This is a genomic window from Streptomyces sp. NPDC029164 (assembly GCF_055563995.1).
The window spans coordinates 1-97,615 of record NZ_JBVHWW010000002.1; the positions used below are offsets into that span (position 1 = coordinate 1).

At 70.4% G+C, this 97,615-nt stretch carries 84 protein-coding genes, 1 tRNA gene and 2 pseudogenes; 49 read left to right on the forward strand and 38 right to left on the reverse strand.

Annotated features, from left to right (window positions below; genetic code table 11):
• Window positions 1-1,173: 1,173 nt before the first annotated feature.
• Window positions 1,174-1,683, reverse strand: a complete 510-nt coding sequence (locus tag ACZ4VT_RS02530) for a GntR family transcriptional regulator (RefSeq protein WP_467945934.1) — start codon at window positions 1,681-1,683, stop codon at window positions 1,174-1,176.
• A 170-nt stretch (window positions 1,684-1,853) separates the two neighbouring features.
• On the opposite strand from ACZ4VT_RS02530, the gene ACZ4VT_RS02535 reads away from it, so the two are divergent.
• The 7 genes from ACZ4VT_RS02535 (at window position 1,854) to ACZ4VT_RS02565 (ending at window position 7,904) form a co-directional block, all read left to right on the forward strand.
• Window positions 1,854-2,222 carry an SCO3933 family regulatory protein gene (locus tag ACZ4VT_RS02535; protein ID WP_467945936.1) on the forward strand — a complete coding sequence of 123 codons (369 nt, stop codon included), beginning with the start codon at window positions 1,854-1,856 and terminating at the stop codon, window positions 2,220-2,222.
• Window positions 2,223-2,343: 121 nt separating this feature from the next.
• Window positions 2,344-3,765, forward strand: coding sequence for an FtsK/SpoIIIE domain-containing protein (locus ACZ4VT_RS02540; RefSeq protein WP_467945938.1), 1,422 nt, complete (start codon window positions 2,344-2,346; stop codon window positions 3,763-3,765).
• Window positions 3,766-3,778: 13 nt separating this feature from the next.
• Entirely contained in the window at window positions 3,779-3,955 is a 177-nt protein-coding gene (locus tag ACZ4VT_RS02545; RefSeq protein WP_467945939.1) for a hypothetical protein, read from the forward strand.
• Between the two features lie 51 nt (window positions 3,956-4,006).
• On the forward strand, window positions 4,007-4,723 hold the full coding sequence (locus ACZ4VT_RS02550) for a DUF2637 domain-containing protein (protein ID WP_467945941.1): 717 nt from the start codon (window positions 4,007-4,009) through the stop codon (window positions 4,721-4,723).
• A 135-nt stretch (window positions 4,724-4,858) separates the two neighbouring features.
• Window positions 4,859-6,328 (forward strand): replication initiator, encoded by a 1,470-nt coding sequence (locus ACZ4VT_RS02555; protein ID WP_467945943.1) that lies wholly within the window; start codon window positions 4,859-4,861, stop codon window positions 6,326-6,328.
• Window positions 6,329-6,348: 20 nt separating this feature from the next.
• The gene (locus tag ACZ4VT_RS02560; protein ID WP_150261958.1) at window positions 6,349-6,522 is read left to right on the forward strand and encodes a helix-turn-helix transcriptional regulator; all 174 of its coding nucleotides are present in this window, start codon (window positions 6,349-6,351) and stop codon (window positions 6,520-6,522) included.
• Window positions 6,516-7,904 carry a tyrosine-type recombinase/integrase gene (locus ACZ4VT_RS02565; protein WP_467945944.1) on the forward strand — a complete coding sequence of 463 codons (1,389 nt, stop codon included), beginning with the start codon at window positions 6,516-6,518 and terminating at the stop codon, window positions 7,902-7,904. Before ACZ4VT_RS02560 ends, ACZ4VT_RS02565 begins: the two co-directional genes overlap by 7 nt.
• A gap of 424 nt (window positions 7,905-8,328) precedes the next feature.
• On the opposite strand, the gene ACZ4VT_RS02570 is transcribed toward ACZ4VT_RS02565, so the two are convergent.
• The 7 genes from ACZ4VT_RS02570 to ACZ4VT_RS02600 form a co-directional block, all read right to left on the reverse strand.
• Complete coding sequence (locus ACZ4VT_RS02570) at window positions 8,329-10,851, reverse strand: ATP-binding protein (protein ID WP_467945946.1); 2,523 nt, start codon at window positions 10,849-10,851, stop codon at window positions 8,329-8,331.
• A gap of 263 nt (window positions 10,852-11,114) precedes the next feature.
• Window positions 11,115-11,201: transfer RNA gene (locus ACZ4VT_RS02575), tRNA-Ser, on the reverse strand.
• 129 nt (window positions 11,202-11,330) lie between these two features.
• The gene (locus ACZ4VT_RS02580) at window positions 11,331-12,278 is read right to left on the reverse strand and encodes a trypsin-like serine peptidase (RefSeq protein ID WP_467945948.1); all 948 of its coding nucleotides are present in this window, start codon (window positions 12,276-12,278) and stop codon (window positions 11,331-11,333) included.
• Window positions 12,279-12,496: 218 nt separating this feature from the next.
• A complete protein-coding gene (locus tag ACZ4VT_RS02585) occupies window positions 12,497-13,543 on the reverse strand; it encodes a YeiH family protein (protein ID WP_467945950.1) in 1,047 nt (348 codons plus the stop codon).
• Window positions 13,543-14,091: a cysteine dioxygenase family protein gene (locus ACZ4VT_RS02590; protein ID WP_362802702.1), complete on the reverse strand. Its 549-nt coding sequence runs from the start codon at window positions 14,089-14,091 to the stop codon at window positions 13,543-13,545. Before ACZ4VT_RS02590 ends, ACZ4VT_RS02585 begins: the two co-directional genes overlap by 1 nt.
• 79 nt (window positions 14,092-14,170) lie before the next feature.
• On the reverse strand, window positions 14,171-15,076 hold the full coding sequence (locus ACZ4VT_RS02595; RefSeq protein ID WP_467945951.1) for a LysR family transcriptional regulator: 906 nt from the start codon (window positions 15,074-15,076) through the stop codon (window positions 14,171-14,173).
• Between the two features lie 90 nt (window positions 15,077-15,166).
• On the reverse strand, window positions 15,167-16,693 hold the full coding sequence (locus ACZ4VT_RS02600) for a S1C family serine protease (protein WP_467945953.1): 1,527 nt from the start codon (window positions 16,691-16,693) through the stop codon (window positions 15,167-15,169).
• A 237-nt stretch (window positions 16,694-16,930) separates the two neighbouring features.
• On the opposite strand from ACZ4VT_RS02600, the gene ACZ4VT_RS02605 reads away from it, so the two are divergent.
• The 3 genes and pseudogenes from ACZ4VT_RS02605 (at window position 16,931) to ACZ4VT_RS02615 (ending at window position 19,620) form a co-directional block, all read left to right on the forward strand.
• Window positions 16,931-17,719, forward strand: coding sequence for a glycerophosphodiester phosphodiesterase (locus ACZ4VT_RS02605; RefSeq protein WP_467946414.1), 789 nt, complete (start codon window positions 16,931-16,933; stop codon window positions 17,717-17,719).
• An 85-nt stretch (window positions 17,720-17,804) separates the two neighbouring features.
• Window positions 17,805-18,406, forward strand: a pseudogene (locus ACZ4VT_RS02610) (ATP-binding protein).
• A 239-nt stretch (window positions 18,407-18,645) separates the two neighbouring features.
• Window positions 18,646-19,620, forward strand: a complete 975-nt coding sequence (locus tag ACZ4VT_RS02615; protein WP_362802711.1) for a DUF5926 family protein — start codon at window positions 18,646-18,648, stop codon at window positions 19,618-19,620.
• A 180-nt stretch (window positions 19,621-19,800) separates the two neighbouring features.
• Here ACZ4VT_RS02615 and ACZ4VT_RS02620 read toward each other — a convergent pair whose 3' ends face one another.
• Both ACZ4VT_RS02620 and ACZ4VT_RS02625 read right to left on the reverse strand, forming a co-directional pair.
• Entirely contained in the window at window positions 19,801-20,376 is a 576-nt protein-coding gene (locus tag ACZ4VT_RS02620) for a hypothetical protein (RefSeq protein WP_467945954.1), read from the reverse strand.
• A gap of 110 nt (window positions 20,377-20,486) precedes the next feature.
• Window positions 20,487-21,278: a bifunctional DNA primase/polymerase gene (locus tag ACZ4VT_RS02625; RefSeq protein WP_467945956.1), complete on the reverse strand. Its 792-nt coding sequence runs from the start codon at window positions 21,276-21,278 to the stop codon at window positions 20,487-20,489.
• Between the two features lie 407 nt (window positions 21,279-21,685).
• Between ACZ4VT_RS02625 and ACZ4VT_RS02630 the strand changes: the two genes are divergently transcribed.
• Complete coding sequence (locus ACZ4VT_RS02630; protein WP_467945958.1) at window positions 21,686-23,239, forward strand: PP2C family protein-serine/threonine phosphatase; 1,554 nt, start codon at window positions 21,686-21,688, stop codon at window positions 23,237-23,239.
• Between the two features lie 165 nt (window positions 23,240-23,404).
• Entirely contained in the window at window positions 23,405-24,871 is a 1,467-nt protein-coding gene (locus ACZ4VT_RS02635; protein WP_467945960.1) for an aminopeptidase P family protein, read from the forward strand.
• Between the two features lie 118 nt (window positions 24,872-24,989).
• On the opposite strand, the gene ACZ4VT_RS02640 is transcribed toward ACZ4VT_RS02635, so the two are convergent.
• The gene (locus ACZ4VT_RS02640; protein WP_351287916.1) at window positions 24,990-25,433 is read right to left on the reverse strand and encodes an ATP-binding protein; all 444 of its coding nucleotides are present in this window, start codon (window positions 25,431-25,433) and stop codon (window positions 24,990-24,992) included.
• A gap of 225 nt (window positions 25,434-25,658) precedes the next feature.
• Between ACZ4VT_RS02640 and ACZ4VT_RS02645 the strand changes: the two genes are divergently transcribed.
• The 11 genes from ACZ4VT_RS02645 to ACZ4VT_RS02695 all read left to right on the forward strand — a co-directional run bounded on the left by ACZ4VT_RS02645 (window position 25,659) and on the right by ACZ4VT_RS02695 (window position 37,321).
• Window positions 25,659-26,504, forward strand: coding sequence for a hypothetical protein (locus ACZ4VT_RS02645; RefSeq protein WP_467945963.1), 846 nt, complete (start codon window positions 25,659-25,661; stop codon window positions 26,502-26,504).
• Window positions 26,505-26,614: 110 nt separating this feature from the next.
• On the forward strand, window positions 26,615-27,337 hold the full coding sequence (locus ACZ4VT_RS02650; protein WP_467945965.1) for a YcnI family copper-binding membrane protein: 723 nt from the start codon (window positions 26,615-26,617) through the stop codon (window positions 27,335-27,337).
• 66 nt (window positions 27,338-27,403) lie between these two features.
• On the forward strand, window positions 27,404-28,057 hold the full coding sequence (locus ACZ4VT_RS02655) for an SCO family protein (protein WP_467945967.1): 654 nt from the start codon (window positions 27,404-27,406) through the stop codon (window positions 28,055-28,057).
• Complete coding sequence (locus ACZ4VT_RS02660) at window positions 28,054-28,533, forward strand: copper chaperone PCu(A)C (protein ID WP_467945969.1); 480 nt, start codon at window positions 28,054-28,056, stop codon at window positions 28,531-28,533. Before ACZ4VT_RS02655 ends, ACZ4VT_RS02660 begins: the two co-directional genes overlap by 4 nt.
• A 22-nt stretch (window positions 28,534-28,555) precedes the next feature.
• Complete coding sequence (locus ACZ4VT_RS02665) at window positions 28,556-30,598, forward strand: copper resistance CopC/CopD family protein (protein ID WP_467945971.1); 2,043 nt, start codon at window positions 28,556-28,558, stop codon at window positions 30,596-30,598.
• Window positions 30,523-31,881 (forward strand): iron uptake transporter deferrochelatase/peroxidase subunit, encoded by a 1,359-nt coding sequence (gene efeB / locus ACZ4VT_RS02670; protein ID WP_467945973.1) that lies wholly within the window; start codon window positions 30,523-30,525, stop codon window positions 31,879-31,881. The genes ACZ4VT_RS02665 and efeB overlap by 76 nt, the downstream gene beginning before the upstream one ends.
• Window positions 31,882-31,923: 42 nt before the next feature.
• A complete protein-coding gene (pheA, locus tag ACZ4VT_RS02675; RefSeq protein ID WP_467945975.1) occupies window positions 31,924-32,859 on the forward strand; it encodes a prephenate dehydratase in 936 nt (311 codons plus the stop codon).
• A gap of 536 nt (window positions 32,860-33,395) precedes the next feature.
• Window positions 33,396-34,673: a serine--tRNA ligase gene (gene serS, locus ACZ4VT_RS02680; protein WP_467945977.1), complete on the forward strand. Its 1,278-nt coding sequence runs from the start codon at window positions 33,396-33,398 to the stop codon at window positions 34,671-34,673.
• Window positions 34,670-35,482, forward strand: a complete 813-nt coding sequence (locus ACZ4VT_RS02685) for an HAD family hydrolase (protein ID WP_467945979.1) — start codon at window positions 34,670-34,672, stop codon at window positions 35,480-35,482. Before serS ends, ACZ4VT_RS02685 begins: the two co-directional genes overlap by 4 nt.
• Before the next feature lie 179 nt (window positions 35,483-35,661).
• Entirely contained in the window at window positions 35,662-36,651 is a 990-nt protein-coding gene (locus ACZ4VT_RS02690) for a sensor histidine kinase (protein ID WP_467945981.1), read from the forward strand.
• A gap of 10 nt (window positions 36,652-36,661) precedes the next feature.
• The gene (locus ACZ4VT_RS02695) at window positions 36,662-37,321 is read left to right on the forward strand and encodes a response regulator (protein WP_467945983.1); all 660 of its coding nucleotides are present in this window, start codon (window positions 36,662-36,664) and stop codon (window positions 37,319-37,321) included.
• Here the strand turns inward: ACZ4VT_RS02695 and ACZ4VT_RS02700 are convergent.
• The 5 genes from ACZ4VT_RS02700 to ACZ4VT_RS02720 form a co-directional block, all read right to left on the reverse strand.
• Complete coding sequence (locus ACZ4VT_RS02700; RefSeq protein WP_467945985.1) at window positions 37,314-37,964, reverse strand: rhomboid-like protein; 651 nt, start codon at window positions 37,962-37,964, stop codon at window positions 37,314-37,316. The two genes, ACZ4VT_RS02695 and ACZ4VT_RS02700, sit on opposite strands and share 8 nt — an antisense overlap.
• 83 nt (window positions 37,965-38,047) lie before the next feature.
• Window positions 38,048-38,767 carry an ABC transporter permease gene (locus ACZ4VT_RS02705; protein ID WP_030707808.1) on the reverse strand — a complete coding sequence of 240 codons (720 nt, stop codon included), beginning with the start codon at window positions 38,765-38,767 and terminating at the stop codon, window positions 38,048-38,050.
• Window positions 38,768-38,782: 15 nt separating this feature from the next.
• Window positions 38,783-39,694: an ABC transporter ATP-binding protein gene (locus tag ACZ4VT_RS02710; RefSeq protein WP_351287955.1), complete on the reverse strand. Its 912-nt coding sequence runs from the start codon at window positions 39,692-39,694 to the stop codon at window positions 38,783-38,785.
• Window positions 39,691-40,578 carry an ABC transporter permease gene (locus tag ACZ4VT_RS02715; RefSeq protein WP_467945986.1) on the reverse strand — a complete coding sequence of 296 codons (888 nt, stop codon included), beginning with the start codon at window positions 40,576-40,578 and terminating at the stop codon, window positions 39,691-39,693. The genes ACZ4VT_RS02710 and ACZ4VT_RS02715 overlap by 4 nt, the downstream gene beginning before the upstream one ends.
• Complete coding sequence (locus ACZ4VT_RS02720; RefSeq protein ID WP_467945988.1) at window positions 40,568-41,557, reverse strand: ABC transporter ATP-binding protein; 990 nt, start codon at window positions 41,555-41,557, stop codon at window positions 40,568-40,570. The genes ACZ4VT_RS02715 and ACZ4VT_RS02720 overlap by 11 nt, the downstream gene beginning before the upstream one ends.
• A gap of 217 nt (window positions 41,558-41,774) precedes the next feature.
• Between ACZ4VT_RS02720 and ACZ4VT_RS02725 the strand changes: the two genes are divergently transcribed.
• From ACZ4VT_RS02725 to ACZ4VT_RS02740, 4 genes and pseudogenes are all read left to right on the forward strand, one after another.
• Complete coding sequence (locus ACZ4VT_RS02725; protein WP_319725750.1) at window positions 41,775-42,644, forward strand: M24 family metallopeptidase; 870 nt, start codon at window positions 41,775-41,777, stop codon at window positions 42,642-42,644.
• Between the two features lie 5 nt (window positions 42,645-42,649).
• Window positions 42,650-44,431, forward strand: a complete 1,782-nt coding sequence (locus ACZ4VT_RS02730) for an SDR family oxidoreductase (protein WP_467945991.1) — start codon at window positions 42,650-42,652, stop codon at window positions 44,429-44,431.
• A 17-nt stretch (window positions 44,432-44,448) separates the two neighbouring features.
• A pseudogene (locus tag ACZ4VT_RS02735) lies at window positions 44,449-44,601 on the forward strand (metal-dependent hydrolase); the annotation flags it as partial.
• A gap of 10 nt (window positions 44,602-44,611) precedes the next feature.
• Window positions 44,612-45,532: a MerR family transcriptional regulator gene (locus ACZ4VT_RS02740; protein ID WP_362802766.1), complete on the forward strand. Its 921-nt coding sequence runs from the start codon at window positions 44,612-44,614 to the stop codon at window positions 45,530-45,532.
• Window positions 45,533-45,622: 90 nt separating this feature from the next.
• Here ACZ4VT_RS02740 and ACZ4VT_RS02745 read toward each other — a convergent pair whose 3' ends face one another.
• Window positions 45,623-46,444: an aquaporin gene (locus tag ACZ4VT_RS02745; protein ID WP_467945993.1), complete on the reverse strand. Its 822-nt coding sequence runs from the start codon at window positions 46,442-46,444 to the stop codon at window positions 45,623-45,625.
• A gap of 134 nt (window positions 46,445-46,578) precedes the next feature.
• On the opposite strand from ACZ4VT_RS02745, the gene ACZ4VT_RS02750 reads away from it, so the two are divergent.
• The 3 genes from ACZ4VT_RS02750 to ACZ4VT_RS02760 all read left to right on the forward strand — a co-directional run bounded on the left by ACZ4VT_RS02750 (window position 46,579) and on the right by ACZ4VT_RS02760 (window position 52,201).
• Entirely contained in the window at window positions 46,579-47,118 is a 540-nt protein-coding gene (locus ACZ4VT_RS02750; RefSeq protein ID WP_467945994.1) for an RNA 2'-phosphotransferase, read from the forward strand.
• A 212-nt stretch (window positions 47,119-47,330) separates the two neighbouring features.
• The gene (locus ACZ4VT_RS02755) at window positions 47,331-49,187 is read left to right on the forward strand and encodes an HSP90 family protein (protein ID WP_467945996.1); all 1,857 of its coding nucleotides are present in this window, start codon (window positions 47,331-47,333) and stop codon (window positions 49,185-49,187) included.
• Window positions 49,184-52,201, forward strand: coding sequence for a tetratricopeptide repeat protein (locus tag ACZ4VT_RS02760; protein ID WP_467945997.1), 3,018 nt, complete (start codon window positions 49,184-49,186; stop codon window positions 52,199-52,201). The genes ACZ4VT_RS02755 and ACZ4VT_RS02760 overlap by 4 nt, the downstream gene beginning before the upstream one ends.
• A gap of 56 nt (window positions 52,202-52,257) precedes the next feature.
• On the opposite strand, the gene ACZ4VT_RS02765 is transcribed toward ACZ4VT_RS02760, so the two are convergent.
• Window positions 52,258-53,163: an LLM class flavin-dependent oxidoreductase gene (locus ACZ4VT_RS02765; RefSeq protein ID WP_467945999.1), complete on the reverse strand. Its 906-nt coding sequence runs from the start codon at window positions 53,161-53,163 to the stop codon at window positions 52,258-52,260.
• A 122-nt stretch (window positions 53,164-53,285) separates the two neighbouring features.
• On the opposite strand from ACZ4VT_RS02765, the gene ACZ4VT_RS02770 reads away from it, so the two are divergent.
• On the forward strand, window positions 53,286-54,155 hold the full coding sequence (locus ACZ4VT_RS02770) for a Cof-type HAD-IIB family hydrolase (RefSeq protein WP_467946001.1): 870 nt from the start codon (window positions 53,286-53,288) through the stop codon (window positions 54,153-54,155).
• 106 nt (window positions 54,156-54,261) lie between these two features.
• Here the strand turns inward: ACZ4VT_RS02770 and ACZ4VT_RS02775 are convergent, their stop codons facing one another.
• From ACZ4VT_RS02775 to ACZ4VT_RS02790, 4 genes are read right to left on the reverse strand one after another with little or no spacing between them, the layout of a single operon-like run.
• Entirely contained in the window at window positions 54,262-56,037 is a 1,776-nt protein-coding gene (locus ACZ4VT_RS02775) for a GAF domain-containing sensor histidine kinase (RefSeq protein WP_467946003.1), read from the reverse strand.
• A 24-nt stretch (window positions 56,038-56,061) separates the two neighbouring features.
• Window positions 56,062-59,691 carry a thiol reductant ABC exporter subunit CydD gene (gene cydD / locus ACZ4VT_RS02780; protein ID WP_467946005.1) on the reverse strand — a complete coding sequence of 1,210 codons (3,630 nt, stop codon included), beginning with the start codon at window positions 59,689-59,691 and terminating at the stop codon, window positions 56,062-56,064.
• Between the two features lie 49 nt (window positions 59,692-59,740).
• Window positions 59,741-60,742: a cytochrome d ubiquinol oxidase subunit II gene (cydB, locus tag ACZ4VT_RS02785; protein ID WP_362811712.1), complete on the reverse strand. Its 1,002-nt coding sequence runs from the start codon at window positions 60,740-60,742 to the stop codon at window positions 59,741-59,743.
• Window positions 60,743-60,760: 18 nt separating this feature from the next.
• Window positions 60,761-62,266 (reverse strand): cytochrome ubiquinol oxidase subunit I, encoded by a 1,506-nt coding sequence (locus tag ACZ4VT_RS02790; protein ID WP_467946007.1) that lies wholly within the window; start codon window positions 62,264-62,266, stop codon window positions 60,761-60,763.
• Between the two features lie 190 nt (window positions 62,267-62,456).
• Here ACZ4VT_RS02790 and ACZ4VT_RS02795 point away from each other — a divergent pair, with 190 nt between their 5' ends.
• Complete coding sequence (locus ACZ4VT_RS02795; protein ID WP_362811707.1) at window positions 62,457-62,825, forward strand: cyclophilin-like fold protein; 369 nt, start codon at window positions 62,457-62,459, stop codon at window positions 62,823-62,825.
• A gap of 42 nt (window positions 62,826-62,867) precedes the next feature.
• Here ACZ4VT_RS02795 and hisC read toward each other — a convergent pair whose 3' ends face one another.
• A complete protein-coding gene (gene hisC / locus ACZ4VT_RS02800; protein ID WP_030707773.1) occupies window positions 62,868-63,947 on the reverse strand; it encodes a histidinol-phosphate transaminase in 1,080 nt (359 codons plus the stop codon).
• 361 nt (window positions 63,948-64,308) lie between these two features.
• Between hisC and ACZ4VT_RS02805 the strand changes: the two genes are divergently transcribed.
• From ACZ4VT_RS02805 to ACZ4VT_RS02820, 4 genes are all read left to right on the forward strand, one after another.
• Window positions 64,309-65,424, forward strand: a complete 1,116-nt coding sequence (locus tag ACZ4VT_RS02805; protein WP_327414982.1) for a LacI family DNA-binding transcriptional regulator — start codon at window positions 64,309-64,311, stop codon at window positions 65,422-65,424.
• Between the two features lie 230 nt (window positions 65,425-65,654).
• Window positions 65,655-66,878, forward strand: a complete 1,224-nt coding sequence (locus ACZ4VT_RS02810; RefSeq protein ID WP_467946009.1) for a metallophosphoesterase — start codon at window positions 65,655-65,657, stop codon at window positions 66,876-66,878.
• Between the two features lie 148 nt (window positions 66,879-67,026).
• Window positions 67,027-67,845, forward strand: coding sequence for a hypothetical protein (locus tag ACZ4VT_RS02815; protein ID WP_467946011.1), 819 nt, complete (start codon window positions 67,027-67,029; stop codon window positions 67,843-67,845).
• A 735-nt stretch (window positions 67,846-68,580) separates the two neighbouring features.
• Window positions 68,581-69,690 carry a glycosyltransferase gene (locus tag ACZ4VT_RS02820; RefSeq protein WP_467946012.1) on the forward strand — a complete coding sequence of 370 codons (1,110 nt, stop codon included), beginning with the start codon at window positions 68,581-68,583 and terminating at the stop codon, window positions 69,688-69,690.
• 62 nt (window positions 69,691-69,752) lie between these two features.
• Here the strand turns inward: ACZ4VT_RS02820 and thiC are convergent, their stop codons facing one another.
• On the reverse strand, window positions 69,753-71,540 hold the full coding sequence (gene thiC, locus ACZ4VT_RS02825) for a phosphomethylpyrimidine synthase ThiC (protein WP_467946014.1): 1,788 nt from the start codon (window positions 71,538-71,540) through the stop codon (window positions 69,753-69,755).
• Between the two features lie 211 nt (window positions 71,541-71,751).
• Between thiC and ACZ4VT_RS02830 the strand changes: the two genes are divergently transcribed.
• Window positions 71,752-73,167, forward strand: a complete 1,416-nt coding sequence (locus ACZ4VT_RS02830) for a YibE/F family protein (RefSeq protein WP_467946015.1) — start codon at window positions 71,752-71,754, stop codon at window positions 73,165-73,167.
• Between the two features lie 10 nt (window positions 73,168-73,177).
• Here ACZ4VT_RS02830 and ACZ4VT_RS02835 read toward each other — a convergent pair whose 3' ends face one another.
• The 4 genes from ACZ4VT_RS02835 to ACZ4VT_RS02850 form a co-directional block, all read right to left on the reverse strand.
• Window positions 73,178-73,627, reverse strand: a complete 450-nt coding sequence (locus ACZ4VT_RS02835) for an SsgA family sporulation/cell division regulator (RefSeq protein WP_467946016.1) — start codon at window positions 73,625-73,627, stop codon at window positions 73,178-73,180.
• 97 nt (window positions 73,628-73,724) lie between these two features.
• Window positions 73,725-74,462 (reverse strand): IclR family transcriptional regulator, encoded by a 738-nt coding sequence (locus ACZ4VT_RS02840; protein WP_467946416.1) that lies wholly within the window; start codon window positions 74,460-74,462, stop codon window positions 73,725-73,727.
• 383 nt (window positions 74,463-74,845) lie between these two features.
• Window positions 74,846-75,070, reverse strand: a complete 225-nt coding sequence (locus ACZ4VT_RS02845; RefSeq protein ID WP_362811683.1) for a DUF5326 family protein — start codon at window positions 75,068-75,070, stop codon at window positions 74,846-74,848.
• A gap of 143 nt (window positions 75,071-75,213) precedes the next feature.
• Window positions 75,214-75,531, reverse strand: a complete 318-nt coding sequence (locus tag ACZ4VT_RS02850; RefSeq protein ID WP_467946018.1) for a cupin domain-containing protein — start codon at window positions 75,529-75,531, stop codon at window positions 75,214-75,216.
• 89 nt (window positions 75,532-75,620) lie between these two features.
• Here ACZ4VT_RS02850 and ACZ4VT_RS02855 point away from each other — a divergent pair, with 89 nt between their 5' ends.
• From ACZ4VT_RS02855 to ACZ4VT_RS02875, 5 genes are all read left to right on the forward strand, one after another.
• Window positions 75,621-76,001: a phage holin family protein gene (locus tag ACZ4VT_RS02855; RefSeq protein WP_467946020.1), complete on the forward strand. Its 381-nt coding sequence runs from the start codon at window positions 75,621-75,623 to the stop codon at window positions 75,999-76,001.
• Between the two features lie 11 nt (window positions 76,002-76,012).
• On the forward strand, window positions 76,013-76,513 hold the full coding sequence (locus tag ACZ4VT_RS02860) for a low molecular weight protein-tyrosine-phosphatase (RefSeq protein ID WP_467946022.1): 501 nt from the start codon (window positions 76,013-76,015) through the stop codon (window positions 76,511-76,513).
• Window positions 76,510-77,667, forward strand: a complete 1,158-nt coding sequence (locus tag ACZ4VT_RS02865; protein ID WP_467946024.1) for a cystathionine gamma-lyase — start codon at window positions 76,510-76,512, stop codon at window positions 77,665-77,667. The genes ACZ4VT_RS02860 and ACZ4VT_RS02865 overlap by 4 nt, the downstream gene beginning before the upstream one ends.
• A 177-nt stretch (window positions 77,668-77,844) precedes the next feature.
• Window positions 77,845-78,750, forward strand: a complete 906-nt coding sequence (locus ACZ4VT_RS02870) for a LysR family transcriptional regulator (protein ID WP_467946025.1) — start codon at window positions 77,845-77,847, stop codon at window positions 78,748-78,750.
• A gap of 60 nt (window positions 78,751-78,810) precedes the next feature.
• The gene (locus tag ACZ4VT_RS02875) at window positions 78,811-79,290 is read left to right on the forward strand and encodes an NUDIX hydrolase (protein ID WP_362856386.1); all 480 of its coding nucleotides are present in this window, start codon (window positions 78,811-78,813) and stop codon (window positions 79,288-79,290) included.
• Between the two features lie 32 nt (window positions 79,291-79,322).
• Here the strand turns inward: ACZ4VT_RS02875 and ACZ4VT_RS02880 are convergent, their stop codons facing one another.
• Window positions 79,323-80,531 (reverse strand): globin domain-containing protein, encoded by a 1,209-nt coding sequence (locus ACZ4VT_RS02880; RefSeq protein WP_467946418.1) that lies wholly within the window; start codon window positions 80,529-80,531, stop codon window positions 79,323-79,325.
• A 121-nt stretch (window positions 80,532-80,652) separates the two neighbouring features.
• Window positions 80,653-81,303: an HAD family hydrolase gene (locus ACZ4VT_RS02885; protein ID WP_467946420.1), complete on the reverse strand. Its 651-nt coding sequence runs from the start codon at window positions 81,301-81,303 to the stop codon at window positions 80,653-80,655.
• A 103-nt stretch (window positions 81,304-81,406) separates the two neighbouring features.
• On the opposite strand from ACZ4VT_RS02885, the gene ACZ4VT_RS02890 reads away from it, so the two are divergent.
• The 3 genes from ACZ4VT_RS02890 to ACZ4VT_RS02900 are packed head-to-tail and all read left to right on the forward strand — an operon-like array spanning window position 81,407 to window position 84,032.
• The gene (locus ACZ4VT_RS02890) at window positions 81,407-82,318 is read left to right on the forward strand and encodes a GNAT family N-acetyltransferase (RefSeq protein WP_467946027.1); all 912 of its coding nucleotides are present in this window, start codon (window positions 81,407-81,409) and stop codon (window positions 82,316-82,318) included.
• A gap of 19 nt (window positions 82,319-82,337) precedes the next feature.
• Window positions 82,338-82,799 carry a GNAT family N-acetyltransferase gene (locus ACZ4VT_RS02895; protein WP_467946029.1) on the forward strand — a complete coding sequence of 154 codons (462 nt, stop codon included), beginning with the start codon at window positions 82,338-82,340 and terminating at the stop codon, window positions 82,797-82,799.
• Window positions 82,800-82,856: 57 nt separating this feature from the next.
• The gene (locus ACZ4VT_RS02900; protein ID WP_467946031.1) at window positions 82,857-84,032 is read left to right on the forward strand and encodes a winged helix DNA-binding domain-containing protein; all 1,176 of its coding nucleotides are present in this window, start codon (window positions 82,857-82,859) and stop codon (window positions 84,030-84,032) included.
• A gap of 35 nt (window positions 84,033-84,067) precedes the next feature.
• Here ACZ4VT_RS02900 and ACZ4VT_RS02905 read toward each other — a convergent pair whose 3' ends face one another.
• Both ACZ4VT_RS02905 and dnaB read right to left on the reverse strand, forming a co-directional pair.
• Entirely contained in the window at window positions 84,068-85,453 is a 1,386-nt protein-coding gene (locus ACZ4VT_RS02905) for a serine hydrolase domain-containing protein (RefSeq protein WP_467946033.1), read from the reverse strand.
• A gap of 10 nt (window positions 85,454-85,463) precedes the next feature.
• Window positions 85,464-86,930: a replicative DNA helicase gene (dnaB, locus tag ACZ4VT_RS02910; RefSeq protein ID WP_362811727.1), complete on the reverse strand. Its 1,467-nt coding sequence runs from the start codon at window positions 86,928-86,930 to the stop codon at window positions 85,464-85,466.
• A gap of 452 nt (window positions 86,931-87,382) precedes the next feature.
• On the opposite strand from dnaB, the gene ACZ4VT_RS02915 reads away from it, so the two are divergent.
• Window positions 87,383-88,720, forward strand: coding sequence for an MATE family efflux transporter (locus ACZ4VT_RS02915; RefSeq protein WP_467946035.1), 1,338 nt, complete (start codon window positions 87,383-87,385; stop codon window positions 88,718-88,720).
• Window positions 88,721-88,808: 88 nt separating this feature from the next.
• On the opposite strand, the gene rplI is transcribed toward ACZ4VT_RS02915, so the two are convergent.
• From rplI to rpsF, 4 genes are all read right to left on the reverse strand, one after another.
• Window positions 88,809-89,255 carry a 50S ribosomal protein L9 gene (rplI, locus tag ACZ4VT_RS02920; protein ID WP_467946037.1) on the reverse strand — a complete coding sequence of 149 codons (447 nt, stop codon included), beginning with the start codon at window positions 89,253-89,255 and terminating at the stop codon, window positions 88,809-88,811.
• Between the two features lie 18 nt (window positions 89,256-89,273).
• Window positions 89,274-89,510, reverse strand: coding sequence for a 30S ribosomal protein S18 (rpsR, locus tag ACZ4VT_RS02925; RefSeq protein WP_005315025.1), 237 nt, complete (start codon window positions 89,508-89,510; stop codon window positions 89,274-89,276).
• Between the two features lie 43 nt (window positions 89,511-89,553).
• Window positions 89,554-90,153, reverse strand: coding sequence for a single-stranded DNA-binding protein (locus ACZ4VT_RS02930; protein WP_362811645.1), 600 nt, complete (start codon window positions 90,151-90,153; stop codon window positions 89,554-89,556).
• A gap of 72 nt (window positions 90,154-90,225) precedes the next feature.
• On the reverse strand, window positions 90,226-90,516 hold the full coding sequence (rpsF, locus tag ACZ4VT_RS02935) for a 30S ribosomal protein S6 (protein ID WP_004950685.1): 291 nt from the start codon (window positions 90,514-90,516) through the stop codon (window positions 90,226-90,228).
• Window positions 90,517-90,766: 250 nt separating this feature from the next.
• Between rpsF and ACZ4VT_RS02940 the strand changes: the two genes are divergently transcribed.
• The 3 genes from ACZ4VT_RS02940 (at window position 90,767) to ACZ4VT_RS02950 (ending at window position 93,413) form a co-directional block, all read left to right on the forward strand.
• The gene (locus tag ACZ4VT_RS02940) at window positions 90,767-91,069 is read left to right on the forward strand and encodes a hypothetical protein (RefSeq protein ID WP_467946039.1); all 303 of its coding nucleotides are present in this window, start codon (window positions 90,767-90,769) and stop codon (window positions 91,067-91,069) included.
• A gap of 142 nt (window positions 91,070-91,211) precedes the next feature.
• A complete protein-coding gene (locus ACZ4VT_RS02945) occupies window positions 91,212-92,330 on the forward strand; it encodes a lipid II:glycine glycyltransferase FemX (RefSeq protein ID WP_351290127.1) in 1,119 nt (372 codons plus the stop codon).
• A gap of 51 nt (window positions 92,331-92,381) precedes the next feature.
• Window positions 92,382-93,413, forward strand: coding sequence for an alanine racemase (locus ACZ4VT_RS02950; RefSeq protein ID WP_467946042.1), 1,032 nt, complete (start codon window positions 92,382-92,384; stop codon window positions 93,411-93,413).
• A gap of 9 nt (window positions 93,414-93,422) precedes the next feature.
• On the opposite strand, the gene ACZ4VT_RS02955 is transcribed toward ACZ4VT_RS02950, so the two are convergent.
• Window positions 93,423-94,883 carry a glycosyltransferase family 87 protein gene (locus tag ACZ4VT_RS02955; protein WP_467946043.1) on the reverse strand — a complete coding sequence of 487 codons (1,461 nt, stop codon included), beginning with the start codon at window positions 94,881-94,883 and terminating at the stop codon, window positions 93,423-93,425.
• Between the two features lie 94 nt (window positions 94,884-94,977).
• On the reverse strand, window positions 94,978-97,284 hold the full coding sequence (locus ACZ4VT_RS02960) for a transglycosylase domain-containing protein (RefSeq protein ID WP_467946045.1): 2,307 nt from the start codon (window positions 97,282-97,284) through the stop codon (window positions 94,978-94,980).
• Window positions 97,285-97,615 lie beyond the last annotated feature (331 nt).

A 97,615-nucleotide genomic window follows, 5' to 3' on the forward strand; every position in this document is an offset into this window, starting at 1 on the left:
GGCGGTGGGGGGGGGGGGGGTGGGGGGGTGGGGGGGGGGGGGGGGCCGCGCCCCCCCCCCCCCCCCCCCCCCCCCCCCCCCCCCCCCCCCGCGGCCCGCGTCAGCGGGCCGCCTTGATCCAGTAAAGAAACTTTGGACAGCTCACCCCGTCGGCCGCTTCGGCCGGTAGGAAGTGGGCTGTTTTGCCATGCAGTGCCGGATCCATCAGCGTAAACGTTCTTTCATCCGATCTGGCATGGTCTGTTCGCGAGATCGCTCTCCCTTGTCCACAGGGTCCGCGTGTTTGGCTCTCCTCACGCGAAGTTGTCCACAGGTTGCGCCTGGCCGGGCTTCCTCGTGCTGCGCCCGGGGCGGTCCTGACTCCGGGAATGCGGGGACGGCAGGAAAGGGGTGGCGATGTGCGTTTCGAGGGGGTGTCCGCTTTCGCTGATTGCGTGCGGCTCGCGCCGGAGGCTCCGGGGCCATGCACACGAAAAGCGAGAATGTGACCCACGCCACACCTTTGCGATGCCACGAGCGGCGGATGCGGCTGCCGATCACCGGTTGCCCAAACCGGAATTCTCCGGACCCCTGCCACCAGCCGAAGGGACTACGAGCCGAGTGGAGGGGATATGTGATGGGCGTCATACCAACAAATTTGGGGGCGAGCGTCACACATTCCGCGACGCCGACACCTGTAGCAGATGACCGACCCGGTGCGTCTCGGGCGGCTCATATCAGGCGGGGGCGGGAGTTCGGAATTCCCGTGTTCTCCGGAGGATTGCCGGAGGGCTATGGCCTGGGAAGCGGAGGTGGTGGGAGTTGAGAGCGTCGGCGCTCGATGCCGGTCACAGCAGCAGGCGGCTTCCCGTGGAGCGAAACGGTCCTGCGGTACTGCGGCCCGCACGGCGGGAAGTGGCGAGGGATTTTGGCGGCCTGTCCCGCCCGGCGGGTTGCGGGGTTGCGGTCAGACGTCCGGCCTCAGCAGGCTTCCAGGGCAAAGGGCCGAGTGGCGTGCGGGTACGTCGCCAGGGCCAGCCACTGGGGAATGCGGCGGGGCGACACGAAAGAACGGTACGGCGATGGGCGGGGAAACGATGAGCGAGTCCGAGATAGCTGCGCTGGATGCGGGCCTGACGCGGCTGGCCGCGCAGATAGCCGAACTGGATGCAGCGATGCGCCGTGCGGCCGCAGCTATTCGGAGTCTTTCCGCGGCTCAAGCTCCGCGATCCGCTGCTGAATCCGAAGCATGACATCGGTCATGGCGGTGACGGTTCCGCTCAGCTCCTGGATGGCTTGAGCGAGGACATTGAACTCGTCGCTGTGAAGCGGGCCGGGAGTGAGGTCGATTCGGTCGGCCTCCCCCGCTTGCCGCCCTGACGGGGCCTCACCGCCGGCGGCCTCCGTAGAACCGGGCTCGACAAACTCGCGGACGAACTCTGAGTCCGAAGCCTCCGGGGCGGCCATGGGGGCGTTGCGCACGAAGCTGCCCCTGCCCTGCACCGAGTAGACGAGCCCCTCGTTCTTGAGCAGTCGCAGCGCGTTCTGCACGGTCGAGCTGGCGACGCCGTATCGCTCCTGGAGTGCACGGGCGGAGGGGAGCTTGTCTCCGGGCTTCAGCCGGCCGCTGCGGATGTCCTGGCGCAGTAGCTCTGCGGCCTGGATGTAAGGCGGCCGGTCGTCCTTCTCGAAGTCCAGTGTCATGCCCGCAGAATACGGCGCCTCCCTTTCTGTGCGATACAGCGGCGCACCCTCGCTCCACGTGTGTGCGACTCTCTCGACCGTGCGAGTGTTGCGGGCGTGCGAGTGTGCGGCTATGGTTTTGGTGTGGCCGGATCACCGGTCGCAGCCCCTACCGAAAGGGCCTATTTCCCATGGCCAGGACCACTCTCCGCGTGCACGTGCTCGACACCACGAACGTCATGACCGGCACGCCGCCGGTGCCGAAGTGGAAGAACCAGGAGACCGGTGAGCGTGCGGTGGACCGGGAGACCGGTGAGCCGCTGTTCACGGTGACGCTCTTCCTGATGGAGGACGACCGTGCCGAGACGATGAAGGTGACCGTCCCGCAGTCGGGCCTGCCGAACGGCCTGCACCCGGGCCGGTTCGTCCGTCCGGTCAACCTCTTCGCGACCCCGTGGGCGCGGATCTTCAACGACCAGCTTCAGGACGGCGTCGCCTACCGCTGCGAGTCCCTGACGCTCGCCGACGCCCCGACGATGCCGGACGACATCGCCGCGTGATCCGGCCAGACCGCAACGGCGGCTGCTGCTTCCCCCGCTTCCCAAGGCGTTGGTGGCCGCCGTTGTGGTCCAGGCGGGAGGCCCCCGCCCCATTCGAACTCTCTGTTGAAGGAAGCTGCTGATGGAAGAACTGAACGAAGCCTCACGCTGGCTCAACGTCGTGGTGTGGCTCGGCCTCGGTCTGATCGCCCTGTGGGCCGTCGTGTGGGTGGTCCGCTACCTCAAGGCTTCGCCGATGGAGCGGGTCAGCATCCGGCAGGCGGTGAGGATCCGGCGGGGCTGGAAGCGGCTGGCGCAGATGTGCGGGCTGTCGGTCACGGACAAGATGCCCACCGCGCTCGCCTCCCTCGCCAACACCGACGGCAAGAGCCAGCCCAAGCCGCGGATCCTGGTCCCGGCCCTCAAGGTCATTCCGGACGCCTTCGGAGTGATGGCGTGGGCGAACTGCCTGCCGAAGGTGGGCCTGGCAGAGTTCCAGAAGGCCGCGCCCTACCTCGCGGATGCCTGGCACATGACGCGCGTGTCCGTGCTGCCGGGGGACAAGCCCGGACAGGTCATGCTGCGCGGGGTGCGCGTGGACCCTCTCGTCACCCTCACCACCCACGTTCCTACCGGCTGCCCTCCGGAGGAGTACGCGAAGTGGGAACTGGGAGTGGACGAGTTCGGCATGCCCGTCTTCGTGCCCCTGAAGGAAGTGCCCGGGGTCACGATCGGCGGACTGCCCGGGTTCGGCAAGACCTCATGCGTGAACCGGCTGGTGTGCGACTGGGCACCCTCGCCGGCCATCCAGTTCGTCTTCTTCGACGGGAAGGTCTCCCACGCCTACGAGGGTGACTACGCCGACCTCGTGCAGCGGGCGTTCGAGTTCTGCGGGGACGACCTCGAGGAGGCGAACAAGAAGCTGAAGGACCTGGTACAGCTGCGCCGCGTCCGCTCCGCATCCATCCGCCGCGTGCTGGGCGTGAAGAACATGTGGCACGTCGGGCCCTCGATTGATTGGCCGCTGGTCGTCATCGTCATCGACGAGGCCCACACCTACTTCCGCGACCACAAGGGCTCCGACCCCGCCACCAAGCGGCTCGCCGCACTCGCGGCGGAGAACGCCCGCTTGGTGGAAGACCTGGTGAAGAAGGGCCGCTCTGTCGGCCTGCTGACCCTGCTGACCACGCAGAAAACCACCGGAGATGCCATCCCCACCTTCATCCGCGACGTGTGCCCGGTCGGCCTGTCCTTCGCGCAGAAGACCGCTGACGCCGCCGTGGCAGCCCTCGGCGACGACATCCGCGAGTGGCCCGACGCAAGCCCCGTCACCCTCCAGGACCCCGCATACGTCGGTGTGGCGGTCATGTCCCAGCACGGGCGCCCCGGCTTCATCCGCATCCGTACCCCTTACGTCTCCGACGAGGCCGCCGCCCGCGTCGCCGAAGCCACCTCCCACCTGGTGCGCCACCCCGCCCGACTCCTGGAAGACCTCACCAGCCGCACAGTCGTGGACCTGTCCAAGGAGAACGAGGACCCTGAGCCCCCGGCAATGGCGGCCTGATATGCGCCCCCACATGAGAAGGATCTACATCCGGGCCATGCGCCGGGCGATCACCGCCGGGAACCTCGACCTGGCCTGTCGGATTGGAATCGGCGCGTACCGGATCGCCAACGCCCACGAACGCCGAGTCCTTGAGACCTACCTCGGCCCGAATGCCGCCCGTCTGGCCGGCCTCGCACCCGACAGCTGACCGGCCGCTCCTCTGCCCCGACTCGACCTGTGAAAGGAGGTGAAACCTCTCATGTCAGAAGACCGGATTACTCAGCGCACAGTCACCGTGGTCATGGCGGTCATCGCCCTGCTGGCCTTCGTGTTCTCCTTCGGCAACGTCTGGTCCCTGGCCCTGCGCCTGGGCATCCCCGACCCGATCGCCCCCTTGATCGCGCCCATGGTGGACCTGTCCGTCCTCGGCCTCCTGGTCGCCCTGCGCTATCTCTCCCTGCGCGGGGTCCCGGCCGAAGACCTCACCGCGGCGACGCGCTTGATGCACACCTCCGGCTTCTTCACTCTCGCTCTCAACATTGCCGAGCCCGTCATCGCCGGGCACTACGGCCGCGCCTGCGTAGACGCCGTGGCCCCTCTGCTCCTGCTCGGCTGGGGCGCCGTCGGCCCCGCGCTCCTGCGCCACTTCCACGCCGTCGCCACCCCGGCCCCGGCCTCCGTACCCGCCGTGCCCATGGCCCCGGCTCCCGGGCCAACCCCGGAAGCTGCACCCGAGCCCGCCCCGGAACCTGAACCCACCCCGGAGCCCGCTCCTGAATTGACGGCACCCCGGCCTTCCACCTTGGCTCCGGCTCCGGCGGTAAAGGTGGCCCCGGCGCTGCTGGACGCCGCCCGCGAAATCGCCGATGCCTACCACTCGGTAAACGGTCAGGCGATCACCGTGCCCCAGCTCAAGGCCCGCCTCGGCGTCAGCCTCCCGCTGGCCACCGCCGCACACGCTGCCCTGTCGGCCTGACCCACCTTCCGCCGGCCTTCCGGCTCTTCCCCTCCTGGCCCCTTGGGCCTGGTCCGTCATGCCCCCGGGCAGCACCACACCCGCCTTCTGGGTGCTGCCCGGGCCTCTCCACCAGCGGAAAGGATCCTCCTGCCGATGCCCCGCAACCTCGACCTGCGGCACGTGATCAGCCCCGCTGTCCGGGACTTGATCGAACTGGCCAACCTCGACAACTTCGACCGCACCCGCGACCAGATCACCCGCCTGCGCGGCTGCACCCACCCCGTCAACCTCGTCGGCCACACCCACACCCACAACGCCGCCACCGGCGAAACGATCCGCTCGTACTCCACCAGTGACGAGCCCACCGGACGGCTCCTGACCACCTGCGGCAACCGCCGCGCCTCCCGCTGCCCCGCCTGCTCCCGCACCTACGCCGCCGACACGTTCCACCTCGTCCGCGCCGGACTCTGCGGCGGCAAGGACGTCCCCGAGACCGTCCGCACCCACCCCCGCGTCTTCCTCACCCTCACCGCCCCCTCCTTCGGCCCCGTCCACAACCGTCCCACCACCACGGACGGCAAGCCCCGCGCCTGCCGCTGCGGCGACCACCACCCCGACGACGCTCCCGAACTCGGCACACCCCTGGCCCCCAAGACGTACGACTACACCGGCGCCGTGCTCTGGAACGCCCACGCCGGAGCCCTGTGGGCACGCTTCACCGTCAACCTCCGCCGCGCCTTGGCCGCACACTTCGGCATCACGCAGAAGGACATGAAACAGGCCCTGCGCGTCTCCTTCGCCAAGGTCGCCGAGTACCAAAAGCGGGGCCTGGTCCACTTCCACGCCATCGTCCGCATCGACGGGATGGACGGCCACACCAGCGCCCCGCCGGCCTGGGCAGGCGTAGACGACCTCACGCACGCCATCCGCACCGCCGTCCCCCGCACCGCCCTCACTGTCTCCTCCGACACCGTGGGAGACCAGGAGGTCCGTTGGGGCGCCATGCTCGACGTGCGGGAGATCACCGCGCTGGGGGACGGTGAACTCACCGACGCGGCCGTGGCCGGGTACGTCGCCAAGTACGCCACCAAGAGCGCCGAGGACTCCGGCACCGTGGACCGCTCCTTGGTCTGCCGGACGTGTTCCGGCCGGGGGACTGTCGGGGGCCGGTTGAAGGATCTCTGCCCCGACTGCGAAGGCACCCGCCAGGCCGAGCCCCTCCGGGAACTGCCCGTGCACCGGCACGTTCGGCAGATGATCCGCACCGCCTGGGACCTGGGCGGCCTGCCCGAATTCGCGGACCTCAAGCTCTGCAAGTGGGCCCACATGCTCGGCTTCCGCGGCCACTTCTCCACCAAGTCCCGCGCCTACTCCACCACCCTCGGCGCTCTCCGCGACGTTCGCCGTGCCTGGCGCCTCGCCCAGGCCGACGCCACCCGCGCCCGCGCCGGCCACCCCTCACCCAGCCCGGACACCGTGCTCGTCACGGAGTCCTCGTGGACATACCTCGCCTCCGGCTACCGCCCTGGCGAAGAACTCCTCGCCGCTCAGACCCGCCACGACATCAACCAGAACCGCGCCGACAAGGAACGGGCCAAGACCGAAGGGGAGGTTTGGCAGTGACCGCCGCACCGACCACCCGCATGCTGACCATGGTGGAAGCGTTGGCAGAGCTGCGCATGTCGCGGGCCGCCTTCTACCGGCTACGCGCTCGCGGGAACGCGCCCCGCTGCCTCAAGCTTCCCAACGGGCAGATCCGCATTCGCCGTGCCGATCTCGACGCGTGGTTCGAGGGCTGCGAGGTGCCCGCGTGCTGACGTACGACGTGCAGATCTGGGGCATCCGCAAGCGCCCCGACCGCGCCGCTGCCTATCAGTTGCGCTGGCGGGTCGGCGTGCAGCCGTTCTCGAAGAGCTACAAGATCAAGGCTCAGGCGGACGGCCGACGCTCCGAGCTGCTGGCCGCGCTGCGCAAGCGCGAGCAGTTCGACACCGAGACCGGTTTGCCGGCCTCCGAGGTACAGGCGGCCCGGTCCCCCACCTGGTTCGCACACGCCCGGGAGTACGTGGCGATGAAGTGGCCGAACGCTTCGGCCAAGCACCGCGCGAGCATCGCGGACGCGCTCGCCACAGTCACCCCGCGCCTGGTGAAGGACAACCGCGGTGCCCCCGCTCCCCAGGTCCTGCGGACCGCCCTCTACTCCTGGGCCTTCCGCCTCGTCCTCGACCAGGACGGCGAACTCGTGGCCCGGATGGACGCCGAGAAAGCACCCGAAGCCATCGTGGCAGCCCTCGACTGGATCGGTCGCAAGTCCGTGGACATCTCATCCCTGAACACGCCGACGGTCGTGCGGTCGGCCCTGGACGCGCTCGCCCGCAAGATGGACGGGACCGCTGCGGCGGACAACACGGTGAACCGGAAGGTGCCCGTGTTCAGCAACTGCCTGCGCTACGCCGTCGAGGTGGACCGCCTGCCTTCTCTGCCCCTGACCAAGGTGGACTGGACGCCGCCCGAGACGGATGACGAGATCGACTTCCGCTACGTCCCCGGCCCGGCACTGGCTCGAAAACTGATCGACGCCGTGGGCGAGCAGAATGACCGTGGTCGGCACCTCAAGGCGTTCTTCGGGTGTCTCTACTACGCGGCCACCCGCCCCGGCGAAGCCGTGGGCCTCCGCGCATCGGACTTCACCCTGCCCGAGGAAGGCTGGGGCGAAGTCGTCCTGTCGTCCAGCTCCCCGCGCGTGGGCTCCGGCTGGACCGACTCGGGGGAGTCCTACGACTCCCGGGGCCTCAAGAAGCGTGCCCGGAAGGCCACCCGCGAGGTACCGATCCCGCCGGTCCTGGTCCGTCTGATCCGCGACCACATCAGGGAGTTCGGCACGGCCGAGGACGGCCGACTCTTCCGTGCAGCCCGCGGCGGCGGCCTCTTGAGCAAGGAGTACGGCGAGATCTGGAAAGCTGCTCGCCGGGCCGTCCTCACCCAGCAGGAAGTCAAGACGCCACTGGCCGAGGTCCCCTACGGCCTGCGCGCCGCGTGCGTCTCACTCTGGCTGGAGTCCGGCGTCTCCCCGGCCGAGGTCGCCCGCCGCGCCGGCCACAGCATCGCCGTGCTGTTCCGCTTTTACGCGAAGGCTCTTCACGGCGGCCAGGACGCGACGAACGAAAAGATTGAATCAGCACTGCGGCGAGCTGAGTAGGTCGCTTCTGAAACAAGCCAACCGGATACCTCTATCCCGAGTAAGAGTCAGACGCAGACTCCGGCGCACCACCCTGGGCCGGCAATGTAGACGCCGCGAACAGTGATTCCAGCTTCTCAACCACAGCGGCCCATTCCTCCAAAATTACAGGCGCCGCATTGAGCAATCCAGATCGCCCATGCAAAATATCGGACGATTTCCGATAGACGTGTCTCGCCAGCCTAATAAGACCGTGGACCTCCATGTAGCGATCTGGCGAGACCAGGCCAAGCACGTACGACAAGTGGGTATCTGCCTGATGCGGCCGCGTCGCAATTTTTTCTGGCTGGCAGACTGCGGCGTGGGCGTCATAAGCAATGCGTTCGATGCGGAGCCTGAGCTCTAGAACCCTGATTCTCCGCTGGGTGAGATCCGATACCTCCATCTAGAAATCCCACTCCCCGAGTACCGAGCAGGCTTCCAAGCCTGCCTGGATCTCGCGACCGAGGTCGGCTTTCTTGATTTCACCATTCCCGTGGGCCGCATTGTTCCAGTTGTTCAGGTGGTGACTACATGCTTGTTTAGCCCGAACAACGGGATGATCCACTCCCGCATCGAGTGCGATAATACCGGCGGCCGCCTCCATCCTGCTTTGCGTTGTCATACTCGCATCAAGAGTTGAGATAGAGCGGGAAACACTCACGCCAACTTTCAACGAGTATTTGACGACGCACTGATGCAGTGCATTATCCAACGCTTGCCGCAAAAGCCCTCGAATGATCTGGACTTCGGTGAGATATCCGGTAGGCGACGCCTTGGGCGAGTACTGCCAGACAGCCTTGGCGTCCTCAATAAGTACGCGCCAGAGTTCATCTGTTGCTTCCAACCCCAATGCACCCTTTACGGCGTCACGGGTTATCGCCCAAGCCTCACACAGAGGGCTCCGCGCCAAGAGGTGCTCCTTGAGCCTTTCGTCGTGAGTTAGGACAATCACTCGCCTGGTACGCCCCAGGTCGGCAATAACTGCCGCAAGCCGATCAACCCGAACTTCATCAAATGAATGGACCGGGTCATCCAACACAAGGAACCCAAATGGGCCGAACTCTGCCGTGGCAAATAGTGGGGCGAGAAGAAACGCGTTCCTCTGACCTGCACTCAACATGGCCAGGGCAATTTTCTGCCCATCCAGCCCGTGTACTTCTATCTCAGCACGTGTCCGACTGAGATTTACCGACTCCAGGACGATGCCGGCATCCTCCAGTAGCCGCGACACCTGGATTCCAGCTTTTCCTTCAAACTGGGACGTCCTCGTCTTACGCAGCCGATCGGCAAGATTCGTGATGCAGTCGCGCGTTGCCTCCCAGAGCCCGGCCGACGAGGCCATTTCGTGCTCCGTCTCCCATATAGCGACGTACGAATCAACCTCTGCACGCCTGCGCAGGCGCCACTGACGAGTCAGGTCACTGAGCTCGATCGCACTCCCTGCACACTTCTCCCACTCACTGCGGGCCGTGATTTCTCGCAGCGACAGAAAGGCCAAAATCACCTCAGGCGCCGGCTGAGTACCATGATGATCGAAGGAAATCGTGAGCGCCGAGTACTTCAGCCGCAGATCCGTCAGGAACTCGTTCCCGATATAGCTTTCATCCTGGCTCAGCACTTCAAGTACCAGCCCGATCTCCAAAGAGGAGGAGCGGAGAGACTGGAGAGCGCGGTTAACCGCGGCCCGCTTGGGTCCATACGATTCCACGCTAGAAAGATTCACGCCGAGCCTGTCAACCCAGTCTGCACTCTCGCTGTCGCACACCGGACAGAAGTATCCAGGATCGGTTACCTGCTCAACTTCAGAACGGAGGGAGGTAAGAGAGTTCGCAAGCCTGTGGTGCAAACCCACGTGGCTTCCATGAAGCAGTTCCAACGCAGCGTCAACATTGCGCATATCTTCGGCTACGGCGTTGACGCCTTCACGCGTGACCTGTGGAAGGTGCGCACCCCTGCCTGACAGACCATTTTCTGCGAGCCAGTGCTTCATATCAGTCACGGTCTCGGACCATGAGATCTCTTCAACGAACTGGGACGAGTCACGCTCACGAAACTCTCGATCTACCCGCTCAATACCCACCTTGGCGCTTTTGAGCGCTGCTGCGAGCTTCTTACGACTGTTGGACGCCGCTTCACTCAGCTCAAGAACTCGACGGTCCAGAAAATCGAAGCAACCGCCCAAGGCCAGAAGGTTTTCGATATATTTCTGGAGATCCTCATGCTTCTGCACACGACGTTCTACGTCAGCGTACGAGAATACTGGCGGATGCCCCTCCATGGCATAGCGCCATGGAGTTGAGGAAATATCGACCACCTCAATCTCCCCGACCTCATTTCGTCGAATGGATTCGACTTCATGAACCGCCCCATCTTTACCTAGATGGCTAGTGAGAGTGAGCGACTCTTCCCCTCGCATCAGCTCAATCTGCACGCGAGCTTTATCGCTGTCTCGCGCGCAGTTTACCTTCTCCCATAGTGGAGACTTGCCGCTCCGCGCATTGCCTGGTGTTACGGCAGCCCACCAGTCAGATTTCCCAGACAGCGCCGCTCGAATTCCGTCAGAAATGCTTGATTTCCCGGATCCATTGGGGCCGTGAATGATAGTGACGCCAGGAGTGGGGTCGAACTGAAACGAGAACGGCTCTGTAACTCCCTGAAAGCCATCAATTTCCAGACTCGTAAGATGCCAGGGGTCCCCGTCAGTGGGGTCCCAAGCAGCAATTGACTCTCCGGCGATGCTCTCAACCTGGAGAAGTAGGTTGCCCCACGCGGCTCGCTTCTCAGCGCTCGTCGCGCGCGTCTTAGCAGCCTTGATTTCCGCTGCAAGGTCCTCGTAGGTCAACAAGCTCAGTTCGCTGCTAGGCGGCGTGTTCGACCGCTCATCACCATCGTTAGAGGTGGGTGCAAGGTGGTGATGAGGATCCATCGGTTCTCCCTGTGCCGCATGTTTCCGCTGCGGTTAGCGATGCTACCGATGCAACTACGTTCTGTGCGCGCCGTTTTGCTCGATTTGGGCGGCTTCACTTGTAGCGCGCCTGAGTCCGCACGCCGCTGGCATGGTCCACACCTGGTCCACACACCATGATCCAAAGCGGTACACGGGCGGGTCAGGGTGAGACAGGATCACATGACGAAGGGGTGCCCCTGGTCGGGACACCCCTTCTGATCAGCGCGTTGTCTGACCTGGTGCGGTGGGTGTGGGATTTGAACCCACGGTGACATCGCTGCCACGACGGTTTTCAAGACCGTTCCCTTAGGCCGCTCGGGCAACCCACCCTTGCCCCTGCCGACCAGCGGCGGAGCGGGTACAGAGTACCGGCTGGCGGGGCTGCTCGCGGCTCGGTTGATCCACCGTTGCCACTTGCCATGTGGGGAGCCCTGCTTTGCCGGGCTCCCCACAGAGCGTCAGGACGCCTGGGCCTTGTCGTAGGCCGCCTTCGCCTCGTTGCCGAAGTAGGGGCCGTACATCCGGTTCGGCAGGAAGGTGTAGCCGAAGCTGTTCACCGAGACCTGGGTGCCCAGGCCCGTGGCCTCGTTGAAGTCCTGGAACCAGGGGCCGCCGCTGGAGCCGCCGGTCATGTTGCAGGCCAGGCTGTGGTCCCGGGTCAGCAGGAAGTCCTTGCCGCTGTTGCCGCTGCAGTAGACGAGCTTCGTGCCGTCGTACGGGGCGGCGGCGGGGAAGCCGAAGGAGTACATCTTCTTGTTGTAGCCGCCGTTGAAGAGGATGCCCTGGGCGCCGACGGCCTGGCTGAGGGTCTGCCCGTTCAGCGGGGCGACGACGGCCAGGCCGACGTCCATGTTCATGTCCTCGCTCGCCGCCCACTGGTCGGTGGCGAAGGTCTTGGTGGCCGACCACTGGCCGTACGGCGCGGAGCCGTTGTTGTAGGCGGGAACGAAGACCCAGTTCGTGTGCCAGGCGCCCTGGTACTTCACGCAGTGGCCGGCCGTGATGACCGTGCTGCCGTTGGCGCTGGTCACCGAGTCCCCGGAGCAGGAGGCGGTCCGGCCACCCATCGTGAAGAAGACCCGGCCCGAGGTCTTCACGACCGCGCCGCCGCCCGTCCACGCGCCGCCCGCCTGCGGGAAGGCCGTGGGGGACGCGGCAGCCGTCGGGGCGATCCTGGTGGGCGCCGCCGGGGCGGCGACCGGGGTGCGGGTGGTGCCCGGGGCCGCCGTCACGTCGAGCGGGGTGGCGCTGCGCATCCGCTCAGCGGTCCAGAAGCCGGAGGTGTGCTGCTGTCGGAAGGACGCGGGGGCGTCCGCCGCGACCGAGGGGGTGGCCGCCGTCAGGACGCCCGCGACCAGGGCGCTCGCGGAGAGCAGGACGGATAAGGCCGTGCGGTGACGATTCACGCATGACTCCTTCTGCCGTGCCCGGTCCGGTGGAAGCCGGGCAGGGTGGGGGTGAAGAGCGGTCGGTGCGGATCGGCTGTGCCTGGTGCGGGGTGCCTGCGGTGCATGGTGCGGCCTTGCCGGGGCAGAGTGACACGGCCGCGCGTCAATGTCAGCGGCCAGTCAGAACGTTCGGTCGGTTCCGGCCAGGAAATGGCCAACTCTCCGCCGTTGCTCCGTCATACGGTGAACACCACGCCCGCGTACGAGACGCCGGCCACCACCACCCACGCCCCGAGTCCCAGTGCCGCCGCCCGACCCCCGGTCCGGGCCAGCGTCGGCAGGTGCACCGCGCTCCCCAGGCCGAACAGGGCCGCCGCCAGCAGTGCCTCCTGCGCGGTGTGCGCCCACTCCAGTGCTACGTCGGGCAGCGCGCCGGTGGCGCGCAGCGCGGCCGCGGCCAGGAAACCGGCCACGAACAGCGGAACCGGGGCCGGGCGGCGGCCCGAGGCCGTACGAACCCCGCGCCGCCGGGCCCGTACGGAGAAGGCCACGGCCGCCACCAGCGGGGCGAGCAGCGCCACCCGCATGAGCTTGACCAGCACCGCCTCGCCCAGGGCGTCCGGGCCCGCGGTCTGCGCGGTCGCCACCACCTGGCCGACGTCATGAACACCGGCGCCGACCCACCGGCCGAAGGCCGGATCGGAGAGTCCCAACGGACCCTGGAGGAGAGGGAGTACCGCGATGGCGAGGGTCCCGCACAGGGTGACCAGTGCCACCGACGCGGCCACGTCCTCCTCGTCGCTGCCCGACACCTCGCTCACCGCCCCGATCGCCGAGGCCCCGCAGATCGAGTACCCGGTGGCGATCAACAACGGCTGGTCCCCGGGAAGTCCGAGGCGCCGTCCGAGCCACACGGTTCCGAGGAAGGTGGCCGCGACCACCCCCACCACCATCGCCACCGTGGCCCACCCCAGCCGGAGCACCTGGTCCAGCCCCAGGCCGAGGCCGAGCAGGACGATGCCGATGCGCATCAGCCGCCGGCCTGCCAGGGAGAGGCCCGGGCGCGCGGTGCCGCGTACAAAAGTGCGCAGACCGGGAAGATGCGCCACCGCGATGCCCAGCACCACCGAGGCGGTCAGCATGGGTACGGCGGGCGCGACGCCGTGGATGCACCACGCGGCCAGTGCCCCGCCCGCCGCCATCGCCAACCCAGGCCAGGGGGTGGATGTTTCACGTGAAACATGCCGGACCGCCGCGCCGTGCGGGCGGTGGAGGAGGGCCATCAGTCGACGGGGAGTGTGTAGACGCGGCGGATGCTGGTTCCCAGCCGGGACACGTCGGCGCCGTAGACGTGCACGGATATCGCCTTGGTGTCACAGGAGTTGCGCACCTTGTGGATGTCACCGGGAGGAGCGAAGCCACAGACCTCGCCCTGGGCGTTGACCACGTCCTCGGTGGCCACCAGGCGGGCCGGGCCGACGCCCGGCGCCAGGCGGAAGCGGCGTTCGCTCTCCTCGCCCTGGTGCACCCCCGCCACGCACCACGACACGTGGTCGTGGATGCAGGTCTCCTGCCCGGGCAGCCACACCAGGGCCACCACCGAGAAGCTGCCGTCCGACTCGGCGTGCAGGATGTGCTGGCGGTACCGCTCCGGGTCGCCTTCCTGCTGCGCCGGCGCCAGGAGGTCGGGCGCGCCCAGGTGCGGGGCGAGCCTTTCACCCACCAGGTAGGCGGTGAGGTCGGGAGCCAGGCCCCGTTCCACGACCGTGCGGATCTCACTGACGAGGGCGGCCATCCTCGTGGTGGTGCGGGCCGGTGTGGTGGTGGTCATATCGGCAGCGTGCTGCCGTCGTTCCATCACGTCCAACGACAGTTATGACCTGAAATCCCAAGCGCCGGTTATGGGTTGATCAGCAACCGATCCGGTTCGCCGCCACCCGCTTCAGTGCGTCGAGCACCACGGCCGTCGCCGGAATCCTCAGGTGGTCCCGGTAGACGTAGGCGGCGATATGCCGGCGGGCGGCGGGCTGGAGCGCCCGCCCGCAGACCCGGTTCAGCGAGAGGGACGGCAGTACGAGCGCGGGCATCATCGCGACCCCCAGGCCCTGTGCGACCAGGCTCTGCACCACCAGGTTGTCGTCGGTGGCGAAGCGGATGTCGGGCACGAAGCCCAGCTCCGCGCACTCGTGCAGCAGGTTCGCCCGGCAGCGCGGACAGCCGGCGATCCAGCGTTCCTCGGCGAGGTCGGCCAGGTGCACGGCGCGGCGGCGGGCCAGCGGATGCCCTGTCGGGAGCAGCACCGTGAGCTGGTCCTCCAGCAGCCTGACCTCGGCGACCTCCTCCGGGATCTCCTCGTGCAGGCCCGGATAGGTGAAGGCCAGGGTGATGTCGCACTCCCCGCGCTCCAGCCGGCGCAGGGATTCCGGCGGCTCGCCCTCCAGCAGCTCCACCTGTACGCCCGGATGGTCCTTGGCCAGGCTGCTCAGGGCCTCCGGGACGAGGGTGACGTTGGCGCTGGGGAAGCCGCACAGCCTTACCCGCCCGGTGCGCAGGCGGGCGTACGCCCTCAGCTGGGCCTCGGCGGCGGAGAGGTTGCCGAGGATGGTCTCGGCGTGCCGGGAGAGTGACTCCCCCGCCTCGGTGAGCTGCATCTTTCGGCCCACGCGGGTGAACAGCGGGGTTCCGACGGCGCGTTCGAGCGCCTTCATCTGCTGGGTGATGGCGGGCTGGGTGTACCCCAGTACGCGGGCGGCCGCCGAGTACGACCCGGAGGCGACCACCGCGTGAAAGGTCCGTATGTGCCGAGAATCGAACACCAACGAAGCATAAGCGGACGTTGGAGGGGGCCGTGGGCAGATTCCGCCTACGGCCCCCTCCTCATCGGGCCACCGCCGTGGCCTGTGGTGCTACTTGTCGCCGACCCGCGAGCCGAGCGTGATGTCGACCGTCGTCGGCTTGCCGCTGCGCAGGTAGGTCAGCTTCACGGTGTCGCCGGGCTTGTACGTCCAGATCATGCTGATCAGGCTCGGGCCGCTGTCGACCGGCTTGCCGCCGAATTCGGTGATGACGTCGCCGGGCTTCAGACCGGCCTTGCCGGCGGGGCCGTTGGGGTCGACGAGCTCGTTGGCCGCCGCGCCCTGCTCGGAGATCTTGGCGCCCTCCGCCTTGGCCTGGAGGTCCACCGAGACCGAGATCACCGGGTAGACCGGCTTGCCCGTCTTGATCAGCGATTCGGCCACGTTCTTCGCCTGGTTGATCGGGATGGCGAAGCCGAGGCCGATGGAACCGGCCTGGCCGCCGCCGAAGCCACCGTTGCCGGCCGACTGGATCGCGGAGTTGATGCCGATGACCGCGCCGCGGCCGTCGAGGAGCGGGCCGCCGGAGTTGCCCGGGTTGATCGAGGCGTCCGTCTGGAGCGCGCTCATGTACGAGTTCTTGCTGCCGCTGCCGTCTCCGGAGGCGACCGGGCGGTTCTTGGCGCTGACGATGCCGGTGGTGACCGTGTTGGACAGGCCGAAGGGGGCACCGATCGCGATGGTCGAGTCGCCGACCGCGACCTTGTCGGAGTCGCCGAGCGGCAGCGGCTTGAGGCCGGCCGGCGGGTTCTTCAGCTTGAGGACCGCGACGTCGTAGCCCTGGGCGCGGCCCACCACCTCGGCGTCGTACTTCTTGCCGTCGGAGAAGGTCGCGAAGAGCTTGCCGCCGTTCGCGGCGGAGGCCACCACGTGGTTGTTGGTGAGGATGTGGCCCTGCTGGTCGTAGACGAACCCGGTGCCGGTGCCGCCCTCGCCGTCGCCGGCCGAGGCCTCGATGGTGACCACGCTGGGCAGTGCGCCCGCGGCCAGGCCGGCGATGGAGCCGGCTTCGCGCTTGAGGTCCTTGGGGGTGTTGGTCGCGCTGATCGTGGTCGAGCCGGTGCCGTTGTTGCTGCGCTCGGCGGCCCAGTAGCCGACGCTGCCGCCGATGCCGCCCGCGAGGAGGGCCGCCACGAGCACGCCCGCGATCAGGCCGCCCTTGCCCTTCGGCTTGGGCGCGGAGGCGCCGTCGGTGGTCAGGGGAGCGCCCCAGGCGCCGCCGTGACCGCCGCCGCCGTACGCCGGCACGGTGGGCGGCGGGGGCGGCCAGCCCTCGGCTCCGTGCGCGGCCTGGCCGGGAGCCTGGCCGTAGGCCGGGGCCGCCGGGGCGGGCGGGATCTGCTGGGTGTGCTCCGTGCCCGGCGCGGGCGTCGGCGGCAGTTGCTGGGTCGCCGGCTCGGCGGCCGCGTACCCCGGTGCCGGAGCGGCCGGGGCGGGCGCCGCGGCCTGCGGTGCGGCGTCGGCCGGCTGCGGAGCGGGCGCGGGTCCGGCCGCCTGCGTCTCGGAGGCCGGAGCAGGGGGTACGGACGGGGCCGCGGGGGGTGTGGGGGCCGCGGTGCCCTCGTTCTCGGTGCTCACAGCGCTCTCTCCTCGTCACACACGGCTTCGAAAAATCTCTGGCGATCGGTCCGACTGAACGTTCGACGTGTCGCACAAGTTCCTGGGCAAAGCCTTTCCCATGACCCGTCAGAGCACTGTAAGCCGGACCTGTGCATCTCTCCCCATTCTTTATATCCGACATTTCGGACGGATCCACAGGATGGACCTCGACGTCGGGGGCCCTCGCGGTGGCACGATGACCCGGTGACCCACGCAATGCCGCGCACCATCCAGGTCGTCGCCCACCGCGGCGCCTCGGAGGATGCCCCCGAGCACACCCTGGCCGCCTACCGCAAGGCGATCGAGGACGGCGCCGACGGCCTCGAATGCGATGTCCGGCTCACCGCCGACGGACACCTGGTCCTGGTCCACGACCGCCGGGTGAACCGGACCTCGAACGGCCGCGGCGCCGTCTCGGCCCTGGAGCTGGCCGATCTCGCCGCCCTCGACTTCGGCTCCTGGAAGGACCGCGAGGAGTCCCCCGACTGGGACGCGGACCCCGAACGGACCTCCGTCCTCACCCTGGAGCGCCTGCTGGAGCTCGTCTCCGACGCCGGCCGGCCGGTGCAGCTCGCGATCGAGACGAAGCACCCGACCCGCTGGGCCGGACAGGTGGAGGAGCGCCTCCTCTTCCTCCTCAAGCGCTTCGGACTGGACACGCCACCCGCCGGGGGGCCGCACCCGGTCCGCGTCATGAGCTTCTCCGCGCGCTCCCTGCACCGGGTGCGGGCGACCGCCCCGACGATCCCGACCGTGTACCTGATGCAGTTCATCTCGCCCCGGATGCGGGACGGGCGACTGCCGGCGGGAGTATCGATCGCCGGCCCCGGGATGCGGATCGTACGCAACCACCCCACCTACATCCGCAAGCTCCAGGACGCGGGCCACTCCGTACACGTATGGACAGTGAACGAGCCGGAAGACGTTCAGCTCTGCGCTGATCTAGGTGTGGAAGCGATCATCACGAACAGACCGCGTCAAGTTCTGTCCCAACTGGGGCGCTGACGTCCCGTTTTGCACACCCGTCACCCCTGGCCCACAAGTAACAGGGTGTGCTCCGGCGCATCCGTTCCGCATTCGTTCGGCATGAATGCGTCCGAGCGGCCTGCTTCGGCGGTTTCCGGTCCAGGCCATTGGGGCATCCAGACCATGCGTGGGGCTAAGGAGGTTCCGGGGGTGGCGTTGGTGGTGGCACAAGAAGTGCCCACGTCGTCGTGCGTGGACGTACGCCATGGTCCTGCGGGCGTGGGCGAGGCGAGACACCGGATGCGCGAACAACTGCGTATCAGCGGTGTGCCCGAATCGGTCGTGGACGATGCCGTACTGATCCTTTCCGAACTGCTCAGCAACGCCTGTCGACACGGCAGGCCCTTGGGCACACGGGAAGTCGGGGACGGGGAGATACGCGCCGCGTGGCGCGTCGACAGAGCGGGGCGGCTGACGGTCGAGGTCACGGACGGGGGCGGTCCCACCCGCCCTGTTCCTGCCACGCCCTCGGTCACCGCGCGCGGCGGCCGGGGGCTGAACATCATCAGCGCCCTTGCCCAGGACTGGGGTGTCCGGGACGGAGCGGCGGGCGAGGTCACCGTGTGGGTGGTCGTTGCCTGTGGGCCCCGGCACGACGATTTCGCTACGCGCGTTGCGCCCCCGGCGATCGACTTCAGCACGGCGTTCGACGACCTGGATCCCTGACCGCGGGATCCCTGACAGCACACAGCCCCGCAGCACGCGAGAAGCACAGCGAAAGCACAGCGAAAGCACAACGAGAAGCTCAGCGAACAGAACAGCAGTACCGGTCATCCGTACAGGCGGCCGTCCGGGAGCGCACGCCGACCGTGCTCCCGGCCGCACCCCACCGGTTCCGGCGGTACGAACGGCTAGGCTCGCGCCCAGACACGACGCCGTACCGCCGCAACCGGGAGACACGCACGATGGCCAAGAAGCGCCCCGCAGCCAAGACTGCAAAGCCGCAGCTCAACAACGGTGAGATCCCCGTTGTGGGCGCGCGCGAGCCCTGCCCCTGCGGATCCGGGCGCCGCTACAAGGCCTGCCACGGCGCAGCCGCCGCGCACGCCGTCACCGAGCACGTGCGCCGCCCGTTCGAGGGCCTGCCGGGCGAGTGCGACTGGGTCGCGCTGCGCGAGCTGGTGCCCGCCGCCACCGTCCCGCTGACCCTCAAGGGCGGTCTGCCCGAGGGCGTCCCCTCCGTCACGCTGGTGACCGTACTGCCCATGGCCTGGCCGGCGCTGCGCCGCGAGGACGGGTCCGTCCTCCTCGGCCTGCAGAACGAGTCGTCCAGCGGTGACCTCGGCCGCGACATGGCCGACACCCTGGAGCGCGCGCTCGTAGCGGAGCCCGGTACTCCGGTCGCTGCCCGCCGGGTTCCCGCCGAGGGTCCCCGACTTCAGGATCTCCTGGACACGGACGGCGGTTTCGAGCCGGTTGTGCACAGCGGCTTCGAATTCTGGATTCCGGAATCCGAGAGCGCGCAGAGCGCCTCCCCGGAGATCGCCGCCTCGCTGGAGCGCGCCAACGCGGCCGCCATTCCCACCGTCAAGCTGACCGGCGTGGACGCGGCCTACTGGTGCGAGACCCCGGACAAGAACCACCTGCGCTGGGTCATGCCGCACCCCGAGGAGAAGCTGCTCGACGCCCTCGCGCGGCTGCACGCGGCCGGCACGTCCTCGCTCGGCGAGGGCACGAAGCTCGTCGGTTCCTTCCGTGCGCACGGCCTCATGGTCCCCGTCTGGGACCTGCCCGTCGGGGTCACGGCCGACGACGTCGAGAAGCCCGCGGCGGAGCTCGCGGAGCGGCTGGCCGGGGCTCTGGCCACGGACGCCCCGCTGACCACGGAGGAGCGCCGGGCGCGCGGCGGACTCACCAACCGCCAGGTGACCCTCAGCTGATCGCGCGCACGCGCGGAGTCGGTGACCGGAGTCACAACTCCCGCTAACCGTCTGCAAATCGGTGTCTGAATATCAGAGATCGAATTTGCGAACAGGCGATCTCTTGTTACCGTTCTTGTAGCCCGGTCGCTGGTGCATCCCCCGTCGCCAGCGACCGGGCCCTTCCATTTACGGCGGTACTCAACCGTCACCCGGTACGGACGAGTTGCTTCCGGATCGCAGCAGCAGCTCTCCTTCATCATCCGGAACTGCAAACTCCGCTACGGCCGAGTAACTGTCCGGATCTCCGGCCGAGTCCTCCTTGGGCGTCTCGCACAGGCCCGGCTCGTCGCCCGCGCCGACCGCGCACCGGATCTGCACCGTGCGCCCGGCCGGGCCCATCATCGTCAGCACGGCATCCAGCGCGCGACCACTCGTGTTTCTGTAGTAACTCCGGCCCCACGTACGGCCCTCGCCGATCAGCACGCAGGTCTGCGCCTCCACCCCGTGCGGCGAGGACACTTCGGGGCCGCAGCGGGAATCGGTACGGGGCTGCTCGGCCGGACCCGGCTTCCCCGGCTCCACCGCCCCTCCCGCCGGCTGTGCGGGGGCCGCGGGGGAGACGCGGGGAGAGTCCGAAAGCCCGAGCGCCGAGAACAGGCCGCCGCCCTTTCCGTCATCCTGACCGGCAAAATCCGGCCCGGCGATCGCTCCGGCGAGCGGGAGCGACAAGATGATCAGCACACCGGCGCCGATACCGATCAGGCGGAGATTCATTCGCCGAAGATAGCGACGCGGGAATGGGGCACGGAGATCCCCGCGCCCGATTCCCCGCGAAACTCGTCCCGCTGGCACCCGTACGAGTGATCCGAAGACGCCCCTGCGGGTCAGTACGCGAGCCTGCTGCCGCCGCCCGGTGCGCCGCTGCTCGCCTCGACGAGCGCGTCCACGACCGCCTCGACCTCGGGCAGCCAGAGGTCCACCGCGCCCCGCGGCTGCGCCTCCACCGGTGACTGCTGCTGTGCCCGCCGTGGTTGCTGCTTCCGCTGCCGGGGCTGGGACGGGGGCTGGTGCCGGGACCACGGCTCCCGTTCCCAGCGCACCTGGCCACCACTGGACGCGGCGGACGGCGGCAGCAACAGGTAGCCGCCCTCGCCGTGGAAGCGCAGCGAGGAGGGCACGTGGTCCTTCGCGTACAGGAGTTCGCCGAGCCGCTCCAGCGAATACGGCGCCACCAGCAGCGACCAGCGGGTGGGCGTGGCCACGACCGGACCGAGCCGCATGCCCTGCGCGTCCAGTCGTACGAGCGCCCGTGCGGCCGCACCGGCCGGCAGGCTCACCGCGCACGGGGCGGTCCCGCCGGTGGCCATCAGAACGGGGGCGGTGGGCCGGTTGGTCCACCACCAGGCCACCATCCGGGGGTCGGTGGTGGCGGCCATCAGTCCGGGGTCGAAGGGGTGGGCGCCGGGGACGACGCAGTCGGGATCGGGGCAGGCGCACCGCGAGCCGTCAGTGGCGGACCGGCCGACACCGGGCAGGACGGGCCACTGCCATGTGGTGGCGCAGACGAGCGCCGCATCGAGGAGAGCGGACGCGGTGCCGCTCTGTCCCGCGTCGGGGCGCAGGGATTGAAAGCGATCGCGGAGCCGCTGGAGACGCCTTCCGAGGATCTCGCGCATGAGCGCTCGTTCCTTTCCGTTGAACGCCGAGGGCCACATCACACCATGTAACCGGTGTCTCACCACACGTACAGGTTTCGCGTCACTGTCCGCCAGAAGCAGGTTCACACGGTTCGTGCAGTTTTCTTACGGGTCCATCAAACGTCCGGCGGGGGCGGAGCGCGACCCGCGCCGACGGCCGAGACCGGCTGCCGCCGCTAAGGACGACGGCCCGTGCCGGGTGGTTCCCATCGGTTCCCGACGGCACCAACTCACCCCGGGTGCCACCGAATACGTACCCGAGCCCCCTGCGACGCCCGCTCAGTCGACCTTAAAAACCGACCGCTTCCAGCTTTTTCCGGCCAAGTTCTAGCCTTGGCTCGACCGTGAGTTGCCGTCCCACGGACACCAGGATTCCCACCTGGGCAATGCTGGACATGCATCCACGTCTGCGTGTAGATGTGGATTCCTTGATGGCGGCGCAGCACGATCTGGGGGTTTGCGATGCTATATGGCGAATCGCACCAGGTGGAAAGGCGGACGCCATGAGCGCCCCGCATCTGCCGAAAGTGGCTGGAATCGATCCAGCAGTTACCGCGTCACCGCACACTGCGGCGCCCGTGCCCGCCCGCACCACCCCCGCACCGGCCCCGCCGCCCGGCCCGGGCAGCGTCATCCAGGACCGGCTGGCGGGCATGGTCTCGGATCTCACCACCCTGCACGAGCTCACTGAGCGGCTGGCCCGCACCTGTGACCTCGACACCTCCCTCCACGAGTTCCTGCGCGCCGGAGCCGCACTCGTCGGCGCCCGCCGCGGACTGATCGTCCTGGAGCCCTCCGACGGGCTCGGCCCCACCAGCACGATCGGCCTCGGTCTCGGCCACGCCGAACTCGGCCACATCGAGACCGTGCCGCGCAGCGCGACCTCGTACGGCCGCATCCTCGACGGACTGCCCGACGCCCACGGCGGCTCCGAGGTCCTCCCCGAACCGGGCGAGCCCCCCGGCACGGGTGGCTTCGCCGCCCCCGTCGACCCCCGGCACCGCGAGGTCGCGGCCCGTCTCGGGTACGCCGCCAGCTACGCGCTCCCACTGACCGCCGAGGCCACCGGCCGGCTCGGCGCCGCCGTCTGGCTCTACGACGAGCAGGCCGAGCCGAGCGACCGCCAGCGCGACCTCGCCGGGCTGTACGTCCGGCACGCCGCCGAGCACCTGGCCCGGATGCTGGAGGTGGAGCGCTTCCGCTCGCGCCTGGCGACCGTCGCCGAGGAACTGCTGCCCAGCCGGCTCCCCCGGATCCCCGGGGTGCAGCTCGCGGCCCGCCACCACACGGGGCCGCGCGGCGGGGGCGACTGGTACGACGCCCTGCCGCTGCCCGAGGGCGCCCTCGGGCTGGCCGTCGGCTCCGTCACCGGATCGGGGCCGAGCGCCGTCGCCGCCATGGGGAGGCTGCGCGCGTCGCTGCGCGCCTACGCCGTCATGGAGGGCGAGGACCCGGTGGCGGTGCTGTCCGACCTGGAGCTGCTGCTGCGCCTCACGGAGCCGGCGCGCTCGGCCACCGCGCTCTTCGCCTACTGCGAACCGGCCGGGGGCCCGCACTCCGACGGCCAGGGCCACAAGATCATCCTGGCCGGCGCCGGGCACACCCCGCCGCTCCTCATCGGCGAGCACCGCACCGAGTACGTGGAGACCTCGCTCTCCGCTCCGCTGGGCATGCTGTCCTGCTGGGAGGCTCCGAGCGTGGAGATCGAACCCGCACCCGGAGAAACGGTGCTGCTCTACACCGACGGGCTGCTGCACCACACCGGAGACCCGATGGACCGGGCCTACGCGCGGCTCCACGCGGCGGCCGCAGGCGCGCCCCGCGGCGCCCGGGAGGACCCGGCGGCCCTGTGCGAGCACATCCTGCGGACCGTGCTGCCCGACGGGGAGCCGGCCGACGCCCCCGAGGACATCGTGCTGCTCGCAGCCCGTTTCGAGTGAGCTGTCGCGAGTGAGCTGCTCCGGGTAGGCCGCTGTGCGTCCTCCCGGACCGGTCCACCGTCCGTATCGTGACGGACGGCACGATTCGGACCGGGTCTCTCCGCACACGCATACGATGGATGCGGTCCACACCCAGGTCCGTACCGTCGTAGCTGAGGAGAAGACGTGGCTGACGAGCTCACCCCGGAGACCCCGGAAGAAGAGCAGCCCAAGAAGACGCACAAGCAGCGCAAGAACGGTCTGTACCCGGGCGTCAGCGACGAACTCGCCGAAAGCATGCGCACCGGCTGGGCCGACACCGAGCTGCACGGGCTGGAGCCCATCGCCCAGGCCGGGCACACCGCCGACCGCCGCGCCGCGCTGTCCGCACGCTTCCCCGGTGAGCGCCTCGTCGTCCCCGCCGGCCGGCTGAAGACCCGCTCGAACGACACCGAGTACCCCTTCCGCGCCTCGACCGAGTACGCGTACCTCACCGGTGACCAGACCGAGAACGGCGTCCTGGTCCTGGAGCCCACCGGGCCCGCCGGACACACCGCCACCGTCTACCTGCTGCCGCGCTCCGACCGGGAGAACGGCGAGTTCTGGCTGTCGGGCCAGGGCGAGCTGTGGGTCGGCCGCCGCCACTCCCTCACCGAGGCCGAGCAGCTCCTGGGCATTCCCGCCAGTGACGTGCGCGAGCTCGCCGGGGCCCTCACCGAGGCCGAGGGCCCGGTCCGGTGCGTCCGCGGCCACGACTCCGTGATCGAGTCCGCTCTCACCGACAAGGTGACCAAGGAGCGCGACGACGAGCTGCGCGTCTACCTCTCCGAGGCCCGCGCCGTGAAGGACGCCTTCGAGATCGGCGAGCTGCAGAAGGCCGTCGACTCCACCGTCCGCGGCTTCGAGGACGTCGTGAAGGTCCTGGACAAGGCCGAGGCCACCTCCGAGCGCTACATCGAGGGCACCTTCTTCCTGCGTGCCCGCGTCGAGGGCAACGACGTCGGCTACGGCTCCATCTGCGCCGCCGGCCCGCACGCCTGCACCCTGCACTGGGTCCGCAACGACGGCGACGTCCGCTCCGGCGACCTGCTGCTGCTCGACGCCGGTGTGGAGACGCACTCCCTCTACACCGCCGACGTCACGCGCACGCTGCCGATCAACGGCACGTACACCGACATCCAGCGCAAGGTCTACGACGCGGTCTACGCATCCCAGGAAGCCGGCATCGCCGCGGTGAAGCCGGGCGCGAAGTTCCGCGACTTCCACGACGCCTCCCAGCACGTGCTGGCCGAGAAGCTCGTCGAGTGGGGTCTGCTGGAGGGCCCGGTCGAGCGCGTCCTGGAGCTTGGCCTGCAGCGCCGCTGGACCCTGCACGGCACCGGCCACATGCTCGGCATGGACGTCCACGACTGCGCTGCCGCGCGCACCGAGGCGTACGTCGACGGCACGCTGGAGCCGGGCATGTGCCTGACCGTCGAGCCGGGTCTCTACTTCCAGGCCGACGACCTGACCGTGCCGGAGGAGTACCGCGGCATCGGCGTCCGGATCGAGGACGACATCCTCGTCACGGAGGACGGCAACCGGAACCTGTCGGCCGGGCTGCCCCGCACCTCGACCGAGGTCGAGGCCTGGATGGCGCGCCTCAAGGGCTGACGCCTCCGCCGGGTGCTCTTCGGTGGGTGCTCTTCGGTGGGTGCTCTTCGGTGGTTGCTCTTCGGTGGTTGCTCTTCGGTGGGCGGGATCCCCTACAGGGTCCCGCCCATCACCTTCTCTAGGACACCTTCAGCAGCGCGTCGTCGCGCCACTTCAGCATCTTGTCGAAGCTCACCACCGCGCCGCGGCCGGGCCGGTTGCGGAAACGGACGTGGTCGGCGAGTTCGGCGATCAGGTCGAGGCCCCGGCCGTGTTCGGCCAGGGAGGGTCTGCGGCGGGGTTCCGTCGCGGGCGGGAACCCCGGACCGGAATCGGTCACCTCGATGCGGCAGCGGTCCCCGTCCAGGTAGGCCGTGACGTGGTACGCCGCGGTCTCTTCCGGAAGGTCACCGCCCCCGCCGTGCTCCACGGCGTTCGCACACGCCTCGCTCAGCGCCACCGAGAGGTCGAAGGAGATGTCCGGGTCCACCCCCGCGGTCTCCATGGTCCCCAGCAGCAATCGCCTGGCGAGCGGCACGCTCGCGGCTTCGCGCCTCAAGTGGAGAGACCACCAGATGCTCATACGGATACCTATTGCCGCCCGCGGGGGGCCGTAAGCGCCCTGCGGCCGTCCGAGACCGCATTGCCCTCGTTCGGCCGATGCGGCTCTCCAGGGGAGCGGTGTATGCGTTCCCCGGGCACGCACCCGCCCGGGGCCGGGGCCGGACGGTCTGCGCAGAGGGGACCATGTGGACCTTCCGGACCTGCCGTATGGACGCCCTAAGCGCAGTGCGATGATGGCCCGGCCATGTCCGACCCCCACGCGACGCACGCCGGAGCCGGCCTCCGGCTCATCCGGGCCGCGGTGTTCACCGCGGTCTGCGTCGTGCTGTCCGCGGCCGGGCACGCGCTGGCGTCCTGCGCCACCGTGCCCTGGTGGTCCTTGTGCATCGGCTTCCTCGCCGTCTTCACGGTCGCGGCCTCGCTCGCCGGCCGCCGGCGCACACTGCCCGGCATCGCCGCCGGGCTCGCGACCGGACAACTGGCCCTGCACGCCCTGTTCGGCCTCGGCCAGCACAGCACCGTGGCCGCGCAGCCACCGGCCGGCGCCTCCGACAGCTCGCTCGCGGCGCTCGCCGCCCGGCTGGTCTGCGGCGGCAACTCCGTACCGCTCAGCCAGGCCGACGCCCGGCAGATTCTGGAGGCCGCGGGCCTGGACCCGGCCGCCCTGGCCCAGCAGGCCGGGCAGGTCGCCACGGCCGGACAGGTCGCCGCGCAGGGACACAGCGCCCACGCGCACGTGGCCCAAGCCGCCGCCACGACCCCGGCGACGGGCCTGTTCAGCCCCGCCATGCTGCTCGGCCACCTGCTGGCGGCACTCGCCGCCGGTTGGCTGCTCGGCCGCGGCGACGCCGCGCTCTTCCGCCTCGTGGAGCTGTCCCGCCTCTCCGCCGAAGCCGCCGCCCCGGTACGTCCGCTGCGCGCCGCCCTCGCCTTCGTACGGGCCCTCGGCGCCGGTCTTCCGGGCGTGCCCGCCCGGCTTCCGCGGGCCCCGCGCACCGGCTCCGACCCGGCCGCCCACACCGGCCGGGAAGCACTCCAGCACACGGTGATCAGACGCGGGCCGCCCACGGCCCTCGCCCTCGCAGCCTGACGCGGCACCCTCCTCCCCGGGACACACGGTGGGAGCTTCGGTGCCGCGAACTCCGCGCGCGCCCGTGCGCGGAGCCACCGTCACCACTGCTTCCGTGGAGTGTTTCTGCCATGAAGACCTCTCGCGTCTCCTTCGCCGCCGCGCTCGCCGCCGGCTCCGTTCTCGTCCTGTCCGGTACCGCCTTCGCGCACGTCGGCGTGCAGCCCGTCGGAGAGGCCGCCAAGGGTGGCTACGCGACGCTCAACTTCAAGGTCCCCAACGAGCGCGACAACGCTTCGACCACGCAGCTCGAGGTCAACTTCCCGGTCGACCAGCCGCTCACGTCGGTCATGCCGCAGGACATCCCCGGCTGGACGTCCACCGTCGAGAAGACGAAGCTCGACAAGCCGCTGACCGTGCACGGCAAGCAGGTCAACGAGGTCGTCACCAAGGTGACCTGGTCCGGCGGCAAGATCGAGCCCGGCAAGTTCCAGCAGTTCCCGGTCTCCGTCGGCAAGCTGCCCGAGAGCGCCGACCAGATGGTCTTCAAGTCCATCCAGACCTATGACAACGGCGAGGTCGTCCGCTGGATCGAGGAGGCCAAGGAAGGTGCCGCGGAGCCTCAGACCCCGGCTCCCGTCCTGAAGCTGACCGCCGCGAAGGGCGACGACCACCACAGCGACGCCAAGGCCGACGAGGCGAAGAACGCCGAGAAGGACGCCGGGCACGGCCACGACGAGGCCGCCGCCAAGCACGGCTCCGACACCACCGCGCGCGTCCTCGGCGTCGCCGGCATCGTCATCGGACTCGGCGGGGTCGCCTTCGGCGTTGCCTCGCGCCGTCGCTCCGCCTGACCTTCGGCGCCCTTGCGCGCCACCGCTCCGCATCCGAACCATCCCCGATCCCAGGGACTCCTCTCCATGCGCACCACACGTGTGACGGCCGCCGCTCTCCTCGCAGCGGCCGCACTCACCCTCACCGCCTGCGGCGGCGAGCCCGCCAAGTCCGGCTCGGTCACCCAGATCGCCGGCGGTCAGAACAACGCCAAGGCCGCGACCGTCCTGGACCGCCCCTTCAACAAGCCGGAGCTCGTCCTCACGGACACCACCGGCAAGCCGTGGAACCTGCGTGAGCAGACCAAGGGCAAGCCCACGCTGATCTACTTCGGCTACACCCACTGCCCCGACGTGTGCCCCCTGACGATGAGCAACATCGCCGTCGCGAAGAAGGCACTCCCCAAGACCGACCAGGACAACCTCCGGGTCGTCTTCGTCACCACCGACCCCGAACGGGACACTCCCGAGTCCCTCGACTCGTGGCTCAAGGCGCAGGACCCGTCCTTCGTCGGGCTCACCGGGGACTTCGCCACCATCCAGGCCGCGGCGCGCACGCTCGGCATCGGCATAGAGGCAGCCACGAAGGATCCCAACGGCGACGTCGTCTCCATGCACGGAGCCCAGGTCATCGCGTTCTCTCCCAAGACCGACGAGGGCTACGTCCTCTACGGCGAGGGCACCACCGTCGACGACTACACCAAGGACCTGCCGAAGCTCGTCAAGGGAGAGACCCCGTGAACGCCCGCACCAACCGCACCCTCGCCGCCGCCCTCTCCCTGACGGCGGCCCTCGCCCTCTCCGGCTGCTCGGGCGACAGCGAGCCGAAGATGGCGGTCAGCGGCGCGTTCATGCCCCAGCCCGTGAACGACAAGATGGCCGGCGCCTTCATGGTCATCAAGAACAACACCGAGACCGCCGACAAGCTCACCGGCGCCACCTCCCCGCTCTCGGGCGATCTACAGATCCACGAGACCAAGGACCAGAAGATGCAGCAGGTCCAGGCGATGGACGTGCCGGCGAACGGCGAGCTCCGGCTGGAGCGCGGCGGCAGCCACATCATGTTCATGGGACTCAAGAACGCGCCGAACGTCGGGGACAAGGTCACCGTCGAGCTCCGCTTCGAGAAGGCCGGCCCCGTCAAGGTCGAGCTGGACGTGAAGGAGCGGACGTACGACGCGCAGACTCCGAAATCCACGGCTGGCAAAGCCCACTGACGGACCGAGGAACTGACACGCCATGACGGCCACCGCCCCCGCCCCCTCCACGGCCCGCGCCCGTGCCACGGCATTCCTGCCACGGCTCGCGCTGGTCCTCGCAGCCCTGCTGGCAACCCTGTTCACCGCGGCCGCACCGGCCACGGCGCACGCCGCACTCACCGCGAGCGACCCCAAGGACGGGGCGGTGGTCGCCACGGCGCCCGCCCAGGTCACGCTCTCCTTCTCGGAGCAGGTCGCACTGGGCGACGACTCCATCCGCGTCCTCGACCCCCAGGGCCGGCGGGTGGACACCGGTGAGCTGCGCGACATGTGCAGCGGGAACACCGTCCGCTACGGCACCGCCCTGCACACCGGCCTGCCCGACGGCACCTACACCGTCGCCTGGCAGGCCGTCTCGGCCGACAGCCACCCGATCTCCGGTGCCTTCACCTTCTCCATCGGCGCGCCCTCGGCCACCGATGTCACCCTGCCCACCGCACAGGCGGGCGGTCGACCCGTCGGCATCGCGTACGGGATCGCCCGGTACGCCGCCTACGCCGGCTTCACCGTCCTCGTGGGCGGCGCCGCCTTCATCCTGCTGTGCTGGCGCCGGGGCGCCGCCGAACGGCCGCTCCAGAAGCTCGTCGTGCGCGCCTGGGTCACCCTGACCACTGCCACGCTCGTGATGCTGATGCTCCGCACTCCGTACACGGGCTCCGGTAAGTTCGCCGACGCCTTCGACCTGGACGGGCTCCGGACCGTCCTGGAAACCAAGACCGGCGCCTCGCTCGTCTCCCGGCTGCTCTTGTTGGGCGCCGCCGCCCTGTTCGTCGCGGTCCTCTTCGGCGTCTACGCGCGCCGGGTGCGGGGTGCCGGGCCCGAGGAAGAGGCGCACGCGTCCGAGGCGCACGAAGAGGAGGCGCTCAAGGAGGCGCACGAGCAGGCCAGAGCCACCAACGACCTCACCTTCGGCCTGGCCATCGGTGGCGCCGTCGTCGCCGGCGGCATCGCCGCCACCTGGGCCCTCTCGGAGCACGCCTCCACCGGGATCCAGCCCGGAATCGCCATGCCGGCCGACATCCTGCACCTGCTGGCCGTCGCCACCTGGCTCGGCGGTCTCGCCGCGCTGCTCGTCGCGCTCCACAAGGTCCCGGGAATGGAGCGCGCGGCCGTCCGGCGCTTCTCCACGGTCGCCTTCGTCAGCGTCCTGGTGCTCGCCGTCACCGGCGTCTACCAATCCTGGCGCCAGCTCGGCAGCTGGTCCGCCCTCACCGGCACCGACTACGGACAGCTGTTGCTTGTGAAGGTCGGCCTCGTCGCCGTCCTCCTCACCGTCGCCTACCTGTCCCGGAAGTGGACCGCACGGCTCGCCGATTCCCCCGAGGCAACCGAGGCCGCCCCCGCTGAAGTGGCCGGGCCGGCCGATGTTTCACGTGAAACAGGCTCCGACGACCTGGACGGCTCCGATGTTTCACGTGAAACAGAGCCCGTCACCGTCCCGGCGGACCCGGAGCGCGCCGCCCAGCTCGCCCGGCAGCGCGCCGCCCGTGAGAGCGCGCGCGAGAAGCAGGTCCGTGACGCCGACCCCAACCGCGCCGGCCTGCGCCGCTCCGTCCTCGCCGAAGCGGGCATCGCCGTGATCCTGCTCGCCGTCACCACGGTGCTCACCAGCACCGAGCCCGGGCGCACCGTGGAGCAGGAGGCCGGCCGCGGCAGTGCCGGCGCCCCCGCCGTCCCCGACCGCGCCGTCAAGATCACCCTGCCGTTCGACACCGGCGGTCAGAACGGCAAGGGGTCCGTCCGGCTCGAGCTCGACCCGGGCCGGGTCGGCGCCAACACCCTGCATCTCTGGGCCGACTCCGGCGACGGCACGCCCTTCGGCCTCCCCGAGATCAAGGTCGCCTTCACCCTCCCGGCCAAGGACATCGGTCCCCTGCCGCTCGTCCCCGAACAGGCCGCCCCCGGGCACTGGACCGCGTCCGGTGTCCAGCTGCCGCTCGCCGGAGAATGGCGCATCGACGTGACCGTCCGTACCTCCGACATCGACCAGACCACCGTGCAGAAGACAGTGAAGATCGGCTGAGCAGCGTGACCGAGAGCAACCCCGACATCGAGATCTCCCGGCGCCGGCTGCTGGGCACCGTCGGCGCCGCGGGCGCCGCCGGACTCGCGCTCGGCGCCGCCGGCGGCGCGCTCGCGCACTCCGCGCTCGCCGACTCCGGGAGCGGCTCCGCCCCGAGCAGCGCCGGAAGCCTGTCCTCCCTCGGCGCCACCAAGGTGGCCTTCCAGGGAGACCACCAGGCCGGCATCATCACGCCCCTGCAGGCCAAGGGGCACCTCATCGCCTTCGACCTCACCGCCGGGGCAGGCCGGACCGAGGCCTCCGCGCTGCTGCGACGCTGGTCGGACACCGCACGGCGGCTCATGGCCGGTGAGACTGCCGCGACCTCCGACAGTGGTATCGCCCTGGATGCCGGTCCGTCCTCGCTCACCGTCACCTTCGGCTTCGGCCACTCCTTCTTCGAGCGCACCGGCCTCGCCGCCCGCCGCCCCGCCGCCCTCGACCCCCTGCCGGACTTCTCCTCCGACCGGCTCGACGCCCAGCGCAGCAACGGCGACCTGTGGGTCCAGATCGGCGCGAACGACGGACTCGTCGCCTTCCACGCGCTGCGCGCACTGCAGAAGGATGCCGGGGACGCCGCACGCGTCCGCTGGCAGATGAACGGCTTCAACCGGTCCCCCGGAGCCACCGGTACTCCGATGACCGCCCGCAACCTCATGGGTCAGATCGACGGCACCGGCAATCCGAAGCCCTCACAGCCCGACTTCGACAAGCGGATCTTCGTCCCCGCGGCGGGCCCGGGACCGGCCGAGCACGCCTGGATGGCCGGGGGCTCGTACGCCGTCGTACGGCGCATCCGCATGCTGCTCGACGACTGGGACAAGCAGTCGCTCGCCCAGCAGGAGCAGGTCATAGGCCGTACCAAGGCCACCGGCGCGCCGCTGACCGGTGGCACGGAGACCACCGAGATGGCCCTCGACAAACTCGGCGCCGACGGCAAGCCGGTGATCCCGTCCAACGCGCACGCCCGGATCTCCGCCCCCGCACAGAACGGCGGGGCGGCCATGCTGCGCCGTCCCTTTTCCTTCCACGACGGGATCGGCTCCGACGGCACGCCGGACGCCGGGCTCCTCTTCGTCTGCTGGCAGGCCGACCCGCTGCGCGGGTTCGTGCCCGTCCAGCGCAAGCTGGACCGCGGGGACGCCTTGTCTGCGTTCATCCGGCACGAGTCCAGCGGCCTCTACGCGGTTCCGCCCGGCCCCCGCAACGGCGAATACGTGGGGCAGCGGCTGCTCGAAGGATGAACAGGACCGCGCTGTGCGTGGCCCCGGCATTACGCTGATCGCATGTCAGCCACCCGCTTCACGTATCTCGGTCCCGAGGGCACTTTCACCGAGGCCGCCCTGCGCACCCTGCCGGAAGCCGCGACCCGGGAGCTCATCCCGATGGTGTCGGTTCCGGCCGCCCTGGACGCCGTGCGCAACGGCGAGGCGGCCGCCGCCCTCGTCCCGATCGAGAACTCGGTTGAGGGCGGGGTCACCGCCACGCTCGACGAGCTGGCCTCGGGCGAACCGCTGATGATCTACCGCGAGGTGCTGCTGCCCATCGCTTTCGCGCTGCTCGTGCGGCCCGGGACCGCCCTGTCGGACGTCAAGACCGTCACGGGGCACCCGGTCGCCCAGCCTCAGGTGCGCAACTGGCTGCGGGCTAACCTGCCCGACGCGGTGTGGGAGTCGGCCGCCTCGAACGCCGACGGCGCCCGACTGGTCCAGGAGGGCCGCTTCGACGCCGCTTTCGCGGGCGAGTTCGCCGCTGCCACCTACGGGCTCGTCCCGCTGGTCACCGAGATCCACGACGCGGAGAACGCCGAGACCCGGTTCGTACTCGTGGGACGCCCCGCGCGGCCCGCCGCGCCGACCGGCGCCGACAAGACCTCCGTCGTGCTGTGGCTGGGCGACGACCACCCCGGTGCGCTGCTGGAGCTCCTCCAGGAGTTCGCGGTCCGCGGCGTCAACCTGATGCTGATCCAGTCCCGTCCAACGGGACAGGGCATCGGCAACTACTGCTTCGCCGTCGACGCCGAGGGCCACATCTCGGACCGACGGGTCAGCGAGGCGCTGATGGGCCTCAAGCGGACCTGCCCCCAGGTCCGCTTCCTCGGGTCCTATCCGCGTGCCGGCGTTGCTCACAGTGATGTGAGGGCACCTCGCGCCGGAACCTCCGACGGTGACTTCACGGACGCCTCCGACTGGCTGACGCGCTGCCTCGACGGCCGCGCGTAGGGGTTCGTCACCGCCCCCGTCCACTGTCCACAGAGTTATCCACAGGGCGAGATGGGGACCTGGGGACAAGTCGACAGAACGGCACGACAAGGTCGACAAATCGGCCGGGGGGCTCAGGTTTCGCGCTGGGGAGCGGGAGGTGAACGGTGTCACCCTCGTATCACCGATCAACTCTTTGGGGCGAGTCATTCCCACCCGAATGAGTGTGTGAGGGTGGTTTGAACCCTGATTCCCCTCGACCATCCGCCGATCAGGAATGATCTATTCCTGTGTCCACAGATGCAGCCCACAGCCTGTGGATAAGATGCCGGCCGCGCCAATTCCTGTGGACAAGAACGGCCTCCCCCTGCTCAGGGACGGCTCGACCGCCGACATGGTGCCCCTTTTCGGGGAATGGGGCCGCTTTTATTGACGGTCCGAGAGGGTTCACTTTCGGTCAGCGATCAAGACTTATCCATTCGTTGCAATTAGGACATAGCGACACGCAGCGTGATATCGATGTGATCCCGGGAAGCCCCGCCCGGTAGCCTGGAGGGGTGATTGACCTCCGGCTGCTCCGTGAAGACCCTGACCGTGTCCGTGCCTCGCAGCGCGCCCGTGGAGAGGACGTCGACCTCGTCGACGCGCTGCTCTCCGCCGACGAGCGCCGCAGGTCCTCCGGCATGCGCTTCGACGAACTGCGCAATGAGCAGAGGTCCCTCGGGAAGCTCATCCCGAAGGCCTCCCCCGAGGAGCGGGCCGAGCTGCTGAAGAAGGCCGAGCAGCTCAAGCAGGACGTCAAGGCCGCGGAGGCCGAGCAGAACGAGGCCGCCGAGGCCGCCAAGCAGTTGCTCCTGCAGCTCGGCAACATCGTCCACGAGGACGTCCCGGTCGGCGGCGAGGAGGACTTCACCGTCCTGGAGACGCACGGCACCATCCGCGACTTCGCCGCCGAGGGATTCGAGCCCAAGGACCACCTGGAGCTCGGCGAATCGCTCGGCGCGATCGACGTCGAGCGCGGTGCCAAGGTCTCGGGCTCGCGCTTCTACTACCTGACCGGCGTGGGCGCCCTGCTGGAGCTGGCGCTGGTCAACGCGGCCATCGCCCAGGCCACCGAGGCCGGCTTCATCCCGATGCTGACCCCGGCGCTGGTCCGTCCGCGCGCCATGGAGGGCACCGGCTTCCTCGGCCAGGCAGCGGAGAACGTCTACCACCTGGAGAAGGACGACTACTACCTGGTCGGCACCTCCGAGGTCCCGCTCGCCGCGTACCACATGGACGAGATCATCGACGCCGACAAGCTGCCGCTGCGGTACGCCGGCTTCTCGCCGTGCTTCCGCCGCGAGGCCGGTACGTACGGCAAGGACACCCGCGGCATCTTCCGCGTCCACCAGTTCGACAAGGTCGAGATGTTCTCGTACGTCGCGCCGGAGGAGGCCGAGGCCGAGCACCAGCGGCTCCTGGAATGGGAGAAGCAGTGGCTGACCAGCCTGGAGCTGCCGTTCCAGGTGATCGACGTCGCCACCGGTGACCTGGGGGCCTCCGCCTCGCGCAAGTTCGACTGCGAGGCGTGGATCCCGACCCAGGGCAAGTACCGCGAGCTGACCTCCGCCTCGAACTGTGACGGCTTCCAGGCCCGCCGCCTGTCGATCCGCTACCGCGACGGCAAGAAGACCCAGCCGCTGTCCACCCTGAACGGCACCCTGTGCGCCGTTCCGCGCACGATCGTCGCGATCCTCGAGAACCACCAGCAGGCCGACGGTTCGGTGCGGGTGCCCCAGGCGCTCCGCCCCTACCTGGGCGGCCGCGAGGTCCTGGAGCCGATCAACAAGTGAGCCCGGCCCCGTTCCCGTACAAGCTCGTCGCCACCGATCTCGACGGCACGCTGCTGCGTGATGACGACACCGTCTCGGAACGTACCCGTGAAGCGCTCGTCGCGGCCACCGTGGCGGGCGCGGCGCACATCATCGTCACCGGCCGTGCCGTGCCCTGGACCCGGCACGTGCTGGACGATCTCGGCTACAAGGGGATCGCCGTCTGCGGGCAGGGCGCGCAGGTCTACGACGCGGGTGCGCACCGGCTGCTGACCTCGGTGACGCTGGACCGGCAGCTGGCCGGTCTCGCCCTGTCGAAGCTGGAGGCCGAGATCGGCCCGCTGGCTCTGGCGGCCAGCCGGGACGGGGTGGACGGCGAGGTCCTGTTCGGGCCCGGTTACCAGGTACAGGAGGGCCTCCCGGCCCTCTACCTGGAGGACACCGCCGCGGTGTGGACGGCTCCGCTGAACAAGCTCTACATCCAGCACCCGGAGCTCGGCGACGACGCGCTGGTCAAGGTGGCCCGGGAGACCGTGGGCTCGCTGGTCGACATCGTTATGGCCGGTCCGGGGATAGTGGAGATCCTGCCGCTGGGGCTGACGAAGGCCACCGGCCTTTCGCTGGCCGCGCGCCGGCTGGGCGTGAAGGCGGCGGAGACGATCGCCTTCGGTGACATGCCCAACGACATCCCGATGTTCGGCTGGGCCGCGCACGGGGTGGCCATGGCCAACGCCCACGCGGAGCTCAAGGCCGTGGCCGACGAGGTGACGACTTCCAACGAGGAGGACGGCATCGCGGTGGTGCTGGAGCGTCTGCTGGGCGCCGCATAGCCGGTACGGACGTATGAGGGGTCCGGGACAGCCCGCGCCGCGAGGCGCGCTCGAAGTGGCTGTCCCGGACCTTTTGTTGCTCCCCGCACGACTCACTCTGCCCCGGGCGGAAGTCGCGTACCAGCGAATTTCCGCGCATCAGCCGTGAATCCGGCGGCGTGCGCTCTTAGGGTCGACCCATGACCGTCAACCTTCGTGCCGCGTATGCCCCGTTGCTGACCGTGGCCGCACTGGTCGGCATCGCAGCCGCCGTCCTGCGGGTGCCCCCGTTGTGGCTGCTGGTCTGGGAGGGTCCCCTGCTTCTCCTGCTGGCGCTGGTCGCCCGGTGGTCGCCGGTACGCCCGGCGGTCGTCGCGGGCGCCCTGGGCGTGGCGGCCGTCGCGTTCTGGCCCGTTCCCCTGGTGTGGGAGAGCGGATCCTGGCTGGAGGCGTGCGGGGCGGCGGCCTTCTGGGCGCTGCCCGCCCTCGGTGCGGTGCTGGCCGGTGGCTACCTGCGCCGTCAGGCGGGCCGGGTGCGGCAGGCCGTCCGGGACGCGCGGCGCGACCAGCAGTTGGAACTGGCCCGGGATCTGCACGACTTCGTGGCCCACGACGTGAGCGCCATCGTGGTGCAGGCCCAGGCGGCCCGGTTCGTGGCGGCACAGGACCCCGGCCAGGCGGTCCGTGCGCTGGAGCGGATCGAGACGGCGGGGCTGAGCGCGCTGGCCTCGATGGACCGGACGGTGCACGCACTGCAGGAGGCCGCGGGCGGGCCGACGACCCCGGTTCCGGGCCTGGACCGACTGCCGGAGCTGGTGGAGCGGTTCGAGGGCGGAGCCCTGGACGCCGACCCGGAGGCCGTACGGGGACTGTCACGGGAGGCGGACACCACGGCGTACCGGGTGGCCGTAGAGGCACTGACGAACGTACGCCGGCACGCGCCCGGGGCGGCCGTGGTGCGGGTCGCCGTACGCCGGACCGGGGCGGACATAGAGCTCAGCGTGGTCAGTTCCGCGGGGCGCCGGGGAGCGGGCGGGCTACTGACCCGCCGAAGGCGGAGCGGCACCGGACTGGCCGGCCTGCGCGGACGGGTGGAGGCGGCGGGCGGGAAGCTGCGCGCCGGGGCGGACGCGGGCGGCGGGTGGCGGGTTTGCGCGGTCTTCCCGGCGGAGGAGCACCCTCTCGGGTGATCATGGCGGCGTGACCACACGCATCCTGATAGCCGATGACCAAGAGGGCATCCGCAGCGGATTCCGGCTGATCCTGGATTCGCAGCCGGACATGACCGTCGTGGGGGAGGCCGCGGACGGGGAGCGCGCGGTGTCGCTGGCCCGGGAGCTGCGGCCGGACGTGGTGCTGGCGGACATCCGGATGCCACGGCTGGACGGACTGGAGGTGACCCGGCTGCTGGCCTCCGAGACCCGGGTGATCGTGGTGACCACCTTCGACCTGGACGAGTACGTGCACACCGCACTGCGCAACGGGGCCTGCGGATTCCTGCTCAAGCGGTCCGGGCCGACGCTGCTGATCGAGGGGGTGCGGGCGGCGATGGCCGGGGACACGCTCATCAGCCCGCAGATCACGGTGCGGCTGCTGAGCCGGCTGACGGAGGCGGGTCCGGTCGCCCGCCGCGCGCCGCATCCGCTGACGGAGCGGGAACTGGACGTCGTGCGCCTGGTGGCGCGGGGGCTGACCAATGCCGAGATCGGCGCGGAGCTGTTCATCAGCGCGGGGACGGCCAAGACCCACATCGCGAACGTCCAGGCCAAGGTCGGGGCCAGGAACCGGGTGGGGATCGCCGCGTGGGCATGGGAGCACGGCGTGGCGAAAGCGGAGGCCGACTCTTCACGTTTCACGTGAAACGGGGCCCTGTTTCACGTGAAACATCGTGGCGGGTGAGCGGCCAGGCGAGCAGGCCGACGGAGAGCGCGATGGCGTGGCCGAGGTCGGTGAAGGTGCCGCCGGTGGCGAGCGGGAGCCCGAAGAAGGCGATCGCTCCGGCGAGGTAGAACCACCGCCAGGGGCTGGGGAGCCGGTAGGTGAGGACACCGACGGCGGCCGCCAGCCCGTAGCTGACGCCGATGTCGACGACATGGGTCATGCTGCGCGGGGCACGATGGTCCTCGATGGCCATCAGCAGGACCCGCTGGCTGACCAGGGTGGCGATGACATGGGCGCTCGCCACGATCAGGAGCCAGCGCTGCGTGCCGAGCCAGCGTTCGACGGGGGCGTAGAACAGCTCGAAGAGGACGGCGTAGAGGGCGAGCGAGGCCGGGTTCTCGATCCAGAACGCGCTGCTGAGGAGCGCCCGTACGGGGTGTTGGACGAGCTGGTGGATATTGCTGCTGTTGCGGTGGAGCAGGACGTGCTCGACCCTGTCGGGCGCGATGACGACGACGATGCTGGTGACGACGATGATCAGCAGCCAGATGTGCGTCCCGGGCGAGGAGCGTATCCAGGACCGCAGGGGCCTGGACGGCTCCGGCTCGCTGTGCTCGATCATGCACCGATGATGACCCGCAAAGCTGTGCCCCGCCTGGCCGGTGGGCCGGGCGGGGCACTGTTTCGCACGCGCTGCGGCGGGACTTACTCCTCGCCCGCCAGGGTGAGGCGGCGCAGCTTCTGGCCCGCGTAGACGGTGGCGCCGACGGTGACCACGGAGAGCAGGACCGCGGCGGTGGGAAGGCCCACGGTGGCATCGACGTAGCCGTCACCGGCGACCTTCTCGGCAAGGGCCAGCGCCCACTGCTGGACGCTGAGGGTCTTGGCGCCGGAGACCAGGCTGCCGAAGAGCGACTCCCAGATCAGGGCGTAGACCAGGCCGAAGACGACCGCGTGCCGGCTGACGGTGCCGAGCAGCAGGAACAGCGCGCTGTAGGCGATCGAGGCCACCAGGGCGGCGATCGTGTAGGCGACGGCGATCTGCTGGCCGTTGCCGTTGAGGATGAACCCGGCGATCAGGGTGGGGATCGCGGAGAAGGCCATGGTGACGGCGATCGCCACGATCAGCTTGGTCATGATGATCGTCGGGCGCTTCAGCGGCTTGGAGAGCAGGTAGACGATGGAGCCGTCGTCGATCTCCGGGCCGATGGCGCCGGTGCCGGCGATGACGCCGATCAGCGGAACCATGGTGGCGAGGGCGAAGCCCCCGAGGAGGTCCGCGGCGACCTTGTCGTCCACACCGGCGAAGGCGCGGACGGCGAGGGCGATGACGATCAGCAGGGCGGGCAGCGCGAAGAGGATCAGTGCGCGCCGCCTACCGAGCAGGGCCCGGTAGGTGAGCCGGGCAACGGTGGGGTCATACATGGGTGCCAGCTCCTTTCAGGCCGAGACGAGGTAGGAGAAGACCGACTCGAGGGACTCGTCGGAGGGCGAGACCGTCATCAGCCGGATGTCGTGCGCGCGGGCCACACGGGGCAGCAGCTCCGTGAAGCGGCCGAAGTCGACGGCCTGGATGCGCAGCGCGCCCTCCTTCAGGTCGACCTCGATACCGGCCGTGGAGGGGTCGGCGATCAGGGCCGCGGCAAGGGCCCTGTCGTCGGAGGAGCGGACGAGGTAGCGGTGCGGGCGGTCCGTCATCAGGCGGCGGATCTTGCGGAAGTCACCGGAAGCGGCGTGCCGGCCGGCGACGACCACCTCGATGTGCGAGGCGAGCTGCTCGACCTCCTCCAGGATGTGGGAGGAGAACAGGACGGTGCGTCCCTCGTCGCCCATGCGTCGCAGCAGGTCCATCAGCTGCATGCGCTGGCGCGGGTCCATCCCGTTGAACGGCTCGTCCAGGAGCAGCACGGACGGGTTGTGGACGAGGGCGGACGCCATCTTCACGCGCTGGCGCATGCCCTTGGAGTACGTGGAGATCTTGCGGTCCTGGGCGTACTCCATCTCGACGGTGGCGAGGGCCCGCTGGGCGTCCGCGTCGTCGAGGCCGTGCAGCTCGGCGTTGGCGACGACGAACTCCCGGCCGGTGAGGAAGTCGTACATCGCCTCGCGCTCGGGCACGACGCCGATCTGCTTGTAGACCTGCTCGTTCTGCCAGATCGGCGCGCCGTCGAGGGTGACGGTGCCCGTGGAGGGGGCGAGGAAGCCGCCCATCATGTTGATGAGGGTGGACTTCCCCGCGCCGTTGGGGCCGAGGAGCCCGGTGACACCGGGTCCGATGCTCATGGTCACGTCGTTGACGGCGACGACGTTCCCGAACCAGCGGGAGGTGTGGTCGATGTCGATGGTGGTCACAGCCCGGCCTTCCGGTAGCGGGCCATCAGGGCGGCGTAGGAGCCGGCGATGAGGCCGAGGGCGACGAGCAGGTAGACGAGACCGACACCGGCCGAGGGACCCTCGCCGCCGGGGAAGGCGGAGGTCGCGTTGAGGAACGCGGTCTGGACGCCGTCGATGAGGGTGATCGGGGAGAACAGGCCCATCCACTCGATGGCCCCGGCGTTCCCGGTGCTGTACGCGATCCCCTGGACCGCGGTCACCGCGCCGAACGGGATCAGGAGTACCGCGATGATCGCGGCGACGCCGAATCCGCGGCGCGGGGTGAGCGCGGCCATGACCAGGCCGAGGCCGGCGAACAGCAGCGACAGCAGCAGAACCGACACGAGTCCCTGTCCGAATCCCTTGGTCTGGTGGGCGAAGTCGAACTTCGCCAGGAGCGAGCCGATCCACATGATCAGCAGCGGGGTCGCGGTGAGGATGAACAGGGCCGAGGCCATGGCGGCGTACTTGGCCACGACGTAGTCGACGCGTTCGATGGGCCGCGAGAAGTAGAGCGGCACCGTCTTGAAGCGCAGGTCCCTGGAGACGGACTGCGGTGCCTGGGATGCGAGGAAGAGACCGATGATCACCTGGGTCGTCAGGGCGTACGTCGTGTACTTGATCGGCAGGTCGGTGGATCCGGGCACCGCGATGGCGACCGCGACGATGATCAGCGCGGGGACGCACATCACCGCGAAGAGGATCATCGGCAGGACCTTGGACTTGGCCGAGCGGCCGAGTCCGTAGGCGCCGCGCAGGGACTGCGAGAACAGCGACTTGCGGGCGTAGGCGCGGCCGAGCCGGGGGCCGTCGTAGGACCGGTAGCCGATGTTGTGGATCTGGGTGGAGGTCTCAGGCGCCATCGGAACCGGCTCCCTTCTGCTGGACGGAGTGCGCGGGCTGATCGCTGTCGCGGAAGACCTCCGCGATGTGGTGGCGGCGCTGCTCCATGCGGACCAGACCGATACCGAGATCGGCGACCGTGTCGCGGACGGTGTCGTAGGTGTCCTCGCCGGAGGCCTCGACGAGGAGGATGTGGCCGGCGCCGGGCAGGCCCTGCTCGCTGCCCTCGTGCAGGACGACGCCCGCCTCGGTGAGCGCCTTGCGCAGGGCGGCGGTGCCGTCCGGGTGGGTGTCGGAGTCGGTGACCTCGACCGCGAGGGTCGTGGTGATCTGGGTGAAGTCGCTGGTGGAGCTGGAGCGCAGCAGCTTGCCGCCGTCGACGACCACCACGTGGTCGCAGGTCCGCTCCAGCTCGCCGAGGAGGTGGGAGGTGACCAGGACGGAGATGCCGAAGTCCGTGTAGACGCGGCGGATCAGGCCGAGCATCTCGTCACGGCCGACCGGGTCCAGGCCGTTGGTCGGCTCGTCGAGGAGCACCAGCTGGGGATCGTGGACGAGTGCCTGGGCAAGCTTGACGCGCTGCTTCATGCCGGTGGAGTAGCCGCCGATGGGGCGGTAGCGCTCCTCGTACAGCCCGACGTGGCGCAGGGTGTCGGCGGTGCGCTCGCGGGCCGCGGTCGGCGGCAGCCCGGACATGCGCGCCATGTGGACGACGAACTCGGTGGCCGAGACGTCGGGTGGCAGGCAGTCGTGCTCGGGCATGTACCCGACGCGTTCACGGATGGCACTGCCATGCGTTTTGACGTCGAGGCCGAGCACGGCGGCGCTGCCCTCGGTGGCGGGGGACAGTCCCAGCAGAATTTTGATCAGCGTGGACTTGCCGGCTCCGTTGGCACCCACGAGGCCGGTCACACCAGGCCCGATGTCCAGGGAGAGCCGGTCGAGGGCGGTCACTCGGGGGTACCGCTTGCTCAGGCTTTCGGTCGCGATGACAGTCACGGGCTCGACGTTAGTGGCGGAGCTCTCGCGAAGCGTCAGACCTTGAGTGGGATCCCGTATCCGCCTTGAGGCGTACGGACCCGTACTGGAGGCTGATGTGGACCGGACAAGTTTATCCACAGGTCTGTGCACGGCCCTTGACGTGATCTCCGGTCATTGTCACATTCATCAGTGTCAAGTTACGGGCGCGTACGGCTAGACGGATGGACGGGCTGACATGGCTGGGGACACCAAGCAACGCACCGCGCGACTCTCCGGACGACTCTCCGCCGATCTGGGCGGGTTCAGAGAGGTGCAGCGCCTCTCGTACGAGTGCGCCGAGGCCGTCGCGGCCCAGCTGCGGCCCGGCGTGACCGAGCGCGAGGCGGCGCGCATGCAGCGCCAGTGGCTGCGCGACCGCGGCGTACGGGACTGGTTCCACCTGCCCTTCGCCTGGTTCGGGGACCGCACGGCCTTCGCGAACTTCAAGATCCCGCTGCAGTTCTTCCCGACCAACCGGAAGCTGGAGCCGGGGATGCCGTTCATCCTCGACATGGCACCGGTCTTCAAGGGTTACGCGGCCGACATCGGGTACTCCGGCAGCCTCGGACTGAATCCGGTGCAGGACCGGCTGATGTCCGACCTCCAGGCCCACCGCGTACTGATCCTGGAGCAGGTGCGCGAGCGCCGCTCGCTGCGCGAGATCTACGAGAACGTCGAGCGGCTGATGACCCGGCAGGGGTACGCCAACCGGCACCGGGCCTATCCGTTCGGCGTGATCGCGCACAAGATCGACCGGGTCAAGGAGCGGCGCTGGTCCCCGACCGCCTTCGGGTTCGGCACCCAGTCCCTCAAGGGGCTGGCCGGTGACGCCCTGCACGGGCATCGCGAGGGCTGGTCCCCGCTGTGGAGTCCGTACCACTTCTCCGACCACCCACCGCAGCCCGGACTGTGGGCGGTGGAGCCGCACCTGGGGTTCCGGGGCACCGGCGCGAAGTTCGAGGAGATCCTGGTCGTCACCGACTCCCGGGACCCCGAGGAGAGCGCGTTCTGGCTGGACGACGACCTGCCGCACGTGCGGCGCTGGGCCGAGGAGAAGGCAGCATGAGCGGCATGAGCGGAGCAGGAGTGGCGGGGCCGGCGGGTGCGCGCGAGCGCTGGGTGAGCACCGGAGGGGTCGAGCTGTGCGTCGTCGAGCTCGGCGAGGCGGACCGCCCGACCGTGCTGCTGGTGCACGGCTACCCGGACAGCAAAGAGGTCTGGTCGGAGGTCGCCGAGCGGCTCGCCGCCCGCTTCCACGTGGTGCTCTACGACGTACGCGGCCACGGGCGCTCCACCGCGCCGCAGCCGCTGCGCGGCGGTTTCACCCTGGAGAAACTGACCGACGACTTCCTGGCGGTCGCGGACGCGGTCAGCCCGGACCGGCCGGTGCACCTGGTCGGCCACGACTGGGGCTCCGTACAGGGCTGGGAGTTCGCGACGGTCGGCCGCACCGAGGGACGGATCGCCTCCTTCACCTCGATGTCGGGTCCCTCCCTCGACCACTTCGGGCACTGGATCAAGAAGCGGATGACGCGGCCGACCCCGCGCGCGGCCGCGCAGCTGCTCGGCCAGGGCGCCAAGTCCTGGTACGTCTACATGCTGCACACCCCGGTGCTCCCGGAGCTCGCCTGGCGCGGGCCGCTCGGCAAGCGGTGGCCGTCGATCCTCCAGCGCGTCGAGAAGGTTCCGGCCGGCTCGTACCCGACGGCCTCGCTGCCCTCGGACGCGGCCCACGGCGCCTGGCTCTACCGCGACAACGTGCGGGCGCGGCTGCGCCGGCCGCGCCCCGACGCGTACGCCCACGCACCCGTGCAGCTGATCACCCCGACCGGGGACGCCTTCCTGTCCGAGCGGCTCTACGACGGGCTGGAGTACTGGGCCCCGGACCTGCTGCGGCGCACGCTGCCCGCCAAGCACTGGGTGCCGAGGACCCGGCCGGACCAGCTGGCCGCCTGGATCACCGAGTTCGTCACCGCCCGGGAGGAACCGGCCACGCGGGCACCGGAGCTCAAGGCCCCGGGCAGGTACGCCGACCGCTTCGGCGGCCAGCTGGTCCTGGTCACCGGCGCGGCCAGCGGCATCGGCCGGGCCACCACCTTCGCGTTCGCCGAGGCCGGTGCCCGCGTGGTGGCTGTGGACCGTGACGCCGAGGGCGCGGCGCGCACGGCCGACATGGCCCGGCTCGTGGGCGCCGCCGAGGCCTGGGCCGAGTGCGTGGACGTCAGCGACGAGCAGGCGATGGAGAAGCTCGCGGCGAAGGTCGCCGCCGAGTACGGCATCGTGGACGTCCTGGTCAACAACGCCGGGATCGGCCTGTCCGGAGCCTTCCTCGACACGACGGCCGAGGACTGGAAGAAGGTCCTGGACGTCAATCTGTGGGGCGTCATCCACGGCTGTCGGATCTTCGGCAGGCAGATGGCCGAGCGCGGCCAGGGCGGGCACATCGTCAACACCGCCTCCGCCGCGGCCTACCTGCCCTCCCGGACCCTGCCCGCCTACAGCACCTCGAAGGCCGCGGTGCTGATGCTGTCGGAGTGCCTGCGCGCGGAACTGGCGTCGAAGTCGATCGGCGTCTCCGCGATCTGCCCCGGCATCGTCAACACCAACATCACCGCCACCTCGCGCTTCGCCGGGGTGGACGAGGCCGAGGAGAAGCGCCGTCAGGAACGCTCCTCGCGGCTGTACGGGCTGCGCAACTTCCCGCCGGAGAAGGTCGCCGACGCCATCCTGCGCGCCGTGGTCCGCAACGAGGCCGTCGTACCGGTGACGCCCGAGTCCAAGGGCGCTCTGTGGATGTCCCGCCACGCCCCGCGCGTCCTGCGGCGCCTCGCGAGGCTGGAGCCGAAGTTGTGAACGGGGGCTCGTGGGGGAGAGAGCCCGGCACGGCCATACCCCGCTCCACCCGGCGGTCGTACCATCCCTCGCAGGAGGGCTCGCTGCGCAGGGCGGTCGAGCACCTTGCGGCTTCACCTGCCGCCCCGGCCGCGGCGGGCGGCGCGGTCGGCCCAGCCGCGATGTCGTAGGGAGCCGGGATTGTCCGATCAGGCGGTAGCCGAGTACCGGATCGAGGATCTGGCGCACCACAGCGGGGCGACGGTGCGCACGATCCGGGCGTACCAGGACCGCGGGCTGCTGCCGAAGCCGGAGCGGCGCGGCCGTTCCAACGTCTACCGGGACACACATCTGGCGCGGCTGCGCCAGATCGCGGACCTGCTCGACCGCGGCTACACGCTGGCCTCCATCAAGGAGTTGCTGGAGGCCTGGGACGCGGGACGCGGCCTGGGCGGCGTACTGGGGCTGGTCGCCGAAGTGCACGGGCCGTGGACCGACGAGGAGGCCGCGCGGATCAGCCGGGAGGAGCTGAACGAGCGGTTCGGCGGCCGGCCGGACGACGAGGCGGTCGGCGAGGCGTGCGAGCTGGGGGTCCTGGAGCGGATCCCGGGGCGCCCGGACCAGTTCCTGGTGCCCTCCCCGCAGGAACTCGCGGTGGCCGCCGAGCTGTACGCGGCCGGGGTGCCGCTGCCGGCCATCACGGGACACCTGCGGGAACTGCGCGGGCAGGTGGAGCACATCGCCTCGCGGTTCCTGGAGTTCACCACCGAGCACGTCTTCGCGCGCTACCTCGGGCAGGTGCCGCCCACGGACGCGGACGCGGCGGAGGCGGCGACGATGGTGCGGCGGCTGCGCCCGCTCGCCCAGCAGACCGTGGACGCGGAGCTGGCGCGGGCGATGCGGCTCTTCGCGACCCGGCATCTGCAGCGGCACCTGGGGGCGGCGGGCACGCCCCAGCCGTCGGGGCCCTCAACGGTGGCGCTGCCGGCCGGGACGGTACGGGCGGTGCAGGACCTGGTGGGCCCCGACCACGTGGCGGAATTCGTCCGGGCCGCGACGGAGCGGGAGCTCCAGGCCCGCACCATGAACGATCTGGCGCGCCGGGCGGAGCCCGGCCGGTAGTCCACAGGGCGGATCATGCATTTGCCGTCAAAACCCGCCCAAACGGCTGTGGACAAGTCCCCTTTGCCTGTGGGCAACCGAGGCGGCGGCTCAGCCGACGGGCTCGTACGCCGCCTTCGTGGGGCCCGCACCGTCCGCCGGCCCGGTCTCGGTCAGGGACGCCGGCACGGCCGTCTCGACCGGCACCGGCTTCGCGGCCCGCGAGGCCCCGCTTCCGCTCCCGCTCCCGTTTCCGCTCCCGTACAGCAGGGCGGCCAGAGCCAGGCCGAGGATCCCGCCGATCAGCTGGGCGGCGACGAATCCGGGCAGCGACTCCGGGGCGATGCCGGTGAAGGAGTCGCTGAAGCTGCGCCCGATGGTGCCGGCCGGGTTGGCGAAGGAGCCGGAGGAGGTGAACCAGATCGCGGCGGCGATGTACGCCGCGACCGCCGCCGGGATGAGCCGGGGGCGCCCGATCCGCCCGAGGCCCTGGATCACGAGGACGAGACCGGCGGTGGCGACCACCTCGCCGATGAGCAGGTGCCCGCCGTCGCGCACCTGGGTGGAGAAGGTGCCCGGGGTCCGGCCGAACATGGTCTCCGCGAGGAGGGCGCCGCCGATGGCTCCCGCGGTCTGGGCCACGGTGTAGACGAACGCCTCCCGGCCGCCCAGCCCCTCGCCGCCGGTGCGCCGGGCCCACCAGGAGGTGAGGGTGACGACCGGGTTGAGGTGGGCGCCGGACAGCGGCGCGAAGAGGGTGATGATCAGCCCGAGCCCGATGGCCGAGGCGAGCGAGTTGGCGATGAGGGCGACCCCGGTGTCCCGGCTGAGCTCGGCGGCCTGGAGTCCGGAGCCGATCACGACCACGAGCAGGCCGGCGGTCCCGATCAGCTCGGCAGCCGCACGGCGTGACAGAGAGGTATGGGCTGTCATGGTTTCTCCCCCTGAGCAGAAGTGGCAGCGGAAAATATATTCCGCATCTTGGAATGGCGATAGAGGGTGTCCACCACCGGGCCGCACCCGAAATTCCCTGCCGGGAGAGCACCCGAGCGGGCACGCTGGGGCCCATGGATGAAAGACGCACCGTGAAGGTGTCGAAGTACGTCTCGAAACACCTGCGGCACCAGCCGGAACGGATCGGACTGGTGCTCGATCCCCATGGCTGGGTGGAGATCGACGATCTGCTGAGGGCCGCCGCCGCCCACGGATTCCACTTCAGCCGCGCCGAGCTCGACCACGTCGTCGCCGCCAACGACAAGCAGCGGTTCGCCGTCGACGGCACCCGGATCCGGGCGAACCAGGGGCACACCGTCGCCGTGGACCTGGACCTTGCGGAGGCCGAACCGCCCGCGTACCTCTACCACGGCACCGTCGCCGCCGCCCTGGACGCGATCCGCGCCGAGGGCCTGCGCCCGATGGCCCGCCATCACGTGCACCTGTCCCCGGACCGGGAGACCGCGACCCGCGTCGGCGCGCGGCGCGGGCGGCCCGTCGTGCTCGCCGTGGACACCGGTGCGATGCGTGCGGCCGGGCACGTCTTCCGGATCAGCGCCAACGGGGTGTGGCTGGTGGACGGGGTGCCGCCACAGTTCCTGCGCTTCCAGTAGCCCTTCGGCAGCGCACCCGGCAGCGCATCGGCAGCGGTTTCGGCGGCGCATCGGCAGCGGTTTCGGCGGCGGTCCCCGGGGCACTCCCCGGGGCGGGAATTCACGCTGAGATTGTCGGACCATCCCCCTAATGTGTGTCCCACTCCGGGATCCGTGAGGGGGGCACCTCGCGATCACCGAACCATCCCTGCACGTACGCGAGGTGACGCCCTATGACGTCCGCACCCCACAATTTCCAGGTTGATCTGCGCGGCCTGGTGGATCTCCTCTCCCACCACCTCTACTCCAGCCCGCGCGTCTACGTCCGCGAGCTCCTGCAGAACGCCGTGGACGCGGTCACCGCCCGCCACGCCCTCGACCCGGAAGCCGAGGTCCGCATCCGGCTGTCTGCGTCCGGCGGCCGCGTGACCATCGAGGACAGCGGCATCGGCCTGACCGCCGACGAGGCCCATTCCCTGCTCGCCACCATCGGCCGCAGCTCCAAGCGCGGCGGCGACGGCTCCATCGCCGAGCACGGCCTGGAGGCCACCCGCCGCGAGTTCCTCGGCCAGTTCGGCATCGGCCTGCTCGCGTGCTTCGTCGTGGCCCGCCAGATCCGCGTCGTCACCCGCTCCGCCCGCGACCCCGATGCCGCGCCCGTCGAATGGCTCGCCACGGACGACGGTTCGTACACCGTCCGCGAACTGGCCCACGAGGCGCGCCCGGAGCCCGGTACCACGGTCGTCCTCGAAGCCCGCCCGGGCGTCGCGGAATGGACCGTCCCGGCGACGGTCGAGCAACTGGCCCGCGACTACGGCTCCCTGCTGCCGTACGCCATCACCTTCGACGACGGCGAGGGCGGCGGGCCGCGCCCCGTCACCGACCGCCCCGCCGTATGGGACCGGCCCTTCCCCACCCCCGCCGCCCGTCGCGTGGCGCTCGCGGGGCACTGCGCGGAGCTCTTCGGTTTCACCCCGCTCGACAGCATCGACCTCGACCTGCCGGTCGCGGGCGTGCGCGGGGTGGCGTACGTCCTTCCCGAGCCGACCAGCCCCGCCCACCGGGCCGGACACCGCGTGCACCTCAAGGGCATGCTGCTGACCGACCGGGCCGACAACCTGCTGCCGGACTGGGCCTTCTTCGTCCGCGCCGTCCTCGACACGGACACCCTGCGGCCCACCGCCTCCCGGGAGAACCTCTACGACGACGAGACCCTGGCCGCCGTACGGGAGGCCCTCGGTGCCCGCGTCCGCGGCTGGCTCGCCGAGCTCGCCGCGAGCGAACCGGACCGCCTGGCCGCCTTCCTGCGCGTCCACCACCTCGGTGTGAAGTCCATGGCCCGGCACGACTGCGAACTGCTCGGGCTGATGCTGCCGTGGCTGCCGTTCGAGACCAGCGACGGCTCGATGAGCCTGCAGGAGTTCGCGGCCGCCCACACGGACATCCACTTCACGCGCACCGTCGAGGAGTTCCGCCAGATCGCACCGATCGCGGCGGCCCACGGGCTCGGCGTCATCAACGCCGGCTACACCTATGACGCGGACCTGCTGGCCCTGCTGCCCGCCGTACGCCCCGACCTCAAGATCACTGAGCTGGACGCCGGAGCCGTCACCGAACGGCTGGACCCGGTACCGACGGCAGCCGAACTGGAGCTCGCCGCCTTCCTGGCCACCGCGCGCACCCGGCTGGAACCCCAGGGATGCGACGTGGTGCTGCGCGCCTTCCAGCCCGTCGCCGTCCCCGCGCTCTACCTCGACGACCGCCAGGCCCGCCAGGAGCGCGACCGCACCGCCGCTCTGCAGAGCGCCGACTCCCTGTGGAGCGGCATCCTCGGCGCGCTGCGGGGCTCCGCGCCGCGCGCCCGGCTGGTCCTCAACCACAACAATCCGCTGATCCGGCGGATCGCCGCCCTTCCCGACGAGGCGCTGACCGGCACCGCCGTCGAATCGCTGTACGGGCAGGCCCTGCTGATGTCGCAGCGGCCGCTGCGCCCCGCCGACTCCACCCTGCTCAACCGGGCCTTCCTCGGACTCCTGGAATGGGCGACGCACTCCACCGATGCCCGCGATGCCCAGGAGGACCAGAAGTGACGACGCTGACGCGCGAGGAGATCGTGCGGGGTCTGGCGGAGAACCGCGAAGCGCCGAACGGCGCGGCGCGCAACGCGCACGCCGAGGCCCTGGCCGGTGCGGCCGAGGCGAACGGCGACCGCCCGCTGTTCCGCGAGGCCCTCGACAACCTGATCAACGCGTACCTCTACAGCTCCGAGTCGTCGAAGATGCTGGTGCCCTTCGCGCGGCTGCTCCAGGAGTACGACAAGGACCCGGGCGCCTTCGGCGAATGGGACGCGCACTCGCTGTTCTGGCAGTTCAAGTGGGTGGCCTCGGCCATCTCGGACTCCCCGGGGATCCCGCTGGAGTCGGCCGTCGGCTGGCTGGACGAGATGGAGCGCCGCTACGGGATCGCGGGCTACAGCGAGCGGCCCGTGCGCGAGGCCGAGCTGTGGCTCGCCCATGCGATCGGCGACGACGAACGCGCCGAGCGGGCCTTCCGGCGCTGGCTGTCCGCGGAGCGCGACGACATGAGCGACTGTCAGGCCTGCGAGCTCAACGGCCAGGGCCAGTACGCCGTCGTGCAGGGCGACGACGCCGAGGCACTGGAGCTGTGGAAGCCGGTGCTCACGGGCGATCTCGTCTGCGCCGAGGAGCCGCACCGGGTCCTGGCCACCTCGCTGCTGCCCCTGCTGCGGCTCGGCCGGGCCGACGAGGCGCGCTCGAACCATGTGCGCGGCTACCGCATGGCCCGAGGCAACGAGAGCCTGCTGCCGTCGGTCGCCAAGCACATCGAGTTCTGTGCGCTCACCGGCAACGAGTCGCGCGGACTGGAGATCCTGGCCGAGCACGCCGCCCAGGTGGCGCCGCTCGCCAATCTCGACGACCGGCTGGCCTTCCACGGCGGCATCCTCGTGCTGCTGCGCCGTCTGGAGGAGCTGGGGCACGGCCGCAGCCCGGCCGTGCCGTACGAGGGGTCTCCCCGTACGGTCTCCGAGCTGTACGAGGTGCTGCACGCGGGCTGCCTGGACATCGCCCGGCAGTTCGACGCGCGCAACGGCACGACGCGGGTCTCGGACCGCTTCCTCGCGCGGGTGGGCCAGGAGCCGCTGGTGGGCGCGCTGCCGCTCGGGGTGCGCAGTGCGGAACTGCCCCGGACCGGCACGGCCCATGCCGCTGCCACCGCCGCCTCCGCCGTGTCCGCTCCGGTGGCGGTGCCCGCCGGGTTCGACGAACTCGTGGAGCGGGCCCGCGGTGCCCGTGACCTGAGCCATCCGGGCGCGGACGCCCTGTGGGCCGAGGTGGCCGTACGGGTGGAGGCGCGGCCGGAACCCGATCCGCTGGTCCTCGCCGACCTCGCGGACCAGCAGGCCCTGGCCGCCGCACGGCGCGGGGACGAGGAGGCTCCGCGGCTCCTGGCCTCGGTCCGCGACGGCTACCGGGCGCTCGGCCGGGCGGAGCGCGCCGCGCTCGCCGAGCTGCGGCTGGCCAGCGTGGCCGCGCAGTCGGGGGCGGCGCCGGCGGAGATCCGGGAGCTGCTGCGGGTCGCCCTGCGGTCCGCCGAGGCACTGGAAGCCGCCGAACCGTTGCGGGCCCGGCGGATCGCGCTCGCGGAACTGTCGGCGATCCGCGTGGAGTCGTACCTGCGCTCGGTGGAGGCGGCCGGCCCGGACGACCACCACCAGGACCATCACCACGACGGGGAAGAGGTGCACGGTCGCGGTGAGCTCGCCGCCGAGCTGACCGCCTTCATCTCCGCCTACGAGGAGGCCGCGGCCGACCTGGTCGCGGACGCCGAGGAGATGCTGGGCAGGGTGTTCCTCGCGCAGGGCGATCCGGAGCGGGCTCTGCCGCTGCTGGCGGCCTCCGCCGCGCGGACGGTCGCCGCCGGCCGGCCGTGGCAGGCCGTGGACCCGCTGGTGCTGCGGGCCGGGGTGTTGATGTCTATGGACCGGCCCGAGGAGGCGGAGGAGGCGGCGCGCTCCGGGCTGGAGCACGCGGCCGAGGTGACCGACGCCGAGGCACAGGGCGTCGTACGGCTGACCCTCGCGGACATCCTGCTGCGGCGGGGCGGCACGGCGCAGGAAGCCGCGGCGCTCGCACTGGACGGAGCGCACTGGTTCGACCAGGCCGGTCTCACCGCGGACGGCGGGGCACAGGCCCGGCTGCTGCTGGCCCGGGCGTACGCGCGGGAGGACCGGGCCGCCGAGGCCGCCGAGGTCCTGCAGTCGGCCCTGCCGGATCTGCTGGAGCACGGTGAACAGCAGGCGGTGTCCGTACGGGAGTTCCTGGGCGACCTGCTGCGCCGGCTGAACGAGCCCCGGCCCGCGGCGGAGCAGTACCTGCTGGCCGCGGAGCTGACCAAGGGCTGGGAGGATCCGCGCCCGCAGGCGGGCCTCGCGCAGTCGGCCGCCGACACCCTGTCCGACGCGGGGCTGCCCGCGGAGGCGGTCGCCGCCTACGAGCGCGCCCTGGAACTGCACCGGCTGACGGGCGAGGCCCCGGTCGCCGAGGTACGGGTGCTGCGCTCCCTGGCCTGGCTGGGACTGCGCGAGGAGGTCGACGCCACGACGGTGGAGCAGGCCCGGGGCCGGATGGGCGAGGCCGCCGAGGTGCTGGAGGCGGCCCTGGCCGCGGATCCCGGTGCGCCTGAGCTGCGGTCCGAACTCGCCCAGACCTGGCACCAGCTGGCGCAGGTGCTCGACCGGCACGTCAGCACGAACGAGGAGGCCCCGGAAGACGAGGCACCCGAGGACGAGGCCCCGGCCGCCCGGCTGAGCCGTGCGGAGGCCGACGCGCTGCGCCTGGAGGAGATCGAGCTGTGGGACCGGGCCGCCCGGGCCTACGCCGAGCTCGGTCACGATCATCTGCGGGACCGGTTCCAGTGCCTGAACAACGCGGCCTGGACGGAGCAGGAGCGGGGCGACGCGCAGGCGGGCGCAGCGCGTGTCTCCGCGCTGATCGACGAGGCCCGGGCACGGCCCGAGGACGAGCTGCCCGACTGGCTCCTGCCTTCGGCGGAGCGCCTCCTCGAGCAGCTCAGCGGGGCGTAGAGCCTCGGTCGTCGTCGCCGCCGCTCCGGTCCGGAGCGGCGGCGACGAGCGGTGGATCAGCTGTCGAGCTGGGCCAGGGCCTCGGTGGCGATCTTCTCGAAGACGGCCTCGTCGGCGGCGAAGTCGGAGTCCGGGATCGGCGCGTGGATCACCAGCTCGGTGAAGCCGAGCTCGCGGTGACGGCCGGCGAAGTCGACGAACGCGTCGACGGACTCCAGCACGGTGTTGGCCTCGGGCGTGAAGCCGGTGAGCAGGATCTTCTCCATGGGCTCGGGATCCCGCCCGATCTCCACGAAGGCCTTGTCGAGCCGTTCGAGCTGGCCGCGCAGGGCCTCCCGCGACTGCTCGGGCGTGCCCTCCTCGAAGAGCTTCGGGTCACCCGTGGTCACCCAGGCCTGGCCGTGGCGGGCGGCGAGCCGCAGACCGCGCGGTCCGGTCGCGGCGACCGCGAACGGCAGCCGCGGCCCCTGCACACAGCCGGGAAGGTTGCGGGCCTCCTCGGCGGAGTAGAAGGTGCCCTCGTGACTCACCGAGCCCTCGGTCAGCAGCTGGTCCAGCAGCGAAACGAACTCGGCGAAACGGTCGGCACGCTCACGCGGGGACCAGGCCTCCTGGCCCAACGCGGTCGCGTCGAAACCGTTGCCGCCGGCTCCGATGCCGAGGGTGACGCGCCCGCCGGAGATGTCGTCCAGGGACATGAGTTCCTTGGCGAGGGTCACCGGGTGGCGGAAGTTCGGCGAGGTGACGAGCGTGCCCAGGCGCAGTCGCTCGGTGGCGGTGGCCGCCGCGGTCAGGGTGGGCAGCGCACCGAACCACGGGCCGTCGCGGAAGGTCCGCCAGGACAGGTGGTCGTAGGTGTAGGCGGTGCGGAATCCGAGCTGCTCGGCCCGGAGCCACTGATCGCGTCCTCCCTCGTGCCATCGACGTACCGGAAGGATCACCGTGCTCAGACGCAGACTCATGCGTCGAGCCTACGGCGAGGCGATGTTTCACGTGAAACATCGCCTCGCGTGAAACATCATCCGGCGCGGCATCCGGACCCGATCATGGTCCGGCCGTCCCCGACCATGGGCGAAGATGGAGCGTGACCTCGGCTCCCCAGCGCCCGGACGGGCCCACCCCCACTCCCCGGCTCATCGCCACCGACCTCGACGGCACCCTGCTGCGCGACGACAAATCCGTCTCGCCGCGTACCGTCGCCGCGCTCGCCGCCGCCGAGGAGGCCGGGATCGAGGTCTTCTTCGTCACCGGACGCCCGGCCCGCTGGATGGACGTGGTCAGCGACCACGTCCACGGGCACGGCCTCGCGATCTGCGCCAATGGCGCGGCGGTCGTCGACCTGCACGCCGGACGGGAGTTCGTCCAGGTCAGGTCCCTCCCGCGGGCGGCCGCACTCGCCGTCGTCGACGCCCTGCGGATCGCCGCACCCGGGACGTCCTTCGCGGTCGAGCTGACCACCGGCATCAACTACGAGCCGGCGTACCCGCCGTTCTTCAAGGACCCGGCCGCCAGGATCGCCACGGCCGAGGAGCTGCTGTGGGAGGACACGGCCGGGGGCGCGGCGCCCGTGCTCAAGCTGCTCGCGCACCATTCCGAGATCGCCCCGGACGAGTTCCTGACGCTGGCCCGCTCCGCCGCCGGAGCCTACGCGTCGATCACCCGCTCCAGCCCCACGTCGCTGCTGGAGATCAGCGGGCACGGCGTCTCCAAGGCCAGCACGCTGGCGCTGTGCTGCGCCGAGCGCGGCATTTCCCCCGCCGAGGTCGTCGCGTTCGGGGACATGCCGAACGACGTCGAGATGCTCAGCTGGGCCGGCACCTCGTACGCCATGGGCAACGCCCACCCGGATGTGATCGCGGCCGCGTCCGGCCGTACGGTCGCCAACAACGAGGACGGGGTCGCCCTCGTCATCGAGCGGATCCTGGCCGAGCTCATCGCACAGCGGCAGGCCTGAGCACCGGGCTCATCGCACGGCGGCAGGCCTGAGCACCGGGCTCATCGCACGGCGGCAGCAGGCCTGAGCAGCGGCTCCGGGCGATCGGGCCGCAGCGGCGGGCACCTCAGAGCGGGGCCTCCCACACCAGGGTGGTCCCGCCGCCGTCCTCGCCGATGCCCGGGCCGTACGAACTCGCGCCGCCCAGCGACTCGGCCCGTCGGCGCAGATTGCGCAGCCCGCTGCGCCGGCCCCCTTCGGGGATGCCCACCCCGTCGTCGGCGACCTCCAGCCGGACACCCGGCCGGCCGTCGGCGAGCGTGACGGTGGAGTCGACGACCACCTCGATCCGGGACGCGTCGGCATGGCGGAAGGCATTGGACAGCGCCTCGCGCAGCGCGGCGATCAGGTTCTTGCCGACCAGCTCGTCGACGACGGTGTCGATCGGGCCGAGGAAGCGGTGCGCGGGCTTGAAGCCCAGGGGTACGGCGGCCATGTTGATCTCCCGCAGTACCCGGGTGCGCAACCCGGACGGGGCCTCCGCCGGACCCTGCTGGAGGGCGAAGATGGCGGTGCGGATCTCCTGGATCGTCACGTCCAGTTCGTCCACGGCCTTGCCCACGCCGTCGCGGACCTCGGGAACGATGGACCGGCGCTGGGCGCCCTCCAGCATCATCCCGGTGGCGAACAGCCGCTGGACGACCAGGTCGTGCAGGTCGCGGGCGATCCGGTCCCGGTCCTCGAACACGGCCAGCCGCTCACGGTCGCGCTGCGCCTCGGCCATCATCAGGGCGAGCGCCGCCTGCGAGGCGAACTGAGTGGCCAGGGTCCGCTCGGCCTCGCTGAACGGACGCTTCCCACGCCCCCGGGGGGTGACGAGCGCGCCCAGCACCCGCCCGCCGCTGTGCAGGGGCAGCATCATGCAGGGCCCGAACTGACTGGTCAGCTTGCTGACCATGCGGGGGTCGGACGAGGCGTCGTCCACGAAGACGGGCTCGCCGTGCAACAGGCTCTCCACCACCGGGCTCTCGGCCGGGATCACCACGCCGAGCGAGGTGGCCGGATTCTCGGCCGAGACGGCGACGATCTCCATCCCGCCCTCCTCGGCCGGCAGCAGCACGATCCCCGCGGAGGAGTCGGCCAGCCGGCGGGCCTGCTCCGCCACCACCACGAGGGCGTCATCCGCGTCCCCACCGGACAGGAGGGCGGTGGTGACGGCCACCGAGCCGTCGATCCAGCGCTCGCGCTGCGTGGCGGCCTCGTACAGCCGGGCGTTGCCGATGGCGATGCCGGCCTCGGTGGCCAGGACCCGGACCATGTGGACGTCGTAGTCGTTGAACTCGCCGCCGCCGTTCTTCTCGGCGAGGTAGAGATTGCCGAAGATCTCTCCCTGCACCCGGATCGGGACACCGAGGAAGGTCTTCATGGGCGGGTGGTGCGCCGGGATCCCCGCGGAGCGCGGATCCTTCATGAGATCGGCGAGCAGCACGGTGTCGGAATGGGAGATCAGTGCTCCGAGCAGGCCCCGCTTCCCGTCCGGACGGTGTCCGATCCTCCGGGCCAGCTCCGGGGAGATCCCGTGGGTGACGAAGTCCGAGAGCCCGCGGCCCTCCGTGTCGACCACGCCGATCGCCGCGTAACGGGCGCCCGCGAGCTCGGCCGCGGTCTCACAGATGCGGTCCAGCGTGGAGTGCAGCTCAAGGCCGGTCCCGACCGACCGCATCGCCTCCAGCAGTTGCGGTACCCGGGCCGTGAGCTCGGTGGACAGGCCCTGCAGGCTGCTGGTGGCCTCGGTGGCGGCCACCAGCGGGTCCGACGTCACGGGCACGGCCGGTGTGGCCGGCGAGGGATCCGGCAGCGGATCCGAGGGATCCGGCGACTGTTGCGACTGCTGCGCTGACATGCTCTTGAGACTAGTTAGTCCCCATTAGCGGGGAAAGCTGGCCAAAGTCCCGTCCGTGGCCCTCTCCCGCTCCAGCAGCCTCCGCAGCGGTCCCTCGGCCGCAGCCAGCTCCGCGTACGCGCCGCGCTGCACCACCTCGCCGTGTTCCAGCACGAGCACCTCGTCGACCGCCTCCAGGCCGGCCAGCCGGTGCGTGATCAGCACGGTGGTCCGGCCCTCGGTCGCGGCCAGCAGGTCCGCCGTCAGGGCGTCCGCCGTGGCCAGGTCCAGGTGCTCGGCCGGCTCGTCCAGGACCAGTACGGGGAAGTCCGCGAGCAGCGCCCGGGCCAGGGCCAGGCGCTGGCGCTGACCGCCCGAGATCCGCTCGCCGTGCTCGCCGACCAGGGTGTCCAGGCCGTCCGGAAGTCCGTCGGCCCACTCCAGCAGCCGGGCCGCGGCCAGCGCGTCCCGCAGCTGCTCCTCGCTCGCCCCGGTCCGGGCCAGGCGCAGGTTCTCCCGCACCGAGCTGTCGAAGATGTGCGCGTCCTGAGCGCACAGGCCCACGAGGGCGCGGACGTCGTCGCCGTCGAGGGTGCGCGCGTCGGTCCCGCCCAGGGTGTAGGCGCCCTCGCGCGGATCCAGGAAGCGGAGCATGATCTGGGCCAGCGTGGTCTTGCCTGAGCCCGAGGGGCCGACGACGGCGATGCGGCGGCCGGCCTCCAGGGTCAGGTCCAGCCCGTGCAGGGCGTCACGGTCCTGGCCGGGGTGGCGGGCGGCGAGCCCCGTCAGCCGCAGCGGGAAGGGCGAGGCCGGGGCCACGGTGGGCTGCTCCGGCTCCGCGACCGGGACCGGCGCGTCGATGACCTCGTAGACCCGCTCGGCGCTACGGCGCACCCGCTGGCGGTACTGGACGGCGAGCGGAAGTCCGTTCACCGCCTCGAAGGCCGCGAGGGGCGTGAGGAGCGCGACGGCCATGGCCACCCCGGACAGTCGTCCGTCGTGGACGGCGTTCGCGGCGACGGCCGCGGCGGCCACGACGGTGAGCCCGCACACGAGGGCGGACAGTCCGCCGCCCAGCCCGCTCGCGGCGGCGCCCCGCGCGGCGATGCGGGTCAGCAGGCCGTCGCTCTCACGCGCCCGGCCCTTGCGGTCCTCCAGCGCACCCGCCACGGTCAGCTCCGCGGTGCCGGTGAGGAGATCGGCCACCCTGGTGGCGAGTTCGCCCCGGGCCGGCGCGAGCCTGCGCTCCGCCCGGCGGGCGCAGGCCCCGCTGACCAGCGGCACCCCGATACCGGCGGCGAGCAGCCCGGTGGCGAGCACGGCTCCGGCCTCGGGAAGCAGCCAGGTGGTGAAGGCGACCGAGCCGGTCCCGACGAGCACCGCGGTGCCGACCGGCAGCAGCCAGCGCAGCCAGTAGTCCTGGAGGGCGTCGGCGTCGGCCACCAGTCGGGCCAGCAGGTCCCCCCGCCGGTGCTCGCGCAGCCCCGCGGGTGCGATGCGCTCCAGCCGCCGGTAGACGGACACGCGCAGATCGGCGAGCATCCGCAGCACGGCGTCGTGGGAGACGAGCCGTTCCGCGTACCGGAAGACGGCGCGGCCCATTCCGAAGGCCCGGGTGGCCGTGACGGCCACCATCAGATAGAGCACGGGCGGCTGTTCGGAGGCCCGTGAGATCAGCCAGCCGGACACGGCCATCAGGCCGACGCTGCATCCGACGGCCAGCGCCCCGAGCAGCAGCCCGAGCCGGAACCGTCCCTGCCAGGCCTTGGCCACCGTCCGCACCCGGCGCAGCGGATCGGCCCCCCGCGCGTCGGTCCCGCCGCCGGCCCGCACCCGCTCGGGCGCGGAGCCGAGGATCCATTCCCCGGCGTCCGGGCCGCGGTCGCCGGAGGACGATGAGGCCCCGTCACGGGAAACGCCCAGGTGGGGGAGCAGCCCCTCACGGTCCGGCCCCTCGGGAACAACACCATCGAGATGGGGCCCGGCAAGCGGCCCCTTGAGGTGGCGCCCGTCGGCGAGGAGCTCGGCGGGCCCGCCCGCCGCCATCGGGACCACCCGGTCCGCGACCGCCAGCAGCGCGGGCCGGTGCACGACCAGCAGCACGGTCCGCCCCGCGGACAGCCGCCGGACCGCGTCCACGATGCCCGCCTCGGTCTCGCCGTCGAGGGACGCCGTCGGCTCGTCCAGCAGCAGTACGGGCCGGTCCGCCAGGAAGGCGCGCGCCAGGGCCAGCCGCTGCCGCTGCCCGGCGGACAGTCCCACGCCGCCCTCACCGAGCAGGGTCTGCGCCCCGCGCGGCAGCGCGGTCACGAACTCCCAGGCCCCGGCGTCCTTCAGGGCCTCGGCCACCTCGCTGTCGGACGCCCCCGCGCGGGCCAGCCTGACGTTCTCGGCGATCGTCCCGGCGAACAGGTGCGGCCGCTGAGGCACCCACGCGACCTGCCGGCGCCAGCACGCCGGCGACAGCTCGGCCAGGTCCACGCCGGCGATCCGCACCCGCCCCGCGGTCGGGGTCACGAACCCCAGCAGCACCTGGAGCAGTGTGGACTTGCCCGCGCCACTCGGACCGGTGAGGGCCACGCTCTCCCCCGGTGCGACGGTCAGCGAGACCGGCCCCGGAGAGTCCTCGCCCCGGCCCTCGTAGCGGACGGCGATCCCCTCGATCTCGATCCGCAGGGGGACGCCGGCGGGCAGCTCGGCCGTCCCCGCCGGACCGGTGGCGGCGGTCTCCAGGATCTCGAAGATCTCCTCCGCGGCCGCGAGTCCTTCCGCGGCCGCGTGGTACTGCGCCCCCACCTGCCGCAGCGGCAGGTACGCCTCGGGCGCCAGGATCAGGATGACCAGGCCGGTGTAGAGGTCCAGTTCCCCGTGGACCAGTCGCATGCCGATGGTCACGGCGACCAGGGCCACCGACAGGGTCGCCAGCAGTTCCAGCGCGAAGGAGGAGAGGAAGGCGATGCGCAGGGTCCGCATCGTCGCGCGCCGGTAGTCGTCGGTGATCTTGCGGATCGACTCGGCCTGCGCCTTGGCCCGGCCGAAGACCTTCAGCGTGGGGAGTCCGGCCACCACGTCGAGGAAGTGCCCCGACAGCCGGGACAGCAGCCGCCACTGGCGGTCCATCCGGGACTGGGTGGCCATGCCGATGAGCACCATGAACACCGGAATCAGGGGCAGCGTGACCACGATGACGGCCGCCGACACCCAGTCCTCGGTGACGATACGGGCGAGGACCGCCACCGGCACGACGACCGCGAGCCCCAGCTGGGGCAGGTAGCGGGAGAAGTAGTCGTCGAGCGCGTCCACACCCCGGGTCGCCAGTGACACCAGCGACCCGGTCTTCTGCCCGGTGAGCCCACCGGGGCCGAGGTCCGCGGCCCGGTCCAGCAGCCGGCCCCGCAGTTCCGATTTGACCGCCGCGCTGGCGCGGTGCGCGGCCAGCTCCGTCAGCCAGGCGATCAGGCCGCGCCCGAGCGCCACCGCCGCCAGCAGCAGCAGCGGCGTCCGGAGCGCTTCGCCGCCCAGGCCCTTCTCGAAGGCTCCGACCACGATCTCGGCGATCAGCATCGCCTGACCGACGACCAGCCCCGCCCCGACGAGCCCCAGGGCCACGACCGCGCCCAGGAAAAGGCGGGTGGAGCGGGCGTACCGAAGCAGGCGCGGGTCGATCGGTTTCACGTGAAACATCCCCCAGGGGAGGGTCGGACAGGCGGGGTGGCGCGGGAACTCAGTGCACGTCGACGATGTGCTGCGTACCGATCCGCTTGCGGAACACCCAGTACGTCCAGCCCTGGTAGAGGAGGACGAGCGGGGTGGCCACGGCCGCGCACCAGGTCATGATCTTCAAGGTGTACGGGCTGGACGAGGCGTTGGTGACCGTGAGGTTCCAGGCGTCGTTCAGCGAGGACGGCATGACGTTCGGGAAGAGCGTCAGGAAGAGCATCGCGACGGCCGCCGCGATGGTGACCCCGGACAGTGCGAACGACCAGCCCTCGCGGCCCTTCAGGTTGGTACCGAGCGCCCCGAGCAGGGCCAGCACGGCCACGGCCATGGCGATCAGGCTCTTGCCGTCGCCGCGGGAGACCTGGGTCCAGATCAGGAAGACCAGGGCCAGCACGGCGGTGACGGCGCCCAGCCCCGTCGCCAGTTTCCGCGAGCGGTCCCGGATGTCACCGACCGTCTTGAGCGAGGTGAAGACCGCCCCGTGGAAGGTGAAGAGGGTGAGGGTGACCAGTCCGCCCAGGATCGAGTAGACGTTGAGCAGGTCGAAGAGGCTGCCGACGTACTCCATGTTCTCGTCGATCTTCACACCGCGGACGATGTTGGCGAAGGCCACGCCCCACAGGAAGGCGGGGATCAACGAGGTCCAGAAGATCGCGTGTTCCCAGTTGGTCTGCCACCGGTCCTCGGCGCGCTTGTGCCGGTACTCGAAGGCGACGCCGCGGATGATGAGGCAGACCAGGATGAGCAGCAGCGGCAGGTAGAAGCCGGAGAAGAGGGTGGCGTACCACTCGGGGAAGGCGGCGAAGGTCGCACCGCCCGCCGTGAGCAGCCAGACCTCGTTGCCGTCCCACACGGGCCCGATGGTGTTGATCAGGACCCGCTTCTCCGTACGGTCGCGGGCGAGCAGCTTGGTCAGTACGCCGACTCCGAAGTCGAAGCCCTCCAGGAAGAAGTAGCCGGTCCACAGAACGGCGATGAGTACGAACCAGACGTCGTGGAGTTGCATGGTGCGGTCTCCTCAGCCTCAGTACGAGAAGGCCATCGGCCGGTCGGGGTTCTTGTCGTCCCCGCCGATCTTGGTGGGCGGGTTGAGATCGGCCTCGGTGAGCTCGGGCGGTCCGGCCTTGACGTACTTGACGAGGAGCCTGACCTCGATGACGGCGAGCACCGCGTAGAGGAGGGTGAAGCCGATCATCGAGGTGAGCACCTCGGCCTGGGAGACGTTCGGCGAGACCGCGTCCCGGGTGCGCAGGACCCCGTAGACCACCCAGGGCTGGCGCCCCATTTCGGTGAAGATCCAGCCCCAGGAGCTGGCGATCAGCGGGAAACCCATCGTCCAGAGCGCGACGATCCAGTACAGGTTGGCGAACTTCGGGCTCAGCGCCTTCTTGAAGAGGACCAGCTTCGGGACCTCGTCCTCCCCGGTACGCAGACCCGGCGGCAGCATGAACTTCTTGCGGGTCAGCCACAGGCCCAGCACGCCGATGCCGAGGGAGGCCATGCCGAAGCCGATCATCCAGCGGAAGCCCCAGTAGGCGACCGGGATGTTGGGCCGGTAGTCGCCGGGGCCGAACTTCTCCTGCTCCGCCTTGTTGACGTCGTTGATGCCCGGGACGAAGGAGGTGAAGTCGTCGTTGGCCAGGAAGGACAGCAGGCCGGGAATCTCTATCGCGACCTTGTTGTGGCCCTTCTCGACGTCGCCGTAGGCGAAGACCGAGAAGGGAGCCGGCGCCTCGCCGTCCCAGAGTGCCTCGGCGGCGGCCATCTTCATGGGCTGCTGCTTGAACATCACCTTGCCGAGCAGGTCACCGCTGAGGGCCGTGCCCATGCCGGCGATGATCATGACGACCAGGCCGAGCCGCAGCGAGCTCCGCATCACGGGGATGTGCCTCTTGCGCGCCAGGTGGAAGGCCGCGATGCCGGTCATGAACGCACCGCCCACCAGGAAGGCGGCCGTGATGGTGTGGAAGAACTGGGTGAGGGCGGTGTTCTGGGTGAGCACGAGCCAGAAGTCGGTGAGCTCGGCCCGGCCCCGCTCCTCGTTGATGCGGTAGCCGACCGGGTGCTGCATCCAGGAATTCGCCGCCAGGATGAAGTACGCGGACAGGACGGTGCCGATGGACACCATCCAGATGCAGGCGAGGTGGATCTTCTTGGGCAGCTTGTCCCAGCCGAAGATCCACAGACCGATGAAGGTCGACTCGAAGAAGAAGGCGATCAGCGCCTCGAAGGCCAGAGGGGCCCCGAAGATGTCGCCGACGAAGCGCGAGTAGTCGGACCAGTTCATGCCGAACTGGAACTCCTGGACGATGCCGGTGACGACGCCCATCGCGATATTGATCAAGAAAAGCTTTCCCCAGAACTTCGTGGCCCTGAGGTACTTCTCCTTCTCGGTGCGCACCCATGCGGTCTGCAGGCCGGCCGTGAGCGCGGCGAGCGAGATCGTCAGGGGTACGAAGAGGAAGTGATAGACGGTGGTGATGCCGAACTGCCATCGCGCCAGAGTCTCCGGCGCCAAAGCTAGGTCCACGTCACGTCTCCTTCGCGTCGCCGTGGTCACGCGGCAGTCTGCCTGTATGTGTCCCACTCAATCCGGGAGGAACCGGGACACGCTTGTGAACGCGTTCACATTCACAAGCATTATGTCGTACCGCTGCCGGCAGCCTTCAGGCGGGGTACCCCTCTAGCCAATTTATTCAACAGATTGTTGAATACGGCTCATGCAGATACGGATTTCCTGGCCCGCGGGCCAGCTCACCGCGACCCTCGACGAGACCCCGACCAGCAAGGCACTGGCCGGGGCCCTTCCGATCTCCGCCTCCGCCAACACCTGGGGCGAGGAGGTCTACTTCGACACCGGAGTCTCCGTGGCCCTGGAGCACGACGCCCAGCAGGTCGTCGAGCCGGGCACGGTCGCGTTCTGGACCGAGGGCGACGCGCTCGCGCTCCCCTACGGCCCCACGCCCATCTCACGCGGAGGCGAGAGCCGCCTGGCGAGCCCCTGCAACGTGCTCGGCTCGTTCGACGGCGACCCCCGCCTGCTCTCCACCGTCCGCGACGGCGATCCCATCCGGGTGGAACTGGCCTGACCGGCCCCCACCGGGTCCGGCCGCCAGGACAGCCACGGCCGCCTACAGCTCCTTGAAGAACGCCTCCGCCGTGTGCAGGAAGAGGTCGTTCGCCTCGGTCTCACCAATCGTGACCCGCAGGCCCTCGCCCGCGAAGGGCCGGACCACCACACCGGCCTTCTCGCAGGCCGCCGCGAACTCGGCGGTCCGCTCCCCCAGCCGCATCCACACGAAGTTCGCCTGGGTGTCCGGCACGGACCAGCCCTGGGCGAGCAGCGTCTCGTGCACCCGCGCACGCTCGCCCACCAGCGCCCCGACGCGGCCCATCAGCTCGTCCTCGGCGCGCAGCGAGGCCACCGCCGCGTCCTGCGCGAGCTGGCTGACGCCGAACGGCATGGCCGTCTTGCGCAGCGCCGCGGCCACCGGCTCGTGCGCGATGGCGAAGCCGACCCGCAGGCCGGCCAGGCCGTACGCCTTCGAGAACGTACGCAGCACGGCCACGTTCGGGCGGTCGCGGTAGAGCTCGACGCCGTCCGGGACGTCCGTGTCGCGCACGAACTCGCGGTACGCCTCGTCGAGGACCACCAGGACGTCCGAGGGCACCCGGTCCAGGAAGCGCTCCAGCTCGGCGCGGCGCACGGCGGTGCCGGTGGGGTTGTTCGGGTTGCAGACGAAGATCAGCCGGGTGCGGTCGGTGATCGCCGCCGCCATGGCCTCCAGGTCGTGGACGTCCCCGTCGGTCAGCGGGACCTGCACCGAGGTCGCGCCCGAGATCTGCGTGAGGATCGGGTACGCCTCGAAGGAGCGCCAGGCGTAGATCACCTCGTCGCCCGGGCCGGCCGCCGCCTGGATCAGCGATTGGGCCACACCGACCGAGCCGGTGCCCGTGGCGATGTGCTCGACCGGCACGCCGAAGCGCTCGGCGAGCTCGTTCACGAGGCCGGTGCAGGCCATGTCGGGGTACCGGTTGAAGCTGCCGGCCGCCGAGACCGCGGTCTCCAGCACCCCCGGAAGCGGCGGGTACGGGTTCTCGTTCGACGACAGCTTGTACGCGACGGGCCCTCCCGCGGCAGCCGGCTTCCCGGGCTTGTACGTCGGAATGCCGTCCAGCTCGGCGCGCAGCTTCGGGCTCTTCTCGCTCACCGCAGGTCCTCCTCGACCGTCCCGTCCGACGTCGCCGTCGACTCAATACTGCTCACCTTATGAGGATTCCGCCGTTCCGAGAATGGGGGCGCCTGATATGCGGGGGAGCGCGCGCATATATGCGCGCGCCGGTGGCCTGCGCCGTGGCGCGCGTCCCTCGTGCAGGTGAGTTGAGACCGTCCCGAGACCACACCGTTTTGGCATGCCCGGACCCGCCGACAAGCTCCACCCTCACCCTCAGCGATCAAATGCCTTCAATTCCAAGGTCATTGGGGGTGGCGAACCATGCAGAATCGTGCCTGTCAACGCGTGCATATGCACCCGGACCACCCACCCCACCGAGCCCTACTATCGGCTCGCCATGACAGCAGCAGGGAAGCATCAGGTGAGCCGGACCGAGACCACCCGGCGGGCCGCCGGCCGACAGGGCCGGGCCGGCATCAGGGACGTGGCCGCCGCGGCGGGCGTCTCCATCACAACCGTCTCCGACGCGCTCAATGGCAAGGGGCGGCTGCCGGACGCCACCCGCCGCCACGTTCGCGAGGTGGCCGACCGGCTGGGCTACCGCCCGTCGGCCGCCGCCCGCACCCTCCGTACCGGCAAGTCGGGCCTCATCGGCCTGACCGTGACGACGTACGGGGATGAACCTTTCACCTTCACCGAATTCGCCTACTTCGCCGAGATGGCCAGGGCCGCCACCTCCGCCGCGCTCGCCCGCGGCTACGCCCTCGTCATCCTCCCCGCCACCTCCCGCCACGACGTGTGGTCCAACGTCGCCCTCGACGGCACCGTCGTCATCGACCCCTCCGACCACGACCCCGTGGTCACCGAACTGGTCCGCCAGGGCCTGCCCGTGGTCTCCGACGGCCGCCCCGCAGGCTCCCTCCCCGTCACCGCCTGGGTCGACAACGACCACGAGGCCGCCGTACTCGGCCTGCTCGACCACCTCGCCGCCGCCGGCGCCCGCAGGATCGGGCTGCTGACCGGCACCACCACCGACACCTACACCCGGCTCTCCACCACCGCCTACCTCAACTGGTGCGAGCGCGTCGGCCAGGACCCCGTCTACGAGTCCTACCCCGCCCACGACCCGTGCGCGGGCGCCGTCGCCGCCGACCGGCTCCTCGCCCGACCCGACCGGCCCGACGCCGTCTACGGGCTCTTCGACCCCAACGGCACCGACCTGCTCGCCGCCGCCCGGCGCTACGGCCTGCGCGTCCCGGAGGACCTGCTGCTCGTGTGCTGCAGCGAGTCCACCGTCTACGCCAACACCGAACCGCCCATCACCACGCTCTCCCTCAAACCGCGCCGCATCGGCACCGCCGTCGTGCAGCTGCTCATCGACGCGATCGAGGGAGTGGACACCGGACGCCCCGTCGAACAGGTCGTCCCGACCGAGCTCATCATCCGTACCTCGTCGCAGCGCAGGCAGCCGCGTACGACCGTCAGTCCACCCCGTTCTCCGGCCAAGGACTGACCGGCAGACCGTCCGGTCGGCCTGCCGACCACCCGGCCGAGCATTTCAGCAACACCAATATTGGTATAAAACGGTAGGAACGATCGGCTCCGCAAAGGATTCACCACCCCTGGTGCGTCACAGAGCGCGAGCCGCATTCCTATGATGGGCGCACGACATCACGGACCCTCCTCCTCGGAGGTCAGGAGGGTCCGCAGGTGTACGGCAGCGCGACGGTGGTGGAGGGGTCGATGACTCAGGGGGCCGGTCAGGGACCCGCGATGCGGACGGACACGCTGCGGGACTTCCGGGTTCCAGTCACCGAACCCGCCCCGTACGCCGTATCTTCCGGGCATCCCGGCGAGGCTCCCGTCTACGGCGAGTACCCGGCGTACTACGACGACGGCACGCCGGCCGTGCCGCCACAGCCCGGCTACGCCCCGGCGCCGACCGCGCCGCCCGCCGCACCGCCCGCCACGCCGCCGGCCTCGCATCCCGTGCACGCGACGACCCACACCCCCGAGGACGACGACTTCGAGGGCTACACCCCGACCCACCGCGACCTGCCGATCATCGGCCGCGGGGCCCTCGGCGGTCCCGGCGACACCGTCCAGGTCCAGTACGTCCCGCAGGAGGCCGCGGCCGACGGCCCGGGCCCGCTCTACGTCGTCGGCGACGTCCACGGCTACCTCGACGAGCTCGTCACCGAACTCCACGCCCAGGGCCTCATCGACGCGGAACGCCGCTGGTCCGCCGGCAACGCCCGGCTCTGGTTCCTCGGCGACTTCACCGACCGCGGCCCCGACGGCATCGGCGTCATCGATCTCGTGATGCGGCTGTCCGCCGAGGCCGCCGCCGCCGGCGGCTACTGCAAGGCCCTGATGGGCAACCACGAGCTGCTGCTCATCGGCGCCAAGCGGTTCGGCGACACCCCCGTGGTCTCCGGCGCCGGAACCGCCACCTTCCAGGCCGCCTGGCTCCTCAACGGCGGCCAGCGCTCCGACATGGAGCGCCTGCAGGACGTACACCTGCAGTGGATGTCGCGGCTGGACGCGGCCGTCCTGGAGGAGGGCCACCTGCTGCTGCACTCCGACACCACGGCGTACCTCGACTACGGCGACTCCATCGAGGACGTCAACGACACCATCCACGAGCTCCTCAACCGGGGCGACGCCGACATCACTTGGGACCTGTTCCGCAAGTTCACCAAGCGGTTCGCCTTCCGCGACGAGGGCACCGGCCCGCAGGCCGTACGCGAACTGCTCGGCACTTACGGCGGCAGCCGCGTCGTGCACGGGCACAGCCCCATCCCGTACCTGCTCGGCGAGGTGGGCACCGAGGACGGGGACGAGGCGCGCGGCCCCGAGGCCGTGGACGGCCCCCACGTGTACGCGGAAGGGCTCGCCATCGCGATGGACGGCGGGGTGACGATGGCGGGCAAGCTGCTTGTCGTACAACTCCCTCTGAGCGACTGAGAGCTTACGCATAGGGGTATTTCCGGAAAGCCCCTGTCACGGCGTGGTGCGGGCGCTCTACCATCGCTCTATCCGTAGCAGGCTCTCCTCCGTTTGTGCCGGTGCCCCGTTCTACGCGGGGATACCGGCTTCCACGGAGCATCGGGGGATGCACATGACCAGCGCTCCGCACCTGCTGACCGAAGACCGACCAGAATTCGACCGGCTCCTCGACGAGGCGCTGCGCACGGCGAACGACCGGCCCGAGCTCGCCACCCTCGGCGAACGGCTGAACGCCGAACAACTGCGCACCATGGCCCAGGGGGCCAGCGCACTGCTGGCGGCGGCCGCCGCCGCCGAGTACGGCCACTACGTGAAGGTCCGCGAGGACCGACGCGACGAGGTGCTGTCCGCACCCGGCGCCGCGGCCGACGAGGACGGCGGACAGGGCATGGGCGGCGGCGCGGGCGTCAGCGCCGTGGTCGCGGTCCTCGCGCCCGTCCTGGCGGGCACGGCCATGCTCATATTCCTGCTCGTGGGCTACATCCTGAAGCTGATCGAGCCCGAACCCGCCTTCGCCGAGACGATGCTGACGGCGGGTTGGCTGTTCGGCGCGCTCACCGTGGCGGCGCTGCTGTTCGCGGTGATCGGGCTGCTGGTGACGGCCGTCCGCAACAGCGCGACCGAAGTGGTGGCGGACGAGACCGAGGCCGTACCCGACGAGGTGGCGCGGGCCCGCGAGGCCTGGCGGCACGCCCTGCTGGAGCGGGGGATCATACCGTTCCTGCGGGACGCGCTGGCCGATCCGAGTGCGGGGCCGGGCTTCCCGACCCCCAGAACACCGGCGGCCGGGCGCATCCCCAACCTGGGATACTCCCGGCCCGACTTCACCAGCCCCGGATCGCCCTCGGAGGGGCCCCGCCCCGGCTACACGCCCCAGGACTTCACCAGCCCGGACTTCGGCGGCCCGGAGCAACGGCCGGAGTAGCCTCCGGCCGGCCACGCCCTGCTTCAGCTGCTTCGGCAGGTGGTTGGGGTCGACCGGGCGGGCCGGTGCGGAGGTGTCCCCGCGGCGGAGGTCCGGGTCACCCTCGTCGGGCTGCACCATGGGCCGGTTCCACACCCGGTTGCACGTCAGCGTGTTGGGACCCGCCCGGGAGCACCGTCTTGAACTCGGTCGTTGTTGTCCCGGATGGCGTCGATGCTCAGGCACTCGGACAACCCGGTGGCGCCCGTCGCGCCCCTCGGGCCGCGCGGTCCCGGCGGGCCCTGCTTGACCTGGTCGCACGTGGCGCCGCCGCGCGGCCCGGCCACGGACTCGGCCGCCCTCGGGCCGGGCTTCTGCTTCTTGCGCGGCTTCGGCTTGCACTTGTCCCCGCCGCCCGTCGGGCTCGCCTCGCGGACCGCCCGCCCGCCTCGGCCGCCCGTACGCCCTGGGCCGTGGCGGACGCGGGGCCGGCGAGGCCAGGGTTCCGCCCGTCAGCCAGCCGCGCCGCCTGGGCAGCGGGCCAAGGGCCGACCCGGTCTTGTATTCGGGGCTCATATGCGCCGGTCCTTCTCGAAACACGAGGGGCCCTGTCGGGTCGCCACGGTCATCGTGGGGATCGCGGTCGCCAGTCCCCGGCCGCCGTGCGAAAAAGTCCACTTATCGAACTAATGCGGCGCCCCCAATGGCCGTTCGAGCTTCCTTGCAGGGGAATACCCGGATCCCTACCGTCGGCTCGTGAAAGCAAAAGTCTGCCTGAACATGATCGTCAAGAACGAGGCTCCGGTGATCCGGAGATGCCTCGAATCGGTGCGTCCGCTGATCGACACGTGGGTGATCGTGGACACCGGCTCGACCGACGGCACCCAGGACGTCATCCGGGAATTCCTCGGCGATCTGCCCGGCGTCCTGTACGAGCGGCCCTGGCGGGGATTCGACGGCAGCCGCAGCGAGGCGATCGAGCTCGCCCGCCCCTGCGCGGACTACCTGCTCTTCATCGACGCCGACGACGTGATGCAGGTCCAGCCGGGGTTCCGGATGCCGGACCTCACCCTCGACGCGTACCGCCTCGCCGTGCACCACGAGCCCGTCGTCCACTGGCGGCCCGCCCTCGTCTCCACCCGATTGCCGTGGAAATACGTCGGCGTGCTCCACGAGTACCTCGATTGCGAAGACCGGTACAGCCAGGGAGTGCTCGAAGGCCTCGACATCCTCGTCGTCGGCGGCGGAGCACGCCTCCGGGAAGGCGGCGAGCGGGAGAAGTACCTGCACGACGCGGGAATCCTCGAACAAGGCCTGGCCGGGGAACCGGACAATGCCCGCTACGCGTTCTATCTGGCGCAGAGCTGGCGCGACGCCGGAGAAGCGGAGAAGTCCCTCGCCGCCTACGACCTCCGGGCGGGCATGGCCGGATTCGCCGAGGAATCGTTCTGCGCCCGGCTCTACGCCGCACGGATCGCGGCCCGCCTCGGGAGACCGGCGGCCGAGGTGATGGACCGCTACCTGCGCGCCCACGAGAGCCGGCCTTCGCGTGCCGAGGCGCTCGGCGATCTCGCCCGCATCTGCCGCAACGACGGCCGCTGGCCCCTCGCGTACATGTTCGCCCGGCAGGCCGTACGGATCCCCCGCCCGGACGACGTCCTGTTCGTCGAGTTCGACTGGCACGAGTGGCGCGCCCTCGACGAACTCGCCGTGGCCGCCTACTGGGTCGGCGAGTACCGGGAGTCGCTGGACTGCTGCGAACGGCTCCTCGCGGGCGACGCCCTTCCCGACGAGCACCGGGACCGGGTCCTCGCCAACCTCGGTTTCGCCCGGCGCAAGGTGGACCCGTACCTCGTGGTCGCCTGACGCGGCAGGCGCCGCCCCGGCCCGACAGGCCATGGAGCGGCGCCCTCCGGTCATGCGTCGCGTCAGTCGGCCAGCGGCAGGTAGACGCGGTTGCCCGAGGCCGCGAACTCGGCGGACTTCTCCGCCATGCCCGCCTGGATCTCATCGGCCTTCAGGTCACCGCCGTGCTCGCGGCGGATGTCCTGAGAGATCTTCATCGAGCAGAACTTCGGACCGCACATGGAGCAGAAGTGCGCGGTCTTGGCCGGCTCGGCGGGGAGGGTCTCGTCGTGGAACTCACGGGCCGTGACCGGGTCGAGGGCCAGATTGAACTGGTCCTCCCAGCGGAACTCGAACCGTGCGTCCGACAGCGCGTCGTCCCACTCCTGGGCACCGGGGTGCCCCTTGGCCAGGTCGGCGGCGTGCGCCGCGATCTTGTACGTGATGACGCCGGTCTTCACGTCGTCGCGGTTGGGCAGGCCCAGGTGCTCCTTGGGCGTGACGTAGCAGAGCATCGCGGTGCCCCACCAGGCGATCATCGCGGCGCCGATGCCCGAGGTGATGTGGTCGTACGCGGGCGCGACGTCCGTGGTCAGCGGGCCGAGCGTGTAGAACGGCGCCTCCTCGCAGATCTCCTGCTGGAGGTCGATGTTCTCCTTGATCTTGTGCATCGGGACGTGGCCCGGGCCCTCGATCATCGTCTGCACGTTGTGGCGCTTGGCGATCGTGTTGAGCTCGCCCAGCGTCTTCAGCTCGGCGAACTGGGCCGCGTCGTTGGCGTCCGCGATGGAGCCGGGGCGCAGGCCGTCACCCAGCGAGTACGTGACGTCGTACGTCGCGAGGATGTCGCAGAGCTCCTCGAAGTTCGTGTAGAGGAAGTTCTCCTTGTGGTGCGCGAGGCACCACGCGGCCATGATCGAGCCACCGCGCGAGACGATGCCGGTCTTGCGGCGGGCGGTCAGCGGCACGTAGGGCAGCAGCACGCCGGCGTGGACCGTCATGTAGTCGACGCCCTGCTCGGCCTGCTCGATGACCGTGTCCTTGTAGATCTCCCAGGTCAGGTCCTCGGCGCGGCCGTCGACCTTCTCCAGCGCCTGGTAGAGCGGCACGGTGCCGATCGGGACGGGGGAGTTGCGCAGCACCCACTCGCGGGTGGTGTGGATGTTGCGGCCCGTGGAGAGGTCCATGACCGTGTCGGCGCCCCACTTGGTCGCCCAGGTCATCTTGTCGACCTCCTCCTCGATCGAGGAGGTGACCGCGGAGTTGCCGATGTTGGCGTTGACCTTCACCAGGAACCGCTTGCCGATGATCATCGGCTCGATCTCGGGGTGGTTCACGTTCGCGGGAAGCACCGCGCGACCTGCGGCGATCTCCTCACGAACGACCTCGGGGGAGACGTTCTCGCGGATCGCGACGTACTCCATCTCCGGGGTGATCTCGCCCCGGCGGGCGTACGCGAGCTGCGTGACGGCCTGGCCGCCACGGCCCCGGCGGGGCTGGCGCGGGCGGCCCGGGAAGACCGCGTCGAGGTTCTTGAGGCCACCGCGCGGCGAGGTGTGCTTGATGCCGTCGTCCTCGGGGCGCACGGGACGGCCCGCGTACTCCTCGGTGTCGCCGCGGCCGATGATCCAGTTCTCGCGCAGCGGGGCGAGGCCCCGGCGGACGTCGGTATCGATCTGCGGGTCGGTGTACGGACCGGACGTGTCGTAGAGCGTCACGTCCTTGCCGTTGGTGAGGTGGACCTGGCGGACCGGCACCCGGATGTCGGGGCGGGAGCCCGCGACGTAGCCCTTGTGCCAGCCGGGCTGGCGCTCGGTCTGGCCGTCGGCGTCCTGGCTGACGGCAGGCGTGCGTGCGTCCTGAATGGTCATGAGACCTATCTCCCTACGCCGGCATTACCCGGTAACAGGTTCGGCGGTCGACGCAGCCTCCTCCCGTACGCATCCGTGATGCGCTTACGGTGATCAGCGTCCTCTCAGCCCGGTGCTCCGAGCTCCCGCGTTGTGCAAAGGTGCCCCCACGCTAGCGTCATCCATGGCGTGCTGAACAGTGGGCCCCCTCATCTCTTGCGATGATCTGCTGGTGACGCCCTCGCCGCAGCCCCCCACCGAGCCCACAGAGCCCCATGGCCACAACGGCCACGAGCACCACGGCTCCGGGCACTCCGCAGAGCACTCGTCCGGGCCGTCCGCCGGTCACTCCGGCGGTCATTCCCACAGCCACGGCCACGGTCCGGCGGCACCCGTCTCGAAGCACCTGCGCAAGGTCATCGCGGCCGTACTGATCCCCTTCGCCACCGCCGTCTTCATCGGCATGGTGGTGCTCTGGCCGGGCGGCGCCCCCGCTCACGAGCGCACGGGGGTGGGCTTCGACCGGCAGACGCAGCAGGGCAAGGTCGTCTCCCTCGAACGCGTCGACTGCAAGTCCGTGAACGCCGCGCAGGTACCGCCGACCGCCGATCCCACCACGCCCGAGGGCCGCGAGGCCCAGGCGGCGCAGACCGGGGAGTGCGCGAAGGCCACCGTCGAGGTCGGCACCGGCCCGGACAAGGGCCGGACCTTCGTGGAGATCGTCCAGCCGGGTGCGCCACGGCAGTTGACGGACGGCCAGGAGGTGGTCGTGGCGTACGCGCCGGACGCCCCCCGCGACCTCCAGTACTCCGTGATCGACGTGAACCGCAAGATCCCGCTGGCGGTGCTGGCCGGCATCTTCGCGGTCTCGGTCGTCCTCGTCGGGCGGATGCGCGGGCTGTTCGCCCTGATCGCGCTGATCGTCAGCTTCGGCGTGCTGACCCTCTTCATCCTCCCGGCCATCCTGCAGGGTTCGAACCCGCTCGTGGTCGCGGTGGTCGGGGCGAGCGCCATCATGCTGATCGCGCTCTACATGTGCCACGGCCTGACCGCGCGCACCTCGGTCGCCGTCCTCGGCACCCTCGTCTCGCTGCTGCTGATCGGTCTGCTGGGCTCGGTGTTCATCGACTGGGCGTCCCTCACCGGCAACACGGACGACAACACCGGGCTGATCCACGGGCTGTACCCGGACATCGACCTGAGCGGTCTGCTGCTCGCGAGCATCATCATCGGATCGCTCGGCGTGCTCGACGATGTGACGGTCACGCAGACCTCGGCGGTCTGGGAACTGCACGCGGCGGACCCCTCGATGGGGCCGCGCGGCCTGTACCGGGCGGCGATCAGGATCGGCCGTGACCACATCGCTTCGGTGGTCAACACCCTGGTGCTGGCCTACGCGGGTGCCGCGCTGCCGCTGCTCCTGCTGTTCTCCATCGCGAACAGCAGCATGGGCTCGGTGGCGAACAGCGAGCTGGTCGCGGTGGAGATCGTACGGACCCTCGTGGGCTCGATCGGACTGGTGGCCTCCGTCCCCGTGACCACGGCGCTGGCCTCGCTGGTCGTGTCCGCCGACCGGCCGGGATCCCGGGACGCCGCGCCGGCCTCGGGGCCGGTCCGCAGCGGCCGGGGCCGGCGGCGCAAGCGCTGAGGGTGGGGCGTCAGCCGGCGTTCTGCTCGTTCTGCCTGGACCTGGCCAGGATCTTGCCGAGCGCCTCGTCGAGGTTCTCCTCGAAGTCGCCCAGGTTCCGCTCCTGTCCGAGCGGTACGAGCCGGTCGGTGCGGTCGAGGAACGCGACGAGCGGGGCCGCGCTGGCGCGGAACAAGGCCCTGTCGCCGCCGACCTGCAGCCGGATGTGGACGTCGGACAGGTCTTCCGGAGTGGTGGGGGCGATGTGCACATCGCCGTCACCGCACGGTTTGTTGATGCCGTCGAGGAGGAGCTCCCGGCCGAACGCCCAGGTCACGGGCGCGTCTCCGGGAAGGTGGAAGGTCAGCCGGACCGCGTAGGGATCACGGGCGTCGTACCGGAGTTCCACCGGAATCCTGAACGAGAGCTCCTCGGAAACGAGGAAACTCATCATGACCTCTGCCTGTACCGACTCGCGCATTGCCTACCCCGCTGTAGTGGAAGTGGCCAGGAATGATCCCCCAGGCTCCTCTTGACAAGAGTGGTGGAAGCGCTAGCAGATCACAAGGAGTGAGTTTTCAGATACTGATAGAGAAGGAGAGGGTGCTCAACAGCGCGCCTACTTCACTCCGTAGCCGATCGACTACACAGAGCAATCGATCTTCCTGGTGCAAGGGGAGAGAAACCGCCATGGTTGCGGCGGTATCGCCCGCTGTGATGGGGATGGCCGCACAGACAGTGCCAAGTGCATATTCCTGGCGTTCGGTTACTGGCTGCATTCGCCCGAGGGCCCCGATCCGGTACTCCAGGGACCGGAGATCCCGCACGGTATAAGCGGTGATCGGCTCGACGGGATGACGGTCGTAATGGTCCTTGCGCATTTCCTCGTCGAGTTGCCCGAGAAGGCACTGTCCGATGGCGTGCGCATGGCCGGTCTCACGGAAGTCGGCCCACTCCTCGCAGGCCGGGCTGGACTGGGTGTCGGAAACGCCCACGACCTCGATCTCACCCTCGCGGTAGACCGCGAAGTAGACGGGGGCCCCGACCGCGTCGCGGAAGTGCGCGAGGGAGTCGAGGATCATGCTGCGACGTTTCTGCTGGAGTCCCCCACCGGCGAGCCGACCCGCGGCGTCGCCCAGGACGAAGACCCCGCCCTCCCGGCGCAGATAGCCCTCGTGCGTGAGGGTGCGCAGCAGGTGGTACGCGGTGGGAAGCGGGAGCCCGGCCTCGCGCGCGAGCTGTTTCGCCGGCGCTCCCTCGCTATGGGACCCCACTGCTTCGAGGAGCCTCAGCGCCCTCTGCACCGAACCGATCAGTGTCGGCACACCGGCATTGTGAACCGGAGACAAAGCTCACCCCCAGGTGTGGCGGCGGGCCTTCGGGGAGACCCACCCTGCGGGGGCCGCCCCCGCGTATGCCGTGGCCCCTGGGGGTCGTACTCGGCGGCTCCTTAGCATCGCCGCAGGTCAGAGCGGCAGTACCGGCTTTCGGTGCCCAGGGAACGGCGCAGATTGCCACTCTATCCGCCGATTCCCGGGATGTGAGCGGTTTAGCACTTCACGTTCCCTCACCTGGCTTAATCCCGGAACCACCCGGCTCGTCCGCTTCCGCCCTCCTCCTGCCGGTCCCTCCGGCCGCCCCCCTCCGGCCGGCCCCTCCTCCTGGTCCCTCGTCCTGGTCCCTCCTCCTGGTCCTCGTCCTACCAGTCGCCGGAGGAGGACTTCGTACGGCCGCCGACCTTCTTGACGACGAACACCAGGCCGGCGACGAGGCCGATGAAGAGGAGCAGCTTGAAGACGAACCCGATCAGCACGCTCAGGATGGTGGTGATCACACCGCCGAACACGAACAGCGCCAGCAGCGGAACGGCGACCCACTTAACCCACCAGGGCATGCCTGCGAATGTCTCTCGGATGCCGTTCATGTCCTCGACCTCTTCCTCGTCCGTGACTTCCTGCTCTCGATGCTAGGAGTCCGCGGCCCCGGATCGGGGCCCGCGAGCCCCCGGAGTCCCCTGACCCTCCCCTTAGGGGAACCGGGGCGGCGACCCGCAGGCGTCCGGTGCGCTCAGCTCTCCGGCGGGGAGAACACCACCATCACCTTCAGGTCCTCGGTGATGTGATGGAACTTGTGCGGGACGCCCGCCGGGACGTAGACGACGCTGCCGCGCGCCACGGTGGTCGTCTCCTCCCCGACCGTGATCGCGCCGCGCCCGCTCACGACGAAGTAGACCTCGTCCTGGCGGTGCGGCTGCTGCGGATCGACCTGCCCGGCGTCGAGCGCGTACAGCCCGACCGACATGTTCCGCTCGCGCAGGAACTGCAGATAGGCGCCGTCGTTGGCGGCCCGCTCGGCTTCGAGCTCGTCAAGCCGGAACGCTTTCATCGTGGTTGTGCCCCTTGTGTTCGGTAGCGCCGTCGCATCCGCTGATCTGCGGATGTCCCACCGGGATCATCTCTGCCACGATCAGACACATGATGAATTTCGTAGTCAAGACGCTCGCCAACGCGGCGGCCCTGGCCGTCGCCGTCTGGCTCCTCGCCGGCATCACCCTCGACGACGGCAGCAGTCTGGGCCGCCGGACGCTCACCCTGATCCTGGTCGCACTGGTCTTCGGCCTGGTGAACCTGATCGTCAAGCCCTTGGTGAAGCTGCTCTCGCTGCCGCTGTTCGTCCTCACCCTGGGCCTGTTCACCCTCGTCGTGAACGCCTTGATGCTGCTCCTGACCTCGTGGCTGGCCTCGAAGCTCGACCTCAGCTTCCACGTCGACGGGTTCTGGACCGCGGTCCTCGGCGGCCTGATCATCTCCGTCGTCTCCTGGGCCGTGAACATGGTCCTGCCCGACAAGAACTGAACGGGACTTCCATGACGCCCACGTACCGCGTCTGCTTCGTCTGCACGGGCAACATATGCCGCTCCCCCATGGCCGAGTCCGTCTTCCGTGCCCACGTGACGCGGGCCGCCCTCGGCGACCTGGTCGAGGTGGACAGCGCCGGGACCGGCGGCTGGCACGAGGGCGAGGGCGCCGACCCGCGGACCGTCTGCGTCCTGGAGGCCGCGGGCTACGAGCAGGACCACCGGGCCCGGCAGTTCCACGTCTCCTGGTTCGACCGCCTGGACCTCGTCATCGCGCTCGACGCCGGACACCTGCGGGACCTGCGGGCGCTCGCACCCACCCCGCGGGACGCCGCCAAGATCCGGCTGCTGCGGTCCTACGATCCGGCGGCCGCGGCCGCGGAGACCGACGTACCGGATCCCTACTACGGGTCCCTCGACGGGTTCGAGGAGTGCCTGGAGCTGGTCGAGGCGGCGAGCCCCGGTCTGCTGGACGCCATACGCGAGGCCCTGAAGGAGCACACCGCGTGAACGAGTACGCCCCCGAGACAACCGCCGAGGCGATCGGCGACGGCACGCGCGCGGTCCGCGCCGGACTGCCGGAGCCCGTGAAGAACGAACCGACCCTGCCCGGACCGGTCTTCGCCGCCCACTTCCACCTGCCGGGCGACGTCGAGGGCCCGTACGCCTACGGCCGCGACACCAACCCCACCTGGACCCTGCTGGAGCGGGCGATCGGGGAACTGGAGGCCCCCGGCGAGGAGGTGCACACCATCGTCTTCGCCTCCGGCATGGCGGCCGTCTCCGCCGTCCTCCTCTCCCAGGCGCGCACCGGCGACACCGTGGTCCTGCCGGACGACGGCTACCAGGCGCTGCCCCTGGTGCGGGAGCAGCTGGAGGCGTACGGGATCCACGTGCGCACCGCCCCGACCGGCGACGACGCCCAGCTCGCGGTCCTCGACGGAGCCCGGCTGCTGTGGATCGAGACCCCGTCCAACCCCGGGCTCGACGTGTGCGACGTACGGCGCCTCGTGGACGCGGCGCACGCCGACGGGACGCTCGTCGCCGTCGACAACACCCTCGCCACCCCCCTCGGACAGCGGCCCCTGGAGCTCGGGGCGGACTTCTCCGTGGCGAGCGGCACCAAGGGCCTCACCGGCCACGGCGACCTGCTGCTCGGGTACGTGGTCTGCCGCGACCCGGAGCTCGCCGCGGGCGTCCGGCGCTGGCGCAAGATCGTCGGCGCGATCGCGGGCCCGATGGAGGCCTGGCTCGCCCACCGCTCCCTGGCCACGATCCAGCTGCGCGCGCAGCGCCAGTGGGCCAACGCCCTGGCCGTCGCCGAGGCGCTGGCCGGCCGGCCCGACGTGACCGGGCTGCGCTACCCGGGCCTGGCCACGGACCCCTCGCACAAGACGGCCGCCCGCCAGATGCGGGGCTTCGGCTCGGTGGTCTCCTTCACCCTGGCCGACCGTGCCCACGCGGAACGCTTCATGTCCGCTCTGCAGTTGGTCGAGGACGCCACGAGTTTCGGTGGAGTGCGGTCCACCGCCGAGCGGCGCGGACGGTGGGGCGGCGACGCCGTGCCGGAGGGGTTCATCCGCTTCTCCGCCGGGGCCGAGGACACCGAGGACCTGGTCGCGGACGTGCTGCGGGCCCTCGATCTTGCAGGCGGCCCCGGCTGAGCAGGCCCTGGACGGACGGTCCGAGCCTCCCCCCTCGTGGCTCGGACCGCCCAGGGTTCCCGCCCGCGAAGAACCACGCGACAAGGCTAATTGACTCTTCGTCAGAGTCCAATCACGGTAACGACAGGGGTCTATCGGCATATTTATAGTTGAAGGCCCCCACCGAGAGGTGCCGCGATGGACCTGGCCCTGCTGCGCACCTTCGTCGCCGTTCACCGGGCCGGCTCGTTCACCCGCGCCGCCGCCCTCCTGGGGCTGTCCCAGCCGGCCGTTACCTCGCAGATCCGCACCCTGGAACGGCAGTTGGGGCGGCCCCTGTTCCACCGCCGGGCCCGCGGTGTCACCCCCACCGCCGTCGGTGACGAACTGGCCCACAAGGCCGCCCCGCACCTCGACGCCCTGCTGCGGATCACCGAGGCCGAGCGGGAGGCCGCCGGTGCGTTGCGCACCCTCCACGTCGCCGGGCCACCCGAGTTCCTGAGCCTGCGCGTGCTCCCCGCCCTGGCGCCCCTCATCGGCCAGGGCCACACCCTGCGCGCCGCCCTGGAGACCGGCGCCGAAGCGACCCTGGACGGGCTCGCCGCCGGTCACCACGACCTCGTCGTCACCACCGCCCATCCGCGCGGCGGGCTCTTCACCGTCACCGCCCTGTGCGACGAGGAGCACGTCCTGGTCGCCGCGCCGGACTGGGCCGCCCTCGTCGGCACGGGGCGGCTGTGCGCGCAGGGCCCCGCCGCTCTCGACGGCATCCCGGTCGTGGAGGTCCACGAGACCCTGCCGCTCGTCACCCGCTACTGGACCGCCGTCTTCGACACCCCGCCCGATGCCCGGTCCCTGGCGGCCACCGTGGTCGCGCCCGACCTGCGGGCCGTACTGGAATGTGTCGGGGCCGGCGCCGGACTCGCGGTCCTGCCCCGCTACCTGTGCCAGGAGGCCCTCGACAGCGGCCGGATCGTGGCCCTGGCCGAGCCCTCCGTGCCTCCGCTGCGCACCTGGTTCCTGGTCGTGCGGACCGGGAGCCTCGCCCTCGCCCATCTCGCGCGGGCGCACGACCGGCTGGTGGATGCCGCCGTGCACTGGTGAGCCCCCTCTTTTCCGGCCGTGGTGCGTTTCAGAAGGGGAGTGGTGGGCCACTCTTCTCCCATGACCGAACGTCCCGTGGTCAAACGCACCGCCCGCGCGATCCTGCTCGACGGTGACGACCTGATCCTCATCAAGCGCACCAAGCCCGGCGTCGATCCGTACTGGCTCACCCCCGGCGGGGGAGTCGAGTCCTCGGACGCCACCGTCACCGACGCCCTCCACCGAGAGGTCCACGAAGAACTCGGCGCGAAGATCACCGATGTGGTGCCCTGCTTCGTCGACACCGTCGAGCACATCGCCGACCGGGGGGTGACGGGCGTGAAGGTGCAGCACTTCTTCGTCTGTCGCCTCGAATCGATGGACCCGAGCCTTCGCCACGGCCCCGAAATCGACGAACCCGAGGGCGAGTACGAGATCGTCCGCGTGCCCTTCAGCCGTGTGGGCATCGCCGCCGTCCATCTCGTCCCGTTGTCCCTGCGGCACTACCTCGACGGCAACATCGAGGGCGTACGCGCCATGCACGCTCCCGACCTGGGCTGATCCCGGCTGAGACCGGCGGCTGGCCGCCGGTCTCAGCCGGCGATGCCCACGAGTTCCTCCACGGCGTCGTGGCGGATCCGCTCGCCGGGGATGCCGATCCGAAGGAGCTCGTCCACCCCGCTCCGGATCATCGCCGGCGGCCCGGAGACGAAGGCGTCGTACGAGCTCCACGGCCCGTGTTCACCCACGGCCTGGGGCAGTTGCCCGGCCAGTCCGTCGCCCACCACCGGGCGCACCGACAGCCACGGATGGGAGCGCTGCAGCCCGAGCAGCGTGTCCTTGTCGTACAGATCGTTGTCGCTGCGTGCCCCGAAGAACACCTCCACCGGCCGGCGCTCGCCGTGCCCGGCCACGTCCTCGATCAGCGCCTTGATCGGGGCGATGCCGGTGCCGCCGCCCAGGCACAGCATCCCGTTGTCCGTGGTGTGGTCCACCACCATCGACCCGGCCGGCGGTCCGAGGCGCAGTACGTCCCCCGGGCGGGCGTGGCGCACCAGCGCGTTGGAGACCCAGCCCGCGGGGACCGCCTTGACGTGGAACGACAGCAGCCCGTCGGCGCGCGGTGCCGAGGCGAAGGAGTAGTGCCGCCAGACCCGCGGCCACCAGGGGGTCTCCAGGCTCGCGTACTGGCCTGCGAGGAAGGCGTACGGCTGGTCGGGGCGGACCGTCAGCACCGCGATGTCCGAGGTGCGCAGATCGTGGGAGACCACCTCCGCGTGCCACCACGCGGGTGCCTTCACCTCGTCCTCGGCCGCCGCGTCGATCATGATCTGGGAGATCGCGGTGTACGCCCGCACCCATGCGGCCTCGGTCTGCGGCCCCCAGCTGTCGGTGGCGTACCGGGCCAGCGCCCCGACCAGGGCCTCGCCGACCACCGGGTAATGGCCGGCCATGGTGCCGTACTTGCGGTGCCCCGTGCCCAGCCGGCGCAGGTAGGGGGTGAGTACCTCAGGATTGTCGATGTGCTCGGCGGCGGTCAGCAGCGCCTTCAGCAGCCTGTCGCGCTGCGTGTCCATGGCGGCGGGGAACATGCCCCGCACTTCGGGGTGCCCGGAGAAGACCAGCGCGTAGAAGTACGAGGTGACCTTGTCGGCGATGGGGGCGATCTCCGCGAGGGTCCGACGGATGAGCACGGCATCCGGTGAGGGCTCGGCCGCACCGCCCTCGACGGGTATCCGGGCCGATTCGCGTCTGGCCGATCTGGTGGGCGGAGCGTCCATGCGGTGCCTCGCTTCGAGCATCTCGGTCGGTCTGCGCACGCCACGGTCTGTGAATCCGTGGTTCCGGGTTCCACAGCGTGCCAGCCGGTTCAGAGGCCGGTGGGGAAATGCGGAAAATCCGCGTTTCGAACCCACTTTCCTCCTAAGATGCCTGAACTCCCGGGCGTGCCACCCCCAGGAGCCGGTATGCCTCCCGCAGGTCCCGGCCCTGGTAGACATGGGTCGCGCGCTCCGCCAGATAGGGCCGTGCATTGACCGCCACCGACACCGGCACCACGTCGAAGAGCACCGAGTCGGTCACCGAGTCCCCGTACGCGACGCAGTCGTCCCGGCTCACGCCGAACTGCTCGCACAGCCGGTCCGCCACCGTGACCTTGCCCTCGGGCGTGAGGAGCCCCGCGGCCTCCACGGGCCGGGTGAACGGCACCTCCGGGAAGACCGAACCGTGCGCGGTGTGCGCGCCCCACTCCAGCAGCAATTCCACGAAGAAGGACGGCGACAGGGAGATCACCGCGCAATAGTCCCCGCGCTCCCGGATCTCCTGCCAGACGTCCCGGATACCCGCGAGCCAGGGGGACCCGTCGAAGGCCGCCCGGACATGCGCGGGCGTGAGCTCGGCCCAGAGCGTGTGGACGGCCATCGAGAACTGGTGCGGCCCGATCTCACGCGCGCCGAAGGCCCGTTCCAGCGCGGCGATCTCGGTACTCAGTCCGAGCTGGCGGGAGATCTCGACCGGCGCGGACGAGCCGTACATCAGCGTGCCGTCGAGGTCGAAGAGGTGCAGGCGAGTCATAGCCATCGAGATTAGTGGCTTGGTTTCACGTGAAACAGCGTGTTTTCCTCTCCCGTTTCACGTGAAACATCTCGCCCCAAATCCTCTGGACGACTCCCAGTCCATGATCCAGTCTGGGGCGGTGACACCACCACACATCACCGATCTGCCGATCCGGGCGCTGACCGTGGACGATCTCCACCGCTGCGCCGACCTGTCCGAAGATCGCGGCTGGCTCCGCGAGGACCACAAGTGGGGTCTGCTCCTGGCTGCCGGAACGGGGTACGGCGTCGACGCCCCGGACGGCCGGGGACTCGCGGCCGCGTGCATCGTCACCGAGTACGGCCACACCGGCACCGGCCCGGAACTGGCCGCCATCGGCATGGTCCTCGTGGCCGACCGCTACGCCCGTCAGGGCCTCGGCCGGCGCCTGATGATCCACGTCTGCGACGACGTACTCAAGGGTGTTCCCCTCACCCTGCACGCCACTCCGTACGGCCGCCCCCTGTACGAGGAGCTCGGTTTCAAGACCACGGGCCGCACCGAGATGCTGAAGGGCACCTTCCGGCCCGAGGGCACCCCCGGCGCGTACGGCACCCCCCTGGTCCGGCCCGCCACCGCCGGAGACCTCCCGGGCATCCTGCGTCTGGACGCCGAGGTCTTCGGCACCGACCGCACGCACATGATCACCAGACTGCCCGCCTTCGCCGACCAGTTGATCGTCGCCGAGGACCGCAGCGGAGACGGCACCCTCACCGGCTACGCGGCCGCCTGGCCCAACATGGACACCCATGTCATCGGCCCGCTGATCGCCAAGGACACCGGCACCGCCCAGTCGCTGGTCACCGCGCTCGCCGCGGGTACGGACCGGACGCTGCGCACCGATGTCGACGTGCGGCACGAGGAGCTCATCGCCTGGCTCAAGGACCGCGGTCTCGGCTCCGTGGCCTTCAACGCCGTGATGACCCGTGACATCCCCGGGCTGCCCGGCGACTGGACCCGCCGCTGGGCTCCGCTGACCGTGGCAGCGGGCTGAGAGAGGAAACACCCCCCTCATGACCGACACCCCCGACACGGCCATCCGGCCCGCGACCGAAGCCGATCTGCCCGCCATCGTCGCCATGCTGGCCGACGACCCGCTGGGCGCGACCCGCGAGTCCCCCGAGGACCTCACCCCGTACCGCGCGGCCCTGCGGCGCCTCGCCGGAGACCCGAACCAGCACCTGGTCGTCGCCGTCCGCGCGGACCGCGTCGTGGGCACCCTCCAGCTGACGATCGTCCCCGGTCTCTCCCGCAAGGGGGCCACCCGCTCCATCATCGAGGGCGTCCGTGTCCACGCGGACGAGCGCGGCGGCGGCCTGGGCACCCGGTTCATCGAGTGGGCGGTGGAGAAGTCCCGTGCCGAGGGCTGCTCGCTCGTCCAACTGACCTCGGACGTGACCCGCACCGACGCCCACCGCTTCTACGAGCGGCTCGGATTCACCGCTTCCCACGTCGGGTTCAAGCTGCAGCTCTGAGCCGCCCGGGCCGCGGGCCGGGCCGCGCTGTCGGCGGCCCGGCCTACGATCGGGAGGATGAGCCCCAGCCTGCCCCTCGTCACCACCGCCGAGCGCCGCCACCGGCTCGGCCGGCGCCATCGCCTCGCTCCGTCGGCCCGGGCCGCCACGGTGGTGGAGGCGGCGGACTCCGTGGTCGCGCTACACGCCACCGACGCCTCGACGATCTTCCTCTCCGCCCGCGCCCGGCTCGCCGAAGGCGGTCCCGGTCTGGTCGAGCAGGCGCTCTACGAGGACGTCAGCCTCGTGCGGCTGCTCAGCATGCGCAACACGCTCTTCGCGGTCTCGGCGGAACTCGCCCCGTACGTCGACGCCTCGTCCGCGCGGGCCATCGCCGTCAAGGAGCGCCGCACCCTCCTCAAGCACCTCGACGAGGACGGTCAGGGACTCGACGCGCAGTGGCTGGCCCAGGCGGAGGCCGCCGCGCTCGACGCCCTCGACGTCCACGGGCCGTCCACCGGAAGCCAGTTGTCGGCCGCCGTGCCCGCACTGCGGCAGAAGATCACCATCGGCCGGGGCAAGAAGTACGAGACGGAGACCGGCGTCGCCACCCGTGTCATCCGGCTGCTGGCCGCCGACGGCCGGATCAGGCGCGGCCGCCCCCGCGGGTCGTGGATCTCCAGCCAGTACCGCTGGGTGCACACCGATCCGTGGCCCGCCGTACCCGCCGCCGAGGCCCGCGCGGAGATCGCCCGGCGCTGGCTCCACGCCTACGGCCCCGCCACCGAGGCCGACCTCAAGTGGTGGACGGGCTGGACGCTCACGGACGTACGCAGGGCACTCGCGGCCGTGGGCCCGGACCAGGTCCGCCTCGAGGACGGCAGCACCGCTCTCGTCGGCCCCGGGGACACCGCGCCCGAACCGGCCACGGAGCCCTGGGCGGCGCTGCTGCCCGGCCTCGACCCCACCGGCATGGGCTGGGCCGACCGCGGCTTCCACCTCGACCCCGCCCACAAGCCCGCGCTCTTCGACTACGCCGGCAACATCGGCCCCACCGTGTGGTGGAACGGCGAGATCGTCGGCGGCTGGGCCCAGCGTTCCGACGGCGAGATCGTCTGGCGGCTGCCGGGCAGCCCCGGCCGCGCCGCCGAGGAGGCGATCACCGCCGAGGCCGCCCGCCTCGCCGCATGGGTGGGCGAGGCCCGCATCACCCCGCGGTTCCGCACCCCGCTGGAACGCGAACTCGTCGCCTGAACGGAACCCTAGCCCGGCGGCCGGGCCCCGGGCCGTCAGCCGATGCCCCGCCAGCCCTGCGGGTCGACCCCGCCGGGCACCGGGGCCTGGGCGTCGTACGGTTCGCGCGTGAAGACGAAGGACGCCAGATCGAGGTGGCTCACCGAGCCGTCCTCCCGGCGCACCGCCCGCAGCGTCTCACCGGCGTAGTAGCCGGACAGTCCGGTCCAGGTGCCGTCCGGGCCGGCCCGGAACCGGGCCGTGCGCCCGGATCCGCCCACCGGGCCCAGCTCCAGCAGCCCGTCCGCCGTCAGCCGCACCACCTGCGCCGAAGTCCCCCAGTACCAGGGGCCGCACAGCTCCAGCGGCACCCGGTCCGACTCCGGGAAGGGCCGCCACGGCTTCGGGAACCGCGGCTCGGCGTCGGCCACGATCCCGACGAGTTCCGCCGCCACCGTCGCCGCCGGAAGCCCCGAGGTGCAGTTCGCCAGCACCACCGCCGCCACGTCGTCCGCCTCGCTCAGCCACAGGCCCGCGACGAAGCCGGGCAGCGATCCGCTGTGGCCCGCGAGCCTCCGGTCGCCGTCGGCCGTCAGCTGCATGCCCAGCCCGTAGCCGAGATCGGCGAAACCGGGCTCCGGCGGCGCCGCCGGCGTGCGCATCTCCCGTACGGACTCCGCGCTCAGGACCCGCTCGTCACCGCGCAGCAGGAAGTCGGCGAACCGCGCCAGGTCCGTGGTCGTCGACCACAGCTGTCCGGCCGGAGCCATCAGCCCCAGATCCTCCAGCGGCTCGGGCATCATCAGGTCCGCCCACGGGTGCACCGCCCAGCCGCCCGCGTGCGGGGCTTGCGGCTGCCCGCTCGTACGGTCCAGCCCGAGGGGCGCCAGCACCTCGGCCCGCAGCGCCTCTTCCCAGGGCTGCCCGCGCAGCGCCTCCACCAGCGAACCCAGCAGGGTGTATCCGGGGTTGGAGTAGTGGTGGCGGCGTCCCGGGGTGTGGGCGAACGGCTCGTCACCCAGGACGTCGGAGAGCTCGGGCCGCAGGGCGCCGGGGGTGCGCTCCCACCACTCGCCGGGGGTCTCCGCCGCCAGCCCGCCGGTGTGGGCCAGGAGCTGAGCGACGGTCACCTCGCCGGCTCCCGTCCCCGGCAGGTGCTTCTCCAGCGGGTCCGAGAGACTCAGCAGTCCCTCGTCCCGCAGGCGCATCACCAGAACTGCCGTGAAGGTCTTGGTGATCGAGCCGATCCGGTACTGGACGTTCCCGTCGGGGCCGTGCCCTTCGACCGAGGTCCGAGAGCCCTCCCAGACCACCTCCCCGCCCCGCACCACGGCCGCCACGACGGACGGTGCCCGCCCCGCGCTCTGCGCCACGGCGATCCGGTGCCTGAGGGCACGCCGGGTGCCAGGGAGAAGTTCCAGGTCCTCAGAAAGATCATCCATGAATCGGATGCTACGTGTTGGCCATGTCCACGAAGCGTGAATAGTGGCCCTGGAAGGCCACGGTGATCGTGGCCGTGGGGCCGTTACGGTGCTTGGCCACGATCAGGTCCGCCTCACCCGCGCGGGGGGACTCCTTCTCGTACGCGTCCTCGCGGTGCAGCAGGATCACCATGTCCGCGTCCTGCTCGATCGAGCCCGATTCACGCAGGTCGGAGACCATCGGCTTCTTGTCGGTGCGCTGTTCCGGACCACGGTTCAGCTGGGAGAGCGCGATCACGGGGACCTCGAGCTCCTTCGCCAGCAGCTTGAGGTTTCGGGACATGTCCGAGACCTCCTGCTGACGGCTCTCGGGACGGCGTGAGCCACCCGACTGCATCAGCTGGAGGTAGTCGATGACCACGAGCGAGAGGTCGTTGCGCTGCTTGAGCCGGCGGCACTTGGCCCGAATCTCCATCATCGACAGGTTGGGGGAGTCGTCGATGTAGAGCGGGGCGGCGGAGACGTCCGGCATCCGGCGGGCCAGCCGGGTCCAGTCGTCGTCCGTCATCGTGCCGGAGCGCATGTGGTGCAGCGCCACCCGGGCCTCCGCCGAGAGCAGGCGCATGGCGATCTCGTTGCGCCCCATTTCGAGGGAGAAGATCACGCTCGGCAGGTTGCTCTTGATGGAGCAGGCCCGGGCGAAGTCCAGGGCGAGCGTGGACTTGCCCATCGCGGGACGGGCGGCGATGACGATCATCTGCCCCGGATGCAGGCCGTTGGTCAGCGAGTCCAGGTCAGTGAATCCGGTGGGAACGCCCGACATCTGGCCGCTGCGCGAGCCGATCGCCTCGATCTCGTCGAGGGCGCCCTCCATGATGTCGCCGAGCGGCAGGTAGTCCTCGGAGGTCCGCTGCTCGGTGACGGCGTAGATCTCGGCCTGGGCGCTGTTGACGATCTCGTCGACGTCTCCGTCGGCCGCATATCCCATCTGCGTGATCTTCGTGCCGGCGGCGACCAGGCGGCGCAGGACGGCCCTCTCGTGGACGATCTCCGCGTAGTACTCGGCGTTCGCCGCGGTCGGTACGGACTGCACCAGGGTGTGCAGGTACGAGGCCCCACCGACCTTGCTGATCTCGCCGCGCCGGGTCAGCTCCGCGCCGACGGTGATCGGGTCGGCCGGCTCGCCCTTGGCGTACAGGTCGAGGATGGCCTGGAAGATCGTCTCGTGCGAGGGCCGGTAGAAGTCGTGGCCCTTGATGACCTCGACGACATCGGCGATGGCGTCCTTCGAGAGCAGCATGCCGCCGAGCACCGACTGCTCGGCGTCGAGGTCCTGCGGAGGGACGCGCTCGAAGCCGCCACCGCCGCCGGCGTCCCAGGAGCCGCCCTCGCGGCCCCGGTCGTGCTGTTCGTCTCCGCGGCCGCGGCCTTCACTGTTACGGCGCGAACGGGCGGGCAGACGGTCACCTGGACCGCTGTCGGCCCAGGGGTCGTCCATGGGCTCGGGCATGCTCACCGGGCCGCCTCCTCCCGTCCGCAAAGCGGACCTTGCCGTGCCACTCTTTCTACGACACGGCTCTGACAAATGGGGCACCCGAGTCGGCTGTCGTCGAGTCGGGCAACGCACCACGGTAGGGCCGGGAGCGGCGTCAGCCAATCTTGTTATCCACAGGCTGTGTGGATGAGATGTGGATGACGGCGCCAATGCTGTGGGTAACCCCTCGGAAGCTGTGTACGGACCGGGGGACGACGCTGTGGACAAAATCACCCGCGCCACCCTGTTACCCCGCCTGACCTGCGATTTCCCTTTCTGGAGGCGGCGGGGAAGAAAAATCTTGGCCACTGTCTCAAGATCGCCTCCAACGAGTCGCGAAGAACGTTCACGTCGGCGTCAGAGTAAGGATCACAGATGGGTTGCATCCATTACCTGTGGAAGATTAGATTGAGCGCATGACACAGGCCCTCACCGCACCCAAGCCTGGGCCGAGACGGCACGACCGAGAGATATTCGCGCTCGCCGTGCCCGCCTTCGGCGCGCTCGTCGCCGAGCCCCTGTTCGTGATGGCCGACAGCGCCATCGTGGGACACCTCGGCACCCCCCAGCTCGCCGGCCTCGGCATCGCGGCCGCTCTGCTCACCACCGCCGTGAGCGTCTTCGTCTTCCTCGCGTACGCCACCACGGCGGCCGTCTCCCGCCGGGTCGGCGCGGGCGACCTGCAGGCAGCCATCCGGCAGGGCATGGACGGCATCTGGCTCGCCCTCCTGCTCGGCGTGGCCGTCATCGCCGTGGTGCTGCCCGCGGCGCCGTCGCTGATCTCCCTCTTCGGAGCCTCCGACACCGTCGCCCCGTACGCCGTCACCTATCTGCGCATCTCGGCCTTCGGCATCCCGCCCATGCTCATGGTGCTGGCCGCCACCGGGGTCATCCGCGGCCTCCAGGACACCCGCACCCCGCTCTACGTGGCCGTCGGCGGCTTCACCCTCAACGTGGGCCTGAACGCGGCCCTCGTCTACGGCGCGGGGCTCGGCATCGCCGGCTCCGCCTGGGGCACGGTCATCGCCCAGTGCGCAATGGCGGCCGCCTATCTCGTCGTGGTCGTCCGGGGAGCCCGCCGGCACGGCGCCTCCCTGGTCCCGGACCCCGCGGGCATACGGGCCTGTGCCCAGGCCGGCGCGCCCCTGCTGGTTCGCACCCTTTCCCTGCGCGCCATCCTGATGATCGCGACAGCCGTGGCCGCCCGGCTCGGGGACGCCGACATCGCCGCCCACCAGATCCTGCTCGCCCTGTGGAGCCTGCTCGCCTTCGCGCTCGACGCCATAGCGATCGCCGGACAGGCGATCATCGGCCGCTACCTGGGCGCGGGCGACACTGAAGGCGCAAGGACGGTCTGCCGTCGCATGGTGCAGTGGGGCATCGTCTCGGGCGTCGTGCTCGGCCTGCTGGTCGTCCTGGCCCGCCCGGTGTTCATCCCCCTGTTCACCAGCGATCCGGCGGTCGAGGCCGCCCTGTTCCCCGCCCTGCTGGTCGTGGCCCTCTCCCAGCCCGTCTCGGGCATCGTCTTCGTGCTCGACGGGGTCCTCATGGGCGCGGGCGACGGCCGCTACCTGGCCCGGGCCATGCTCCTGACGCTCGCCGCGTTCGTCCCGGCAGCCCTCCTCGTACCGGTCGTGGGCGGCGGCATCACGACGCTCTGGTGGGCCATGACCCTGATGATGCTGGTCCGGATGGTCACCCTCAGGATGCGCGCCCGCTCGGGCCGCTGGCTGATCGCGGGAGCCACCCGCTAGCGCGCGTTCCACGCCGATGTTTCACGTGAAACATCGGGAAACGACGAAGGGCCGCACCCCGAGGGGTGCGGCCCTTCACGCGCAGCCCTTAGGCGGCGATGACCTCGATGCCCACGTTCGCGGCGACCTCGGGGTGCAGACGCACGGAGACCTGGTACGAACCGAGGGTCTTGATCGGGGCGCCCAGCTCAACGCGGCGCTTGTCGACCTTCGGACCACCGGAAGCCTCGATCGCCGTGGCGATGTCGGAGGGGGTCACGGAGCCGAAGAGACGGCCGGCGTCACCCGCACGGGTGGCCAGACGCACCTTCACGCCCTCGAGCTTGGCCTTGACCTCGTTGGCCTGCTCGATGGTCGCGATCTCGTGGATCTTGCGGGCGCGGCGGATCTGCGCCACGTCCTTCTCGCCACCCTTGGTCCAGCGGATCGCGAAACCACGCGGGACCAGGTAGTTGCGAGCGTAACCGTCCTTGACGTCGACGACATCGCCGGCGGTGCCGAGGCCAGAGACCTCGTGGGTCAGGATGATCTTCATTAGTCGGTCACCCTTTCCTTATCGCGCGGTGGACGTGTAGGGCAGCAGCGCCATCTCACGGCTGTTCTTCACGGCCGTGGCGACGTCACGCTGGTGCTGCGTGCAGTTGCCGGTAACGCGGCGGGCACGGATCTTGCCGCGGTCGGAAATGAACTTCCGCAGCATGTTCGTGTCCTTGTAGTCCACGTACGCGGTCTTGTCCTTGCAGAATGCGCAGACCTTCTTCTTAGGCTTGCGCACAGGCGGCTTCGCCATTGTGTCTCTCCTGTGTGATCAAGAAGTGGGGATGCGAGCTGCCCTAGAAGGGCGGCTCGTCCGAGTAGCCACCGCCGGAGCCGCCGGAGCTTCCGCCCCAGCCGCCCCCGCCGCCGCCCTGCTGCTGGCCACCGGCCGGCGCGCTGGACGCCCACGGGTCGTCGGAGGGAGCTCCGCCGCCCTGCGGGGCGCCGCCGCTGGGGGCTCCGCCCCAGCCACCGCCGCCACCCTGCTGCTGCTGGCCGCCACCGCCGCCGTACCCGCCCTGACCGCCGCGACCGGTGGTCTTGGCGACCTTGGCCGTGGCGTTCTTCAGGCTGGGGCCGACTTCCTCGACGTCCAGCTCGTAGACCGTGCGCTTGACACCCTCACGGTCCTCGTACGACCGCTGCCTCAGCCGGCCCTGCACGATGACGCGCATGCCTCGCTGGAGGGACTCGGCGACGTTCTCCGCCGCCTGCCGCCACACCGAGCAGGTCAGGAACAGGCTTTCGCCGTCCTTCCACTCATTGGTCTGACGGTCGAAGGTGCGGGGGGTGGACGCGACACGGAACTTCGCGACCGCCGCACCCGAGGGGGTGAAGCGCAGCTCGGGGTCGTCGACGAGATTGCCGACGACCGTGATGACGGTCTCGCCTGCCATGGATGAACCTCTCGGCGGGGATTGCTGCTGGGCTGCTGTGCTACTCGGTCCCGATTACCGCTGAACCGAAGTTCAGTGGGTCTCGGGGCGAAGGACCTTGGTCCGGAGAACCGACTCGTTCAGGTTCATCTGTCGGTCAAGCTCCTTGACGACCGCAGGCTCGGCCTGAAGGTCGATGACCGAGTAGATGCCCTCGGGCTTCTTCTTGATCTCGTAAGCGAGACGACGACGGCCCCAGGTGTCGACCTTCTCGACCTTTCCGTTGCCCTCACGGACGACGGAAAGGAAGTTCTCGATCAGCGGGGAGACAGCGCGCTCCTCGAGATCGGGGTCGAGGATGACCATCACTTCGTAGTGACGCATGTGGAACCCACCTCCTTTGGACTCAGCGGCCACGGTCGTTCCGTGGCAGGAGGGTCGTGATGCGTGCGCACGGTGTCCGAGAGCAGACACCGCGCAGCTGTACAGACTACCTCCTCGACTCCTTCCGGTTGAAATCCGACGGGAGGGGGCCCCAATCTGTATCCATCGGGTGTGCTCGGTGCTATGCCCCCGGCCCCTGCCGGAGGCCGCCCCGCCGCACCGCTCTGCGTCAGCCAGGAGGTGCCTTCCGATGGCACAGGCCATGCAACGTCAGCCCATCTCCCTGCTCTCCACCGACGGCAAGCCCCACCCGCTGCAGGACGCCCTGATGGCGGTCACCCTGACCCTCGGCGCCGTGGCGTTCGTCACGGCCTTCTTCCACAACCTGCACCTGCTCAGCTCATGGGCCGGGCTGATCGGAATTCTGAGCGGCGCGTACGGACAGTTCGTCTCCGTCACGACACGCGAGCGCTTCGCGCTGATCATCGGCCTTGGCGCGTCTGCCATCGGCTTCTACCTCGGCATGTTCCACGGCGGCCTCTTCGGCGGCTGACGGGGCCGGGCGGGGCACCTCCGCGGCAGGGCGCCGGCTCCGCACCGGCCCGGGCCTCCGGCCCGTCCCCCAGAAGGGTGGCGCCCCTGTCGCAGTAGGCTTCGCGCCATAGCCAGCGAAGCCGCCGGAGGAGACGCCCCGCATGAGCCTGTCCCTGAGGACCATCAGCCGAGAGCAGCATCTGGGTTACCTCCAGAGCCTGCCCTCGGCTAGCCACTGCCAGGTCCCGGCGTGGGCCGACGTGAAGAACGAGTGGCGCTCCGAGAACCTCGGATGGTTCAACGAGTCCGAGGAACTCGTCGGTGCCGCCCTCGTGCTGTACCGCCAGCTGCCCAAGGTGAAGCGATACCTCGCCTACCTCCCCGAGGGCCCGGTCATCAACTGGTACGCCCCGAACCTGGAGGAGTGGCTCCAGCCGATGCTGGCCCACCTCAAGCAGCAGGGCGCCTTCACCGTGAAGATGGGCCCGCCCGTCGTCATCCGCCGCTGGAACTCGACCGCCATCAAGGCCGGCATCCAGGACCCGGGCGTGAAGCGCCTGCGCGACGTGGAGGCCTCGGTCATCGAGCCCCGCGCCTTCGAGGTGTCCGACAAGCTGCGCCGCATGGGCTGGCAGCAGGCCGAGGACGGCGGCGCCGGATTCGGCGACGTCCAGCCCCGCTACGTCTTCCAGGTGCCGCTCGCCAACCGCTCGCTCGACGACGTCCTCAAGGGCTTCAACCAGCTGTGGCGCCGCAACATCAAGAAGGCCGAGAAGGCCGGCGTCGAGGTGGTCCAGGGCGGCTACGACGACCTGCCGACCTGGCAGCACCTGTACGAGATCACGGCCGAGCGCGACAAGTTCCGCCCGCGCCCGCTCAGCTACTTCCAGCGCCAGTGGACGGCCCTCAACGCCGAGGACCCCAACCGGATGCGCCTCTACATCGCCACGCACGAGGGGGAGCCGCTGGCCGCCGCCACGATGCTCACCGTCGGCCAGCACGTCTGGTACTCGTACGGCGCCTCCGCCAACCACAAGCGCGAGGTCCGGCCCTCGAACGCGATGCAGTGGCGCATGCTGCGCGATTCCTACGCGCTCGGCGCCAGCGTCTACGACCTGCGCGGCATCTCTGACACGCTGGACGAGAACGACCACCTGTTCGGTCTGATCCAGTTCAAGGTCGGCACGGGCGGCGAGGCCGTCGAGTACGTCGGCGAGTGGGACTTCCCGCTCAACAAGGTGCTGCACAAGGCGCTCGACATCTACATGTCGCGCCGCTGATTCCCTGACCCCCTGACCCCCGCTGTTATCGAGAAAGGTGCCGGACGGGCCATGGCGCTCACGCTCTACGTCGACACCGCGCGCTGGCGTGCGCACCAGAAGCAGATCCAGGACCGGTTCCCCGGGATGATCCCGGTCTGCAAGGGCAACGGTTACGGCTTCGGCCACGAGCGGCTGTGCGAGGAGGCGACCCGCATGGGCGCCGACGTACTCGCCGTCGGCACGACGTACGAGGCCGCGAGCATCAAGGACTGGTTCGGCGGCGACCTGCTCGTCCTCACCCCGTTCCGGCGGGGCGAGGAGCCGGTGCCGCTGCCGGACCGGGTGATCCGCTCGGTGTCCTCGCTGGACGGGGTCCGCGGTCTGGTCGGCGCCCGCGTGGTCATCGAGTGCATGAGCTCGATGCGCCGCCACGGCATCTCCGAGCAGGATCTGGGCCGGCTGCACGGGGCCATCGAGGACGTCCGGCTGGAGGGCTTCGCCCTGCACCTGCCGCTGGACCGCCCGGACGGCTCGGACGCCGTCGAGGAGGTCATCGGCTGGATGGACCGGCTGCGCGCGGCCCGGCTGCCGCTGCACACCATGTTCGTCAGCCACCTGCGGGCCGAGGAGCTGGCACGGCTCCAGCAGCAGTTCCCGCAGACCCGCTTCCGGGCCCGCATCGGCACCCGGCTGTGGCTGGGCGACCACGAGGCGACCGAGTACCGCGGTGCGGTCCTCGACGTCACGCGCGTGGCCAAGGGCGACCGGTTCGGCTACCGCCAGCAGAAGGCCGCGTCGGACGGCTGGCTGGTCGTCGTCGCCGGTGGTACCTCGCACGGGGTCGGGCTGGAGGCCCCCAAGGCCCTGCACGGTGTGATGCCGCGCGCCAAGGGCGTCGCCCGCGCCGGCCTGGCCACCGTCAACCGGAACCTGTCGCCGTTCGTGTGGGCGGGCAAGCAGCGCTGGTTCGCGGAGCCGCCGCACATGCAGGTGTCGATCCTGTTCGTGCCCTCGGACGCGACCGAGCCGAAGGTCGGCGACGAGCTCGTGGCGCACCTGCGCCACACCACCACGCAGTTCGACCGGGTGCTCGACGCCTGAGCCGGCCCGTCAGTCCTTGGGGTCCAGGCCCCAGTCGACCCGCTGTCCCTCCGAGGGCGCCGCGTACCGCGGCGCCCTCGCGGCGTCCGACAGCACGAACACGTCCTCGGCCCCGTCCAGGACGCCGCCGGACGGGTCGTCCGAGCCGTCGCGGCGTACGACGTCCCGCTCGGGCAGCAGGATGTCCCGGACCACGACCGCGCACAGGTACAGGGTGGCCAGCAGGTGGGCGGCGATCGCCAGCTGGTAGCCCTCCACGGGCAGGCCCTGGTGCTTGTCGCCGCTGCTCGTGTAGGCGAGGTAGAACCAGATCCCGAGGAAGTAGGCGATCTCGCCTGCCTGCCAGATCAGGAAGTCCCGCCAGCGCGGCCGGGCCAGCGCGGCGAGCGGGATGAGCCACAGCACGTACTGCGGCGAGTAGACCTTGTTGCACAGGATGAACGCGGCGACGACCAGGAACGCCAGCTGGGCGAACCGGGGCCGCCGCGGGGCGGTCAGGGTGAGCAGGCCGATCGCCCCGCACAGCAGGAGCGTCAGCCCCGTCGCGTACGTGTTGGCGTCTTCCAGGGGGTTGCCGGAGCGCTGCGAGATCAGCAGCCACACGGAGCCGAAGTCGATGGGCCGTTCCTGGCTGAAGGTGTAGAACTTCGTCCAGCCGTCCCAGGCGAAGAGCATGACGGGCAGGTTCACCACGAGCCAGGCCCCGGCCGCGCCGAGGACGGCCGCGCCGAAGGCGCGCCACTTCCCGGCCCGCCAGCAGAGCACGAACAGCACCCCGAGCAACAGGACGGGATAGAGCTTGGCCGCGGTGGCCAGGCCGATCAGGACACCGAAGAGGACCGTCCGACCGCGGGACCACATGAGCATCCCGGCGGCGGTCAGGGCGATGGCGAGCAGGTCCCAGTTGATCGTGGCCGTCAGCGCGAAGGCGGGCGCGAGCGCGAAGAGCAGGGCGTCCCAGGGCCGGCGGCGATGAGTGCGCGCGACGCACACGGCGATGACCGCCGCGCAGGCCATCAGCATGCCCGCGTTGACCATCCAGTACATCTGCTCGCGGTGCTGCATGGAGCCGCTGCCGGGGGTCAGCCAGGAGGCGATCTCCATGAAGAGCCCGGTGAGCACCGGGTACTCCAGGTACTCCATGTCGCCGGGAAGCCGGTCGAAGTAGGGCGTCAGGTTGTCGGCGAAGCCGCGTACCGCGTACAGGTGCGGGATGTCGGAGTAGCAAGCGTGGGTGTACTGCGAGCCCGCTCCCCGGAACCACGCCCAGTCGTAGCAGGGCAGCTTCTGCACCATGCCGAGCGCGAACATGCCGATGGCGAGGAGGGCCACGACCCGGACGGGCCCCAGCCAGTGGCCGCCGAGCCGGGCGTAGCGGCCGAGCGGGCCTCCGATGAGCTCACTGCCGGCTGCGGCGACCTCGTCCTGCTGCGTCGGCAGTACGGGACGGTCCTCGTGCACCTGGGTCATGGGGGTCATCCTGCCGTACGGAGCCGGACACGGGGGAAGGCCGCCGCACGCAGGGTGCGACGGCCTTCCTCTGTTCACGGGGCGGTGGGGCGGGTCAGTCCGGCACGGTGCCGGCGGTACCTCCGGTGGTGCCGCAAGGGCGGCCCGGTCTGCAGCTGTTCGACGGGGAGGGCGATCCGCTGGCCCCGCCCTGGGTGCCGGCGATGACCCCCGAGCTGGTGCCGGTGTTCGTGCCTGCGTTGGTCGTCCCGCGCGTGGGGTCGTCCGGGTCGCAGTACAGCTCCCACGGCTTGCAGGACGGCTTCCCGCCCTTGGACGGGGTCGGGGACGGCGTCGGGGAGGTCGGCGGGGTCGTCGACGGGGACGGGGACGGCAAAGCGGGAGCCGACGGCGTGGGGGAGGGCGCACCCGCGGAGTCGGCGGTGACGCCGACGTCCTCGGGCTCCGGGAACTGCTTGATCGGAGCGTCCTTGAGCGCGTCGCGCATGTACTGGGTCCAGATCTCGGCCGGGATGTCACCACCGTGGATGGACGGGATGGCGCCCACGCCGTTCATGGACTGCAGCTTCCGGTCCTGCGAGTTGGGGTCGGTGCGGAAGAGGACCACGGAGGTGGACAGCTCCGGGGTGTAGCCGACGAACCAGGCCGACTTGTTCTCGTCCGTGGTACCGGTCTTGCCCGCGGCGGGCCGGCCGAGCTTCTTGGCCTCCTTGCCGGTCCCGTTCTTGACGACGTTCTGCAGGACCTCGGTGATGTTGTCCGCGACGGCGTTGTCCATGGCCCGCTGGGGCTTGGGGGGCTCGAAGCCGGGCAGCCTCTCGCCGTCCTTCTCGACCTCGGTCACCGAGTAGGGCTCGTGGTGCGTGCCCGAGGCGGCGAACGTGGCGTACGAGTCGGCCATCCGGATGGCGCTGGGGGTCGAGGTACCGAGGGCGGAGGAGGCGTCCGGGTTCGGGTTGATCGACTCCTCGAGGATGCCCGTGGACTTGGCCAGCTCCCGCACCTTGGTGTGGCCGACGTCGAAGATCAGCTGGGCGAACGGGACGTTGATGGACTTCTCCATCGCCTCGTTGAGGGTGACGTATCCGTACGCCGTCGGGCTCTCGTTCTTCTGCTTGAACGGGTTGCCCTTGGCGTCGCGCAGCGGCCTGCCCTCACGGTTGTTGATCACCGTGAGGTCGTTGGCCTGGTACTTGCTGTCGGCCGAGATGCCCTGGCCGTTGGAGTTCTGGGTGCCGTACTGCATGGCCGCCGCGAGCACGTACGGCTTCCAGGTCGAGCCGACCGGGACACCGCTGGTGTTGGCGTTGTTGCTGAAGTACTTCTGGTCCCAGCCCGGGCCGCCGTACAGGGCCACGAGCGCCCCGGTCTTGACGTCCACGGAGGCGCCGCCGAACTGGACGAAGGTGTCGGTGTCGGGCCGCTTCTTCTCGTCGATGAAGCCGTCGCGGGCGTCCGCCACGGCCTTGGCCAGGGCGTCCACCCTCGGCTTCTCGAAGGTGGTCTTGATCCGGTAGCCGCCCAGGGCCATCTGCTCGACGGTGATGCCCTTGGTCTTCATCACGTACGCCTTGGCCGTGTCGACCAGGTAGCCGATCTGGCCGGTCATGCCGCGGGCCTGCTCCGACTCGACGCGGGCGGGGAAGTCCGAGTCCTTGTACTTCGCCCGCTCGGTCTTGTCCATCCGGCCGACCTCGACCTGGCGGTCCAGCACCCAGGCCCAGCGCTTGCGGGCCCGGTCCTCGTTGAGTTCGGGGGTGGCCGCGGGACCGATGCCGCCGTCCGGGTTGTAGAGGTTGGGACCCTTGAGCACGGAGGCCAGGAACGCGCACTCGGAGGGGTTCAGGTCCTGGCTGTCCTTGCCGAAGTAGGCACGGGCCGCGGCCTGGATGCCGTAGGCGTCGCGTCCGTAATACGCGGTGTTGAGGTAGCCCGCGAGGACCGTGTCCTTCTCCTCGGAGACACCCAGCCTTATCGCGATGAAGAGCTCGGTGACCTTCCGCTTGAGCGTCTGGTCGGAGTCGAGGTAGGTGTTCTTCACGTACTGCTGGGTGATGGTCGAGCCACCCTGGGTGGAGCCGCCCGTGCCCATGTTCCAGACGGCGCGGGCGATGCCCATCGGGTCCACGCCCTTGTCCGTCTCGAAGGACTCGTTCTCCGCCGCGATCACGGCGTCCCTCATCGACCGGGGGATGCTCGAGATGGGCACGATCTGCCGGTTCATCGAACCGCCCGTCGCCACCATCTGGCTGCCGTCGGCCCAGTAGAAGACGTTGTTCTGCGCCTTGGCCGCCTTGTTCGGGTCCGGCGTGCTCACCATGGCGATACCGATGCCGGCGCCGGCGATGATCACCGCGAAGAAGCCCAGCGTCGTGCCGGAGACGAACTTCCAGGAAGGCACGAAGCGCTTCCAGCCGTCCCGGTCGGACCGCGGGTAGTTGATCAGCCGCTTGTCGGGGCGGCCCGCGCCGCGAGCGGCGTTCGGGGCGCCTCGTCCGCGGCCTCCGGAGCCTCTCTGGGCAGCCCGGCGCGCCTCGGCACGGCTGCCCGGCACGGGCTCCTGCGTGTACGGGCCGCTGTGGGACGCCGTGGGGACGTCCCGTCCGGCAGGGGCGCCCCTGCCGGGGCGCTGCTGAGCGGCGCGGGGGGGGGGGGGGCGCCCCCCCCCCCCCCCCCTCCTGGGGTTTTTTGGGTGTTTTTTTGTCCAACCCACCCCCCCCCCTGCAGAGAGG

Bases quoted from the DNA above. Each gene is read 5' to 3' on its own strand.
- ACZ4VT_RS02530 (WP_467945934.1), bottom strand. From the start codon at position 1,683: ATGACACTGGACTTCGAGAAGGACGACCGGCCGCCTTACATCCAGGCC.
- ACZ4VT_RS02535 (WP_467945936.1), top strand. From the start codon at position 1,854: ATGGCCAGGACCACTCTCCGCGTGCACGTGCTCGACACCACGAACGTC.
- ACZ4VT_RS02540 (WP_467945938.1), top strand. From the start codon at position 2,344: ATGGAAGAACTGAACGAAGCCTCACGCTGGCTCAACGTCGTGGTGTGG.
- ACZ4VT_RS02545 (WP_467945939.1), top strand. From the start codon at position 3,779: ATGAGAAGGATCTACATCCGGGCCATGCGCCGGGCGATCACCGCCGGG.
- ACZ4VT_RS02550 (WP_467945941.1), top strand. From the start codon at position 4,007: ATGTCAGAAGACCGGATTACTCAGCGCACAGTCACCGTGGTCATGGCG.
- ACZ4VT_RS02555 (WP_467945943.1), top strand. From the start codon at position 4,859: ATGCCCCGCAACCTCGACCTGCGGCACGTGATCAGCCCCGCTGTCCGG.
- ACZ4VT_RS02560 (WP_150261958.1), top strand. From the start codon at position 6,349: ATGCTGACCATGGTGGAAGCGTTGGCAGAGCTGCGCATGTCGCGGGCC.
- ACZ4VT_RS02570 (WP_467945946.1), bottom strand. From the start codon at position 10,851: ATGGATCCTCATCACCACCTTGCACCCACCTCTAACGATGGTGATGAG.
- ACZ4VT_RS02585 (WP_467945950.1), bottom strand. From the start codon at position 13,543: ATGGCCCTCCTCCACCGCCCGCACGGCGCGGCGGTCCGGCATGTTTCA.
- ACZ4VT_RS02590 (WP_362802702.1), bottom strand. From the start codon at position 14,091: ATGACCACCACCACACCGGCCCGCACCACCACGAGGATGGCCGCCCTC.
- ACZ4VT_RS02605 (WP_467946414.1), top strand. From the start codon at position 16,931: ATGCCGCGCACCATCCAGGTCGTCGCCCACCGCGGCGCCTCGGAGGAT.
- ACZ4VT_RS02615 (WP_362802711.1), top strand. From the start codon at position 18,646: ATGGCCAAGAAGCGCCCCGCAGCCAAGACTGCAAAGCCGCAGCTCAAC.
- ACZ4VT_RS02620 (WP_467945954.1), bottom strand. From the start codon at position 20,376: ATGAATCTCCGCCTGATCGGTATCGGCGCCGGTGTGCTGATCATCTTG.
- ACZ4VT_RS02625 (WP_467945956.1), bottom strand. From the start codon at position 21,278: ATGCGCGAGATCCTCGGAAGGCGTCTCCAGCGGCTCCGCGATCGCTTT.
- ACZ4VT_RS02630 (WP_467945958.1), top strand. From the start codon at position 21,686: ATGCTGGACATGCATCCACGTCTGCGTGTAGATGTGGATTCCTTGATG.
- ACZ4VT_RS02640 (WP_351287916.1), bottom strand. From the start codon at position 25,433: ATGAGCATCTGGTGGTCTCTCCACTTGAGGCGCGAAGCCGCGAGCGTG.
- ACZ4VT_RS02645 (WP_467945963.1), top strand. From the start codon at position 25,659: ATGTCCGACCCCCACGCGACGCACGCCGGAGCCGGCCTCCGGCTCATC.
- ACZ4VT_RS02650 (WP_467945965.1), top strand. From the start codon at position 26,615: ATGAAGACCTCTCGCGTCTCCTTCGCCGCCGCGCTCGCCGCCGGCTCC.
- ACZ4VT_RS02655 (WP_467945967.1), top strand. From the start codon at position 27,404: ATGCGCACCACACGTGTGACGGCCGCCGCTCTCCTCGCAGCGGCCGCA.
- ACZ4VT_RS02665 (WP_467945971.1), top strand. From the start codon at position 28,556: ATGACGGCCACCGCCCCCGCCCCCTCCACGGCCCGCGCCCGTGCCACG.
- efeB (WP_467945973.1), top strand. From the start codon at position 30,523: ATGGCGCATCGACGTGACCGTCCGTACCTCCGACATCGACCAGACCAC.
- pheA (WP_467945975.1), top strand. From the start codon at position 31,924: ATGTCAGCCACCCGCTTCACGTATCTCGGTCCCGAGGGCACTTTCACC.
- ACZ4VT_RS02690 (WP_467945981.1), top strand. From the start codon at position 35,662: ATGACCGTCAACCTTCGTGCCGCGTATGCCCCGTTGCTGACCGTGGCC.
- ACZ4VT_RS02700 (WP_467945985.1), bottom strand. From the start codon at position 37,964: ATGATCGAGCACAGCGAGCCGGAGCCGTCCAGGCCCCTGCGGTCCTGG.
- ACZ4VT_RS02705 (WP_030707808.1), bottom strand. From the start codon at position 38,767: ATGTATGACCCCACCGTTGCCCGGCTCACCTACCGGGCCCTGCTCGGT.
- ACZ4VT_RS02715 (WP_467945986.1), bottom strand. From the start codon at position 40,578: ATGGCGCCTGAGACCTCCACCCAGATCCACAACATCGGCTACCGGTCC.
- ACZ4VT_RS02725 (WP_319725750.1), top strand. From the start codon at position 41,775: ATGGCTGGGGACACCAAGCAACGCACCGCGCGACTCTCCGGACGACTC.
- ACZ4VT_RS02730 (WP_467945991.1), top strand. From the start codon at position 42,650: ATGAGCGGAGCAGGAGTGGCGGGGCCGGCGGGTGCGCGCGAGCGCTGG.
- ACZ4VT_RS02745 (WP_467945993.1), bottom strand. From the start codon at position 46,444: ATGACAGCCCATACCTCTCTGTCACGCCGTGCGGCTGCCGAGCTGATC.
- ACZ4VT_RS02750 (WP_467945994.1), top strand. From the start codon at position 46,579: ATGGATGAAAGACGCACCGTGAAGGTGTCGAAGTACGTCTCGAAACAC.
- ACZ4VT_RS02755 (WP_467945996.1), top strand. From the start codon at position 47,331: ATGACGTCCGCACCCCACAATTTCCAGGTTGATCTGCGCGGCCTGGTG.
- ACZ4VT_RS02765 (WP_467945999.1), bottom strand. From the start codon at position 53,163: ATGAGTCTGCGTCTGAGCACGGTGATCCTTCCGGTACGTCGATGGCAC.
- ACZ4VT_RS02775 (WP_467946003.1), bottom strand. From the start codon at position 56,037: ATGTCAGCGCAGCAGTCGCAACAGTCGCCGGATCCCTCGGATCCGCTG.
- cydB (WP_362811712.1), bottom strand. From the start codon at position 60,742: ATGCAACTCCACGACGTCTGGTTCGTACTCATCGCCGTTCTGTGGACC.
- ACZ4VT_RS02795 (WP_362811707.1), top strand. From the start codon at position 62,457: ATGCAGATACGGATTTCCTGGCCCGCGGGCCAGCTCACCGCGACCCTC.
- ACZ4VT_RS02805 (WP_327414982.1), top strand. From the start codon at position 64,309: ATGACAGCAGCAGGGAAGCATCAGGTGAGCCGGACCGAGACCACCCGG.
- ACZ4VT_RS02810 (WP_467946009.1), top strand. From the start codon at position 65,655: ATGACTCAGGGGGCCGGTCAGGGACCCGCGATGCGGACGGACACGCTG.
- ACZ4VT_RS02815 (WP_467946011.1), top strand. From the start codon at position 67,027: ATGCACATGACCAGCGCTCCGCACCTGCTGACCGAAGACCGACCAGAA.
- thiC (WP_467946014.1), bottom strand. From the start codon at position 71,540: ATGACCATTCAGGACGCACGCACGCCTGCCGTCAGCCAGGACGCCGAC.
- ACZ4VT_RS02835 (WP_467946016.1), bottom strand. From the start codon at position 73,627: ATGCGCGAGTCGGTACAGGCAGAGGTCATGATGAGTTTCCTCGTTTCC.
- ACZ4VT_RS02845 (WP_362811683.1), bottom strand. From the start codon at position 75,070: ATGAACGGCATCCGAGAGACATTCGCAGGCATGCCCTGGTGGGTTAAG.
- ACZ4VT_RS02850 (WP_467946018.1), bottom strand. From the start codon at position 75,531: ATGAAAGCGTTCCGGCTTGACGAGCTCGAAGCCGAGCGGGCCGCCAAC.
- ACZ4VT_RS02855 (WP_467946020.1), top strand. From the start codon at position 75,621: ATGATGAATTTCGTAGTCAAGACGCTCGCCAACGCGGCGGCCCTGGCC.
- ACZ4VT_RS02860 (WP_467946022.1), top strand. From the start codon at position 76,013: ATGACGCCCACGTACCGCGTCTGCTTCGTCTGCACGGGCAACATATGC.
- ACZ4VT_RS02870 (WP_467946025.1), top strand. From the start codon at position 77,845: ATGGACCTGGCCCTGCTGCGCACCTTCGTCGCCGTTCACCGGGCCGGC.
- ACZ4VT_RS02875 (WP_362856386.1), top strand. From the start codon at position 78,811: ATGACCGAACGTCCCGTGGTCAAACGCACCGCCCGCGCGATCCTGCTC.
- ACZ4VT_RS02880 (WP_467946418.1), bottom strand. From the start codon at position 80,531: ATGCTCGAAGCGAGGCACCGCATGGACGCTCCGCCCACCAGATCGGCC.
- ACZ4VT_RS02885 (WP_467946420.1), bottom strand. From the start codon at position 81,303: ATGACTCGCCTGCACCTCTTCGACCTCGACGGCACGCTGATGTACGGC.
- ACZ4VT_RS02890 (WP_467946027.1), top strand. From the start codon at position 81,407: ATGATCCAGTCTGGGGCGGTGACACCACCACACATCACCGATCTGCCG.
- ACZ4VT_RS02895 (WP_467946029.1), top strand. From the start codon at position 82,338: ATGACCGACACCCCCGACACGGCCATCCGGCCCGCGACCGAAGCCGAT.
- ACZ4VT_RS02900 (WP_467946031.1), top strand. From the start codon at position 82,857: ATGAGCCCCAGCCTGCCCCTCGTCACCACCGCCGAGCGCCGCCACCGG.
- ACZ4VT_RS02905 (WP_467946033.1), bottom strand. From the start codon at position 85,453: ATGGATGATCTTTCTGAGGACCTGGAACTTCTCCCTGGCACCCGGCGT.
- dnaB (WP_362811727.1), bottom strand. From the start codon at position 86,930: ATGGACGACCCCTGGGCCGACAGCGGTCCAGGTGACCGTCTGCCCGCC.
- ACZ4VT_RS02915 (WP_467946035.1), top strand. From the start codon at position 87,383: ATGACACAGGCCCTCACCGCACCCAAGCCTGGGCCGAGACGGCACGAC.
- rplI (WP_467946037.1), bottom strand. From the start codon at position 89,255: ATGAAGATCATCCTGACCCACGAGGTCTCTGGCCTCGGCACCGCCGGC.
- rpsR (WP_005315025.1), bottom strand. From the start codon at position 89,510: ATGGCGAAGCCGCCTGTGCGCAAGCCTAAGAAGAAGGTCTGCGCATTC.
- ACZ4VT_RS02930 (WP_362811645.1), bottom strand. From the start codon at position 90,153: ATGGCAGGCGAGACCGTCATCACGGTCGTCGGCAATCTCGTCGACGAC.
- rpsF (WP_004950685.1), bottom strand. From the start codon at position 90,516: ATGCGTCACTACGAAGTGATGGTCATCCTCGACCCCGATCTCGAGGAG.
- ACZ4VT_RS02940 (WP_467946039.1), top strand. From the start codon at position 90,767: ATGGCACAGGCCATGCAACGTCAGCCCATCTCCCTGCTCTCCACCGAC.
- ACZ4VT_RS02945 (WP_351290127.1), top strand. From the start codon at position 91,212: ATGAGCCTGTCCCTGAGGACCATCAGCCGAGAGCAGCATCTGGGTTAC.
- ACZ4VT_RS02950 (WP_467946042.1), top strand. From the start codon at position 92,382: ATGGCGCTCACGCTCTACGTCGACACCGCGCGCTGGCGTGCGCACCAG.
- ACZ4VT_RS02955 (WP_467946043.1), bottom strand. From the start codon at position 94,883: ATGACCCAGGTGCACGAGGACCGTCCCGTACTGCCGACGCAGCAGGAC.